Origin of the sequence: Adhaeribacter aerolatus (assembly GCF_007991635.1) — a bacterium.
In the GTDB taxonomy this organism is placed as follows: domain Bacteria; phylum Bacteroidota; class Bacteroidia; order Cytophagales; family Hymenobacteraceae; genus Adhaeribacter; species Adhaeribacter aerolatus.
The window spans coordinates 1-106,482 of sequence record NZ_BJYS01000012.1 but is presented as its reverse complement, the minus strand read 5'-3'; the positions used below and the strand labels follow the sequence as shown (position 1 = coordinate 106,482).

Below are 106,482 nucleotides of genomic sequence, written 5' to 3'. Positions count from 1 at the left end.
AACGGGTTTATTTTATTTATTATGTTAAATAATATGTAATTCTTACCAGGTGCTATGCGGCGAATTCTTTTGGAAGTCAGATTCCGGAAGAATTCGCATTATTAGGGCCGTAGGCTGCGGATTTCTTTTACCCCATATTGGATAACTGGAAAATGAGAATTACCTGTTGCCAGGTATACGGGAGCCAAGCGGGTTAACTATATAATGTAGAAAAGTGTAGTTCAGCGTTTCGGCCAATCTGTGGATTTTGAATTAACTTGCCGGGTGTAAATAGAAAATAATTTGGGGTTGGAGCAGGAGTCTCTGGTAAGTGAAATAGTTCGAAAATAAAATAAAAAGGCCCTTAGAATGTATCTAAGAGCCTTTTCGGTGGTCGCGTAGGGAGTCGAACCTTTTGTTACTTAATTAACAAAGATTTCCATAAATAGGCCCATACAATTATGTGAGCCTACTTTTTAAATTTCCATTAGGTAATATAAAGCAATTAAAAGTAAGGTAAAGTAAAGTTTAGTGTCCGAAATGTTTCCGAAGTATCGGACAGTTTGTATCTTTGACCTCCACCAGAGATAAGCTGTAATGACCCTTAACTACTACCCAGATAAACCCAACTCTGAAAGTGATACTGCAATCTATTTGTTTCTCCGGATAGGCAAGGAAACGATTAAGATAAAGACTGGCCAGTATATCAATCCCAAACATTGGAACACCAAACCGGATAAGAACGGCAACCATGTAAAGCGTTCCTATACCGGCAGCCCTGAATTTAACGTTTGGCTGGATAACTATAAAAAGGACATCCATCAACTTTACAATAAACTCACACAAGGCAATGTGGCTATTTCGGTAAAGGAGCTAAGAGAGGCCATAAACAGCCACCTGAAAAAAAAGGAGCCGACAGCAGTAATAGGATTTTTTGAACACTTTCTGGATTATATACAAATAACTTCCGGAGAGCGCAGCAAGAGCACCATAACAAAGTATAAAGTTTTATACAAACACTTGGAAACTTTCTCCAGAGACCAGCCATACAAGCTCAGTTTCGAAGCCATTGACATGCGCTTTTTTGACCTTTTCAAAAATTACCTAATGCAGCAGCTTAAGCATACGGATAATACCCTCTGGAAAGATTTTTCTATTCTGAAGACTTTTATGGGCTGGGCACTGGACCGGGGCTTACACCAAAATTTAACCTACAAAAAGTTTAAAGCTCCGCAGAAAGACATTGAAATTATCTATCTCACCGAAAAAGAGCTGATGGCTTTCTACCATGCAGCATTGCCATTGGGTAGTAAGCTGGATAAGGTTAGGGATGTATTTTGCTTTGGGTGCTTTACCGGCCAGCGGTACTCGGATATTGCCAATCTAAAACGCAATGATATAAAGGGCGACCGGTGGACCCTGCGTACTGTAAAGACTGATAAGTCTTACTTTGTTCCGCTGAATAGGTTTGCGCAGGCTATCCTAAATAAATATAAAGATGCTCTTAGGCCTCTACCAGTTATGTCTAACCAAAAGACCAACGACTACTTAAAAGAGCTTGGCAAATTGTTGGGAATTGATGAACCCACCAGTCTGACCAAGAGGCGGGGCAATGAAAAATTAACCAATACTCAACCAAAATTTGAGTTCATCAGTACCCATACGGCTAGGCGCACTTTTATTACCTTATCCCTGGAGAAAGGTATGCGGCCTGAGGTGGTGATGAGGATTTCCGGACACAGTAATTACTCTACATTTAAAAAGTACATTAAAATTAGTGAGAAGGTGGCAGAAGTGGAAATGAATAACATCTGGCAAATGGCAGAACCTAAACAGGAGGAGAATCAGTAGAAATAAACAAATGAGAATTTTTAAGCTGGGTGGAGGGACCTTACAATCAGATTTTGAACCAGTAAAAAACCTCGATACATTTTTCACAGGCTCTGAATTTCATACGTACCGAAAGGTAATTCCCATTATCTACGAAAATTTAGAAAGAATAAAGATTGATTTCGAGGTCAAAGGAGATTATTGGGAACCCATAATCTTCTTAAATATCTTGTTCAGGCAAATATCGATTATAAAAGAACATTATAATAAGCCGATAAAGGTAATTGAACATTTAAGAAGCCTTTCACTAGACAATTTTCAATTATACGTGCTCCTTATTTCTATACAAAACGCTTATGCTGGCTGTGGAGTTGAAGCACCCATGGATGCTGATGAGGAAGAAATAAACCGAATTTCCGATGCAATTGATACCTGTTTCAACTTTATTGACAAGGAGCGACAAGCACTGCATAATAAATTATTCGATGTTCCAGCGAAAAAAGTTTTTACGTTTGAGCAAATTGTACCTGTATTAGAAAGTCATAAAGACCCTGATGAAAAAATTAAATACATCAGAGAGAGGATGAATTATCACAATCAGGAACTGGCACAATATCCAGACAGGTATGTTGATGATGGAGGTACTTTTATTAAACGGTGTAATTTAGAAATCAATCATATTAAAAAGCTAAAGCAGGAACGCATAAGGCAGAAATCTGAAAAAGCTACTCAGCCCAAATCTGACTTGTCTTTTGAGGAAATATTTAGAGATTATCACAATAATAAAAGTGAAATGGCTGACCGTATTATTTCTCTGCTGAAGAGGGAGAAAATTATTGATATCGAAGGAGTTTGGAAAGATGATCCTATGGATATTAGGGGGTTGTATTTAGCTATGTTAGAATACCCTGGAAAGATAAAACTTAAAGTAAGAAAACCTTTTGTTCTTTATAGGATATGTTTCCGTAAGTTCAAGTTGAAAGAAAAAGATGCTATAAAAGAGACATCAAGAAATAGAGCCCCAATAGAAGTATTGGAAAAATACAAAAATATACTTAATTTAATTTAATTAATTAGTCTCTTTTGCTCTAATTTAACTTTCTATTGCAGTACTGCAATTCACTGCAATTCACTGCAATTCTGATTTACAACTTTTGCACCATCAACTAAAACTAATAGTGATGGAACAAAAAGAATTAATAATTAAATTTTGCATACCCGAAGGTGGGGAGCTTTTACAAGCATTTGTCAAGGCATTATTGCCGCACTTAAATCCTCCTTCCTCCGAAACTCTACAGTTACCTCCAGTAAACGAGGAAAAACCAATTTCCAAAAATGAAGCATGTCGTTTCCTGGGCTGTTCCGCGCCAACATTAACTAAATGGATGGCAAATGGCACTATACCTTTTAGCAGGAAGGGGCGCAGGGTCTACTTTCTAAAAAGCCTCATCCTTAAGAGCCTAGAGCAGCCTATTATTTTAGGAAAGGAGACAAAGAGATGTCGCTAGAAAATACACTACTTCAGGAATCGTATTATAAATCTGATAATCCCAAAGCATCTGAGACCTTAAAGGAATATTACCATTACAAGTTTATTGATTTATGCCGGGAAGAAGGAGAGGCACAAGCACTTGAAAAAGTAAATCTATACCAGCGGCTTTCGAAGCGATATAGTAATCACCCAACTTGGTTTCTCCATACTTGTACCCTTTTAACCAGCTATGCTAATTACTGTGAGAATAAGCCCGTCCAGGATGAACCTAAGATAGGTTTACTGGAGAATGAATGCAGCGTATACTATGCTTTAAATAAAAATGCCCCGGAAAAGCAAAAGTCCTTAACTATCCGGCATATTGCTGAGCTAATAAAAGGTCAAGCATTTGTCAAGGAAACAGCACACCTGAGGACTTTACCTGGCCAGAGAGCAAGAAGCGAATTTTTAAAACGAGCATTCTGCCATGCTGCCTTCTCCGGAACCTTTGCTGAAGAAGCTGATTGGAAGCTAATACAACACACCGGTATTATTTGTGTTGACCTAGAAGGACTCGGAGAGAACTTGGATGAATACAGGTCAATTATCAATGCTGACCCGCCTACGATTATGAGCTTTAGTAATCCTTTAGATAATGGCCTAAGGGTACTATATGAAATGACCACTCAACCAGATATTCAAGAGAATTGTTACAAGCTTTTTTCAGGATACCTAAGAACAATCTGCGGATTACCGCAGGATACCATTGATTCCAGGTACTTTAAAGTGAGCCGCTCCACTTATCTTTCGCACGACCCTCGGATATTTATTAACCCCAAGTTTACCAATTTATGAGCTCAGAATTTACTCAACCTTTTAGGAGTACTGCTGGCTCATGGAAAGGCGAGGAGAAGTCCAAACCCTTAACGGATTTTATCCGGAACCCATTAAGGGCGGCAGCAACTGCTTACCAAACAATATTTGAACTAGACCATGCCCAAGACTTGGCCAAAGAGTTAGCCGCAAAAGGCATCAGTATTACCCAAGGTTATGACAAGTGGTTAAAAATAGGTTTAGCACTGGCCGGTTTTGAAGAAGCAGGTCGTGAAATCTTTCACCTCATTAGCCAGATTAATACTAATTATGTGCCGAAAGAATGTGACAAGCAGTTTGATGACTGCCTAAGTAGATACGAACCGGCTAATGATACTAAAGCCAACTTCTTTCATGCCTGCCGGGAAGCAGGGTTAGATGTCAATCCCAGGTTTGAGGGCAGGGAAGAAGAGGGACCTGCCCAACGGCAGGCAACCACAACCTCCCCATCCAGATTAGACCCTCATATCATCCGGACCATCCCTTACCGGGCTTATAAATTATATTGCGATGGTAAAAGCCTGCAGGAGGCAGTTAAAACCATCAGCTCAGAAAAGACAATCCTGCCGGATATTGTTGAAGATGTTATCAGGCCGATTTTCGATAATATAGATACTAGTAATGAGAAGTTCTGGAATAAAGGCCCCCAGAGAGTGATTATAGACAAGAGTAAATGCCTTGACTTTGCCGTAGAATCCGGTTTTTACCAGCTAAAAGGTGCCACGGGAAAGGTACTTTTTCGGGTGCGGCAAAAAGTTGTGGAGCAGGTAGACCGGGTAGAACTGAAACATACTTTTCTCGACTATATTGATTCATTACCTCCCGCTTTTGATGGTATATTAAAAAGTACTTTGCGGGCCGCCTGGTTAAGTGAATCATCTAGAATCTGTGACAACACCTTTTTAGAAAACCTACCATTCCTGAAAAAGCCTTTTCTGAAGGACAACGCCAGTACCTGTTACCGGTTCTATTTAAACGGGTTCGTCGGAATCACAAAATCAAGCATAAACCTCAAGTCCTATGATGAACTTCCCGGGTACATCCGGCAATCCCAAATCATCCAGCGGCAATTTGTGTCTATAGAAGAGAAGGAGGTGAAAGAGAAATCAGAGTACTATCAGTTTTGTAAAAAGGTGGTAAGCGGGGATGAAGAACGGTTTCAGGTTTTAATTCATGCCCAAGGGTATCTGACGCACCAGTTTAATCCCAGGACTACCCCGGTAGCTATTATACTATATGATAAGGAGGGCCGGGCAGGAAAAGGTATAATCGGACAGGCATTAAGCCATATCAATAGCGTGTTAAAAATAGATGGCCGCAATGCGGATATTAATAACCGTTTTATGCTGCAAAGATACACCCAAGGGATTGGCATCATTCACATCGACGATGCCGACCCTAAACGCTTTCCTTTCGGCCGCTTTCTAACCTGGCTGACGGAAGGATTCGAAGTCGAGCAGAAAAACAAAGGTTCCGTTTTTGTTCCTTTTGCAGAAGCACCTAAATTCTATATTACCTCCAACTATGTTTTTGAGGGTACTACCGCCAGTCATGCCGGGAGGCGGGTAGAAATCGAACTGGATGCTTTCTATTCCTTAAGCTTTACGCCGGCAATGGATTTTGGGCATCTGTTGTTTGACGACTGGGATGAAGAACAGTGGCAATTATTTGACAATACCATGCTCCTGTTCTGCCAGTATTATTTAACCAACGGCATCCTCCGGTACAAGTCTGTAAATATGCTGCGGGAAAAACTTATTCAGGCCACCTGTGAAGACTTCGTGCGGTGGGCAGAGGAAAACTTATCTGATTTAGCGGTTGGTACCGCAATAGATAAAACTGCCCGCTGGCAAGAATTTCGGAAGAGTTCCAGCTTAACCGACAGAGAACTTCCCCAGAGTACATTTACCCGTTGGCTGAAGACATACCTAAATGGTTTAGGTTATGGTACCAAAGATGGCAAAAGCCGCGGTGTTCACCCTCGGTTTGAAGCACTAATCATCACTGGGATGCCTGCTTCAGGAGCCGACAAAACCAGTCCAAGTTTCGACATTTAGCCGACACTACCCTGAAATGGCTGACACAGCTTACCCGTACTAGCTGAAAAATGTCGGCAGTTTTAAGCTTTGTCGGTTCAGTGTCGGCTAAATGTCGGCTTTAAAACCTGCTTGAATGCACTGAAAGGAGCTTTGTAAGGTTGTAAGTACATATTATTAAATTTTAGATTAAACTTAAAAAATATAACATAATATAGAAAAGGAACATAGATTTAGTACAAATATAAAGTGTGTATAAGGATAGAAGGTGTTTTTACCCGACAAGCCGACAAAATGCAACTTTTATTTAATAAAAGGCTGGCGGTTCAACTAAAATTAAATACCTGCACCATCTGGAATGTAACATAAAAAGGTGGTAGTTCAGAAAATGTAATCGCATAATGAGTACTCAGGTAGATGCTAACGGAGCTATCTCCGGTTTTGCTGGACTTACCCATATTCCAAACCCATCATCCTCTATTACAAAAGTAAATTCAAGCTTTTGTTTTAGCTTATAGGCTGTTATAAAGTGGTAATCACCTTTTTTAGCTAAGCTGAAATTAGGATCATATGTTCTGGTTGCCAGTATAGCATCCTGGAAAATTTTCATAAACAAGGCGAAGTCTTCCTTGGTATCCATTTCCGCTTCCATAGAAAAGCCCTTTTCATATTCATTAACGTAACTGTAAATCTTTAACATTAGCTTCTTTTTTAGGGTACACCTGGCAAAGATAAGCATACCAGAATAATATGTAGCATATATGCCACCTGTTTGTTTTCTGAAAGTATGACCTTTAAAAGGTGAAAAATCCATCCGGAATAAAGGCTTTTGGAACGCATTTAAGAAGAATAAGAGAAGCAAAAGGAATTAGCCAGCAGGAATTAGCTGATAGAGCTAACCTTTCTAAGTCAACCATCTTAAGAACTGAAAATGCAAAGTTCGCCGTCACCCTGGATGCGCTGTTATCTATCAGTGAAGCCTTAGAAATACCTTTGAAAGACTTGATTGATTTTCCTGTAAACCAATAGAGTAAATTCTTTCCCAAGGCCATGACCTAGTCAGTCAGCTTAACGGAGTACAGGAAGACTATATGAATCAACCATTCGGAGTACTTCCTCTTTAGTTTCTTGCAGATAACCTACCCAAATTTTAAGTCTTTTACTTGTTTAAGTTTTTGCTATGTAACCTGGATGGGCCATGAAATTTCCCAGGTTCAACGCCATGTTGTTCCAAAAGTTGGTGTGGGCGCGGTCTGCTCGGCGATAGTTTGAAGAGCCCCATTTTTGACCTTCCTCTGTCCTAACAGAAACCTAATGGGTATGAAGATAAATAGAAATGCACTGTTAGGCCTCTTTGTAATTTATCCTGGAGAATGAGCTTCGGCCTGTACCCTGATGCTCTCGAATATAAATAGAAAGGCGCAGTTGGGTTTTTTTGGATGAAATCCGAGAAACTCAGAAAGGGCATATAATTAAACCCTATGAACAGGAAAATTCAGTGCTCATTGGGGTTTTTCATTAAGTCATCATACCATGGAACTTAGGAAAAAATTTATATAAATTTTTTCAAGAGGCCCAACCAACTTTGCCATACCCCCCCATCCAAGTTGGATTTTAAAATCATGTTCAACTTAAACCAGACAAAAGTTATGGCAAAAGCAATTCAAGTAAACCTGAGCGAAGAACAACGCAAAGCGGTCAAAGAAGTGAAGAGTAAAATGGGCATTCTCCCCTTAGGCATCCGGGAAGGGGAGAAGTACCCCGCTCCCGAACCCTGGACCAAAGCGGACATCGAGAAGATGTCGCCCAAAGACCTGAGCTCGCTGGCCTATGCCGGCAGCGGTATTATCTACACCCAGTACAAGTGCACCATGGATGCCATTCATCCGGATGCCCGCTGCGTGAACTACACCAAAGATGGCGTGCCCCGTTCCCTGAAGGTTCCCACCTGGCAAGGCTTCGGGGATATGGTTCAGCTCTAAAGGTCGGCACCCTGCTGGGGTGCAAACCTTTAGCTCTTTTTCCCATCAATCCAATATGAGATTACAGGCTTGATTTAAGGATAATGCCTTGCTTCTATTTCAACAGCCTACTTAATAATAGGTATACAAAGCTTGCCCTTTCCTGGGCTATCCTAAACCAAGTCTACCTACTACAGGCGATTAGTTCTAAAGAGGTCTACGAACCTTTACCTAATCTTTTATCCGGTGCCAACTACGGGTACTGGACTATCCTTCTTTCTCAACTTAATCTTATTTGTTTATGCAACTACAAAAAGCAAAACGGACGCAGGCCCGCATCCGCCTGTGTCTGCAGGGGCCATCTGGTTCCGGTAAAACTTACAGTGCCTTGCTGCTGGCTTATGGCTTATGCGGTGACTGGACCCGGATAGCTGTCATTGATACGGAAAACCGCTCGGCTTCTTTATACGCGCACCTGGGAGCATACTGGGTGTTGCCTTTAGCGGCGCCTTTCACGCCCGAGCACTACATCGAAGCCTTACAAGTTTGTGAAGGTGCCGGCATGGAGGTCATTATCCTGGATACCATCTCTTTTGAGTGGGAGTACTTACTCGATTACCACGCTAATCTTACTGGTAACAGCTTTACCAACTGGAGTAAAGTTACGCCCCGGCACAACCGGTTTGTGCAGGCTATCTTACAATCTGCTGCGCATGTGATTGCCACGGCCCGTACCAAACAGGACTATGTACTAGCCGAAAAGAATGGTAAAATGGTACCGGAGAAAGTAGGACTCAAGACCATTCAGCGGGACGGCATGGATTACGAGTTTACTTTAGTCTTTGACCTGGATATGAAGAACCATGCAGTAGCCTCCAAGGACCGCACCAGTTTGTTTCAGGGAAAACCCGAACAGCAACTTAGTGCCAACACCGGCAAGCAGCTATTAGCCTGGTGCCAGAGAGCCGAAGCGGAGGATGCACCAGAGCCCATCCTGACCATCCTGGCAGATGAAGCCATCCAGCAGCAGGTCAGCCAGTGTACCAGCTTAAACGAGCTTACCCAAATTTATCACCGCTGCACCAACGAGCAGAAGAAAAACTTGCTCAATTTATTTCAGCAGCAAAAGCAGTTTATTATTCAATCCTCCTTACTCACCAATCAACTCTTAAACCAAACCTTAAATCAAAATGGAAACGCTACCAACAATTAGCCGGATTAATCAATCTGCCCACATGTATATCAATAGAGAGCTGGACCAGAAATCCAGCTCTCGTGCTTTTATCGAAGCGAATACTACCCCCATGAGTTACCGGGAAATCCGACAAGACCACATCATCCCGGTGTTTGTCAAGGATAACGAGCCGCTGATTAGCCAAGCCGACTTTATTGTAGCCACCCACGATATTGTATCGGAGCTGTTTCGGGGCGAAGAAATACTCTCACCCCAGATTCGGGTAAGCCATCCAATTAAGGGCCGGATACCGGAAGCCAAGGATAAACCTGCCAACCAGCTCCAGGAGTGGGAACGCACCATCTATTATGAACGCATGATGTTCTGTTTAGAGATTCCGACTATCTTAGATACCATCGATGGTAATACTTTAACCTTAATGGTAGGGGGAGTGAAAGCGTATAACCAGGACAACCTCTACAACAAAAAAGGAGCGGCCGAGCACTTCAAGCTTTTCATAGGCTTTCAGAACCTGGTGTGTACCAATCTTTGTGTCAGAACGGATGGGTACCTGGCTGACTTAAAGGTGACAGATATAGACCAATTAAGGTCAGGTATTTACCGGCTGTTAGATAACTATGACCAGCACCAGCATCTCAGGCAGATGCAAACCTTATCGGAGTACGCTATTACCGAACAGCAGTTTGCGCATCTGTTAGGCCGTGGCCGGATGTACAACTACCTGCCAGCAGAGGAGAAGAAACAAATTCCGGCCCTACTCTACGGTGACCAGCAGTTGAATGCAGTCTGCAAAGATTACTACAAAGACAGCAGCTTCTGCCGGCAAGCGGATGGTAATATTAACCTTTGGCGTTTATACAACCTGTTCACCGGAGCAAATAAGTCCACCTACATTGACCAGTTCCTGGATAGGTCGGTGAACGCGCTGGACTTTGTAAACCAAGTGCACCATGCCCTGGATGGGGGAAGCACCAGCTGGTTTCTTAATTAAATTTTATACTTTACTCATAGCCCACTCCGCAATTAAGCGGGGTGGGCTTTTTAAATTAATCATATGAACAAAAAGAACAAAACTGTAAGAGAAATACGTCTGCAATACAAAGCACAAGTAAAAGGAACCAATGTGCTGACCATTACCAACGCCGAGAAAGGTTACCAACCGCTGATAGAGCACTATGGCAGAAGTTACGCAAAAAAGAAGAGTTATTAGTAAAAGGAAGCAACATATGAATAAACATCATGAAATCTGCCCAATATATCCTATCTGCTGATTGAACCACGCAAAGTTAGCTGCGTAAAGTCCAGCGAAGTACTTGAAATATCTCACGATGAGATAAAACACTTCCTTTGAGCAGTCACTTCACGGGCGAAGAACTATTCCAAGCAATAAACTAAAGGCTGTGTTTAACAGGAGGTGTTCTTTCGGTAGATGATTCGATGCTGGACAAACCTTTCACCAACTTAGACACTACAGGATTGGAGGTGCTATTTTAGCTGGGCAGGCACCATTAGGTAATAAAAGGCAAAAACCTGATTATTTTGTTTTACACGGCCCCCTACAGGACTAGGTTTTCCGGTTAACTTTCTGAATTAACGCCATTAGAAAGGAAAGAGTAAACTTAATTATTCCCAACAGATAGTCCAAGTGTGCTGGCAGTAGGGACTGTACCCGAATTGGGTGAGTGTTGACAGTTGGTAAGATTCGGTAGATAACCTGAAGTTGCTGTTAAACCAGGAAGTAGGTTGGGGCCTGGAAGCAAACCGCATCGTCTCTACTAAGCCTAGCAGTTATGAGCAGGCAGGAAACATAAAGCGCATGTCGTAGCAAGAATTATTGACTCACCTGAAGTGCTTTAACTTTGTGAAAGTGTTGCAAGTCAGTGAACCCAGATCGACGCGTGAGATTCTATGCCATGTACCTGCCTGAGCAGGTGAAGTGCAGACAGATTAAAGAGAGAAATTTAAAATGGTGAAGCAATGGCACTAGCAGCGTGCTTCTGTACCATCAAGCAGCAGTGTCACACGCAACAATTTTTCGTCCGTCAGACTTAGTCCTTCCAGAATCAAATCTTCTGAGTGCTGGGGAATTTTCGCGAATAACATACATGGGCCAAGACAAAATAATTGGAGATGTATATGTTCTGCAAAGAAGGTTATTCCTCCAAGTAAAAAGAGAGTTCATCCATAGCTTTGCGTAACTCCTATATTATAAGGATCACTTTACAATCCTGTAAAATAATCCTAATGGCTTTTATTTATACTATTAACCTTTTTAGCGTTTTCGAAAATTGGAATAGTAGTAGCCATTTTGGTGTTTCTACCTACTTTACTTTAATCCTTTAAGAACTACTTTCCTATGAAAAAACATGGAAAGAGGGGAATGAAAACGCTATTTCGAAACGCAAAACGAGTTTTTCATTAAAGTAAAAATACCTACTACTAGGTATGTTTTTTAATATTTAAACACCGTAGATTTATATTTCATTATTTCATTGATTAATTGCTTGATTTATATAAGCAGTAGAAAAGAATATACGAAGGCTTCCTGATATAAAATTAGCACCTATTTATCAGATAATTCAATAAACTAATGGCTTCCAGAGCAACACAGGCATTTGCTACAAGTTTTAAAGTCATGGGAGGATCTAATGTGCCTGCTTACACTTTAGAGTTTTTGACTCCAACACCAAAGTATCCAAAAGGAAGCTTTGAAACAGTAATTGTGCCTTATATAGAATTGGGAAGAGAAAACTGTTTAATAAGTTTTGGGGATGAAATGCCAACCGTTAGCCGTAAACATGCAGCTCTGGAGAGGAGAGGAAAAGAAACAATTTTAAAAAACCTGTCCAAGACTAACCAAACTTTGGTTAATGGCCGACCCGTTATAAACCAATATTTTTTAAACAGTGGCGATGAAATTCAGCTTTCTTTAGAAGGGCCAAAACTACGGTACAATGAAGCGCAGATGGGTACTACCAAAATGGCATTTACAAAACGTATGAACCTTGTTATGAGGCAAGCAATAAGGCCTTATAAAAGAGCTTTAATAATTGTAAGTATACTGGTATTACTTGGCTTAATTGCTGGTGCCTTTTTTATTTACAAAATGAGAGAGGAAAATAAAAATACTCTTAATAAAATAGAAGCTTCAAACCAACAGCACGCAGAATCACTGGCTAAATTAAATGCGGTAAATCAAAGCCTGGAAGCGGAATTATTGGCTAAAAAAGATGAACTCGGAAAAGCCATTGCAGCACAGGAAAAAGTAAGAAAAACCGCTAACAAAAATAATTCTTTTAATAAAAATCCTGTCCATGAAGTAGCAGCCACCACTCCGGAAACAAAAACTGTTTTACCCCAAGCGGAACTTATTGTTACTGGTATGAGACAGCATGTGCTTGCTGTGTACTTAAAAAAGATTTTGGTAGAGTGGAACGGTAAAATATTATATGAAGACAGCCCGAATGAAACTGTTTGCAGTGGTTTTCTGCTGAATGATGGCCTATTTGTAACTGCCCGTCAGTGTATAGATATTCATGCGTCAGAATCTTCGGAACTTAATTTTATAGCAAATAGTGGCGGTAAAGTTACTTATTTCTTTCAGGCCGTGTCCCCTGATGAAAAGGTAATTCTCTATTTTACTAACCATGACCTAAAGTTTGATGCTAGTAGAGATAATTATGAACAATACACCTATAATGGAATTAAGGGTAGTATAAAGATATTTGATCCCTTAACCGGAAACGACTGGGCTTACCTTAAAACAAAAAATACGCAAGGCATAATCTACGACAAAACTTTGACCTCTAGTTTAAAGGAGGGAACAGAGCTGTTTTCGTTGGGATATGCCTATGGCAGTTCATTAACCTTGCAGCTAGCAGGATTGGATCCCTATTTTAATAAAGTAACTATTGCAAGTAGTAACAATGAAAAAAGAAATTATATACAATTAAAAGATAATGGCTTGGATGTGGGTAATACAGGAGGTCCATTATTTTATATAAAAGATAACAAGCCTTTTGCTGTGGCAATTGTATCTGGCAAGAAGGCAGATGAAACTGATCCCACAGAGGTTAATATAATTACGCCACTAGCAAATTTAAAAAATTAGCAACTGATGCTGAAACAGCTGGAAGAAATACGCTCCTACTTTATGCAGGCATTATAATCCTAATAGTAAGTTGTTTTTTCCTGTTAAACCCCTTGAAAACATTATTATGATAATTGAAATTTTTGCAACTACAGATAACGGGCAGCGTTATGGTCAAAACGAAGATAACTTTGCCGTCTGTAAAGATCTTGCCAATAAAAATTGGGGATTTAAGCCGCAGGAAAAGATTACATTATCAGAACAAGGTGCTGTAATGCTGGTAGCCGATGGTATGGGAGGGGCTAATGCTGGTGAAGTTGCTTCTGACATAGCTCAGAAAGTGGTACAGGAGCAATTTAATCAGCTCACAGAAGTACCTGGTACCGATAAGGAAAAGGTTAGCTTCTTAAAGAAGGTGATCCAGGCTGCCCACGAAGCTATAGTAGCACACCAGGTAGACAACCTGGAAACAGCCGGAATGGGTACAACCATTGTTTTACTTTGGACAATCCCGGATAAAGCATATATAGCCTGGTGTGGTGATAGCCGTTTGTATATTCATAAAAAAGGAATTCCTCTAAAGCCTTTAACCGATGATCATTCCTATGTCTGGGAGCTGGTGAAACAAGGTAAGATTACTCCGAAAGAAGCACGTCTGCACCCAGAAAGCAATATCATTACGCAGAGCCTTGGTGACCCCACTACCCCCCCTAAAACAGAAACTAAAATAATAGATATGCAGGAAGGCGACAGGTTTTTACTATGTAGTGATGGCCTTAACAGTATGCTGGATGATGAGGAGATAGAAGCCGTTCTTACCCAGGAAGAAGATACTGTTGAAGCCAGTAAGAGACTTATTGCAGAAGCTAATGCTGCAGGTGGCCATGATAATATTACCGTTATCCTTTTTGATGTACACGAAGCAACTGCTAAACAGGTTGCTATACCTGCCCGGACTACTACCCAGGAATTAAGAAACTTTATCCGGAGTAAAAACAGGGTAATTGCAGTTTTAAGTTTTTTACTTGTATGTGTTCTTGGCTATGTAGTAGCTGGTTACATTCCAAAAAAGTCGTCTAATGAGCCAATTGCCAAACAACCACTTTCGAATGCTCCTGTTATAGTTGCTGCAGAAGCAAAACAGGATAGTTTAACTATGCCTGTAGCTGAGACAGCTACTGCTGCTAAACCAGAGGAAAACAATGATGTAGTAGCACCCACCGTAAAGCCACCAGTTACTTCCCCACAAAAAAATATTAAAGATAAAATTTCTCCCAATAAGCTGGAGATTGAAAACAAGAGTCGCATTGATTCTGTCGCAGAAAAGAAATCTACTCCAATTACCCCTCCAAAAGTTGATCAAAAAGATTCGACTGAAAAGTCTTCTCCTGAAAAATTAGAAAAGGATAAAAAACTAACTGCAGATACTTCAGGGAAAAATAATAATCCTGTTCCGTCGGAGGCTAAGAAAGACACTACCAAATCACAATAAGATTAATATAAATACAATTAATAGTAAACGAATAAATAAGTTAAAATATATGAGATGTTATACATGTGGATTTACGAATGCCAATGGCAGCAAAGTGTGTGAAAAGTGTGGTACAAACCTGAAGGCTCCCGTTGCTGCTCCTGTTGTGGCGGCAAGTCAGACACAGGGCAACCGTCAGGCATCTCAGCCCGAAGGCATACCTACTATGCGTGGTGTGGCTTCACAACAGACCCCCTGGGATGTAGATACTGAAACTAAGTTTAAGTGCGAGGATTGTGGGCATTACCCGCTAAAAAATGCCGTATCCAAAGAAACGCCTTGCCCAAATTGTAAATCAACCGGTGAAAAGGTTGTTCAAAATGGCACCATGAAATTTTCTAATATTTACTTTGGAAATGGTGCCGTTACAACTACCCCAAAAGTAACTTTAGTAGATGTGGCCACCAATAAAGTACTGGAGTTTGAAGGAGAAGATGTGGTGTTGAATCGGGCTAACCTGCATCCCAGCGACCAAAGTATTTCTTCGGCGCAACATGTGCAGTTTATAAAAGAAAAAGATACCTGGCATGTAACCGATTTGAGCACTAACAATGCTACATTTATTCAGGTTACCGGCAAAGTGGCGGTAGAAACAGGTGCCCATATACTTATTGGTAACAGAATATTCAGAATAGAATTAGAATAATGGAGGTTGTTTCACCGCAGGCCGTAGAGCTAAGTCCTATGTCGGTAGTTACTTCTGCCAACCAGGAGTATATTGTAGAAAAGGAAATAGGGCAGGGGGGCTTTGGCAACGTATACCAGGTACACGGCCAAGACGGCGACTTTGCGCTGAAACTAACCAAAATGTGGAAGTTTACTCCTAACGAACGCATTGAATATGCCAAAAGATTCCGGCAGGAGTACGAATATGCCCGCCTGATTCCGGGTGAGAACATTGTTAAACCCTATGATTACGACGTATACCAGGGTAACCCTTTTATTGTAATGGACTACTGCCCTAACGGGAGCCTGCGTAAAAGAATAGGGGAGCAGTGGGATGCGCCAGCGTTGAAGCAATTAGCAACTGGTATCCTGAAAGGCCTGCGGAACATGCACCGCGAGGGTATTATTCACCGGGACTTAAAGCCGGAAAATGTCCTGTTTGATGCAGTGGAAAATCCTAAACTCGCCGATTTTGGGATTTCTGCTTCTATCCGGAGCCGCATGACCCGGCGTAACATTTTAGGTCAGGTAAAAGAGGTATTTGCTTCCGGGGTTTACTCAGCCCCTGAGCAACTCGATTATGCCCGGGCCTTTAAAGTAATGGGGAATACCAATGATATTTATTCTTTTGGGGCGGTAATGTATGAAACAATAACCAAAGGTGAGTTCCCCTTCGGAAGTTTCGAAGATTTTCAGGCCGATATTAAAGCCTATGAGGCAAAGAAAAGGAAAGGTCAATGGAATAAAGAACTTTTGACTGATAATTCTCCGGAGCCAGTCTGGAACACCATTATTGAACGTTGCCTGCAATTTAACCCGGAGGATAGATACCAGCAGGCCGAGGAAATCCTGGAGTTGCTAAAAGCTAAAAATGATTCTGGTTCTATAACTAACCAGGAGGGCTTATCCGATACCATGGTTTTGCGGGTAATGAACGGCGATGAAATTGGGAGGCTATATAACCTGAATAACCTGGTGGAATTTAATCAGCCCGACTGGCAAATACAATATAATGTGTTTGCCAATTGGTTAAATGATTATCTTAAAAGTGATGTTAGGTGGCATAAAGATAATCTTCAGGTGCTTACCCTGGGGTGGTTTAACCCGGAAGAGCCCTTTGCCAACAGTATTGGTATAGCCGAGCATTTTTCTAATTATATCTCCCGCTTCCATGCCACCTTAGTCTACCACACCGAAACCAAAAGGTGGTTTATTATGGATGGCCAACCGGTGCAAATGGTGAATGGTATTTTAAAATTGCCCTTGCAGATAAACAACTCCACCAACGGTACATTTGTGAATTCGGCTCCTTTGCAAAGTATGATTAAGGAACTACAGTTTAACGATATTATAACTTTAGGTGATACAACTTTGAAAGTAGTAGGTTAAGGGACATAGGCCTTAGTGCCTGGTGCCTACTTCGGTTGGCATAGATGAATGAGCTATTTTAATTGCTCTTTTTAGGACCAAAATAAAACTCTTGCGCACTCTTCCGTGCGCCTACACCATCTTTCCACGTAAATACAGAATAATGTTTAATTATTTCGGAACAGAGGTGGTGATTTAGCCAATGTCTAACAATTTTGGATAATATTTTTTTTATGCATGTACTCGTAATACAAGCTCTCCATTCTCATCTGCTCTGCTAATTAGCAGTAAAGGTAAACAAGCCCAAAGAATCTGATAAGTCCGATAAAGAATGCAAATAAAAAAGCAGGTTCTCCACCTGCTTCTAAAGAAGAGTTTTCAGTTTGTACTTTCTTAAATTACACGGTAGTTTGTACCTGGATTCATTTCGATTTGCTGACCAATATTAATCCTATTAACAACGGCTCCGGCAATATTAATTCGTCCTAACGAATCTGCAACTGCATCAGCAACCATGTTCTGGCACTGAATATGATTATTAACATTGAATCTCTTGTAATTCTGAGTATATCCTGTAGGTGGATATGTTATAGTTACTTTTCCCCAAGGCATATTATTCTATTTTATTTACCCTGCTCTTAAGGCTTTTCAGGGTTTGCCCCGTTTTAACCTCCTGTACGGTCAGGTTCGTTTTTTCAGTGATGACTGTCTTCACTATTTTATAATATGGGTGGTCATCCCTTTTTAACCGTAATGCTTTTTTGATTTCCTTGAATCCTCATGTTGTATGACTAATTATCAGTTCTTTTCAGAAAAATTATACGCTGCTAACCTTTCCCAATTAGTTGGTAGTTTATAAAGTATTTGATACAAACGCAATACTGAAAATTCAGTATTTTAGGTCTTGGCTCCATATATGGGGCTTTATTATAGTTGTTTTCTGTCTTAACTGATAAATAGCTACTAAAAAATAATCTATACGGTAATCTAATAGGCTAAGCATTGCGGGAAATGTATTGCATGCGCTCCAGGATTTGCGCTCTTTTAATGCCCAGTTGCGTAAGCTCGCGGGTTAAAGCCCCTATTTTGTTGTTCAGGTTTCTGGCCATGGCTTTCATTTCCTGGTTGCCGGTACCTACCATCTCCGCTGCTTTATAAAAAGCCAGGGAATCTTCGGCGAGGCCCACGATAATATTTACCCCCGGAATCATATCAGTCATGCCTTTGTGCTTTAGCTCTTCTATCACTACTTTCTTCAGAATAGATAATGCTGTTTTGGCGTGTCCGTCTATGCGGGTACCGCTCTTGCTGTAAGTGTCATACACCTGCCGTACCAGCGCCTGGTAAAGAGAATTGGCTTTTTTAATTTCAAAAGCGTTGATAATAACGTTAAGCGGAATTAAAGAGGCATTGGCTATAACGGCAGTGAAGCCCCAGGCATTGGCCGTTAGCATGGTCCGGTTTAAATCCGTTTGCACTTGTTTTAAAAGGTTAATTCCCTCGGCAATGTTAAGCTGCTTTCTGGCTATGGCATTATATTGGTGCATTAAATTCATAAACGTTAAATTTTTTATAAATTGAAAATATCTTCTGAATAAAAGAAAAGGTGAAAAGAAAAATGATTTAAACTTAACCGATAATAGTTTATTAATGTACCACTTTCAAAAGCCTGATATTGCCACCTGCTTTTTAGCTGTTAAAAGTAAGGCAATACTATTGTTCAGTTTCTGCAACCTCGTCTTTGTTGGTGATTGTTTCTACATTTGATACGGGCAATGTATAGGAGCCGAGTTGTCCCTCTTTTAGATAGAATATAATGGCTTGGGTGGGGTCTTCATCTTCCATCATAAAGTAGCTTACCGGACCAAAAAACTCTCTTAGCTGTGCTTCATTGCAGGTTGGTAAAAATATTCGCAGTACCCGTGGGTCGTAGAACCGGAAGTAAAGTTCTTCTCCTTCTTCGGTTTGCACTAGCAAAAACTTGCGGAAATGGAGGTGCAATTCGCTGGAAGGTGCGGTAGAATAAAAATAAATACCCCAGAAGTCCCCCCAACCTTCCTCTGCCAGCCAATTGGCAAAGGAAGTGCCTTCCTGATAAATAAAGAGATAAGGCGCTACAACACCTAGATCTTCCTTACTCCGCCCTCGGTATAAAGAAGCATACTGTGAGTTTAGTCCTTTTGCTTTTTCCATGCGTTCCAGCATGCGGGCGGCGTCCAGAATTGTGTAAGAAAATTGAATAGGGAAATCCATGGAAGAATTAGACAATAAAATTACAATAGCATTATAAGATAATACAATAATCTTATAAGATAAAAAGATGAAGAATAAAATTTAATAAGACAGTGTCCATAAAAGTGTGTAAATGAAGGTTCGGGCCAAAAGTTCGGATCTTTTTTATTAACTTAAACTAAGCCAAGGACACTAGCATGATTAGTAAAGACGACTTTCTCAACGCAGAGTTCCTGAAGCAGTTCAAGAACTCAAAAGAATTCGCCTCCTTTATGGAGGATCTCTACGTACGCGGCACCGAAAAAATGCTCGAAGCCGAGATGGACCAACATCTGGGCTATGAGAAACATGCTTCCGAAGGCCGCAATGGGGGTAACTCCCGTAATGGCAAGACCAGTAAGATACTCAAAAGTAAATATGGGGCAGTAGGGATAAAAGTACCCCGAGACCGAGCCTCCACTTTTGAGCCGGTAGTGGTGCCTAAGCGCAGCAGCCTGGCCGAAGGCATCGAAGAGCTGGTAATTTCCTTGTATGCCAAAGGGATGAGCACGCGGGATATTGAAGAACAGTTACGGGAAATTTACGAGTTTAACCTCTCCGAATCGGCCATTTCCAACATCACGAATAAGATTAATGAAGACATTCTGGAATGGCAGCAAAGACCCTTAGAGACGGTTTACTGCATTGTCTGGCTGGATGGCATTGTCTTTAAAGTGCGCCATAACGGCAAGGTCATCAACAAAACGGTTTACCTGGCGGTGGGATTAAATACAAAAGGGAGAAAAGAGTTGCTGGGGCTGTGGCTGGCCGAAACGGAAAGCGCCGCTTTCTGGATCAGCGTACTGACGGATATGAAAGCCCGGGGAGTAGAGGACCTGCTCATCAGTTGTAGCGATAATCTTACCGGCTTTGCGGGGGCGATCCGCAGCGTTTTTCCCCAAGCAGCCACCCAGATCTGTGTAGTACACCAGATAAGAAACTCTAGCCGGTATGTGGTCTACAAGGATAAGAAAGCCTTTACCACCGACCTAAAGGCTATCTACAATGCCCTTAATCGGGAAGTGGCCGCTGTGGCCCTGGAGCAGTTGGATCAGAACTGGGGCACAAAGTACCCTTATGCTATCAAATCCTGGCGGACGAACTGGGAGGTTCTGACAGTCTTTTTTGACTTCCCACTGGAAATCAGAAAAATCATTTACACGACTAATTTAATTGAGAATCTAAATGGCAAAATCCGCAAGTACACCAAAAGTAAAGGAGCTTTCCCGGACGATAACTCAGTGAAAAAGGCCGTATTCCTGGCCTTGCGAGAAATAACTAAGAAGTGGACCCAACTGATACAGAATTGGGGTATTATCCTCAATCAATTTGTAACTTTATTCCCAGACCGATGTAAATTATAAGAACCAAGCCCGAACCCATTTACACACTTCCTTAGACACTACCTTTAATAAAAAGCTTGGTTATTTATTATCCTTTATTTTAATCATTTGATATTTTTAATGGAACCATCAGCATTACGTTCAATTTGTCTCATTCTGTTTACATCACCCGAATCCGTGTTCTTTGTACTTGTAGATTTTGGCGGGCTTTGAGTACTAGCATGCTCTTTCATTTTAACAGCCTCTATATGGTTTTTTTCACTTAAAGTCTGTGTGTTCTTTTCCTTAATATCCCTAAATTCTTTATTTAATTTTCCTTTCTCATCAATTAAGTTATTTCTTTCTTTTTCAATTTGTTCCTTCCTGCTGTATCGCCATGATTCTCTATTTTTTTCATTATTTGAGAAATTACCAGCGGCTTCTTCTTCTATTTTTTCCTCTAATATCTTTTTCTCTTTTCGAAGATCTTCAAGATTCTTATCTACTTCATCAATTCGTTTCTTAACCTTTCCTAATTCATTCTCTCCTTCCGTAATTTTTTTATCAAGCTCTTTTATTCTTTTGTCGTAAGGACATGACGTCTTTGCACTTGGTACAGCATCAGAAGTATTCTTCCTTTCATTTTCTGCCTCTTTCAATTTCTCGTGCAAAGCATTAGACACAACTAGCGCAGAAGCAGTAAGTATAGCTGCCTTTAAAGCGACTACGGCTGTTTCTGTTAAAGCAATTCCAGCAATCACTACAGGTACCATAGCTATTCGCAAGAAGTAGTTAGTTCTGAAAAAAATACTTCCAACATCTGGTCACCACATAAATCTGTATTTTCAAAAATTTCTAAAAAGACATTACTATTTAAGAAATCTTCACCTAAAAGGATTCCTAAAGCTAAATATCCGAATATTCCTCTTTCAGAAAATATGGACAGTTCATTACATTTTATTCTTTTATGAATTATGTAATTTAAAATATCATCGTTAGTAAAGTTATGGAGATGCTTTGGGAAAATTCTTTTAAGCTTTTCTGAAAAAGCCTTGTTTAAAGTATTAAATCTATATGTTTCTGCTGTTTTAAGGAAGCTTCTATTTAAGATCATAAGCATGGGATAGTTTTTATAACTTGCATATTGCACAACCAATTGTTCCATCAATTGCAGCTTGTTTTAAACTTGCCACTTGTGCTATTGTAACTGCAACTTCGTTAGGTGCATCTTTTACTACATTTTTTAAAACATCAACAGGCATTGCTGCCAATCCACCTGACTTTTGGGGTGAAGCTGGAGATTTACTATTCTGAGCACTATTTTTTGCAACAGAATTATTTGGGCTACTAGTAGCGCCACCACCGCCTGCACTACCTGCAGAGGTTTCTCCAATAAGTACAGTAGGAAAACCAATCGTAATGGCCCCACCATGCACACACTGGTCGCCCATTCGAGCAGCAGGTTTGCCTCCGAAAAACACACCAGTAGATCCCAATACAATAGTATCTGGCGGTCCTACACAAGTACACATATCGCCCATCACTGCCGCTGGCATATTGCCAATCAGCACGGTTGGGCAACCGGGTCCAGTAATGGGTCCGCCAACATGGGGCACCGGTGGTACCCCAGGGGTTACCATTGGGCACATGTGCATATCGCCAATTCTAGCTGCTGGTTTGCTCATAATCTTTATTTTTATCTCCCAACTATTTCCATCTACTGGGTAAGTTTCGAGGTGGTACTTTTAAATATTAAACCTGATCTAAAACGGCTTTCCGAGCAGAATAAATAGCATCCCGTTCAGTGGGTGCCGCAACAGCGGTTTTAAAAATTAAAAGCGTATTTCCGGTTTTAATCTGGTCCCCATCCGATAGAAAAAAGGGTTGCCCGGGTTGTACTTTGGTTTTAGTATTCATTACAAAAGTTCCGTTGGCGCTTTCCAGGTCTTCCAACACAAAATCAATGTGGCTTGGTTTGGGTTCTACTCTAATAGCGGCGTGTTTGCGGCTTACCAAGCCGTCGTTTTCAATTTTAATAATGCCGTTGGTGCCTCCTATGGCACCAGCCTCCCGGCCAATTAAAGTAAGGGCTTGTTTTATGGGAAAGGCAAAAGGTTTATCAATCCCGGATAGCTGCACTACCCAGCCGTATAACCGCTCCTGCTTTACCGGAGCTGGTACCGGGTTAGGAGTATTATAACCCCAATTTTCCCTTTCAGCGTTTTTAGGAACTACCCCGGCATTAAAGCCGGCTTGAGTATTTTCTTTAGGGTTAAGGCCATATTGGTTTTCACCAAAATCACTATCGGTTACCATTAGCACAAATAACCAGATGGCACCAATAAGAGGAATGAGCGAAATAAAGTAAAACCAACCACTTTTTCCAGTATCGTGGAGCCGCCGGACGGTAACGGCTAACCCCGGAATAATCATGGATAAAAAATATAACCCAGAAAATACAGGAATAATGGTACTTCCTCCCATGGCTACATAGATGCCAGCATCTAGCATAATAGCTATGGTAGAAAAAAGAATATTAAACAGCACGAAAAACCAATATTCGCTTCGCCTGGCACGGCCGCTAAATGTTGCGTAGTTCTGTAAGGCTTTTAGAAAGTACTTCATATTTTCTTATGTTTTAATCTTGTCACTGAGGCTAATCTGTGCTGTCTGGTTTATAACTTTTATTTGATATCCGTTTCCAGATGGGAAAAAATCTTTCCCATAGCTTTAATTTTAATTTTTATGGTATTCTAAACCACTACCCCGCTTCCCGAAAGGAAAATATAGCTTGTTTTATTATCCTCCTGGTGAAAAGAGTTTTAGGGCTTTTTCTTTTAAGTAAAAAAAAGCCATTTCCAGGTAATTCTTTTTGGGAGCAACTGGTAATGGTGCCGCTTTTACTGCTAGATTAGGTAAGTTAAATTTCTCACCGGCTGCGGCTGCTTGAGCTGAATTGTAGCCATTAACTAAAAGCCGCAATTGAGCTCTGAATAAAGCATTCGGGGTTAGCCCCAGAACGCTACCGCTTACCAAATAAGCCAGCGTTTCGGCCACCTGGCCCGGTACAGCGCCAACTCCGCGCACAGAAACGCTGCCCCTGCTGGCTCCCGCAATGGTTGTTGGCAGGGCTATGGCTACTCCATTGGTTTTTGCACATTGCTTCGCTATCTGCCACAAGGTTTCTTGTTCCTGGTAATTCAGGATACCGATCTTCATCATTTCTCTTGTAAAGTTTTGCGGCACCTTTTTCATAAGAATCATGATGCTGTTCTGGAATAATATTTAGCTTTTTAGCTTCTACCTAGTTATTTTAAATTAATTGCGGTATCAGGTCCACCACCGGGTACATTTTCATGCTGGTTACGCGCTGTATAGCTTCAGCTTCGCTATTGGTCTCGCCGAACCGGCACAGTACCAGGTTGGTTTTGCCTACCTGAAAAGTATCGCCATCTACGAGGCTAAATGTCTGGTTTGCTTTTAACCTAGTTTGGGTATCGTGTATGTAAATACCATTGGCACTGTTTAGGTCGGTAATGCTAAAATCAAGGTTATTACCTAAGTCTAGAACGTTAAGCCGGGCATGCCTTCTGCTAATACTTAAATCACCGGTCAGGGGTATGTCGCAGGTTAACTGCCCAAATTCCTCGCGGCCCAGTACGAGGTTTTTCTCCGGAATAGCATAAGATTGTTTTGGCCGACCCGCGGTATGCACTACCAGCCAGCCAAATACTTTGGGTTTCTCGGCAAAATTGCCGGAATGCTGCATTTCGCCTAACTTTTGCAAAAGCTGCACCATTTTATCGGCAAAGTACTCTACTTTGCTTAGGGCTTCCTGCGATTCGTTGTGGGCGTACTCCAGGGTCAGCAAACCTCTGAGTAAGTTTTCGAATTCGCGCGGCGCCAGTTCAAACCAGGCGTGTAAATAATTAAGCAAATCTTCCCGGTCTTTCCGCAGCAAAGTGTTTAGGGTAAGGCTAATTACCCGGGCCCACCGGACAAAATATTCTACCATGAGCAGGGGCGGCTGCTGGTGGTAAATAAGCCGGAACGTATCCATGCCGTTGGCCAGGAAAATCATGGTTTGCTGGGCCACCGCCAGAATGCCGTTATCTACGTTGGTAGGGTTGGGTTTAGACAACATTTTCTGGATTACCTCGGTGGCGGCAATCTCGGCATTGTTTAGCTGCTGCAGCAAACGGTTATAGATGGCCAGCATGCGCGGATAACTGGAAACCTGCATGCAGGGCGGTATGTAGTGCTCCGATAATTTTACAAGTTCGCCTTCTACCCGCAGCCGGCCTATACTCAACTGAAAAACGCTAAACTCCGGGTGGTAAGTCTGGGGGTAGGGGAGTATTTCTAACCGGTAATTGGTAATAGTATGAGGCGGCCTTTTGGGAGTTTCTTCCGGGTCGGGTTGCCCCATGGGCACCCGGGTAAACGGATCGGCCACCAGGATGAGTTCGTAAGCCTGGGCCCGCATTTCCTGTATTTGAAGGCTGGCCTCTACCGGCTGGGTCTGGTGCGTAATTTCAATCCGGACTCCTCCTGGCGTAACAGCCCGGCACTCTATTACTTTTACTTTTACATAACCCGAATGATCAAAATTAAGCTGTATATCTAAAGGCTGTTTAGTAGAGCTGCTTTGGGGCAGCAAGCCATAGCTATAGGCATTCATTTGCATTCCGGCAACATCCCGTATCTGGTCGCTCAAAGCATTCTCCTGTTGTAAAAAGTGAGCCTTCGAGATTTTCATCCCATCTATCCAATTAACCGGAAAGTGTTTTAAGTGTGGAAGCATATTTTGTGTTTAATTAATAATTTAAATAACGGTGGAATACCCTAAGCGGGAAGATAAATCAAATTCGGCCAGCATAAATCCGGATTCTTCTGCCTGAACCTCCACATTAGTTTCAACCTCTACTTCTGCCTGGAAAAAGAACCCGTACAAGACTGCTAATAATTTAGTGTTTTTTCCTTCGGGTAAAAAAGAACTTACCTTATTTCTTTTTACCGGTCCAACCGAAACCTGTAACATAGGTTCATCGTCGAACCAACTGGTGCCGATTACCGAATCTACCCCCAGTACCATGCTTCCAAGACTGGAGAGCAAGCCGTCTTCTATAACCTGAATTTTATTGTAGCGGGTACTAATCTGTACCTTTTCTCCCAGCACTACTCCCAGGCCTTGCGCGGTAAGGTGTAAATCGCCGACAATCTGGTGCAGGTGCGGCAATATGGCCAGCATAGTCAAACTTTGCCTTTGATTAAAGTGCCGCGGATTTAATTTCCAGAAGCGCATGAGCATTTTAATGTTTTCCGGCTGGGCACTGTTTAACCAATATTTCAGTTCGGTACTGTCCAGCCAGATGCGCTGGCGGTAAAACTCCTGCTCCAGGGGTAAAAAGAACTGGCGGGCTGCTTTTTCTTCCTGCCGGTAACGTTCCGTTTCTTCAATAGCTTCCTCGGTGCTTTTCTGGGTTTTCGATAAAGGCTGGTGAAACATGCCCTCCGGCAGCATATCGTACAGGCCTTCGCGGGAAATCTGTAAGATAGTTTTCTTCTCCCCGGCAGTATCCGGTTCCTGTATCGTTAGCACATCTTTGCTGACAGCCCTTCGGAAAGTACCGGTTGGTTTTATAATTATATCGTCGGGCGTAATGCTTTCGTTCTCTATCCAGGAGGCAACCAGTACCTCTGCCCTTAAATCGTCATCAACTGGTTGCATAAGCATTTTTATTACTTAGGTAAACCTGAATATCGGTTAAAAAAAGCTTATTTCTTTCAATATAAGATTGCAGCTCGTTACAGGCCGAATTCCAGTCCATATCCAGGAAATTATCAGCCGGCGTAAGCATTATATCGAGGGTTTTAATAAAACCACTCCGGGAAGCAAGCTCCTTCCGGAAACCTTTTTTTATATCTACAGATTTAATTTTATCTCCTAATTCGGCAAAACAGGCGGCTTTTAAATCTTCTTCAGTCGCAATCCGGCTGCGGGTAAGTAGGGCAAACCGGTAAGCATGTACTTTCTCGGCTTCATTTAAGGGTTCCCGGCCGCCGGTAGTAGCCGATATCAGCATTAGCGAGGTGCGCCTGGCATTGGTAGGCGACAGGGGCTTTAACCTGGTGCCCGGTGGCAGCAGGTTAGCGGTTTCGCCGTGGGAGGTCCAGAATTCAATCCAGACATCTTCGGCAGTTTTGGTATTCAGAAACAAGTGGCATTTAGCAGCCTGGCTTACCGGCTTATTTAAGAAATGCATTTTAAGCCTGGCCAGACTTTGGTCCAGCCCCCTTATTTCGGTGTTCAGGGCGTAATTACCAAAAGCTTTAAATACGGCACTTTCGTCGCGCATTAGTTCGTATAAATAGTGCAATAGTGCTTCTGCATCGCGCTGGTCAAACCGGCTTACTCCGCTTTGCTTCACAGAATAGGTGCCGTCTTCCATTTCGCGCAATTTATCTGCCGCCACCGCTTGGTAATCGCGGTAAGGCGTAAATACCCGGTTAGCCGACATGAAATGTTCGTCAATCACCAGCGGGATAATATTAAGATTAGGGGTAAGAGAAAAAGGACGATTGCCGGTATGCAGTTTCCGGTTCATTACCGGAAAACAGTTTACTGCGCAATAAACATCATTAATAGCCGGTAAGTTTACGCCTTCCGGGAAACGCACTTCTATCCAGAGCAACTCATCCTTTAGCTTTTTTAATTGTTCCTCGGTAAAAATGTTTTTGAAAGCGGCTGGGTATTGGCTGAAGGCTAAAGGGCCAGTTTCTTCTTGTATACTGATAAACTGGTTTTGGTAAATTTGCAGCACATGGGTCTCAAATGGTTTCATTAAATCGGTTTCTACCATTTGCCTGTTTTCCGGGTCATCTTTTAACGGATAACCCCCATGTATTTTCAGGACCGTGTTTTCGGCGGCTTTCCAATTAGTTAAGACCAGCAGCGGCAGATACTTTGCTTTATCCGGATTGTTTTTCCAGTCGAAAAAGAAAGACAAACCATTCAGGCTGGTTATTTTTTTATTAAGCTTTAAGCCTAGCCATAAAGAAGAGTTGTAAGAGGCTTCTTCGTTAGCAGCGTAAATGCTCTCTCCTTTAGTTAAAGGGGTTTCATAAAAAGTTACCTTATTGCGGGTAGCCTGGCAAACCACAGTTGCATCAAAAACAGGAAAATCGGTGGCAGGTGAAAAAGTTATGGGTACTACTACTGTTTTACTTCCCTGCAGAATTTCTTTATCCGCAGAAAATAAATTATCCTTTTTGATAGTTGTTACCGGTAGCTCAGTACTGGCCTGCATAATAGCATGGGCCGGGCGGGCACTGGTGGTAACTTCCGGTACCATTAATTCAGCTAATCGCTCTAGGATGCGGGCCTGAGATGCGTAAACATGATGAGCTGTCCGTTCGAACTCTACGGCACAGGCACTCATGATTAAATCTATTACGGGATCCAGGCTATCTGCATCTGCTTCCTGCAAACCCCACAAGGCAACCGCTTGGCCCCGGAGCCTGCGTTTTACCTGCTCCTTAGTAAAGCTGTCGGGTTGGATGGTATTAGAAGATGCTTGTAAATTTAAATTCATGCCGGCCGTAATTAGGTAAGTGAAAGAGGACTGAAAAAGATGAATTCGTTATGTTGGAAAGATTCATTCGTTTGCTTAATTGTTCCTTCTATCTGCACGTTAATTCTTCTTTTGAATTCAGTAATCTTTCTTGTTTTTGGGTCGATTACTTTCAAATCGTCTAGATTTACTTCAACCTGAAGATTAGATAATCTGACCTCGTATTTTTTAAGGGATTGCAGAAAAGAGTCCAGGAGTTCGCCTTTCCATTTATCTACGCTCCGGATAGTTTCAAAGTCTTTTTCCCATATCATACAGCCATATTCATCGTCGTAGCGGCTTTCTTTAAAGTGGGTGCGGATAATAAGATTTATATGCTGCCGTAGCGAATCCGCCAGAAGGCACCTTGGCTGCCGTTCTTTCCGGGTGATTTTTTCAAAATTGAGGGGCAGGGTATAGTAGTTGTGAACCATAGCTAGAAATAAAGTAATACTAAATGTTATAGGAACCTTCCAAGGAGGTTATATATGAGAGAAATGCAGGAGCCTGGCGTATTCATTATCGGTTTGATTCAGGTTCCTATCCCTAAACCGGGGAATTACATACTGGGTATACCCACCTAACCGTTGCTCAATCATTTTTTGTACATTGTCACTTTTTCCGCCAACTAATTTCTTTACTGCTGCATCGGCCGCTATTTTGTCGTTGAGATTAGCTTTTATAAAATTCTGTTGGGTGCCAATGGTACCAATGTGCGCCACAACTTCTTTTTTTAATTCTATCTTAACCCTGTACTCGCAATGGGTACCCCAATTTGAAAGTACAGCCAAGCTATCCCGGATTATGTGTTTTTTAAGATTAAGATCATAGTTGTTTAGCGTACTAAAGGTTCTCATTATTTCGGCCATGGTTTTGGCATCTATCCAGTAAGCGCCAAATTTGCTCGCGTGCAGGCTGGAAGCGAACCGCCAAAGTATCATTCCCGGCTTTAGCGTGGTAGTGGCTATGGTGGTTCTGAAAGAATTTATATCACTTGGCGTTAATTGATCTACTCTTTCCATTTGCATTAAATTTGTTTTTAGCTCCCTTCTATTCTTTACATTTTTCCGCTACCTGGCAACGAGCACCATCTTCAAAAAATCAGTAAGGTTAATTTAACCTTATTATGCCGGCCTTTACCGATGCCTGTGCGCCTCCATCAATTTGTAACATTTGGGATTTTACCGATGCCTGGGCGCCTTCTATGCTTAGCTGGGCAGACGCTTTTAATTTGGTAGTTGTACTTTCCAGGCTCATTTGCTGCCCTTTCAGGTTTATGGCATTATCGGCATTTACTTTCATATCCATGGCTTTTATTTCGGTGGCCTGGCCAGAATTTACTTTTATACCCTGGTCAGCTTTAACACTCAGTTCCTGAGCCTTCATATCGGTGGCTTTCCCCGATTTTATCTTAATGCCTTCCTCTGCGGTCATTTCAATAGATTTGGCTTTCATAACCAAATCACCTTTGGTTTGGATGGTAATTTTGCCCTGGCCTTCCATAGAAAGGGAAATAAAATTAGTAGGGTCGCCGGTAGCTTTATTTAATATTTTAATTTCTTCTTTGCCGTCTTTATCAGAAAAGTAGATCTCGTTGCCGTTGCGGGTCCGTAGTACTTTATAGTTATTTTTACTGTCTTTCCAGTCTGTGGGAGCTACTTTTTTGTGGTACACGCTGCCCATTACAAAGGGCTTATCGGGGTTATTATCTTCAAACCCCACCATTACCTCATCGTCAATTTCGGGTATGAAATAAAAACCATGCACGGCACTTGTGCCGTTACCGGCCATGTTGGTGACTACCCGGATCCAGGGCGTTGATTCGGGTGCTTTCTGCCAGTAAAACTGAACTTTAACCCGGCCTAAACCTTCCGGGTCTATGTTATCAATAACTAACGCCGGCTGTATTTCGCTTTTGGGTTTTGTGACCACAGGTGGCGGCGGCGACTGGTTCTCAGCCGGTATAGCGGTAAAATCATTGCTGTAGGAGTAAGTGCCTGTAATTTGGTGTATAATTGAAGTTATTATAAACTGGCCATAATCCTGCTCGTTTACAGCCTCCCCGGTAATATTCACTACGGTACCTACGTTCAGGTGGGGATTATCGCTGTTACCGGTTGCCACTACCATGTTGTGGGCAGCAGCATTTTTTTGGATAGTCAAAATTTCATCGAGTTCCTGTTGCTGGACAACTACTTCCGGGGCAGCAAAAGTCGGTTCCTGGGAATAGGTTTTAGCGGACTGATCTAAGACAAAACCGCCGAATTCATCCAGGTCATCTACCGAAGCCGCTGCCGTTGTACTTTCGTATACTTCGCTCTCGAGGTAGTTATAAGCAATGGCTTTACTATTAACCGGCGCTAACCGAAGGTTAAATTCAAAATTAAAAAGGTCCTCTCCGAACGGCAGATCAATAACTTGTCCTTTTGGTAATTTACCAAAAACTAGTTTGGTGCCGTCGTAAAAACACCATTCTCCGTATTGGGCCGCCATGCGCTGCATAAAAGCCCAGTTACTCTCGTTAAACTGCACCACATAAGGTATGGCACTCTTATACACCGGACTTACCTGGGTTTCGAGAGACCGGGGCACTTTCTCCAAAGCAGCATTAGCAATATCCTGTAATGATTTTTGGTTATATGATCTGTACTGCCCGTTTCCATCCATCAGCACGGTGGGGCTGTTCCCCCGGATTATAACCTGCCGTTCCCCGTTTTCGGATCGATTAATCCCAATATTGGTAACTAAACCTATATATTGGTTATCATCGTACTTTTTATCAAAGAACTTGGGGCTAAACCGAATGTTGATAGTTTTGCCAATATAATTTTTTGATTTTTGAAGGTACTCCCGGCTGCTTTTTTCAAAAGCATCCATAGGTAGTACTATCTTAAAAGTATGGTGCTGATGAATATCTTGGGTAATGGAAATACTGGAAAAAGGCAGTAGCTGCTCTCCTTCGATGCTAATATGAACGTCTACGTGCTGTGCCAAGATTAAATCTTTTTAGTTTTAAAGAAAATTGCCTTCCTAAGGCCAGCTAATTAAGCATCCCTAATTCTTAAGCCCAAATGGGTTTGTAAAAAGCATTTTCCAACCTTCGTTTTCAACAATTTCATATATTGTGCCGCCTATGGCATCTTTCGCAGATTCAGGTAAAGATTGATTTATGATGGAACCAATAAATACACCTCCCTCATAAGCTACAGTCACTAATACAATTTTGGCTAAGGAGGCTTTTGCAACTAATAAAGCTCTTTGCAGACTGGAATATTCAAAAACTTGTATAGCACCAGAAGCAGTAAATTCTGCTGGTAATGGGCCAAAACCTTTTAATGCCCATTGTAAAGGAGTTAATGTGTCATAATATGCAGCCATCTTAGCCCCTACAGGAATACCTACAGCAAATTTTGCTGCTGATGAAGCAGTACTTCTGTTTGTATCTACAAAATTCTTCCACGTTCCTTTCGCAAAAGTTTTGATAAAAGAGGCTAAAGATTCTTTGTTTTCAGGCACTCTATTAGATTCATAAATTGTTATTACTCCTTTACGATCGGCCATGATTTTTAATTTTATTTGGTTTATGTTCCTTTATGATATAATTTAAATTTGCAGTCTCTTATGTCAATAAGAGACTGCAAATTTGAGTTACTTTTTACTAGGCCACTCATTCTTAAACTGAGCGGTTCCTTCACCTTCAATTTTTATTTCGTGAGCAGAAATTGTAAAGGTTTCCATCATGTTTTCACCCCCTTGCCAGCTAAAGCTCTCGCCGTAGTTAACAATAAAGGAGTCGTTAAACAGAATCTTTTTTACCGATTGCGTTTCATTTTCATCACTGTTAATTATAATCTCACCACTTTTGGTTTTACCGGTTTGGGTAGTCATCCACTCCGGTAAAAAAGCACTCTTTGTAGATTCAATGGTGATGTTAACGGTGCCACCTCTTACCTGGCCAGACGGCCGGCCGGAAGCATCAATATCGCGGTTGAAATTGTAAGAGAAATCAATAACTCTCGCGTCTTTAATTTTGTCTAAGTTTAGTCTTGCATTAACTGCCATAGTCGTAAAGTTTATTTAAGTTGTTAAAAATTTATAAAATGGATATGTTGATTTAAGAGGGAATTATTTTTCTTCGTATTCTGATTTCCAGGCTTCAGCAGTATCGCCTTTGGTACCACCCATTTTTAGCATAAAGCTTTTGGCCGGGAAGAATGGGGTAAGATGCAGGTCAATATTAATGATCTTGGTATCCGGATCTTGTTCAAGCCGTACCAGATTGTAATCCTGAATTATTTTGTCGCTGCCTTTAATGCTTTCCAGGAACTTACAGATTTCCCGGGTTACATCTTTCTCCACTATAGAGGTCCAGTTAACAAATGCCTGCCGGTTAAGGAAATCAATAATAACTTTGCCGATGTAATCAAAAACCCGAACCACTGAGTAGGTCTGTAAGCCAATATCGTTACCCGTGTAGAGTGTTTTAGCCGAGAAGGCCATTACTTTTTCCCATTCTTTTACCATGGGTACCAAGCCGCGCTTTTCAAGTTCGGTAATCTCGCTTTTCTTCAGCGGGAAGCTTACACTGTCTACTTCACTTAAGCCACCATGCATTTTACCGGCAGTAGGCTGGGCAATAAGGGTGCTGTAAATTTTACCTGCCAGGGCGGTGGAAGGTGGTAAATACATTTCCTCTTCTTCGCCAATATCTTCGTGTTTTTCACGTCCTACTAACCAGTTGCAGGTCATCAAAACATTCGACCGGTAAATGTCGCCACCCGTAAGGTTGGCCGCATCAAACTCTTCCATTACCGCATCCGGCTCGTCTAGATTTTCGAAGTCGGTAACCAGCATTACTTTATTCTGGTGGGCAATTTTAGCCCATTTCTCTACTACTTTATTTGAGCCTAGATAACCCGGCACCACCAATAAAGCATAGTTCTCACGCAGGTCTAACCGGTCATGTCGGGCTTTGAGCTCCTCATTAATTTTGTCAATTACAATGGTATTATCCAGGTCTTTGAGGCGATCAATGTTGGCATTAAAAATAGTTAAGTTCTTTATTTTATCACTTTCCGCATTTTTATAGAACATAGCTACCGAGCGGTAAGCCTGCTCCAACGGACGTATCTCGTCGACTGCTTTTTTTAAATTTGTTTTTAAGGCTTCTTTTGCTGAATCAGCCTTTTCCTGGGCCGCAGAAACAATATCCGAAATGCTTTCTGAAGCCTTAACCAGGTCCAGCCACATGCTTAACTGGTTTTTTAGTTTTTCCCGGTCATTTGCCCGCGACGATTCAGTTAAGAAGATGTTCTTACGGGCCTTACTTTCGGGGTTCATTACCTTAACCCCTTCTATGGCGTTTTCTATTAGTTCAAATCCGCCAAAATCTATTAGCTTGTCGCAAAGCTCACTTAGGTTACGACTAGGCGCAGCCTTTTCAACCGTTACTGCTTCTTTTTCGCGGGTATTTAATAATTCTTCCTGTTCCATGATTTTATTATAAGTAGTAAGGTTTTAAGTTTATTTTGCCTGGTCTATTTCCTGAATTAGTGCTTCAATACTCTGCATAAATGCCTGCCGGGTTTCTGGGTTTTGTAATGCAGATTTCAAAATCTTGTTAGTTCTGAGTTGCTTGGCAATTTTCTCGTAGGTATCTTGTTGAGTTTTGGTTTCGGTAAGAAAATTACTTTGCGAAATCAAACCTTCTTTCCCAAAGTCACCTAAGTTATTAAACTTCATTTCTTCATTAACCGGTTTCCCTTCGGCGGTTTCAAACCCAACTTTTGCAGTGGGCTTAAAATACTGAAATACTTCATCTACTGTTTTTAAGCCAGTTATTGGCTCAGGTTTAGTAGGTTTTGTGGTTAATTGCTGTACCAACAAAGTTCTGTTAGATGATATTTGAGAGATGGCCTCAAATGACTGTTGCGGGACTAGTTGCCCTCCAATTTCTACTTGATTCATATTTATTTTCTTTTTGTATTTTTTATATGATAATGATTATTCAGGCTGCAGAATGGCTTCCTTCTCTGTTTCAACTTCCCACACCAATTCTTGATTTTCTTTAATTTTTAAGGTTAAATGTGAACCTCTGCCAACCTTACCGGCAATAATCATTCGGGAAATTGGTCTGCGCAATTGGTTGCGGATTACCCCGGTTAAAGGCCGCGCGCCATACCTTGGATTGAACCCAGCCAGTGCCAAAGACTGTCTGGCCTCATCCGAAATACTTAAAGTTATGCCCTGCTTGGTAAGGGTATCTATCAGTTTTTTAAGGTGGATATTAAATATTTTAACCACATTCGATTCGGTAATGGGGGCAAACGGTACTATCTCGGTTACCCGGGCCAGAAATTCTGGCCGGAAGTGCCGGCTCATAATTTCCATCAACTCACCGGAAGCCGGCAGTTCTCCTTCTTCAAAGCGTTCTACAATAAAGTTGCTGCCAATATTTGAAGTAAATAAAATAACGGCGTTAGAGAAATCACCTTCTTTGCCCAGCCGGTCATGCAATTTGCCTTCGTCCAGAATCTGTAAGAAAACATCAAATACAGATGGATGGGCTTTCTCTACTTCATCGAAAAGCAGCACGGCATAAGGCTTTTCCCGGATTTTATTTACCAACAATCCACCTTCTTTATACCCTACATAACCCGGAGGCGCTCCATACAAGAGGGCTGCGGAATGCTCTTCCTTAAATTCAGACATATCAAAACGAATCATAGCAGTTTCGTCGTTGAAGAGGAAATCGGCTAAGGATTTAGCCAGTTCGGTTTTACCGGTTCCGGTAGGTCCCAGGAAAAAGAAAGAACCAATCGGTTGACCCGGTTTAGTAAGTCCTGAGCGAGATTCCAGGATGGCTTCCGAAATCACTTTTATGGCCTGATCCTGCCCAATTACCCGTTGCTGTAAGATTTCTTCCATACCCAGGAGTTTGTCGCGTTCTTTTGTTTGAATTTTCCCGAGCGGAATACCTGTTTTATGCGCTACAACTGCTGCCAGGTCAATTTTATCTACCTGGCCTTTTTTATTCAGTGAAAGGGTTTGCAAAAGGTCCAGCGTATTAGTTAAATGAGCAAACAGTGCCTCAGGGGTATCCAGCTCTTCGTCGCTGTCGGCTTCTTCTAACTGGCTAAGCAGAATGGGACTGATGCGGTTGTTAAGTTCCCGGTTAAACCAGCGTAAATCTGCCATAGCCAGGAGGCCTTCATTAAGAGAAACAAGCTTATCCTTTAAGCTCGCCAGTTCTTTTGCAGAAGTTTCATCAGCCATTCGGATTGCAGCCATGGTCCGATCCAGCAAATCAATAGCAGCATCCGGCAAGCGTCTGTCCTTTACATAGCGCCGGGCCAGGGTAACGGCTTCTTCTGCAGCACCATCAGCTACAGCAATGTTATGGTGTTGCTCATAAAAAGGAATAAGGGTTTGCAGCATCCGGGTTGCCGTAACTACATCGGGTTCCTCCACCCGGAGTACTTCAAAGCGCCGATTAAATGCCTGCTCGGGCTCTATAAATTCCCGGTACTCATCGTTGGTAGTGGCACCTATTACGGTAATCTCACCACGGGCCAATTCGGGTTTAAGCAGGTTAGCAGCACCTGACCCTACCGGACCTGAACTATCCAGAAACGTATGAATTTCGTCAATGAACAGGATAGCTTTATCTAACGCTTTTAGTTCTTTGATAATACTTTTCAAACGGTCTTCTACTTCACCTTTGTAAGATGCACCTGCTACCAAAGCACCCGTGTCCAACTCATACAAAAAAGATTTTTGCAGATGGGTTGGTACATTGTCAGCAATAATGCTTAGTGCAAATCCATCTACGAGTGCGGTCTTTCCAACTCCCGGTTCTCCTACAATCAGAACATTAGGCTTGGTGCGCCGGCCTAGTATTTCAATCATCATGCGGGTTTCCCGGTCCCGGCCAATAATGGGATCAATCTTTCCCTCTTTGGCCAGAGATGTTTTGTCTATGCAAAATTTATGTAAGGATTTGGCACCTGCCTTCTCCTGGCCATTTGCACCCATAGTCCCATTCTTGCTATTCGCTATAGTTGCAACGGCTTCCTGTATTAAAGCATTTTCAACCGAAGTGTCCAGAATATCGTCAGCCGTTAAGGGAAAAGTTTTGAGTTGCTCTTTGGTAAAAGCTACATTAGGTTTACTTAAAGCGGCTAATACACAAAGCGGATCAAGGTTATCCTGGCCTAACTTAAGCCTGATGGTATCGGCTTCGTCCAAAACAGCAACTATCCGGTCGTCTCCTGTTGGGTCACTAACTCCTCTGCTTGCTTTAGGATAGTTCTCAATCCGCACTTCTGCCCATTCCCGGAGATAAGGCACCTCTTTATCAATCGACTTTAAAAATTTAGTTACACCAATTTCTTCATGCAGTAAAGCCCGTAATAAATGCGCAGGGGAGAAGTTAGCGTGTTGGTATTCACGCGCAATTGATTGGGCTATCTGGATAGAGCGATTTAGCTCACTGGTAAAGATTGATGTTTGTGCCATTTTTAATTATATTTTTCTCCTTAAAACAGAATCTTTTATTTCTAAATATTTTTTTAGAAAGTAGAGGAATATTAACTTTTTTAAGCCTGTAAACACCTATTATGCAGTTTTTTAATGGTGTTCTATTTGTAAGTAAAGATTTTTGACTTTACCTGTTGCGTCTTCTTCCATTGGGTCCTTAATCCTCAGGTTTTTAATGCTGTTATCATTTAAAAGGAGGCTTAAGAATTCAGTAACATTGTATTGTTGGATTATTGTCTCACCAATTTGGTTGTAGATTATAGCATCTTTGGCAAACATTTTAGCTGCCTCGTTCCTCCATTTTTTTCTGTCGGTGGTTGAAAAGCTTTTTGAATTTACTGCTTTCAGGTAATCTCCTAGAGTTTCGGGTTTATCAAAAGAAGGAGCTTTTTTTCCAGTTTTGTTCTTGGTTTTAGTAGAACCTTTTTCTTCCTTAGTCGAAGTCTTAGCAACTTTAGTTGTTTCAGTAGCTTTTTTTCTTGGGTCTGTAGGTGGTTTTGGATTCTCTATTCCATCCACAACTTCTTTCTTCAGAGTATCTGATGAGGTTAGAATTACGGCTTGGATTTTGGTACCAATACTATCCAGAGGCTCTTGATACCCAACAATAGGACCTTTACCTGGTGAAGCCACTTTCGATTTAATAACTGATTTAGAATTAAGCGCTTTAAGGTTAGGATAAAACAAGGCGGCAGCAATAATAAATAAGATAACTGCTGTATAAAAAGCAGGCTTTAGATTGGTTTTGTCTTTAACATCGGGTACATCAATAGTTTTGTGTGGAGCAAAGCTGCCGTAAGGTCTCCAGGAGTCATTTTCCAGAAAATAAATCCCTTCCTGCTCCAATTGCTTAGCCGTAGGGCGGTGTTCCCAATCAAGAGATAAACAAGCTTTTATTATATTATTAAGGATGCGGGAGAAAGTGGGGGGTAAGTCTGGTACTTCGGCACCCTGCAGTAAACCTAAACCCCCATTACCCATCCAGGGTACTTCGCCGGTGCATAACTCATATAAAGTAACGCCTAAAGAAAAAATATCACCTGCCTCATTGCATATAGGGCGCGCTGCAAATCTTTCCGGGGGAGCATAGGCAAGCGCCATGGCCTGTTTGTGGCCAGTAACTTTTCTTAAGGTGTTACGGGTACGGCTGCTGATACCAAAATCTGTTAGCTTATAGCTACCTTCATTTGTAACTAGTACATTATCTGGTTTAATATCCTGGTGTAAAACAGCAGATTGACGGGTATGCAAATAATCCAGCGCACTCCCAACCTGTTTCATTAACAAAGCAATTTCAGTTTCAGAAAAAGAACCTTTCTCATAGAGTAACCGGCTCAGTGATCCTTTTTCCATGTAGGGCATCACCAGGAAAGGTATGCCATTGTAAATGTCAAATCGGTACACTTGCATTAAGTGCTGGTGATCAAGGGAGCGGATAGTTATATACTCATTCTTGAATTGCTTAATGCCAATTTCATCCATTCCACTTTCCGGAGCATAAATCTTTATAGCTTCAATAACGCCGTCAGCCATTAAGTCTTCTGTTTTCCATACCTCCGAGAAGCCACCACGCCCAATCAACTCCTTTAATAGGTAGTGTCCCGCAAAAGTGTCATTTGGTTGAAGGGTAGGCATTATTTTATATGATTATTAAAAGGTACTAAAAGGGAAGCTTTTTACCTGCAAATATACAATTGCAATTTTCCCATATAATTTAAAGCAATTTACAGATGTGAAAAATTAATAGCTATACCTAGTTCTAGGTATTTTTAATATTTTTATTAAAATTTATAAAATACCTAGAACTAGGTATTTTAAATCCCCCAGAAGAAATTTACCTTTATAAATTATACATGAGCTATAAATATTTATAATTAATAAATACCTCCAAAATACCCGATATTCCTAAGACCGAAAGAAGAGTAGTGGCAAAAATGGAATCTGAGCTAATTTCTTTAATAAAGTAAAACAACTTCTAACCAAGGCTGCTTTTATAAAGAATCATGTCACAAGTTTTAGAATTACTTGGTCAGGAAATCGAAGTAAGATTATAGAGGAATTATAATACAACTGAGCGAATATTTAGCTTAAAGCCTGAACTCATAACTTTCCAAATTTGGTGGAAAGCAATGGTAAATAATAGTAGTACTTGCCGGAATGGAGATTGACTCAGATATGCAAATAGCTACAGATACCCAAATCAATGCAGAGGAATAGACTTCTGCTGCAAAATCAAACGTGAAAACTTTAAATTATTATGCTTAAAAATTTACTTTTAATTATAGTCAACATAGTTCTGTCAGGAGCTAACCTAATGGCCCAGGATGTGCTGTATTTTGTTGATGGCACTAAACAACTATGCAAAATTACAGCCGTCGATGATCAGAAATTAAGTTACAAAAATATCGATAATTTGGATGGACCGACTTATACGAAAGCCTACAACCAGCTTTTACTTGCTTTTAAAGATAACGGAAAGTATCTGGCCGTTACAGATAAAAGTTATATTTATTCATCTGATCCAAGCGAGTTCCTAACTAATTCTGCAAGCAGAAGAAGTGACATTCTAATTACCAACAAGGATGAGGTCATTACCGGTAGTATCCTTACTCTGGAGGGTGAAAAACTTAATTATAAAAAAGCAGATAATAACAGCGAGTTAGTAGCTACGATAGATAAAAGCAGCCTAGCGGCTGTCATTTACAAAAATGGTAAGCATCAACTTTTTATGAACCCCGCAGAGGCGGTTGTAAAATTAGCATTAGTAAAAGAAAAAGTAGATAAACTAACAAAAGCAACTAATGATTCGACTAAAAGTTCAGTAACGGCACCTTCGGGTAAAAAAGACCTTTCTAAGGCTGATATAGAACGGTTTCAGTACAAAGCTAAGGAAAAAACTGACCGCTTAGGAACCTATTTGGCCTTGATAGCAGACAAAGCTACCGAAAGAGCCGAAGCTAACAAGGCGGTAGATGCAGCCTGTGGATTGTTCTTATCCGATTCCTCCAGGATTACCGTCTCTAATGTGAACAATAATAAAAAGGTAAAACATACAGTAAGGAATTATTTAAAACGACTTCGGCTGCTACCTTATGATGAGGTGGTAGTAACCTGGACGAACGTGGGTTATGTAACTAATCTAAAAAAGGGACCAGATGGCAATTATTATGGTTCAGTAACTTTTCAACAAGTATTTGAAGGCTATACGGATGGTAAGCCTCTTTATCGGGATGTAACGCAAAAAAGTGTACAAGTGGTTTTAAAAATGTACGATTGGATTGAAGAGGGGGAAAAAAAACAACTTTGGGATGTATTTTTATCAGATGTTGGGGTTGAGGAAACTAGAAATTAAATAGTACATGAAAGCAATCATACTAATTATTTCTTTGCTCGCTATACATGTTTGTAAGGCGCAGAACTACCAACTTAACGAAGACGAACGGTTTGTATACCAGGTAAAGCAGTTAGATGAACTTATAGAACGCTTTAATGGGGAAGACAAAACTTTAGTAAAGGAATACATAAATAAATCTAACCCTGAAGCCAAAGTAGATAGAACAACCTTAATTAAGACACTATTTAATTCACAGAAAAAGAACTGGAATCTCGTTGATGTTAAAGCTTTTATAACTTATGTTAATGATAAAAGCCATCCGGTTTATTTAAATTTTGAAGATGATGCTTGGTTTGCAGAAGCCAAATGTTCTGTGCTTTATAAAGGTAAAAGTGAAAAGATACACTTAATACTAAAAGTGCAAAAAGAAAAGAACGATGCATTAAAATGGGTTTTTGTAAGTGCGAAATCAGGGTTTATGCCTAAATCATTAACATTTAGCGAGTTTTTGCTCCCTGCACCGGAAAATACTACCAGCAATATTAACCCTATTAGCCACACCACAGATTTTATGAGTTTAGACATTGCTCTAAACGATAAGAACAATTTAATAAACTACATTGCCCGGGACTGTAGAAGTGGTGACTTGTTACATTTTCTTCAGGAAATGGACAGTAAAAATGTGATCTTTGAACAGGTAGATTCCATTACTTACCATTTTTTACAAATAGACGGTTGGGGATTTACTGTTCAAAAATTCAGGAGACCAATGAAAAATTCTGGCTGGCTGGTTAATAGCCTTACCAAAATGGATCAGAAAGCAAAGGAAAGTTATTTAATATCAGTACTTAATATAAGCAGGTAAAATGAAGAAGGTTTTTATTATCGTGATGAGTTTTTTACTTGGAATTGCAGGTAGTTCTCAGGCACAGAAATTTGATCCAAAAGAAAATGATCAGATTGTGTACCAAGCAGAGGCATTAATCAGGAATTATGAAGATTTACTAAATGCAATCACCAGTGCTGGATTAGGTGGAAAAGAAATCCAAAAAATAATACTTGCCAGTTATTCTGATGATAATGATGGTAGACAGTTCTGGGATAGTAATGTTATAATTGAAGATGATGTTATTCCGGAAAAGGCAATAGCTGATGCAGCAGCAGATTTACCAGTTGATAAATATCTCCAGAATTTGGACCTGGTATATACTAAAAGCGAGGAGCCTTCCATTTCCTTAATAAATATTAATGCTTCACCAGTAAAGCAGAAGGACTATTATTATGTGGTAGTGTTTTTCGACAGCTTCTTTAAGAATAACCATAAAAAAAGTAAAGCCCCCTATAAAAAAGTGCGCAGGACAGCAGAGGTTAGAGTTGAGAAATTAGATGAGAAGTGGAACCCTTATATTGTTGGTATCCGATATTTTGATAAACAGGATTCAATAAATGAAACGGAATTTAATGTTCCATTAGCAGAGCGAAAAATAAGACCTACTGGCAAACAGAATGAAATAGATTATACTGAAACTATACAGGAAGCCGAAAAAGCTTTCGCTAATGAAAATTATGAGGTAGCACAAAAAGGTTTTGAAAAAGCCTTGAATATAAGGCCTAATAGCAATCACCCACTTCGGAGGCTTAATGAAATAAAAAATAAAGATTGGTACACTTTTTATTATACCAAAGCAGCAAAGGCTAAACAATTCCGGAACTATGATGAAGCCGTAAGCTATTATAAGAAGGCAAGGGAGGTAAAAATAGGGGATATTGGTATTCGGAGTGATATAGATAAAACCCTGGAAGAACTTAGTATTAATATTCGAAACCGGGATCTATTTGAAAATAATATTAAAGCCGGTAAGTATGATGATTTAATAAAAGACCTTAACAAGCGGCTAAAAGATAAAAGTTTACCTAAATTTTTAGAAGCAGAAATGCACTATTATTTGGGGAAAAGTTACGAAGCTAAGAACGACACCAAAGATGCATTAAAAGAATACACAGAAGCAATTCAACACGATGGCAACTATGAGCAAGCCTTGGTAAAAAGAGCAGACATGAATACCACGCTTTCTCATTCAGCAGGTAAAAAGGATGAGAAACAAAAGCATTTGCAGGAAGCCCATGCCGATTTATCGCTGGTAATAACTAATAATCCTGAAGTTACGGACTTTTATATTAAACGGGCAGAAGTTAGGGCCTATTTAGATAATCATAAAGAGGCTTTAGTAGATTATGAAAAGGCGATAGATGTTGAACCGGAAAATGCTAACCTGTTCCTTAAGAAGGCTATGTACCATTTGGATAAGAAAGTACCGGAATTTGAGGATGGCTATGCCGCTTTAAACAGAGCAATAGAATTGGAGCCTGCTTTTGCCGAAGCTTATTACCGGAGGGGTATGGTTGAGTATTCTTATTACAAGAAAATTACGAACGCCGCTGATGATTTTAAAAAAGCAAAAAGCCACAATTTAAATCAGATTCATAAAAATTCAATAGACTTTTTAAGTAAAAACGCTTATCAAGAGGGGTTAACTTTATACAAAACCAAAAATTACGCGAATGCTGCTAAGAAATTTGAGGAGGCATCAATCATCAGTCCGGATAACTCTGATGCTTTTTTTATGAAAGGCGAGGCTCAATTTGAGCAAAAGGACTTTGCTGGTGCAGTTACTAGCTATACAGAAGCCTTGAATATAAATAAGGAATTGTTTTTAGCATTTTATAAACGAGGAGAAGCTTATTACCATTCAGGTGAATTTCAGAAGGCTTTAGTTGAGTTTGAAGAAGTAATTAATAAAATTAAGTTTGAAGAAGCAGTTAAGAGAGCTCCTTTTAATGCTTCCCTTCTGATTGATGCTTATATTGGTAAAGGCAAATCTCAGCAAGCCCTTGGTAATTATTCTGAAGCTATTGCCACTAATGAGAATACCATTAAGCTTGTAAAAAAATCGGGTAAAAAGATTTCTAATGGTACTAGTTCTTCTACATCTACGTCAACCACAACATCCTCAACACCAGGCACTAGTGCCCCGCCCAGTATAAATAAAGCCCCGTATATTTCTGTTATACAATTTGATGAAAAAAATAAAATGGCGGAATTATATAATAATGCGGGCAGATGTAGGTATAAAATAAAAAATTACAAACTTGCAACGAAAAACCTTGATGAGGCAATAGATTACCAGAAAAGAAACAGTAATGCCTATTATAATAGGGGCGTTGTTTACTACAATCTTCGTGATTATAAAAATGCTATTAATGATTTCTCATCAAACCTTAAATATGGTAACAAAAGCTCAATTGATTATTTTATAAGAGCTCAAACCTACCAAATGGCGAATAAACATACCGAAGCTATAATGGATTATCGGGAAGCCATCAAGTTAGACTCCAGCCTTCATGATGCTACTTATTTAAGTGGTAAGAGTTTAACTAAACTAAATAGGCACCAGGAAGCACTTGTATATTTTGGTAATTATGAGAATAAAGTACAGCCAAATAAGCTTAATAGTAACTTTTATGCCGATAGGGGAATAATTAGACTTAAAATAAAAGATTATACTGGAGCAAAAACTGATTTAGAAAAGGCTTTAGAGTTAGACTCCGGAAATGCCGAAGCAATCTATGGATTAGGATGCCTATATGCACTGGAAAATAACATAGAAAAAGCTATCCCTGAATTTGAAAGAGCCTTTAAAAGCAAGAGTATAAGTAGAGATAGAGTTCGGGAAGATACACCTGTATTACTTACCTCTATTGCTAATGAAAAAAGATTCAAGTCTTTGTTGAAGGGTATAGATAAAAAGAATGTTGCCGTTAATACATACGGAGCCTTCTATGAGCCGGATGAAACTGCCCGGTTAATTCCTCCGGTTTCTTCTTCTAAATAGTCGTATTCTAAGGTATTTTAATTGTAAATATTAACGATTATGAAGCGCTTCTTTCATTTGATTATCTTCCTGCTTTTGAGTATAAGTGCCCTAGCACAGGAAATAAGACCTGACACTATTTATCAAAAGGACTTGACTAAAATAGAGGTTAAAGTAGTTGAGGTTACCGATAGTTTAGTGCTCTACCAGGTTTTAGAAGAAATTAATGCACCTGTTAACCGCTTGAATCGGGATCTCATAATTAAAATTGTTTATGGTAACGGCGTTGTAGAAGTATTCTCATCTTCAGAAGTGGAAAAACTAAAGGTGGATAAAATTACGCAAGAAAATAAAGATAGTGTAGTTCTTAAACAGAAAGAAATTACAAGTGAAAATAAAAAGGTAGTTAGTAATAAAATTAAAAAGCCAACCAGGAGTAAAAGGCAATCAATAGTTAAAGCCAACCAAAAGGTAGGAGAGCAATTAAGTAAACAAGTAGAAAAAGAAGAAAAAAAACCGCAACTGATTATTGCTAAGACAGACTCAGTGCAGCCGCTACTAGTTAAGCATAAAGTTAAAGAGAAGAAGAATAAGTATCGTCCCCGAGCTATCTTAAGTTTAGCAGCTGAAAAATCTAAAATGCTTACCGGGGCATTGGAGGAGGAAACGATTAGTAATTATGATGAAGGTTATGGTGGTTTGCTACAATTTCAATATAACGTTTCAAATCGGATGGGATTAAAACTGAGTTCTGGATATATGCAGTGGAGCAGAAAAGACAGTGTCAACCCAACACAATCCACAGTTAGTACATTCAGGACAATGCCATTAATGTTAGGAATCAAACATTATTATAACCGAGTAGTTTACCTAACATTGGAAGGTGGAGTTGCAGCGCAAAAAACATCAATCAAAACATTTGAAAACGAATTAAAGAACAAAAATTGGCAGTTACATACTTCAGATTATACTTTTCAGCCTAGCGCGGCTTTAAGTTTAGGTGCCGAAGTAAAAATAACAAAACTGGTACTAGATGTTTCCCCTTATTTTCAATGGCTGTATACGGAAGGTACTGAGTATGGAACTTATTATGCTGGTTTAAGAGTGGGTATTGGACTAGCTATGGGTAAGCGAAAAGATTGGTGATTTTTAATTTGGTCCAGAAGTACAGCCTTTTAAAATGTTTTAGCTCAATGAAACTTGCACCATTTTTGGTTAGTATTTGTTAAAATAGTACTAGATATTATTTTATTCCTTCACTTACAAGATTTATTAGAATATTTAAAACTTAGAGCAATATTATCTTTTTTAAGGAGCTCTCTTTTACCCATCCATTCTTATTTTTTGCCCAACTTACCTTGTACCATCCATCAAAATTGTCTTGTAATTTGACAGTTTCTCCTTCATTTAAGGTAAGAATAGTTTTTGCATTGAAACTTGGTGCATTTTTTACAATTAGTTTTGGTGCAATTACCACTGCTCTGTTTATGTTAATACGAAAATAGTATTGAAGGCAAGCCGCTGTGAGAGCAAAAATGGATATAAATAAAAATCCAAAACCAACTTGTTTTATCCGAAAGTTCTTAATTCGTAAATAAAGAGTCATCAAGCATAGACCAAACACTAATAAATTTATTCCCACAATTGCAAATTCATCGATTGTAAAAGTAAATAAAAGTGATTTTAAAAAAAAAGTTATAACATCATCTTGCATATTTTGAGAGCTTTTCTTGACTTTATTTTTTACAGCTGTGGAATTTTCTAGAATTTGTGGATTATTAGTCTTAAGAATAATAGCTGTTTCATAGTTTAAAACTGCTAAGCCGATTTTATTCTCTTGCATGTAAGATGTGCCAAGATTGTTATAGAGTTCTGCAGATTCATAACCTTGGGCATGGATTTCTTCAAAAATACTAATAGCCTTTTTAGTGCTTCCTCTTTTTAGCTCCTCAACTCCCTTATTATATAAGGATTCTTGTCCTTGGGCATGTGCAAAGGGTATAAAGGAAGCTACTATCAATACAAAGAAGTAAGTTTTTTTATTATGCAGGCTCATGTAGTCACTTTTTCAATTGATTCTAAAATAAATTCTGTTTTGTGGCAGAGTTGCTTAATGTCGTCTTTTCTAGCTTCCTGCGCATATGAAGCTTCGTAGCAACGTGAAAGTACTTCTTGAAGTTGATTGACAACCGGTAAGGCAATGTTGCGTTGCAGCAGCATTGTTTTTGCTTCCTTAGTTGTTGATATTACTTTTTCCATTTCTAACCGAGCAGATAGGTAAGTCAGGATGAGGATGCTTAGCTGAGTATAAGCTACATCACTATTGTCATTTTTAATACTTTTTAATCCATAACCAGCCAATTTTATGGCTTCTCTTTTTCGTTGTAGAAGAGGATTAGCTGCTATTCTTTGCACATATTTTGAATATGCATATGCGGTTCCGTAGAAAATAAAAGAAATTAAAATTATAATGAAAAAAGAGAAGGAACCAAAGAATTTGATTTTTCTCTTATAAAGAGTTGTTCCTTCTATTATTAAACTGGTATTATTTTTGGTATTCTGGTAAATACTATTAGTTAGGGTTGTTTTGGCTTGTGAAAAAGAGTTTTTACTTCCTTTTACTTTTATTTCATGTTTAGCAGAAGAAAGCGTCACATACTTTCCTTCTTCACTATCAAAATACGTAAACTGTAAAGAAGGAATGACAAAATTGCCAGTGTCATTTGGTACGAGTTTGTATTTAAACAGATGGTTTGTGGCAGGGCCCTTTGGAGTTAATTTTCTGTCGAACGTTATGGTTGGTTGATAAACTTCTAATTGTGTAGGTAAGTCAAGATCAGGTGGAGTAATATTAGAGGCGTTTCCTCTTCCGGCAATATTTATTTGGTAATTAATAGAGTTTCCCAAAGCAACCTGGCTTTTTTCTACCGAAGTGTTAATGTTGAACTTCCCTATAGCTTTAGCTATACTTTGCTTTAAATTTGGCAATGGTAGGACATTTACCTGTACAGGCTCTGAGAATAAAGTGTATTCTTGGTACTTCTCCACTGGAAAAAAATCATCAGGGTCGGGTGGAAGTTCCATGTTAAGAAGCACAGTCAATGGCTCAAGTATAAGCTTACCTGGCTTATCAGTTGTGAGAACTACTTGCTTTAAAAATTTTACCCTATAATTCCTTCCTCTGAATTGCTCTTGTTTAAAGTTGAGTGGTCTATTTATTTCTTCTGCACTAAGACCTCTAAATAATGGGGCAGAAACGACTTTAGCATCCTTTACAGATGTACTTAATAAAAGCTTGTAATTAACCGTAAAGGGTTCTCCTGCGAAAACCTGTTTCTTTGCCGGAACACAAAGTAAAAATGCATCATTACCTCTATAAAGCTCCTGTTGTACTTCCCTAACTTTAACAATATTTACACCTGCGTATTGCTTAAATGGTTGTAGCAGTAAGAGAAATCCAGAAAATAGAGCAATATTTCTTATTTTCATTTTCTACCAGTCTTTAATTACTTTTGCTTTACTCATGGTGCTGTATTTGCGCTTCATTTTATCATGAATACTCCGCTCATTAGCATCAAGCGCTTTTAGCATTTGTTCAATGTTTTCTTGTTGTTGGTTCTGTTGTTCTTGTTGCGCCTGGTTTAATTTGGTGCTCTCTTCATTTCTGGCTTCACTGCTTTTAGTAAGTTCTTCTTCCGGGTTACCCGAAGTTTTACCAGCCGTTCCCTTCTCTTTCGGATGATTTCCCTGGTTCTTCTCTGATAACAACTTTATTACATACGCTAGGTTGTATCTGGCTGCATTATCGAATGGGTTTAATTTTAGAGCCTTTTTTAATGCAAATTTACTTTCCGGGAGTCTGCCAATTTTTAAATATATGGTACCCATATTGTAAAAAGTTCTTGCTTTTAGCATGATTGGTATTTCAGGAGGATTGGAGAGTCGATGATATTGGTTTAATGCTTCTGCAAACCGCTCTTGGCGATACAATGTGTTAGCCAGATTAAATCTGGCCTGATAGAGAGTTGGTTGCTTTATCAGCGCTCTCTTATAGTTAACTTCAGCATCATCAAGTAGTCCATCTTTATCTTGCCGCAGCGCTTTTCTAGCCAGACCCCTGGCAGTATTGGTAGTGGGTAGTTGAAAAAGGTTAATAATTAGAAAGAATATTAGAAATTTTATCATTATGATTGGTGTAATTTATATTTCCCTTCACTTATTATAATTTCTATAAGAAGTAAAACCAATGCTAAACCCAAAAGCCATTGGAATAGTGATTGGTAATGCCGGAATGTGTTTGATGCAGCATAAGTACTTTCAATCTCCTTAACTGCAGTAGTTATAAAATTTACCCCATCTATGGTGTGAAGTATGGACTTATATTGCCCCCCGGTTTTACTTGCTAATAGTTTTAATGATTGATCTTTTAATGAAGTGTAAACTATTTTTCCATCCTGATCTTTTTTCAAAACAGACCTGCCATTTGCCTGACGTACAGGGATAGGGCTTCCTGAAAGTGTACCTAGACCAAGTGTGAATATTTTGAAACCCTTGTTTACTGTACTGTCCAAAATAGCATTCGGAATAGTTAAATGATCTTCACCATCGGACAATAGGAAAATATAGTTGCTCCCAAAATTTTTTTTAGCTTTAAAACGGATAGCCATTTCAATGGCTTCTTTTAAAGAGGAGCCAGGTATAGGTAACATATTGGTATTAACACCGTGTAAAGCATTTTTTATGCTTTCATGATCCGAAGTAAAGGGAACCAGTGGATAGGCTATACCAGAATATACCACTATGGCTATTTGGCTTTTAGTTAGTTCATTTACAGCTTTGGAAACAATGTACTTTGCTTTCTCCAACCTATTGGGTGGAATATCCTCCGCGAGCATACTTAAGGAAACATCTAATACAAAAATGACATTAGCTCCTACAGTTTCAGTTCTTAGTTGTGACGCTATGATCTTAGGCCCAGCAAGCGCAAGTAAAAGAAAAGCAATCGCCGCTAATTTCAAATGAAGTTTTGTTAATTGCCTTTTAGTGGAGTAACCAATTAGGAGATTGTTTACCATATTGGGTTCACCAAATTTTTTCATTATTCTTTTTCTCCAAACCAAATGATATGCGTAGAGAGTATAAATTGCCGGAATAAGCAGCATCCCAAACAGGAGCCATGGGTTTTCAAGTATCATCAACTTTTTAGGTAAAACTCCTCAATAATGTATATTTTAGAACAATTTCGGTTAGTAGCAAGCCAAATGCCGCAACTGTAAAAGGCAAATGCCAATCTTCCAAAGAAAGATAGCTTTTTACTTGTGGCTTCGATGACTGCAGGATATCAATTTTCTGGTATATGGCCTCTAAGTCCTTGTTGCTTTTAGCTCTGAAGTAATTGCCATTTGTTCTTTGTGCAATGCTTTTTAACAATGGTTCATCAATTGATACAGGTACATTATAATATTCTTTTTGTCCATGATTATCGTAAATTGGAAAAGGAGCCATACCTTCTGTTCCTATTCCAATTGTATACAATTTTATTTTATACTTTTGGGCCAGCTCGGCAGCTTTGAAGGGATCAATTGTGCCAGCATTATTTTCACCGTCTGTCATGAGAACAATTACTTTGCCTTCTGTTCCGCTCTCTTTCAGGCGGTTAACAGCTGAAGCTAACCCCATTCCTATTGCAGTACCATCAGCAAGCCATTCGGAGGAGGCATCATAAAGAAGTGACTTTAAAAGCGAATGGTCGTTAGTGAGGGGACATTGAGTAAAACTGTCACCCGCGTAAATTGTTAAACCTATTAAGTCTTTCGGACGCTTATCTATAAAGTTTGAAGCAATTGCTTTGAGAGCTAATAAGCGATTTGGTTTTAAATCTTCTGCCAACATGCTTTTTGATACATCAATCGCTAAAACTATGGCTACTTGTTTTTCAGGTATGTTTTCTACCACGGGTTTTAGCCGGACAGGCCTGGCTAGGGCAACAATTATTAAGAATAAGGTTAATAACCTTAACAAAAAAAATATAAAAAAGGGAGAGTGGGAGCTGTTTCCAATTATAGCAGGTTTTAAGGTTGGAAAGAGGATTTTGGCGGACCGAACCTGTGGACCTCTTTTTAAATACCATAGGACTATACATGGTATTACTAGAAGTAGATTTAGTAATATTGGACTTTGGAAGGTAAAAGTGTTCACATCAATTTTAATTTATAGGTTTAGTTTTTTTAACAAATTCTTTGCTTTTATTTAAAAGAATTTGGGCATCCATAAACTGAATCGTATTTCTGGAAAATTTTGACTTATCTATTGTGATCAAGATTGTACTTAATTTTTGTAAAGTGTCACCCTCCAGCCTAGCCATTTGCAACTGAATCAGGAGTTCTCTTGTAGTTGCCGAGTGAGATGGAATACTAAAACGTTCGTTGATATAAGTCCGTAAAACATTTGGTAATCTGTTCTGAATATCTTCAGCCCGCTCAAGTTTTTTTAACTCTGTAATTGTTTGTTTATAGAATTTTGGTGCCTGCCGGTTTATACCTATCCACAGGTGTGGCTTTGTGGTGTATACTAAGAATATAACTATTAACAGAATTATAAAGCCAATACTAAGCTTATAAGGAAATAATTCTTCTTGGGTATAAGCAATCGAAACTGAGGGCTGTATCTCATTAAAAGGACGGGTGAGATCTACTGATAGCAACTTACATAGAACATTTAATTTGGAACTATGGAGTAAGTATACATTTGATGAGGTTAAAATTTTAACTGGTAATGGTTCGATTATATGAGTTCCTGGTGTAAAGTTTGTTAAGGTTATTTGTAGACTTTGTTTTGAACTTCCTTCCTCAAAGAATGTTTTAATTAACTCTTTTTTTATTATCTCAAAACTATTTAGCGAATCCTTCAATATGGGCCATTCTACATTAGCCTCCTCAGGATAAATTACTTCAACTGTTACAATCATACGATCACCAATCATGATCTGGGGCGTGTTCACTGTAGTTTTTATAGATGGACTTAGAGTACTTGCGAAAGCATTTGTAGTATCATATAGCCACAGGCTTATTAAAGCTATTATCCTTATTATAATGAAGTATATTGAAAATTTCATTTTTTTTGAAAGTAATAACGTAGTTTTTCAATATAAGCCTCGTCAGTAGCAATATTTATTATCCCAGCGCCGGCCTTAGTAAAAGCATTTAGGAAGGAGGTTTCATTTTCTTGGTACCATGCATGATAACTTTGACCAAAGCGTTTTGAAGAAGTATTTGCAATTGCTGATTTTCCCGTTTCAGCATCTAATATCTGCATGTACGAGCCAGCAGGTAGCATTGCTTCTGATTTGTCATATACCCTAATTCCTAAAAGTTCGTGCTTCAGATTCATTAATTTTAGCACATCAGTATAGCTATTGTCCATGAAATCAGAGAGCACTACAACTAAGTTTCCTTTCCGGGCTATATTAAGTACATAATTTAGGGCAATTTTAATACTTGTCTGTTTACCTGTTACATCCAGGAAAGCCAAGAAGTGGAGAATTTTAATGAAGTTTGATTTACCTTTCTGAGGATGTATGACTTTCTCTAGCTTATCACTAAAAAAAACTGCGCCAACACTAAAGTTACTCTTTTGAGCAGCAAGAGCTAGAACAGCACATAGTTCTGTTATCGTATCGAATTTAGTTTGTTTTCGAGTACCGAAAATTCCAGATCCGCTAACATCTACTAGTAACAATAGGGTGAGATTTTTTTCTTCCTTATAAAGCTTAATATGCGGCTCACGTAATCTGGCAGTTACATTCCAATGGATGCTGCGTACATCGTCGCCTGGTTGGTATTTTCTTACTTCATCAAAAAGTATACCCTTGCCTTTGAAATAACTTTGTTGCCCACCAGTAAGGAGTTGATCTGAAAGCCTTTTTGCTTTTAAAACAAGAGCATCTAACTTTTGGGCTCTTTTAGCATAGGTATGCCAGGTCTTTGCCATTATGCATTTACAAATACGTGTTTAGAATTTATATTAAAGGACACATTTTTTAAGGTATAGGAATTTGATTAATTATTTCATGCAGCATATCGTCTTGAGTTAAATTTTCGGCCTCAGCAGCGTAAGTCAGACTTATTCTGTGTCTAAGTACGTCTGCAACTACCTCCTTCACATCTTCAGGTATAACATAATCCCTTTCGTTCAGAAAAGCACAAGCCTTAGCAGCAGTTGCAAGGTTGATACTTCCTCTGGGAGATACTCCAGTTTTTATAAAATTCTGAAGTTGAGGAAATCCAAACTTGTCAGGATACCTAGTTGAGAACACAATATTTAAGATATAACTCTCTATTTTTTCATCCAAATAAATCTCCTTTACCAACTTACAAAGATCTACAATTTTATCTTTAGTAAGAACTGCATTATTGTTATGCGGCCTTGTACTTAGATTATTTCGCATAATTAGCCTTTCTTCATCAATTTGAGGGTAATCTATCAAAATCTTCAGCATAAACCTGTCGAGCTGTGCTTCTGGTAATGTATAGGTGCCATGTTGCTCTACTGGATTTTGGGTAGCTAGTACAGTAAAAGGAGATTCCAGTTTGTATGTGTATTCACCAATTGTTACTTGATTTTCTTGCATTGCTTCAAGTAAAGCACTCTGTACCTTCTCAGGGGCTCTGTTAATTTCATCAGCCAAAACAAAATTTGCAAAGATGGGGCCTTTTTTAGGAATAAAATTATTTGTTTCCATACTGAATATGGTTGTACCAGTGATATCGGAAGGAAGCAAATCGGGAGTAAATTGAATTCTGCTAAATGTAGCGTCTATAGCTGTTGCCATAGTTTTAGCGGCCAAAGTCTTTGCTAAGCCAGGTACACCCTCTAACAATATGTGCCCACCTCCTAGTACAGCAATTAATAATCGCTCTATCATATAGGTCTGTCCAATAATTGTTTTTTTTATTTCTTTTGTTAGGTGTTTTATTAAGATACTCTCATGCTGTACTCGTTCTTTTAAAGAGATGCATGAAAGGAGGTCTGTTTGAGGCATATAGTTAAAAAGCTATAAATATTTAAATTAATTATTTAAACCCTAGATTTACCACTTTGCTATGCTAAAGTGCAAGGCAAATTTCACTAGGCCAACTATATTGCGGGCTCCAGTTTTCCTAATTAAGCTCTTTCGGTGTGTATCTACTGTTTTGAGACTAATAGAAAGGGTTTCTGCAATTTCTAAGCTTGAGTATTCATCTGTAATAAGCTTTAAAATTTCAGTTTCTCTTTTCGTTAGCGACAATTGAGTACTAACATTCAAATACTTTGGCGTTGCCAATGCCTCTTTGCTTGGGTAAATCTGTTCCATATTTAATAGTGTATATAGGGTTTAAACAAGCTCTAATATAATTAAAAATATTTTATAAATTCTTTAAATTTTTATAAAAAAAATAGGTACAACAATTATTAATAATTATATATGAATTTGCATATTTGGTTTTATACCGTTGAGCAAAAATGATTAAAATAGACTGGTATAATGGCATTAGCGTTGAAGATATAAAAGTTAAGATTTTTTTTACAGTGCTGTAAATGTTTACTCGATGAGCTAAAGCAACATGCTTTACAATAATACTTAATAAAGTATGGCATTTTGAGCTATTGGACGTGTGCTCGATGTAATATAACGGTGCTCAAGTGAGTTCGTGCTTACTCCTAGTTGATAACTAACGTTCTTGCTGAGAAAGCAAAGGAGTAAAATCGGCTAAACTTGATGTGTTGCATACTGGACTTGCAACAAAAAAGCCGACAAAAAATTAAGTGGCCTCAGATAGACGATTTAGTAGTTCTTTCATTTGAACTGGAGTACGTTAGGCTAAGCGGGAATACAGCCTTTCTCGGTTGTGCCAGATTTTATTTAACTCAAAGAACTCAATAGTAGCCGTTGGTTGATTTTCAAACCAGTTACCTTAATCACTTCAGTTCGGTAGGTTTGTCGTCTCCCTTGAAGAAGATGCTGAAGGCCTTTTTTGACCCGCAAATGTATGTCAGCATTGGTCCCATATTCCTTTCTAACCCTACATCCTGAAGTTGTTTCTTTAATTTGGCTATCACCGCATATTCGGGAGTATGCTTGTGTTTTTCATGGCCTGGAAAGCTGCCTGCATTCTTATCTAAAAACTCGCTACGTCAGCAATAAATAAGCTGTGCCCGATTATCTAATTCTTCGGCTGGCGCATTTAAGTCTCCGCGTACTTACTGAGCTCAACGGTCATCAGCTTAAATTCTTTGTCGAATTTCCTCATTAGCGGTATTATAGTTTTAGAATAAGTATTTTCGCTTAACTTACTTTATACTTAAAATTAGAAGAATTATTAAATCAGAGGATAAAATCTAGTAGAAGTTGATAATTCAATTTAATATTAAATAGTATCTATTTAGCAATAAAATCTATTAAGGAATTGTAGCTGTTTTATAGGATTATGAAAAACAGTATGATGCATTAAAAGAATTTAGATAATAGAACTGGTGTCCGATATATTTCCGAACTAAATAAAAAAGGCCCTTAGAGTATTTCTAAGAGCCTTTCTAGTGGTCGCGTAGGGAGTCGAACCCCAAACCTTCTGATTCGTAGTCAGATGCTCTATCCAGTTGAGCTACGTGACCAGCTTTCTCGTTTTGAGAGCACAAAGATAAATACTTTAATTTATTAAAAGCAAGCCTTCCTAAAATATATTCGTTAATTTTTTACGTCGGCGCTGCGGCGTAAGGCTTTCTTGAGCGCCCGGTTAAAGATGTAATATAACCCAAAAAGCGAAATAATGATTAACCCGATAACCAGAATTTTACCTTCGTTGCCGGCATCGGGGTTGTTGAGCAGCGTAATAATGTTCTGAGCCTGTGTGCCTACCCAGAAAAAGAAAAGGGTGCGGGGCAACATGCCCAGCATACTTGCCACCAAAAATTTAACCCGGTCTACGCGCAACAGGGAAAGCACAAACGTCATGAAGGCAAAAGGCAGCACCGGCGAAATCCGGCTTAAAATAATGAGGCCCCAGCTTTGTTCGCGCAGTTCGTCCATTACAGCCCCGGCCTTTTTAAAGCGGTGCAGAAAAGCCATCATTTTGCCATGGTCGATGAACCGGGCTACGCCGTACCCCATTAAAGCCGCCAGCCCGTAGGAGAGCACTACGCCTATAAAGCCCGGCCAGCCAAAATAATAACCCGTAACCAAGGCAACAAAGGTGGTAGGGGTGAGGGCAAAAGCCATGGTAAAGGCCACCACTACAAAATACAACAGGGTTTCGGCCGGACTCAGGCTTTGGAGCACTTCCTGGTACTGGTATAAGTAATAAGCTAAGGTAGAGCTAACCAGCACCGGCACTACTACCAGTAACAGCAGTGAAATAAAAGTAGAGGCATTTTTTCTAAAAAGTTCTTTCAGCACGCGCAGTTCAGGTTTATCGTTTGGGGTTGAAAGTTAAACGTAAAAATTTTATTTATGGCAGTATTGGGTTTAAGGAAGTGGTAAGGAAGGGGGGATTGTCAAACATTGGCATTCAACTTTTGCAAGAATCCATCTTTCAATGCCAAGGTGTTTACTTGTCTTACCTTCCCCAGTGTCCACGAACAGTCCCCCTTTGGAGGGGGTAGGGGGAGGAAAAAAACCATCAATATTCTGAATCAAACCACCCCTGCCCCCTCATCCAAGGAGGGGAGCGGCAGTAGGCAGCGATTATCCCGAAGGATAAGCTGTAGACGGTGCAATAAAGATTCATTTATTATATAACTCACGGATTAGATTAGCCTTGGCTCATCTGCAACTCCTGCCCTGATTTAGAGAAGATGGCCGGAGGGCGGAAGGGATAATATTTTATTGCACTAACATTAGCCTTAACAAAGTTTTGGAAACAGTTGTAGTAGGGGCTTGGTTTAGGGCTGTTGAGTCGGAGTTTTGGAGTTAGGTGGCCAATCCCGTAACTTGCGCCGCACTAATCCTGTTTAAGCAACTATGAAATTCGGAACCAAAACCATACACGCGGGGGTACACCCTGACCCGGCAACCGGCGCCATCATGACGCCTATTTACCAAACTTCTACTTATGCCCAGCGGTCACCCGGCGACCACCAGGGCTACGAATATTCCCGGACCCACAACCCGACACGTACCGCTTTACAAAACGCTCTGGCTGCCCTGGAGAACGGGAACTTTGGTTTGTGTTTTGCCTCGGGGATGGCTGCTATTGATGCGGTGGTAAAACTACTTAAGCCCGGCGATGAGGTTATCTCGACGAACGATTTGTACGGGGGCAGCTACCGCATTTTTACAAAAATATTCCAGCAATACGGCATTAAGTTTACTTTTATTCCGATGGCCGATATCGCGACCGTAGAAGAGCACATTACCCAAAATACCCGCATTTTGTGGCTCGAAACGCCTACCAACCCATTACTAAATATTATTGACATAAAAGGCGCAGCTGAAATTGCCAAAAAACACAATGTTTTACTCGTAGTTGATAATACGTTTGCCACGCCTTACCTGCAAACCCCCCTCGATTTAGGAGCCGACATTGTGATGCATTCGCTAACCAAATACATGGGCGGCCACTCCGATGTGGTGATGGGTGCTTTAATCGTGAAAGACGAAGATTTGGCGCAGCGCTTGGCCTTTATTCAGAATGCCTGCGGTGGCACGCCAGGTCCGCAAGATTGCTTTTTGTTGTTGCGGGGCCTTAAAACCTTGCACGTGCGCATGCAGCGTCATTGCGAAAATGGGCGGGCCGTGGCCGAATACCTGCAACAGCATCCGAAGGTAGAAAAGGTTTATTGGCCCGGTTTCCCAACGCACCCGAACTACCAGATTGCCCAGGCGCAGATGCGCGACTTTGGTGGTATGATTTCTTTTGTGCTGAAAGGCGACCGCCAGGAAGATGCCATAAAGGTATTGGAGAAAGTTAAATATTTTACCCTGGCCGAATCGTTAGGTGGCGTGGAGTCGCTTTGCGGGCACCCGGCCACCATGACCCACGCCAGTATTCCGCAGGCAGAACGCCTGAAAGCGGGTTTAAGTGATTCGCTGATCCGCCTAAGCGTCGGCATCGAAGACATCGAAGATTTACTCGCCGACCTGGAGCAGGCGCTAGGATAGGTTTTCGTTAATCGTTATTCGATGTTCGGTTCTCGATATCAGATGTTCGATTAAGGAAATTTCTTAGGGTATTTAAACAGAAGGGCCGGTTTTACTAAAACCGGCCCTTCTGTTTATAAGTTAAAGTACTAATTTTTAGTATAAAATGAAGTGCTCTTTTAACCTCACCCTAAATCCTCCCCCTAAAGGCCTACGATGCGAACACAGGATAATGAAGGCTATATTGCGAATAGAAATAATTTTAAATGTCTCAACTCTAAAAAAAATATCGGTTAAAAGGTCCTACAGGTTAGGAAGCAATAGCTTTTTTTACCTACTTCACTTTTTATACAATAAATGCTTTCAGCCTTACAGACTAGGTTTATGCTTTTTGACCTAATCCTAGCTCTTAAAAGCGAAGGACTTAAGTTATTTAATCTGATAAATTGTTCTGTTAAATAATCTAACTTAGCCAAAAGAGTTGTAATTATTTAACCGTCAGACCGGCTCCCCTTCTTCCAGAGGAGAAGGGGCCGGGGGATGAGGTGCCTAATTTTTCTCCAGAATCTGAAAGAGTTCGTCTAATTTTGGCGTTAAGATAATTTCGGTCCGGCGGTTTAAGGAGCGCTGGTCGGCGGAAGTGTTTTGGGCCACGGGCACGTATTTTGAACGGCCCGAAGGCGTAACGCGCTCGGGAGTTAATCCCGCACTGGTTAAAATACGAGTAATTTCAGTGGCACGCAGCACACTTAAATCCCAGTTATCTTTCATGCCCATGGTTCCTTTCGAAACGGGTACATCGTCGGTGTGGCCTTCTACCAATACGTTTACTTCCTGCTGGTCGCGGAGGGCCTGGGCTAATTTTTGCAGCGCTTCCTGGCCCTTAGGGTCTACTTTGGTACTGCCCGATTTAAACAACAACTGCTCCGACAATGAAACATACACTTTGCCATTTTTTACATTTACCGTTAAGTCGTTCGATTTAAAGCCCAGCAAAGCATTGCTTACTTTGTTCCGCAGGTTATCAACGGCTTTGTCTTTTTCGGCCAGTACCCGTTCCATTTCGTTCAGGCGTTCTTCCCGGGTTTTCAGGTCGGCGCTCAGCTTGTCGATCTGGTTTTTGCTGGTCAGTAATTCGGCTTCGCGGCGGGCCAGGTCAGCCGATAAACGCGTTGATTCGGAGGCACTGTTCGACATTAATCTTTCGTGGTTCTTGATTAGTTTGTCATAAGTGCCGTTTAATTCCGCATAAAGCTTGCGGGTTTTGCGCAGGGCAACGCCGGTTTCGGTAGAATCCTTCACCATTTTCTGGTTCGTAGACTGCAACTCGGCTAATTCTGCGGCCAACGATTTACGCTCGGCCTGTACCCGGGCCATGGCTTTTTCGCAGGCGGCAATATCCAGGTCCAGCTTGCTTTTGCGGGCGCTCAGATCGTCGAATTTTTTCTTCGTAACACAGGAAGCTAAAGCGGTAGTAAAAAAAAGAAATAAGAAAATTTTGCGGAGAGGTAAAAAGGACATAGCAGAATAAATTAATTAACTTCACAAATATAAGCATCTACCTCACCTGCCAAAACGTAAAGTTTATTTTATAAAATCCTTTTAACCGAACCCAAACCCCGATTAGTTATTAGGTCAGGTGAAGGATTAAGCTAATATTTTAAAATAGTGGTAGCGAAGCTGGTGGTCCGGGTTACTCCATTTAAGAAAACCGACAGGTGAGTTACATACTAATGTTTTAGAAGTACGTTATTTTTATAGGGCTTTATATTCGCTTTTACGTAAAGATGACTGTAAAAAGGAGCGCCCCGGTAGCAGAAGGACAGGCGCTTGATAGTTTTAAAATATGCCACCTGAGAATATTTGCGCTCCCGAAATTTGGTGTATATTTGCGGCCTGCTAAAAGAAAACGGGTAAGTTTTACCTGAAATCAGCTCCGGCTTTATTTAACAGGAGCTGCATAACAGGCGTTTTATTTTTAGAAATTGGCTTTACGTTTGTAAAAGAAAGTTTGTATGTCTTGGTTTAGAAGAGTAGAAAAAGGTATTGTAACCCCCACCGAGCAGAAGAAGGAAACCCCTGACGGACTTTGGTATAAATGTCCTAGTTGTAAAGCGGTAACCAATACCACCGAACACAAGAAAAACTTATATACCTGCCCCAAGTGCGATTACCACGAGCGCATTAATTCGGCAGAATATTTTGAAGTAGTTTTTGATGAAAATAAATTTGAAGAACTCGATGCTAAATTAAGTTCTTCGGACCCCCTGAACTTTGTAGATACCAAGCCATATCCCAAGCGGATACAGGCCACCCAGGAGAAAACCCAGTTGATCGATGCCGTCCGGACGGCGCATGGCCAAATAAATAGTCTGCCTTTGGTAGTGGCCTGTATGGATTTTAATTTTATTGGCGGGTCGATGGGCTCCGTAGTTGGCGAAAAGATTGCCCGGGCTATTGATTTTGCCCGGCAGCACAAATATCCGTTCCTGATGATTTCGAAATCGGGCGGCGCCCGGATGATGGAAGCCGGTTATTCCCTGATGCAAATGGCGAAAACCTCGGCCAAACTGGCTTTACTGTCCGAAGAAGGCATTCCGTATATTTCTTTATTAACCGACCCGACCACCGGTGGGGTTACTGCCTCTTTTGCCATGCTGGGCGATTTTAATATTGCCGAACCAGGTGCTTTAATTGGATTTGCCGGTCCGCGGGTAATTAAAGAAACCATTGGCAAAGAGTTGCCCAAAGGTTTTCAGAGTGCCGAATTTGTACTGGAACACGGCTTCCTCGATTTTATTGTGAACCGCAAAGAGCTCAAACAAAAGCTTACCGATTTAATTTCTATGCTCCACCAGCCCGAAGAGGCTGAAAAAAATACCGCTGCCACCCGCAAAAAAACCATTAAAGCCTGAGCTTATCCCGATTGCTGCTGTTGAAAAAATTCTACCAAGCCCTAACCCGGGGCCCGAGAAAATTTTATGCCCGCCAAATTCAATTTAGTGGTGCCGGTATTCGTTCAAAAACTATTTCTGGCCCGGAATTTGAAAAGGCTGTATATAAATCTAAACCTATATAAAATAAACATTTTTAACCATTAAGAGTATTATTGTTCGGAATCTTAATTCTAAAATTTAACTTAAACATCAACACTATGAAAATTACAAGAGCTTTTTACCCCCTATTTTTAGCTTTTATTATCTTGTTCTCGGCCTGTAAATCTTCTAACCCATATAGCACCTCTAACGATACTACCCGCAAAAACGAGAAGGAAGACAAGTATAAGAACCGGACCCGCCGGGGCGGCTTAATTGGTGCTGGTGCCGGTGCGGTAGTTGGCGGTGTAGTTGGCCGAATGACCGGTAATACTGCCGCTGGTGCCATTATTGGTGCCGCAGTAGGAGGTACCACGGGTGCGGTTATTGGCCGCCGGATGGATAAACAAGCCGAAGAGTTGCGCAAAGATATGAAGAACGCCAAAATTGAGCGCGTTGGGGAAGGAATTAAGATTACGTTTGCCTCCGGTATCCTGTTTAATACCAACTCCGCCGAGTTACAACCTACTTCTGTTTCGGATATTAATACCCTAGCCGAGACCCTTAAAAAATACGGCGATACCAACGTAATTGTGGAAGGTCATACCGATAATACCGGTAACGATGCGATTAATCAGCCTCTTTCTGAAAACCGGGCCCGTTCGGTAGCGCAGCAATTATTAGCGCAGGGCGTAGAATCATCCCGGATTACCACCCAAGGCTTTGGTGCTTCTGTTCCGGTTGCTGATAACTCAACTGCTGCCGGTAAACAAGCCAACCGCCGGGTAGAGATTGCTATCTTTGCGAACGAGAAACTGAAAAAAGCCGCAGAGCGTGGCGATATTAAATAATAATTCTAAATGAAAATTTAAAGCCAGGCCCAACAAGCCTGGCTTTTTTTTGCGTGTAGTCAGCCGATAGAAACGGCAAAGGAATTGGTGCGCTTGCCTGCCGGATTAATTTAAAATAATCTGGGTAAAAAAAAGAAGGTGGTCTTAAGGCCTGCGTAGCCCCTTCCGAACTAAAAATACGTGCAGCATTATTATTGTCGTGCCTAATACGGCCAAGGCAATATCTTTCTGAGCATCCCACATATCGCCCTGCATGCCCAGAAAATCTTTACCGCCTTCTTTAAAAAATATATCGGCTACCAGCCATTCCACTACTTCATATAAGGCGCTCAGCGAAAAAGTGATTTCCAGCGGCAACAGGTAAGTCAGCCAATTAGCCAATCGCAGTTTATACCGGAATATTTCATGCATGGGGTACGCGAGCAAAAAACCAAAGCCAAAATGCACCATCCGGTCAAAATGGTTACGTTGGAGGTTTAACAGTTCCTTCACCCATTCGCCAAACGGGTTTTCGGCGTAGGTATGCTGGCTGCCGTACACGTGCAGCAACAAGAATATAAAAATTAAGCTTACCGCCAGCGTCGAGAATTTATGCCACCGGTTGAGGTAGTACAAAAGAATGATAAACGGAATGGTAAGGGTATTTTCAAGTAACCAGTTAGTAAAATTACTGGTGGTAAAACCGGTGTAAGCCCAGAAGGCAGAAAATAAAAAGGCATAAACGCCAATCAGGGTAGGCGCTGCCACATAATCGTTGCCGGTGCGGGTTTCTGCTTTGGAAGCCATGCCAAATAAATCGAACTTTAAATACGTTTAAACTACCTTTTCTGCCCGGTTTTAGTTACATCAGCAGCCGGGTTACAGAGCCCTGCAGGGCAGCCTACTTTTCCTTTACTGCCGGCAAGCATAAACCAGCCGATTATTTTGAATTTCAGAAATGTTTCCCGGGTATCCGGCTCTTCTGGCTTTTAGGCATTAAAACGGATGGCCATGGACAAAATATTCGGATTCTAAGAATTAAGAATGTTAATTCAGAGTGAATAACTGTTAAAAATCTAAATTGTTTTGGAAGCAGTATTGGCCAGTTAAAGAACTATAAATCAGGCGGTAGGCCTCGATTAAAGGAGCCCCGCTTCTAAATGGCATTGGTAATATTTTAGATTTTTTGGCTAAGTTAGCGCCCGTTTAGCCTACCTAAGAAAACGCTTTTATGCATTCCCAAAGTAAATTCAGTTTTTTAAGCCTTACCCTAAGTATTTATTTTAGTTTCGTTGCGACTGCGATAGCCCAAAATTTGCCGCCTGCAGCGCCGCCGGCCGATCTTAAAATCTGGTTTATGCACCCGGCTAATAACTGGAACGAAGCCTTGCCGGTGGGCAACGGCCGGTTAGGTGCGATGGTATTTGGCGGCATTACAACGGAACGGTTGCAGCTAAACGAAGAAACTGTTTGGAGTGGCAAACCCGAAGATTTCGTGAACCCGCAGGCCAAAGCTGCTCTGGGACCAGTCAGGCAGTTATTGTTTGCAGGCAAGTACGCCGAAGCACAGAAAATTGCCCAGGAAAAGATGATGGGTGATAAAAAGGTAGGCAGTAATTACCAAACCCTCGGCGATTTACAACTGGATTTCTCACATACACCTACCGTAACTGATTACCGCCGGGAGCTGGACTTGGAAAACGCCGTGGCCCGGACCAGTTACGTGGCCAACCGGATAAAATATACCCGCGAAATATTCTCCAGTGCTCCCGACCAGGTGCTGGTGGTGCGGCTTACCGCCGATAAGCCCGGTGCCTTATCATTTAATATTAAAGTAAGCCGCCCCGGCGATAAAGCGAATATTACTGCCACTGGCAACGAAATTACCATGCAGGAACACGTAAATAATGGCGTGGGCGTAAAAATGGTAACCCGCATAAAAGTACTAAATGAAGGTGGTGCTTTAACAGCTACCAACGGCAATATTGGGGTAAAAGAGGCTAATACGGTAACCTTACTCTTAACCGCGGCCTCCGATTACTGGGGCAGTGAGCCCGGAGCCCAAACAGGTAAACAATTAGCGGCCGCCGGCAGCAAACCTTTCACCCAGCTAAAAGCCGACCACGTAAAAGATTACCAGAATTACTTTAAGCGGGTTGATTTAAACTTAGGAATAACCGAGGCAGCTTATTACCCCACCGATGCGCGCATTGTAGCCATGCAAGCCGGCAACGTAGACCCGCACTTGCTCCAGCTATATTACCAGTTTGGCCGGTATTTGTTAATCAGCAGTTCGCGGCCCGGTGGTTTGCCCGCCAATTTGCAGGGCATTTGGGCCGATGGTTTAACCCCGCCCTGGAGCGCCGATTATCACATTAACATCAATATTCAGATGAACTACTGGCCCGCCGAGCTGACGAATTTATCGGAGTTGCATCTGCCTTTTTTGAAATTTCTGGAAGCTTTGGGTCCGGATGCTCGCAAAACCGCCCGCGACATGTACGGCCTGAAGGGAACCGTTGCCCATTTTACCACTGATGCCTGGCATTTTACCGAACCTTATGGGCAAACCCAATGGGCCATGTGGCCCATGGGCCTGGCCTGGAGCGCGCAGCATTTATGGGAGCATTATTTGTTTACCGAAGATAAAAAATACTTAAAAGAATTGGCTTACCCGGTCATGAAAGAAGCCGCTGAATTTTGTACCGGTTGGCTGGTCGAGAACCCGGTTACAAAACAACTGGTCTCCGGCCCTTCTATATCGCCGGAAAATCAGTTTAAAACAAAAAGCGGTGATGTTGCCACCATGGTAATGGGACCTACCATGGATCACATGATTATCCGGGATTTATTAACCAATACCATTGCCGCCGGCAAAGCTTTAAATCAAGATGCGGCTTTCCGGAAAAAGCTACAAAATGTACTAAGCCGTTTGGCGCCGACCAAAATTGGCAGCGATGGCCGCATTATGGAATGGACCGAAGAATTTGCCGAACCGGAGCCGGGTCACCGGCATATTTCGCACTTATTTGGCTTGCACCCCGGCAACCAGATTACGAAGCAACAAAATCCGGAATTATTGGCAGCAGCCCGCAAGACCATCGACTACCGTTTATCGCACGGGGGCGGGCATACTGGCTGGAGCCGTGCCTGGATTATTAATTTCTTTGCCCGGTTGCAGGATGGTGAAGCCGCCTACGAAAACCTACTGGCCTTACTCCGCAAATCGACCTTGCCCAACCTGTTCGATACGCACCCGCCTTTCCAGATAGACGGAAATTTTGGCGCCACGGCCGGCATTACCGAAATGCTGCTGCAAAGCCACGCCGGCGAAATACAATTGCTGCCGGCTTTACCTAAAGCCTGGCAAAAAGGCTACATCCACGGCATCTGCGCCCGCGGCGGTTTCGATTTAGACCTGGATTGGGAGAACGGCAAATTAAAGCAGGCAAAAATATTATCGAAGCTGGGCAATACCTGCCAGATCCGTTACGGCGACGAGGTAATTTCGCTGAAAACCCAGAAAGGAAAAACGTACACCCTGGACGGCAACTTAAAGCCATTGTAACCGCTAAATGCCGGTAAGAATGTTTAATAGGTGAATCCTTACTAGGGCTTATTTTAAGTAAGGGAACAAATTACTTTAATATACAAATTTTAATAGAGTGCTCTATTTCAATAGTTTATATACTTAAAACTTATTGCTTATTATTTATTACTTACTTAAGTTAGCAAATACAGAATGCAGGCAGCGAAAGCACCGGCGGCGGTATTCAGGAAATTAACCTGGTTATTTGAAAGCAAGTGGCGGCGCTCCAGGGTAGCCCCTAATAAAGAATCAGTGATGTTACCAATGGTGCCGGCCAGGATTACGATAAAAATATTGCCGTTCCAGCCAAAACCCATAGCATAAAGCAAACCAATTAAGCTGCTACCACCTAAACCAAGTAAAGTGCCTTCCAGGCTAATTACGCCATTTAAACCCCGCTGGTCGGGTTGTAATGTAAGGATGTTGTAAAAACGTTTACCGTATAGGTTACCCAACTCCGACGAGACCGTATCGGCGGTGGCGGCGGCAAAAGCGGCGGCCAGCATTAAGCAAAACAGCTCGGCCTGGCCCGGAAATAAACAGGCTAATAAACCCAGCATTGCCGCTACGCCGGCGTTGGCAAAGGCCTGATGGGCCGTGCGGCGGCCTTTGTTTTCTTCGGCTAAACCCAAACGAGCCTTGTAGTTATGCTGCCAGGCCGTGGCCCCGGTACCAAGCACGAAAAACAAAGCCAGCATGGTTAAACCCGTAAAACCCGCTCCCTGAAAAATAGCGAGTCCCAGCAAACCACCCGTCAGTGCCCCGGCTTCGGTTAGTTTATTTTTCTTTACACTCCAATACATGCCAAACCCCAGCACGAAGATTACAAAAAGATATTGCAGAAGCATGTGGGTGTTAGAAGGCTACAGTGTTCTTCAAATTTCCGGCATATTCACTAAAAAACAAAAAAGCTTTTGGGTTTAAGTTCTGGTAGCTGACCAGGCGAACTAATATTTATTCACCCGTCTCTTTTCTGAGTAATAAGGTTCAGCGCTCTCCAAAAAGCATCTGTAAACACAGTCGTATGTTTAACTAATAAATCTACTTGGATTAAAATCATATAACCAGCGAAAAGAGACACCACGTGTAGGTAAAGGTTAAAAGAGAGAAAATCAGTCAATATTTAGACTCCTTTGTTAACTTTTTTTGTACTGTCTTGTAATATAATTAAAATAAATATTATTATATTTATACATATTGGGTAAGCATCTTATCTTTTTTACCTGTAAAAAAGGATTTTTGCACCGTAATATTACCGAAAATATTTATTTGCTGCGCCAGTATAAGCAGAAACAACAAGCCTAACAGAAGTATTAAAGGCTAATTGTTCTTTCGTCTGGAAAATCTTTTTCATAAATATCAATTTAAAGAATGATGAATCTCTGTTTAACTAACGCCACTAGCCGATACGGATAAGTTTACCAATAGATCCGCTCAGCTTTAAAAATATTCACAACCCTTTAAAGCCAAAAAGCCTTTGTACGAACAAGATTTTTTAAATTCTTTCGCCGCTCGCTAAAAATGGCGGTAGACTTGTCTTTTTTTACCTGCCCCGAATATTATATATCCTGAACCACAACTAAATCAGAAAACTATTTACCATGAAAAAAAACGTACGCTTATTACCTGCCTGTTTTCCGGAACCTGGTACTTCCGGTACTAATATTTTGCTCCCTAATCTTAGTCGCTTCAATGCTGATTCTTTAAATGTTCCATTAAAAGCAGCCCTTGTAAGTCTCATATTTTTCTTATCCTTAACTAACCTGCTGGCCCAACCAACTATTCAATGGGAGAATACGATTCTGGGCAACAGTGAAGAAGAATTTACTATGGCCAGGCAAACCAAAGATGGCGGCTATATTTTGGGTGGCTCCTCTATTTCTAATGCCGGCCTGGAGAAAACCGAAAATGCCAGAAGTAGTGACGGCGATTATTGGGTAGTTAAATTAAACGCTGCCGGTGTTCAGCAATGGGATAAAACCCTGGGTGGTAATAGCGCCGATTTTCTGACTTCCGTTGACCCAACTGCCGACGGCGGCGTAATAGTGGCCGGAACTTCTGGTTCTACTGCTAGCGGCGATAAAAGTGATAATACCTTCGGCACCTGGATTGTAAAGCTAAATGCTGCCGGCGGTAAAGAATGGGATAAAACAATAGAAAACGCGGGCACTTTAATAGAACAAACTCCCGATGGCGGTTATATTTTGAGTGGTGGTGTAATAGGCAGAATACTGAAGTTGAATGCTTCTGGTAATTTTGTATGGGAAAGAAACTTAGGGGGAGAAATCCAGCAGACCGCCGACGAAGGATTTATTTTAATTGGACCTGCTTTGGCCATTAAGTTAAATGCAGCCGGTGTTACCCAATGGCAGCAACCACTGGAAGGAACCGGAAATATTACTTATGTGCGGCAAACGGCCGATGGGGGCTATATTATGGGTGGTATACCGGGTGAAGATTATTATGTATTAAAATTGAATGCTGCCGGGAAAAAAGAATGGGAAAAAACCATTGGCGGTTTATCTACCGATTGGTTGAGGGCTATTATTCAAACCGCCGATGGTGGTTATATCCTGGGGGGCGATTCACATTCGGGAGCCGGTGGTGATAAGACCGAGTTAAACAAAGGCCCGCTTTATTTTGGTAATAATTACTATTATACCGATTACTGGATAGTAAAATTAGATGCAGCGGGTAACCGGGTGTGGGATAAAACCCTAGGCGGAATATTTCATGAAAAGCTTCGCTCTTTGCAGCAAACCGCTGATGGCGGGCTTATAATTGGCGGCCAGTCTGATTCTAATAATAACTCCTATAATAATATTCCGAGCAATAAATCAGAATTTTCTGGTACGGTAGACTATTGGGTGGTAAAACTTAGCAATATCAACGCCGACCCAAACAATAACCTTTGCAAGTTGGCGCTTACGAGTAAAGTTACGCAAGCCGAACCCTGGTACGGCCTGTATCCGGGTGGTGGCGGCGGTATTGATATAACTGTAACCGGAGGTACTCCACCTTATAACTACACTTGGGATAACTTTCGCAATTCACCCGAAGATGCGCCTGTTCCGGTGGTTTCACCTGGTGTACACACCGTATTAGTAACCGATGCCCAAGGGTGTACGCTCCGGGCCACCATAGAAGTAGGTAAAAAGAACGACCCCATGCGTTTAAGTACTACCCACACCAATGTAACTACGGCCGGCGACCCGGTTGGCTCCATTGATTTAACGGTAGTGGGCGGTACCGGGCCTTATAAATACCTCTGGAGCAATGGCGCTACTTCCGAAGATTTAACCGGGTTAGGTGTGGGTACTTATACTGTAACGGTTACGGATGCCTTCGGCCGGAAGCTAACTACTTCCGTCACCATCGTAAATCCCCGTACGCCTACGCCCGTAATATGTAATTTGGTAGCTACGAGTAAAGTAACCCAGGCCGAGTCCTGGTACGGCATGTGGGGGCCTACTTCCGGGGCCGGGGCTATTGATGTAACGCCCAGTGGCGGCACGGCGCCTTACACCTATAAGTGGAACACTGGGGCCACCACCGAAGATTTAGCTGTAGCCGCGCCGGGTGTATACACCCTAACCATTACGGATGCCAAGGCTTGTACCACTACTACTACCGTAATAGTCAGCCGCAAAAATGGGCCACTTTCGTTGACCGAATCGCATACCAATGTAACAACCGGCGGTACCACTAACGGCTCCATTGATCTAACAGTAGTTGGCGGCACCGGTCCGTTCAGATACCGCTGGAGCAACGGCGCCACTACCGAAGATTTAACCGGACTAGCGGCCGGTACTTATTCGGTCATCGTTACCGATGCTTTCAACCGGACGGCTACTATTTCGGTGCAGATACTGGGAGCAGGTACAACAGCTATAGCTTCGGTTAAAAGCCCGGATTTTAGCGACCTATTTACCGGTAAACAAACCAGCATTAACGTGTATCCCAATCCGGCAAAAGACCAAACTGTTATCAGCTTTACTATGCCGGCTGCCGGTAAGTACGCCTTAGACCTGTATGATATCAGAGGGGCTAAAGTAAAATCGCTAGCTACCGGGCAAGCTCCGGCTAATAAGGCTTTGAATGTAGAAGTGCCTTTGAATAGCATCGCCGAGGGTATTTACCTGCTCAAACTCCAAACAGATGAAGGAATTGCTACCAAACGCATTTCAATAATCAGGTAATTTCTACTATACTGATTGGCTAATATATGCCTTAAGGAACACTGCCCTGCCTAAAAGGTGGGGCAGTTTTATTTTGAAGTAATATAATAGATTATTTATATCATTAAATAAGATATTCTAATTAATTAATATTTACCTATAAATATTCCATTATAAAAATAAAAGTTCTTTATATATTGCAAGGCTAATATTTTAATAAAGTTTTTTAAGTTAAAATTCATTTTTTGGTTTGCTGTACCCATTATTTATAAAGGAGCCTTTAAGACTATACTAATAATAGCGTCTGCTTCAGTTTACTCATTTTAAAAAATATTTATGATTAAAAAAATTACAAAACAGAGAGCCTTTAATGGTTCAAGCCTACATTCAATAACACGAGCGACTTTCGCCATAATGGTATTTCTCTTATGGTACAGTGTATCTATTGCTAATCTTATAGCCCAGCCAACCAAACAATGGGATAACACGCTGGGAGGTGAGGATAATGAATTATTAAATTCTGGTCAGCAGACAACCGATGGTGGTTATATTTTAGCAGGAACTACGTATTCTTACGGGATAAGTAGTGATAAAAGCCAAGTAGGCTACAGTACGGGGAGAAGTGATTTTTGGATAATAAAATTAGATGCCAATGGCAACAAAGAATGGGATAAGATTATTGGAGGCACAAGCGGAGATGATTTAAATTCTATCCAGCAAACCACCGATGGGGGGTTTATTCTAGGGGGAATTTCCGTGTCTAATATAAGTGGTGATAAAAGTGAGAGTTCATTTGGTGGTGGCGATTATTGGGTGGTAAAATTAGATGCTGCCGGAAATAAAGTATGGGATAAAACATTTGGTGGAACGGGCCAAGACAATTTAATAAGTCTTCAACAAACAAGGGATGGTGGTTATATTCTGGGTGGGAATTCTACCTCAAATGCATATCAGCTTGGAGGTAAAACCGAAAATTCTAAAGGTTATGACGATTATTGGATTGTCAAGCTAAACGCCAATGGCACGAAAGAATGGGATAAAACCGTAGGAGGGAATGCTAAGGATGAATTAAAGACTGTTCGGCAAACCGTAGATGGCGGCTTTATAGTGGGTGGAACCTCCGAATCGAATATCTCCGGGGATAAGAGTGAAAATAAAGGAGGTTATAGTGATTATTGGGTTGTTAAGTTAAATGCCTCGGGCAATAAAGAATGGGACAATACGCTGGGAGGAATTGATTTTGAAGTTTTTGGAGCTTTACAAGCAACGCCTGATGGGGGCTGTATCCTGGGTGGATGGTCAATCTCAAGGATAAGTGGTGATAAAAGTATAGAGAATAAAGGAATTGCTGACTTCTGGGTAGTGAAGTTGAACGCCTCGGGTCTTAAAGAATGGGATAATACTTATGGTGGGGGAGGAAGTCAGGCGGTTACTGCTATGCAACTTACAACCGATGGTGGTTATATTTTAGGTGGTAAGTCTAATTCTGGTTGGAGTTTTGATAAGAGCGAAAATGGTAGGGGAGGAAATGATTTCTGGGTTGTAAAAATAAACGCTACTGGTAAAAAAGAATGGGATAAAACCCTTGGCGGAGATTATGAAGATATCTTAAGTTTTATTCAGCAAACGGACGATGGGGGGTATTTTATGGGAGGAAGTTCTCATTCTAATTTAAGCGGGGATAAAAGTGAGAGTAGGATAGGTACTGGTTATAGTTACCTTAATGATTATTGGGTTGTAAAATTATCACCTTCTCATACACCTGAGCGAACTATTACAACTAAGAATTTAGCTTTGCCAGGTTTTTGTATCGGCGGGCCTCTCGAAGTTTCTTTTACTACAAGTGGTACATTTAGCCCATCTGAAATATTCAAAGTTCAGCTTTCGGATACGACGGGATCTTTCGCATCTCCGATAACAATAGGAGAAGGTACAGCAAGCCCAATTTTTGCAGATATCCCCTTTTCATCAAATATCCCAGAAGGTAAAGGTTACAGATTACGCGTTGTTTCAACTTTATCACCTGCTGTAATTGGTACCGATAACGGTACCGATTTACGTACTTCTGTCAATGTTTTAGGCCAGCCATTTTTTTATGGCCCCAGTAACCCATGTTCAGGTACAATAGCTGTTTACACAGCTTCAGACCCAGAGTTATATAAGAATTTGAGCTGGGATGTACCAAGTGGCTGGACTATTGTCAGTGGCCAGGGAACTTCAAGTATAACTGTAAAAGTCGGTACTACCAATGGTCTCATAACTTTATCAGGTGATAGTTTTTGTGGTAGCCACGTGGGGTACAATTCAGTAGAGCCTGTTGTTGTACCAACCCAATTAACTCCTATTACTGCCAATACCAATACACCCTGTGTGGGTGAATTAGTCGTGTATACAGCTAAACCAGCAGACCAAAATTATAACTACGAAACCGGGTATTATGATTGGCAACTACCTTCGGGCTGGATCATTATAAGTGGTCAGTGGACAAATATTATTACCGTGAAAGCTGGTTCAGCACCAGGAACCATTAGTGTGAATTTTCAAAATAGCTGCGGAAGTAGTGCTCCGCAAACCCTGGCGGTAGCCAGTGCCATTTCGAATGCCCCAACAGTCACTTCAAAAGCCACCTGCGGCCCTGGTCCGGTTACACTAACTGCTTCCGGCGCACCTGCCACGGGTTCTTACCGCTGGTACACCAGCAATTCAACTAGCACACCTGTTGCAACCACTGCAATCTTTACCACGCCGGTGCTTGCAGCAACCACTACGTATTATGTTTCGGTGGTGAATGGCTCCTGCGAAAGTACCCGGGTGCCGGTTACCGCAACCGTAAACCCACTTCCTAAAATAGTAGTTACCACCAATGCCACCACCATTACGAGTGGCGGTTCGGCTACATTAACCGCTTCCGGTGCCGGCAACTATACCTGGTCGCCGGCTACGGGTTTAAGCAGTACTACCGGAGGTTCCGTAATTGCGAAACCTACGGCTACTACCACGTATACCGTTACCGGTACCGATGCCAATGGTTGTGCCGGAACAGCCAGTCTTACCATTACCGTAAATACCTCGGGCTTACAGACCCAAACCATCACCTTTCCACCCATACCGGATAAGTTGTACGGCGATGCCCCTTTTACTTTGAATGCTACCTCCAGTTCCGGGTTAAGTTTGTACTACCGGATTATGTCGGGTCCGGCTACCCTATCGGGTAAAACCCTGACCATGACCGGCGTGGGTAAAGTAACCGTACGGGCTTACCACCCAGGCAACGACCGTTACCTGGCTGCTACCCCGGTAGATGTAAGTTTTAATGTGCTGAGTCCTACGAGGCTGAGCCAAACCATTAGTTTTGCTAGTTTACCCAACAAGGAATATGGCGATGCACCATTTACCATCAGCGCTACGGCTTCTTCGGGTCTGCCGGTGAGCTTTAGCGTGGTAGTCGGCGGCGCTACTATTTCGGGTAATACAGTTACGCTAACCGACTCAGGCATGGTGACAATTCGGGCTTCGCAAGCAGGCAATGCCACTTATCTGGCTGCTCCGGATGTAGATCGCACCTTCAGGGTGTGGGGCCCTCCGAAGATGAGTCAAACTATTAATTTCCCGCCGCTGCCCAAAGTAACCTTTAGCGAGCCGCCGTTTATGGTTAGTGCAACCGCCTCCTCCGGTCTGCCGGTTAGCTTTAGTATTCTTTCGGGGCCGGCTACTATCTCGGGCAATATTGTCACGCTTACTGGAGCCGGAATAGTAACGGTGCGCGCCTCCCAGGCAGGAAGTGGAACCTATCACACCGCACAACCAGTTGACCAGAGCTTTACAGTAGTTAAAGCCGCTCAAACCATTAACTTCGCACCGCTGGCCGATAAAACCTATGGTGATGCTCCCGTTAATTTAACCGCTACTGCCTCTTCTGGCTTGCCGGTAAGTTTTCGGGTAATTTCGGGAACAGTTAAATTGCTGGGCAATACGCTATATCTATTAGGCGCTGGTACCGTTACCGTACAAGCCGAACAACCGGGCGATAACAATTATTCGGACGCTACTGTGGTACAGCGTAGCTTCACCGTAGCTAAAGCGAACCAAACCATTAACTTAGCGGCTATTCCGGATAAGACTTTAGGTGAAGCACCTTTTATGCAGAGTGCCACAGCTTCTTCGGGCTTACCGCTTAGCTACAGCATTGTTTCCGGGCCAGCTACTATCGCGGGGAATGTGGTTACTTTAACCGGAGTAGGTACCGTAACCGTACGGGCTGCTCAGGCGGGTGATGCTAATTACAATTCCGCTTCAACCGAGAAGAGCTTTGCGGTAAAAAGTGCCGAACCCCAGCCAACCGCGTGCAGTGTAGCGCTTACGAGCAAAATTACGCAAGCCGAACCCTGGTATGGCATGTGGGGACCAACTACCGGTGCCGGTGCCATCGACTTAACCGTGAGTGGCGGTACCGCTCCGTATACTTATCAGTGGAGCAACGGCCTGACCAGCCAGGATGTAGCCGTCGCTGCCCCGGGTACTTACACCGTAACCCTCACCGATGCCAAAGGCTGTGTGGCCAGAGCGGCTGTAACCGTAGGCCGGAAAAATGACCCGATTAAGCTGGCCTCGTCACAAATAAATGTATCTGCAACCGGTGGCCGCGATGGTTCTGTTGATTTAAGTGTAGTAGGAGGGATTGCCCCTTTTACTTACCGCTGGAGCAACGGCGCTACGACCGAAGACTTAACCGGATTAGCCGCCGGTATTTACACCGTAACCGTTACCGATGCATTCGGCCAGAAAGTTAGTATCTCGGTGCAGATTCTGGCACCGGGCCAGACAGCGCTGACTGCCACTAAAAATCCGGTTATGGTTGAAGAAGCTTTGGTAAATAATATGCAGGTTTATCCGAACCCCATCCGTAACCAGGCAACCGTAAACTTTTCTTTGAAAATTACGGGTAATTACACGTTAGCACTTTACGACAGCAAGGGCGCTAAAGTGAAAAACATCTCGGCCGGACAAGCAGTAGCGGGTAAAGCCTTAACATTAGAGTTAAACGTAGCCGGATTGGCCGAAGGCGTCTACCTGCTCCAACTCCTGACCGATAAAGGGTTAGAGACCAGGCGTATTTCGGTGTCCAGGTAAATTCGGGAGCCAGTGTTGTTACCTGATAGAAAATACCGGCAAAGTAAAACAACCGATGTTAAAAGTGTTATCTGGCTATTGATTGGATATCAGCTGTAAAAAGCATTTAATTAGAGTATCGAAATTTTAATAATAAAAGAAAAAGGGCAGCGATGTGTTGCCCTTTTTCTTTTATTATTTCTCTTTTTGGTTTATTATTTTTGTCATTCAAGAAGATACTGTATAGCCTATTCAAAAGCGCTAGCTACAATGCTTAAAGGAAACTATTTCGTTTATATTCATTCAAATCCGAAAAAAACAGTTCTTTATACTGGTGTAACTAAAGACTTAACAGTTCAGCTTAAAAAATATTTTTATAATTAGATTATCAAGAGGCCCTTTGCTGATCAAGGGAAGATGTTTCCTCTGATGATTCTTATTCAACTGCTACTTTCCAGTCTTCTGATGATAGTTCTATTGTTTCCATAGCTTGATAGCACAACCTTTGTATATTTTGAGCAGATAAATTTACCTCCAAAAAATAACCATTCTCTAATTCTCGGACTGCTCTAAATTTATTTTTTTCTCTCCCTAAATATCTTGGAAAATTATGAGCAATAATTTCAAACTTCTCAGGTTCAAGGTCTGCAACTGTATTTAGCGTTAATTCTAAGACATCTCTCCAAGATTTTACACTAAAGCTCTGACCTAATATTTTTACTTCTGTTGGAATTGTACCAGTGACTTCTTGAATCTCAGATTTAAAAGAATTATCATGACCAAAATATGGCCACATTTCGATAGCTTTATTAGCTAGGGATTCAGAACGCTCATCAATTTCCTCTTTGGTCCATTTAGTTAATGCAATAAAATACTTATTCAATTCTAAATGACTCTCAATAAATATCTCTCTCTTAGTGGAAAAATCATCATTGGATAACTCAGTATTATAGGCTGTTAAGGTAAGATTACCAATTGTATGCAAATAGAGTTCATGGGTTTCTTCCCACTCTTCTCCTAAGTGACTCTGCCATGCTTCAGATAATGTTTGAGGCATAACATGTTCAATGGTCAAATTTTCAAGTAGAACATTCTCCTTATGACCAAAATATTCCTCCAGGCTTTCTAATATTAGCTTTGTTTTTACATATCTATCGCCGCTTCCATACAGTTTTGCTTCTTTTAACCGGACTCTAAATTCATTATCTTTTGGATACCCTTTCGTCTGCAAAAGATATTGAAGTCCTTCAGGTATTTTTAATTCATATTTAGATATTAATTGAGGAATAATCGCGGGGAAAATTTTATTCAATTGATTAGTAGGTATACCACAAACAAATCTACGGATTAAATAATTCTCTATTGTCTGTAAAGCCGTAATGAAATCTTCTTTGGGCAAGGTGTCTAAAACATAATAATTATAAAGTTTTAGCAAAAGTGGGTATGCCGTAGTTACTTCAAATCGGTTCAGTCTGCGAAAGTATTTTTGTAAATCTTTATCATTTTCATAATCTGGATAAAGGATTTTTTGATAATATAATGAATGCTTTTGTAGGTTTTCTAAATATATGATTGAATTTTGAGGATTTACATTATCCTTTAATTCATAATAAACATCTGTTTGTTTGATAATAGAACCTTCTTTCATTAAAAAGTGGCGAATAAATTCAGTTAAATTATCTTCTAATGCATCTTGCATTGGCTGCCAAAATTCGCTATAAACCTGTTCTTGTTTATCAACATGAATGCGCATGAAAAAATAATTCCTTATCAAATCAGCTTGGGTTAGCGGTCGTCCCTTTGCATTCAAACTCTCGAATACTAAATAAGGATTGTCATCTGCATCTAAAAGTATACTAACTACTGAAAAATATGTAGTAATTATCTTTTTTAGCTTCTCGGGGTCTAGTTGATACTGCCTTAATTTTTTCTCAAAAAAATCATAGGCTCTTGTTAATTGACTCTCCTTTTCATTAGATCTTCCATTAATAAAATTTTTATAAATTTCTCTGTCTACTTGTGTTGGCATTAACTTATAGAAGTCATTATCCTTTTTATAAGGGTTTACTAATAGAGTATTATTAATCTCTCCTGCAAATTCCTCATTTTGATTCTCTCTTGCTTTATTTCTTAATAGTGTTAGAATTATAAATATTGTAGTTAATCGTTGTTGTCCATCTATAAGGAGGTACTTCGCAACTCCTTCTGGTACAGAAACCGTTGGCATATTAACTATCGATCCTATAAAATGTGTTCTTGGATTTTCTGTTTCACATAATTCCACAAGGTCTTTCCATAATATTTCCCATTCTTTACTTGTCCAACTATAAGTACGTTGAAAAAGGGGGATTACATACTGTTTTGTTCCCTCAATTATATCTTGAAGTTTAGTTTCTTTTGCTTGCATAATTATATGTGAATCTTTTAACCTTACTGCTAACTCGTACCTAAAGGGAACAAATCCTTTTAGAATTCATAATAAGTATATACTGCTTTTTTCAACTTCAAACTAACAAGAGCATTACTAACAACAAATCAGTATATTTCCACTAATAATAAATAAAACCTAGTAATAAAAAAAGGCTACTGAAAATTAATTCAGTAGCCTTTTGAAGTAAGTTTATTACAGTTAGAAATTGTTTAAAGCTGCATTCAAAGTTTCACTCGGCCGCATGGCTTTCTCAACTTTGGCAGCATCCGGACGGAAATATCCACCTAAATCTACGGGTTTGCCTTGTACCGCAATTTGCTCTTCTACAATTTTGGCTTCGTTTTCGGTTAAGGTTTTGGCCAAGTTAGCGAATTTAGAAGCTAGCTCCTGGTCTTTGGTTTGTTCGGCCATGGCTTGGGCCCAGTATAATGCCAGGTAGAAATGGCTGCCCCGGTTGTCAATGCCGCCAACTTTACGCGAAGGTGATTTGTCGTTTTCCAGGAACTTGCCGTTGGCTTGGTTCAGGGCTTCGGCTAATACGGCGGCTTTATCGTTTTTGGTTTTGTAAGCCAAATCTTCCAGCGAAACAGCTAAGGCCAGGAACTCACCCAACGAATCCCAGCGCAGGTAATTTTCTTCGGTAAACTGCTGCACGTGTTTCGGCGCCGAACCACCGGCTCCGGTTTCGAACAAGCCGCCACCATCTAACAACGGCACAATCGAAAGCATTTTGGCGCTGGTACCTAATTCTATAATCGGGAATAAATCGGTTAAATAATCGCGGAGTACGTTACCCGTTACCGATATGGTATCCTGACCAGCTTTGGCGCGCTCGCAGGTATAACGCATGGCTTCTACCGGCGATAACACTTTTACTTCTAGTCCGTTGGTGTCGTGGTCCTGTAAATATTTCTCAACTTTCTGAATCAGGTTGGCATCGTGCGGCCGGTTTTTATCGAGCCAGAAGATGGCCGGGGTATCCGTAATGCGGGCGCGTGTTACAGCCAGTTTTACCCAGTCCTGAATGGGTAAATCTTTGGTCTGGCACATCCGCCAGATATCGCCTTCCTCTACTTTATGCTCCATTAAAGCATTGCCATTAGCATCCACCACCCGTACGGTACCGCTTTCCGCAATCTGGAAAGTTTTGTCGTGCGATCCGTATTCTTCGGCTTTCTGGGCCATTAACCCAATATTGGGCACGGTACCCATGGTGCTGGGGTTGAAAGCGCCGTTTTCTCTACAGAAATCGATAACTTCCTGATAAATACCGGCGTAGCTGCGGTCCGGAATCATAAACTTGGTATCGTGCGCTTTGCCATCGGCACCCCACATGCGGCCCGAAGTCCGGATTGCCGCCGGCATAGAAGCATCAATAATTACATCGTTCGGGAAGTGCAGGTTGGTAATGCCTTTGTCTGAATCCACCATGGCCAAGGCCGGGGCATTGTCGTAAACCGTTTTAATATCGGCTTCAATAGCGGCTTTCTGGTCAGCTGGCAAGTTCTGGATTTTAGCGTACAAATCACTTAAACCGTTGTTCGGGTTAACGCCAATGCTTTTCAGGGTTTCGGCGTGTTTCTCAAAAATATCTTTAAAGAAAACAGTTACCGCGTGGCCAAACATAATCGGGTCCGAAACCTTCATCATGGTGGCTTTCAGGTGCAGCGATAACAAAACACCTTTTGTCTTAGCGTCGGCAATTTCTTTTTCGTAAAAAGCGCGCAAGGCTTTTTTGCTCATCCGCGAAGCATCTATTACTTCGCCGGCTTTTAAAGCTAAATTGTCTTTTAACGTTTTGGTGGTACCATCGGCACCCACAAATTCAATCTTAACCGAGCCAGCCTGCTCCATTACCACCGATTGCTCGCTGCCGTAAAAATCATCGCCGTCCATGTGCGATACGTGCGACTTAGAATCAGAAGACCAGGCACCCATGGAATGCGGGTTTTTCTTGGCGTATTCTTTCACGGGCGGCGCCACGCGGCGGTCGGAGTTACCTTCGCGTAAAACCGGGTTTACTGCACTACCCAGTACTTTGCCGTAACGGGTCTGCATTTCTTTTTCCGCATCGGTTTGCGGGGTGGCCGGGTAATCCGGAATATTATACCCCTGGCTTTGCAGTTCTTTGATGGCGGCCGTTAACTGCGGCACCGATGCACTAATATTGGGTAATTTAATAATATTGGCTTCCGGCGTTTTGGCTAATTCGCCCAGGTAAGCCAAATCATCGTTTTGTTTTTGTTCTTCGGTTAAGTTCTCCGGAAAAGTAGCCAGAATCCGGCCGGCCAGCGAAATATCCCGGGTTTCAACTGCTATATCGGCGGCCTTTGTAAAAGTTTGTACAATCGGTAAAAAAGAATACGTTGCCAGGGCCGGCGCTTCATCGGTTATGGTGTAAACAATTTTTGCGGTTTTGGTCATGTTATGCTTTTGGTTTAAGTTTTTATAAACACCCAAAAGGTGGTGCATATAAGTTATATGACTGGTTTATTTTTTTAGTATGATGTACCTAACTATCCGGACGATAGTACCTAATAGTTACAGCGGCAAATATAATAGTCTTTTGGGAATAGTACAGATTTAGTAGGCAATCCGTAAAGGGTTGTTAAAAACTTTTGGGGCAATATTTTTGAACAGAAATTTGACCGAATATTTTATAAACTATTTATATATTCCGAATAGCCCCGGAAGGGCGAAATCCGTCAGCGATGGGTGCAGCCCATCGGTAATTTAAGCGCGCTGAATAGGCGAAATTTAACCAGAAATAATTACGCCCATTCCGGGCTTTGGCTTTCGGGTGCTTGATCAGCACATGGCTGCACCCTATGTTGGGAGATTTCGCCCTTTCAGGGCTATGCTTTGGTCTAGCGTTCAGAATTTAGGGTTATATTTCTTCCTTAGTTGAGCAGCCCGTTACTTTATAAATCCGGCCATCTGATTTGGTAAAAATGTAAAGCTCTTGTTTTGGTCCTAAGCCAAAGCGGAGGTCGGTTTTTTTGCCGCCCATTATTTCCTTTAAAGTAGTGCGCTTGCCCGCAATTTGCAGATCCATTTCCTGAATGGGTGCTTGCTGCCCCAGCTTGAGTTGGCTGTTTTCTACGAAAAATACGCGGCCACTCACAATATCGCCAAAGATATATTTGCCTTTTAAAACCGGAATATTGGGGTTGGTGTAAACAAAGCCACCCGAAAAAGCATTGCCTTCGTCGTGGTCGAACTGCGCTACCGGGTAAGTATAGTTAAATTTATTATCGTCCGGCGGTAGGGCGTAAACCCGGTCCATTTTGCCCCGGTAGTCCAGCAGGAAAGTGCCTTCCCGGGCCGGCCAGCCGTAATCGGCACCGGCCTGGCCCAGGTTTAGTTCTTCCATGTTATTTAAACCAATATCCGAGATAAGCATTTTGCCATCCGGTGACCAGGTAATGCGGTTTGGATTGCGGAAACCCCGGACATAAACCTCGCCCAAGGTTTGGGAATCATTGTCTTGGGCAAAGGGGTTTTGGGCCGGAATGCCGTATTTCTTGTTTTGGCTGTTTCTACCTTTCGGGTCGATGCGCAGCACCGAGCTCCAGATGGTTTTATTGCTGTTACAAATAAAGTAAGCGCCGCCTTCGGCCGAACCGCCGTCGCCCACCCCAATGTACAATAAGCCATAATCCGGCGAACCTGGTTTGGCCAAAGGATTAAAAGTAATTTCCTGCACCCCGTGGACCTGGGTCATCATATTAACCCGCAGCATTTCCCGGCCCGTACCGGCAAAAGTCGCCGCATAGGGATCTTTCATTTTCCACTCGGTTAGTACCCACTGCAGGGTTACTTTTATGGAGTCGGCAAAAGCAAAATCAGCCGGGGCGGCCTGGGCTTTCTCGGTGTGGGTGGTATAGAATAAACCATTTTTGTAAAACTCCGGGTGAAAAGCAAAACTCCCGAAGCCAGTGGCCAAGCCTGGTTGCGGAATAAAACCCGGACGTTCTTTGGTAATATCCATAAAAACGTTCAGCTTTTTACCTTCTATTTCATAAATCAGCCCCCGCAGCTCCTGTATAAAATGCCGGTCTTTTTTACCGCCGGTTAATACCCGCATTTTGTTTATGCGGGCCAAAGGTATTTTCTGGGCCGTAGCCGGCGCGGTTAATACTTCGTCCAGTATTAATTTCAGGTTAGATTTAGGAATTTTAGTTGGTATAGGGTCTTTGATGGCTTCGCCAAACTGGGCGCTACTCACGTTGGGGGGCGCCGTTTTTTTATGGGTGTTTATAAATGAAACCAGGGCCTGGATATCAGCATTGCTTAAGCCCGTAAAAGGCGGCATATATTGGTTAAATTCTGCAAAAAGGCGTTTTCCCCGGACATCACCACTCGCAATAACTGCCGGGGCATTACGAATGAAGCTGGTGATCCAGGCATGCGAAACCTCTGCGGTAACGCCAGCCAGGTTGGGGCCGATGCCTTTTTGTTTGAAATTATGGCAAGTGGCGCAGTTGTTCTGAAATAAAGCCTCGCCCTGGGAAATGACCTGCGGATTAGAGGCATACGGACTAGTGGCCGGAACCGAATCCGTAGGCTTTTGTCCCGCAACTTTGGACTGTTCAGCCCCGGACAGCGTGGACGGGGCGGGGTCCGAATTAGTAACCGTTGGGGTTTGTTTGGGAGAACAGCCGGCCAGAAAAAGTAACTGTAAGCAGGTTAAAACAAATAAATAAAGATGTTTACCCATTGTTAATGGTATTTGTGGTGCTGGATTGGTTAGAGTCTAATAGCTTTTTAAATTTAAAAAAGAGCATTTTAACTTACAGGCAGCAAGGGTTGGTACAGAAATTTACCTTTGTGGAATATTTTCCGGGACAACGAATCTCTTCAGGTCTTTTCAATTTTTGCATACCCTGTGCAAACCCAAAATAAATATTAAAATTCAGATTACCTACTAAAAGGTAGCTGGCACACCGGTTTGTTTTTGGCAATATATTTTTCTCACTGCTTTAGGGTATAAGTATCGGCACCGGGCATTTACTGGAAAGCTTCCCTTTGATTAGTAACAGCCGTAAGGTGCTTGTTGAGTAAATACAGGCCTGCGTGCAGCTGTTTGAGCCTGGTAATCATCGCCGCATCCGGTTGTCATAAGTCAGATTTTCCTTTGAATTATATTCCCAAATTATGGCTGCCTCTTTCTGATGGGTCATGGTACACACCAGTCGCATATAACAAAAACCGAATCATCAGTAGGTTTATTGCCGATACGCGTACCTGATGCCGGTGCAGAAAGAATGTCCGCCGGTAGTAGTAAGGATCCGAGGCTTTCATCACCACCTGGGCATTGGTGGGTAAGAGCGACAACAGCTTACAAAAGTTCAGTTTTTTAATTGCTGAACTTTTTAATTATCAAAACTTTAGTGGTGGTAATACTCGCATCAAATGTTGCCTTTGAAAGTTATTTCCGTAATGGGTACCTACCTGAAAATGGTTAAGGAAAGAAAAAAACCGGACCTGGCAATCCTGTATGCTGGCTCCCTCACCTAGTCAACTGTCCTTGATTTGGTTGTATAAAGAGAAAGTCACGTGCATCCTGAGCGGGCTGTTAGTCTAATGCCCATAGATTGTTTGCTTCTCTCTCTCTTTACTTCTGAGTTTTCCCTGGTTTATCTCTTTTTCTTTTCTTTGCAAACATCGCATCACAAACAGGTAGCCCATTTTATGGAAGCTGAAAAATACTGGTTAATAATATTCAAATACTTGCATTAAGCTTTAACCTTCAGTTTGTAACTTTTAACCTGCACTTTATTGCGGTGAACCATCGGTTCTTCCCCATTTGATAGCTTCTTTGCCAATATTTTGGCCGCAAACCAGGCCGGCTTCGTTATCGAAGCGGTAGTGAATACCGCCGTACAGCCGCGATAGAGCAGCTTCTTCGGCTTGCTTTTTCAGATTTTCGCCATTCTGCGGAAATAAGTAAGTTAAAACAGTGGCCGCTGCGCCTGAAAAGGTAGCGTGTCCGGAAGTATACGAGGGGAAATTAGGAATACCGGTAGCCGTTTTAATTTTGGGATCCATCTGGGAAGGCCGGGGTATATAATACGTATACTTGGTCCGCCAGCAACAGATAGCCGCATCAAACAAGGCGCGGTTCAGCAAGGCCAGGATACGGGCGGTGCGCAGTTCGCTGCATTGTTCTTGCCGGATTAAACTAGCCGCAATCTGGTTCCAGTGACCAGGTGGGGTAGGAGTTCCGCCTCCATCGGCCCAAAAATCAGAGATGCGCCATTGTTCCCGGGTACGGCTGTCGGCAATCTTCCGCACCTCGGCCAGGGCTTGGTTAAATTCGGTGCTACCTACGGCTGGAGGTGGGCCCGGTAAACCCGTCATTAGTGCAGTGGAGTCGTACCAGGTTTTTACATTGCCAGCCAAGGGTAACATAGGGCCACGTACCGGAACATCCAGGCTCTTCCATTTAACTGGCACAAGTGCTTGCTCCCAGGTGTTCTTGGCATCTCCCGCCAGGTTCATCCGATCTTTGCGGGCATAATCCAACACTTTAAGCGCTACTTCTTTACCCAGGGCCGCGCCGGCAGTTAAATCGGTGCGTACGTTGGCACCGGCTAATAACCGTGATTCCTGGTGCTCGGTAGCTTTGTTGCTTAAGAACTCAGCTTCTTTCGGGAAAATAAATTTTAATACTTCTAAAGAAGCGGCCGCTACAACTGCATCTTCTGATGGGTAGGAAGGCAAGCTGCTGGCCGGTACTAAAAGTTTAATCTGGTTGTCGGTTTGGACAGGAGCAACGCGGTTAAATTTAAATTTATGGTGCCAGGCCGATACTAGGGCATCGTATTGGGCTACGCTTAACAAAGCATAAATGCGGGCCGCTACAACCGGGTTGGCAAACGGCGATTGCGGGTCCGGCGCAGCACCTACCTGGGGGGCTATGTTATATTTAGCTACCAACTGGCGACAAATCTCATTCCAGCGCAGGGTTGCACCCGCAGACCAATATTGGATAGCTTCGCGTTGTGAACCGCTCAGTTGCGTTTGTAAGCGTTTAATCTCGCTTAACTCCTGCTGGTAGGCGGGACTGGTAGCAGCATCCGGTACCGGAACAGAAACAGTGGCGCTGGTTTTCAGGATAATGGTTTTCCAGGTGCCGCCGCTTAAATCCTGATCCTGGGGATTAGCCGCTTCGAAACGCGGACCAGAGAGATCGGCTTTTTCGCAGCCGCTCAAACCGGCTATTAGGAGTCCGGTGAAGAGCAACGAAAGAAATCGGAAAGAAGTAATTTGCCTGATGATTTTAGAAAGTAACATGGGGAAAGTATTTGCACTACCAGATTGTTAAAAGGAATTTATTTTTGCTGCCAGTTGGGTAAGTTGTAAACCAAACTACCCGAGTAACGGGTGGCCTGGCCGACGTTTTTACCATTCAGGGTAAAGCTGGTACCGCCGCCCAATCCGATTGCCGGGAAAAAAGGCAATGGCACAAACACGTTAAAGCCAGTTCGGGTATAAGACACCGCATTGCTCGGGAAAGGGATGCCCGGACCAATATTGGTTCCTTTGCCGGCTTCCTGTTTATGCAGCCAGGCATCGGCGTAAACCAACGACGAGGCAAACCCCAGCTTCACGGAATAATCGAAAGAGTTGGGTACGTGGCTGGTGTGGCCGTTGTAATAGGGGCTGCCGCGGCCAGTTTCGGGTAAAGGAACAGCATCACGATCTAGTTTTACATCGGACCGGCGAACGTAACCGGCCTGCGCACTAAGGAATACACCGTAATTACTTTTAAATTGGGTGATTAAACGCCCATCCAGATTGGTGGAGTGATGGCCTATAGCTACCGGGGCATCGGCAATATATGGGCTAAACGGAGTAGAAATACCGCCGGCCACCATTAGCGATAAGCTACCCAGATTACCTAATTTTTGCTCGTAGGCATTATACTTTAAGTAAAAGGCACCGTCCTGGAAGCCTTTCTGGTCCTGCCAAAAACCCTGGTCGGCAGTAGCTTTAATATAAGGAAGTGCGATAATGGCATCCAACTTATCTGTGAGGCCGGCAACCCCGTAAAAACTAAGACTGCGGGTGGTAATGGTGCCCAGGTTGGCGTTTTGGGTAGAAGTACCACCCACAAAATAAGTGTCGTAGCTTTCGTAGGAGTAAGAAAAGGCTACCGAACTATTGCCTTTGCCTTTCATAAAGCCGTCTACCATACCCTGGGCAAAAACTGGCAGGAAACCCGACGTAAGCAGAAGCAGGAGAAAAGTTAAAGGTAATCGGGTAAAAGTTTTGGCCATTGGTGTTATTTAAAAGGCTGGGACAAAGAAGTTTAGGAGCGGGAAAGTATTGTTCGTACAATTATAATAAATATTCAGTTCTCTTTTAAAAAGTATTTTGCAGGTTTATATAATTATCAGACAGGTTCTTAGGGGGGCTATTCCGGTAACTAAATATACAATTTTAAATATTCAATTTCATTACAGAAGGGTTAAAAGAATTTGCAAGGCTTTTTCCGGTTGATTCAGTAATATTAACTTTTTAGCCAGCTTACTCATGGCAGTATATTGTGCTGCCGGGTCCGGGGCGTATTTCTGAAGCAGGTACTGCACATAAGGCTCCTGGCGAATATTTTGAAGTTCGAAGTAGGTAGGCAATTTTTCCAGGTTAGCTAGCCGGGCCAGGTTACTGCTATCTAAAAAAATATTCTGACGGATACCAGGTGGCAATTGATCGAATCCCATACCCAGATTATTATTCGGTTTAGGTAAACGAAATAAACTCTCGGCTGTGGATTGGCCATACCAGTCGCCACCCAGGCGGGCTACCGGTTGCAGTTTAAGTGGGTCGATAGCTGTGCCCGCGGTGTTTAAAATAGCTTCGTGGATGTGTAGCATAAGCACCTCGCAGATAACCAGGTTGGCGGCGCCATTCTGATCTCCGATTGATTTTACTTCCATCACCCGGCACTCAAAAGCGACCGGCGCTTCCTGCACCCTAGGCGGTTTTACCAATACCGCAGGAATTGGTGTTAAGCCCGCTTTTATAAATTCGTTTACCCCGGCGGGATATTCGGTACTGGCCAATGACATTTGTTCGACCAGCGGGTAATTGCCGATATGAATAACTACTTCGGGAACCTGCTGCACATTCTGGAGGGTGTGTTTGGTGGTATTATCGCGAATGCGGCGGGCCGGAGAAAATATTATGATGGGTGGGTTGGTACCGAAAACATTAAAAAAACTAAAAGGGCTTAGGTTTATGTTACCGGCAGCGTCCTGGGTACTGGCAAAAGCAATGGGTCGGGGCGCAATAGCACTTTGCAGCCAATTTTGTAGCTGCGCTGGACTTAAAGCTTTTGCATCGAAAGACTTAAACATGTATCGCTAAAATTTACCAATTGTGAACATTGTAAAAAATGTTTTTTACCGGGTAAGTGCTTCATGCCTAATCATGCCTAATGTCAGGATAGAATCAGCCATTCACGTACCGCCACTATAGGGTGGGCATAACTTTATTCCGGACCTCGCCAAAACCCACGCGTAGGCCGTTGCGTTCCGCATATCCTTTAAATATTACAGTATCGCCATCTTCCAAAAACTTGCGGGTAGCGCCGTTGGGTAACGTAAGTGGTTTAGAGCCTTGCCAGGTTAATTCCAAAATAGAGCCGTACGATTCCGGTTCGGAGCCGCTGATAGTACCGGAAGCATATAAATCGCCTACTTCCAGGTTGCAGCCGTTGCTGGTTTGGTGGGCCAGTTGCTGGTTCATGTTCCAATACAAGTGGCGGGTATTCGATTGGGAAATCAGGGCCGGATCTTCCTGGTCTGGTTGCAGGTAAATTTTAAGGTTTATGTCTAAGTGTTTATGGCCTTCGTATTCCAGGTAAGGTAATACTTTGGGTTCCTGCACCGGGCCGGGTACCCGGAAAGGTTCCAGGGCATCTAACGTTACCACCCACGGCGAAATGGAGGAGGCAAAACTTTTACCCAAAAATGGCCCCAGCGGCACGTACTCCCAACGCTGTATATCGCGGGCCGACCAATCGTTAAACAGTACCAAACCAAATATGTAGTCTTCGGCTTCATCGGTCATGACAAAGCTACCCAGGTCGGTGGCGCGGCCGGTAATAAAGGCTACTTCCAGTTCAAAATCTAATTCGCGGGTAGGCCCAAAAACCGGCAGATCGGCATCGGGGGCTTTGGTCTGGCCCTGCGGCCGGAAAATAGGATATCCTGAAACCACAATGGAAGAAGCGCGGCCGTGGTAGCCTACCGGTAGGTGTTTCCAGTTAGGCAACAACGGATTTTCGGGATTACGGAACATTAGCCCCACGTTCGTGGCATGTTCCAGGCTGGCATAAAAATCGGTGTAATTCGGTATTTTTACCGGCAGGTGCATGGTGGCCTCCTGGCATTTAACGAGGCAGGCCTTCATCACCTCATGGTTATCCCGGATTTCCGGATTATTGTTCCGCAGCAGCTCCGATACCCGTTCCCGGACCTCCCGCCAAACGGGTTTTCCCAAAGAAATAAAGCGGTTCAGGGTTTCGGAATGAAAAACCGTCGGATCTTCCAGTGATAACAAATCAAACAATCCTTCCTGGCACACAGCGTATAAATCCAGAATATAATCGCCAATAGCTACTCCTACGCGCGGATCACGGGTAGATGTACTGAAAATCCCAAAAGGTAGGTTTTGGATCGGGAAATCACTGTTAGGTGAAATCTGGATCCAGGAGTGCAGTTGCGGGTCGTTGGCTCGAATCATAGAAGCGGAAATTATACCTTAAAAGTAAAGGTACAAAAAAATAAAACCGGAGTCAGACTAGACTGGCTCCGGTTTTATAAGGTAAAAAAGGAAATATTTTAAACCACGGGTGGCGTCAGGTTTACGGCTATTACCGATTGTATTTCAGGTACTTCCCGTTTAATGGTTTGTTCAATGCCGGCCCGCATGGTCATTAACGACATGGAACAGGAGCCGCAAGCACCTAATAATTCCAGTTTCAGTACCATATCGTCCGACAATTCCAAAATTTTTACGTTGCCACCGTCGGCTTCCAGGTAAGGTCTTATCTGGTCCAAGGCTCTTTCAATTCGCTCAAATAGTAATTCTTCTGTGTTGGTCGCTACCATGTTATCAGGTGTTAATAGGTACTATTTTCGTTTTCGCCAGGCCGGCATTGCGCACCGAAACCTGCTGGGCTACGGCCTGGGCTACTTCTTCAAATACTTTGCCCGCCGGCGAATCCACTTTTATTACTTCAGGCATACCATCGTCGCCGCTTTCGCGGATACTCTGTACCAGTGGTATCTGTCCTAACAACGGAACGCCCCATTTAGTTGCCAATTGCTGGCCACCGCCCTCGCCAAAGATAAAATACTTATTCTGAGGCAGCTCGGCGGGTGTAAAGTAAGCCATATTTTCAATAATTCCGAGCACCGGCACGTTAATCTGCGGCTGCCGGAACATCTGCAAACCTTTCTGAGCATCGGCCAACGCTACTTTTTGTGGGGTGGTAACAATGATAGCGCCGGTTACCGGCACAGTCTGCACCAAGGTTAAATGAATATCGCTGGTGCCGGGTGGTAAGTCAATTAATAAATAGTCGAGTTCGCCCCAGTCCACGTCCGAGATAAATTGTTTCAGGGCTGAGCTGGCCATGGGACCGCGCCAGACTACGGCATTTTCGGCCGGTGCCAGGAAGCCGATCGAAATAAGCTTAATACCGTAGCGCTCAATCGGTTCAATCAGGTTTCGGCCTTCGGGCGTCCGGAAAACCCGCGGGCGTTCTTCTTCGGCGTTAAACATCAGCGGCATACTCGGGCCCGAAATATCGGCATCGATTAAACCTACCTTGGCGCCGCTCTGCGACAAAGCAATGGCCAGGTTAGCTGTAACGGTAGATTTTCCAACGCCGCCTTTACCCGAAGCAATGGCAATAATATTTTTAACATCTTTCAAAATGGCCGAATTGGTATCGCGGGCAGTGGTAACCCGGCTGGTCAGGTTAACCGTTACGTTCGCTTCCTTATCCACCATGGTGTGAATGGCCCGGATGCAGGCATTTTGAATCAGTTCTTTCAGCGGACAGGCCGGAGTAGTAAGAATAACGGTAAAAGAAATGTTTTTGCCGTCGATTTGTATATTTTCAATCATGTTCAGGGTTACCAAATCCTTGCCCAGATCCGGCTCCTCTACATAACTTAAGGCTTTTAATATATCTTGTTGCGTAATAGCCATCTTATTCTTTAGCTAATCTAATGATTCACAAAAGTACAAAATTTTGTTCAGATTAACCCTGATTTAGCGGAATATTAGCCGGTATAAGCAGGTAAACAAGCTATTGGAATAACAAATTAAAACCGGCTTAAATTGAACAAGGCAGATCTGCTGTTCAGAAGCAAAAATTTAATATTTGCCAATAAACAGGTAAGTCTTAATTAGCGGGGGTATATTGCACCGTTAAAATTATAGCCAGTGAACAAGGGAATACTTTGGTTATAAATTTTACTTTTTAGCTACCACCCATTCTTTAGCCCCACACAACTCACATTTGCTTACTTTTTGCGCTTCCGCCAAAGATTTTAGGTTACCACAATCCAGGCAACAATACAGGCCGGCGGTTGGTACGGGTGTGGGCGCTTTCAAAATAGCCTCCGGTTCAATTTCATTTTCGGGAATCAAACTCAAGCCCGGCTTTGTATTTTCCTGCGACCGAAACATAACCGATATCTGGCCGGAGGTTTCAAAGAATGCTTTTTCTATCTGACCTAAGTGCTCTACATCTTTACTGCGTAACGATCGGAACAAATCTTCTTTGGATAAATTATCTCTGGTCAGGCAGTCCCATTTTATAACCCCTTTATCTACTACCAGGTTGGGCTCGCCCTCCATAAAAGCTTCCACCTTTTTGTTTTTATTTATAAACCGTTCCAGATTAATCTGAAAAATGGTAACTGCCGTAACGGCTACCACGCCGTGTAATATTGGTATGCTGGCGTTTATCATGGGGTCGCCAATGGCCGAACCAAACGTAATAATAATGGCCAGTTCCAGGTTAGATAGCTGCCCCATTCCTCTTTTACCCAACAGCCGCAACAAAAAAATGCTGTAACTATACATAACCAGCGTGCGGAAAACAATCTCCAGTAAAAAGATGAGCGGCGCATCGCCAATAAATATTCGTTTGAGGTCAAATACTTCGAAATCTGGGTTCATACAGGGGTTTCATACAATGGAGGAACTACTGGAGTTAAAATATAGAACTTTGTGCTAAACGATGTTGCAGATAAAAGGATTTATTTTCAAAACCACAAGCAGGTTGCCTTCGGATTATCAAAGATATTTGGATAAGCCGGCCGGCCTATTTAGTTATTTTTATCCTGCGGTAGGTCAAGCCCTGGGAATTAGGTTTTACTTTTTATTCGTAGGAGCGAAGAGGGTTTAATACAGTGTCTTTGCCGGAAAGTCTCTAAATGCTAATCTTTTCTAATAGGTTTAAGCAGGGGGGCTGGGAAAATAGAAAACAAAACCCCGCCGGAGAAGGCGGGGTAGTTGATACTTTCAGGTGTTTTTAGAATCAGGGCAAAAGGAGCGAAGCGAAGACATACCTTAACTGGCCAGGAAAGAACCGGTGCCGGCGTGAGCCTTCAGATGCAAATAATAAAGAATAAGGGGTAAATAATGGCAAGGTATTACCCTTGGTAAATACTGCTGCGGTATTTTTCCGGGAATTTGACGCAGTATATTTTATCCGGCAAAATTTGATTGCCGAAATCTAAACCGGATTAAGTTCTAATTTGTAGAAGTTCTCTATAGCTATCGGGTTTCGGTGGATATTTTCTGACCAGGTTTTAAAATCCAGCTACCTACCGTAGCCAATTTTTTTGAATTTTCTTTGCTTTTCATTTGGTGTAGCTTTTATAATGTGCTGTAAAAATTATCTGTTGTGTGTTGCAAATCTAAGGAAAATAATATTTAATAAAAATTTTAACAGTTATTTATTTATACTTTTTGGTGATAATTTTTAGGGTTCGGCTAAATTTATATTTCTTATTTAGAGTGGTTGAAAAATATCGTAAGAAGCATTTATTCAGCTTAAAATATTTATTAAGAACGATGATTGGCTCTGGTAACTACTTGAACTAAATTGCCGGATATTAAATGCAAAGTTTAATTTATTAAAGATGTTGTAGCGGCATCTATAAATATTGCTCCGGTTAATATTATAGTTTTGGACATTCGTTAATGTTAACTGCCTATAAACAGGTCTTCACTTTCCTTTAGTACTTTACCCATCCTGATTTTATTAAAGGCCGATTCTTTCTTGCCGGTTAGTAATGCCAGCGCGAACGGGCCGGCCAGCAAAAACAGAGAAAATGGTATTAACTTTTTCATGGAATAGTGATTTGTTATTGACCTGCACTAAATTAATAAAAGTTTAAATATTAAAAAACATTAATATTTAATTTATTTTATTTTTCCTGTAAAGTTTCCGGTTATTACTGTTCGAAGATGCATTTGCCGGTTCCGGCGGGGAATTATACCTGATTATAACGCCGGTGAATACTTATGCGAGTGAAGGTTAAAATTAATGTATACCATTAAACTTAGCCATTAAGCGTTGCAGAAGAAATTTCTTTTTCTGCCAGGTTTTCTATCTTTGTAAAAGCACCCAAATATTAAATTATGTCCCGCATACCCCAGGAAACCGTTGACCAGATTATTCAGCAAGCCGATATTGTGGAGGTGGTAGGGGATTTTGTGACCCTGAAGAAAAAAGGACAGAATATGTGGGCGCCGTGCCCGTTTCATCACGAAAAATCGCCTTCTTTTTCGGTGTCACCGGCTAAAGGCATTTATAAGTGCTTTGGTTGCGGCAAGGCGGGTAATTCGTTGCAATTTATTATGGATATTGAGGGCATTGGCTACGTAGATGCCCTGAAATACCTGGCCCGGAAATACGCGATTGCGATTGAAGAAGAAGTTACGCCGGAACTTACCCAGGCCCAGAGCGAGAAGGAAAGTCAGTATATACTTTCTAACTTCGCTAAAGATTATTTCCACGATATTCTGCTAAACCACGAACAAGGCAAGAGCATTGGCTTGCCTTACTTTAAAGACCGTGGTTTAGCCATGCCTACCATCCAGCGGTTTGAACTGGGCTACAGCCTCGAAGCCTGGGACGGCCTTACCGCTAAAGCTTTGGCGCAAGGCTTTCAACTGGAGTTTCTGGAAAGCACCGGCCTGACCATTAGAAAAGAAGATAAAAAATACGACCGGTTCCGGGCGCGGGTTATGTTCCCGATTCATAATTTATCGGGCAGGGTAGTGGGTTTTGGCGGCCGCACGCTGAAGTCGAATGATAAAACGCCCAAGTACGTTAACTCGCCGGAGTCCGAAATATACCACAAGAGCGATGTGCTCTACGGCATGTACCAGGCCAAGCAAGCCATCCGGAGCCAGGATTTGTGTTACCTGGTAGAAGGTTATCTGGATGTACTTTCGCTTAGTCAGGGCGGCATCGAAAATGTGGTGGCCTCGTCGGGCACTTCGCTTACCGAAGGCCAGATTAAGCTGATTGGGCGGTACACCAAAAATATTACGGTACTCTACGACGGCGATGCCGCCGGTATAAAAGCTTCGTTGCGGGGTATTGATTTAATTCTGGAAGGTGGCCTGAACGTAAATGTAGTGTTGTTTCCGGATAAAGAAGACCCGGACAGTTACATCCGGAAAGTAGGCGATACGGCTTTCAAGAAATATATTGACACCAACGCTAAAGATTTTATTTCCTTTAAAACTGAGCTGTTAAGCCAGGAGGCCGAGCATAACCCGGTTAAAAAAGCCGAGGCCATTCGGGAAATAATTTCCAGTATCTCTAAAATTCCGGATTCTATTAAGCGGGCCGTGTTTTTGCAGCGGTGCAGCGTCATATTCGGCATCGAAGAGCAGGTATTGCTTACCGAGTACAACAAACTCATGAAGCAGGAGCGGCCCAAACCGGCTTCTCCCACTATCCCGACCACCGAGCCTGAACTTACACCCCAGCCCGAAGACGAAGTAGCCGCCGACGATGCCATTTTGCTGCACCACGAGCGCGAAGTTTTACGCTTGCTGGTGAATTATTCGGCGCACCAACTACCCGAAGGCGAGCCTTTTTTGCCTTACCTGCTGGCGCAGCTCGAAGACATTGACTTCAAAATACCCATACATGCCCGTTTAATAACTTTATTTCAGGAGGTAGTAAAACAGTCTTCACTCGTTTCGCCGGATTACTTTATCAATTACCCCGATGGTGAAATCAGACAGGAAGCCATCAGTTTGCTTACCGATAAATTTGAGCTGAGCGAAAACTGGGAAACCCACCAGATTTTTGTGCCCCGCGAAACCGATATGCTGCAGTTTGCCGCCGATACGGCCGTATTGCGGCTGAAATGGCGCAATGTACAGCAAATGATTAAAGAAAACGCCGAACTGCTTAAAACCGAAAAGGATTTTCCAGAAATAATGAAAATAATGACCTTAATCAAAACCCTGCAGCAGTACGAGGTGGAAATTGGCGCCCAGTTAGGCGTGGTGGTAGTCAGGTAAAAGCATTTTTTTTATTTTTCTATGACTTTTCTTTAAAACTAGCAGCGTGAGAAATATAAGATGCTCTAACGGTGCGGGTTCCAGGTAGCCGGTAACCTATTTTAGGGCATAAATAACGGTGCCCGATTACCGGATGGGCCGGAGAATTATTACGCAGGAAAGTAAATAGCAGCCCAAGCCAAAGTAATATTAAGTACCAGCTTTTGTTATAAGGCATAATTAAATTTAACCTTTGTTTAGGCCAATATTGCCGCAAACTTATACAAAGCAGGGTTATTTATCTGCCTGCTACTTCATATGTAGAGTTATTGGGGCTATTAAAATAAAATGGCTTCCCCAAAAATGAGAAAGCCATTTAAACAGTAAGTTAAATAAGGTAGTTTTCTTTATCTGAATATTAAACCAGCGAAAACTAATTTCTATTTAAGCACCACCAGCGAAGCGCCATCGCCACCTCGTTCTACGTGCTCGTTGCTGATACTGGCCACTTCCTTTACACTACGGAGGTAATCCCGGAGTACTTGCTTCAGAATACCGTTACCCCGGCCGTGAATAATTTTAATTTCCGGAATGCCTAGCATTATCGCATCGTCAACAAAAGCCATGAGTTGGGTTAAAGCATCTTCGGCACGTTGGCCCCGCACATCCAGCGTCGGGCTAAAATCTGCCATGCGCTGGGTCAGGTTCATGCCCTGGCGGGATGGTTCCGGCGCTTCTTTCTTCACTTTTGGCAATTGGCCTTCTACCCGCTCCAGGTTTTCGGTTTTTACAATGGTTTTAATATTGCCAAACAGCACTTCGGCCGTTTTACCTTTTAAAGAAACAATTTGCCCCACTGAATCCTGCCCCAAAATGGAAACAAGATCGCCGGGCACCAGTTCGCCTTTAGCCGTACTCAGCTTTTTGGCTGGGCGGTGCTCTACTTTAATTTTTTCCTGTGTAAAGGTTTCCAAAGCTTGCCGGGCCTGCTTGGTTTGCTCTTTATCGGCCTGGCTTTGCCGGATTTGCTGAATCGTAGCTTCTATCTGCTGGTTCGTATCGCGGAGCAGTAACTTGGCTTTTTGCTTGGCTTCCGAAATAATATCGGCTTTGCTTTCTTCCAAGAGCTGCTTCATATCGGAATATTCTTTGGCCGATTGGCGCATTTTCCGCTCCTGGGTGGCTAACTCGCGGTTGCGTTTTTCCACTTCTACTTTCTCGGCTTCCAGTTCTTCGAGTAAGCGATCGTACCGGATTTTATCGCGACCAGCCAAATTGCTGGCCTTATTTACGATGTCCTGCGGCAAACCAATTTTACGGGCAATCTCAATAGCAAAAGAACTACCGGGTTTGCCAATCACCAACTGGTACAAAGGTTTCAGTTCTTTGTGGTCGTAACGCATGGCGCCATTTACAATGCCGGGCGTGCGTTGGGCAAAATTCTTCAGGTTGGTATAGTGGGTAGTAATTACCCCAAACACGCCTTGCTGATTCAGTTTATCCAGCACCGCTTCGGCGATAGCACCTCCCAGTTGTGGCTCGGTACCGGTACCAAACTCATCAATTAAAACCAAACTCTTCCTACCCGCCAATACCACAAATTGCTTCATGTTTTGTAAGTGCGAACTGTAGGTACTCAGGTCATTTTCCAGCGATTGCTCGTCGCCGATATCAATAAAAATATCTTCGAACATACCGGCCTCGGAGCCTTCTGCCACCGGAATAAGCAAACCGCATTGCAGCATATATTGCAGCAAACCTACGGTTTTCAAGGTAACCGATTTACCGCCGGCGTTGGGCCCGGAGATTAACAAAATCCGTTGTTCTTTGTCCAGGGTAAGCGATAAAGGTACTACTTCCCGGCCCTGGCCTTTAAAGTTCAGGTACAACAACGGGTGTCGGGCATCCTGCCATTTTACCGCCGGCGTTTTATGTAAAGTTGGTAAGGTGGCTTCAATCCGCGTGGCATAAATGGCTTTCGCCCGGATATAATCGAGCAGACCTAAATATTGGTAAGCCTTGCGTAAATCTATCACGGCCGGCCGTAACTGGTTGGTTAAAGTCGTCAGAATCCGGATTAATTCGCGGTGATAAGCATTCTCCAGGTCTTTAATGTCGTTGTTTAACTCAAATACGGTATCCGGCTCAATATAAACTGTTTGGCCACTGGTAGATTCATCGTGAATTAAACCTTTCAAGCGCCGTTTATATTCAGCCAGTACAGGTATTACAATGCGGCCGCCCCGCACCGTTGGTTCCGCATCGGAGTTGGTCCAGCCGGAAGCTTTAGCGTGCCGGAGTACCGCCTGAATCTGTTTGCGTAGTAAGGCTTGCTGATGAATTAAGTCGGCTTTGAGGCGGGCCAGTTCCGGCGAAGCATTATCCCGTACGGCTCCGTTATCGTCTACTACCTTATCCATAGCAGCGAGCAAGTGCCGGTCTACCTGAATGGATTCGCCTAGTGCCCGCAGATTAGGGTACAAGGTTTCTTCGGCCTGTGAGAAGAAGGTAAGTGCCTGCCGTATAGTGCGTAAGGACATTTTAATTTCAAAGAAGGCCCTAACTTCCAGAAAAGACCCTTCAATAGCTGCCCGGTTCAGGTGCTCGGTAACATCAAAGTAATGCTGGGTTGGGAAATCTGCGCCGGATACCATTAAGCCCTGAAATTCGTGGGTTTGATGCAGGAGTTTCTGTACCAAATCGTAACGGGTCAGGTATTGCATGCGGTTTACAAAATATTGCCCCAGCGGACTCAGGCAAATCGAAATAAGGCTCTCCCGGATTTGGTTAAAGCCAATTTTATTTTCAAAGTTTTGAGGATATATCAAGGTCTTAATCTTAAATCAATATGCGTAAAAATTGTAGAATATTAGTACGAATGCCAATAGTATGGTATAACAATCCGGAACAAAAATAAATTTAATATTCCGAAAAAATGTCTCGATATTTTAGGGGAAACTTTCTGGTAATATTTACCGGAAATTACTTCTAAGGGTAAATTAATATTTAAATTATTCCTTTTCAATATTCTATTTACTCCCTAGATTATCAGTAGAATAGCTTAAATATTAAAAAGAAAAAATAGAAGGTAAATGGAGGCAAGTTTAAAACTTCTCTTCAATTCCCAATCCAAATAAAGCAAAATCATATTTTACCGGATCCACCGGATCTAACTGCTGCAGGTGTTGGGTAAGCTCCGTAGCCGTTTCCCAGTCGGTTTGGGGGCGGGTTATTAAGCCCAGCTTCCGGGCCACCCGCCCCACGTGCACATCGCAAGGGCAGATTAAATCGGCCGGCTTCATGGTTTTCCAGATGCCAAAATCTACGCCTTGCTCATCCTGCCGTACCATCCAACGCAAATACATATTAATGCGTTTACAAGCCGATTTCCGGGCCGGGGTGGAAATATGTTTCCGGGTACGATTAGGTGCTTCTGGCAGGCTAAAAACCGTATTAAAAAAGTTTTCCAGGCGTTGCTTCTGATCCATAATGGTTCCCTGGGCTGTGAAGGCATCTTCGAGCGTGTCGTGGCTTTGATAGTACTGCCGGAGAAAATGGACCAGGTACAGCAAATCGGTATCGTTAAAAGTGCGGTGCTTGAAACCCATTAAAGCTTTTAAATCCTCGTCCTGGTGCTGCCGGATAAAACTATAAGGCGCATTATCCATGCGGGCCATCAACTCCCGGCATTTTTTTATAATGGTTACCCGCTGGCCCCATGCCAGCATGGCCGCAAAAAGGCCGGCAATTTCAATATCCTGCTTTTGGGTGTAGCTGTGCGGAATAACAATGGGGTCATGGGGAATAAAGGCCGGTTGGTTGTATTTAATAACTCTATCTTCTAGTAAAATTTTAATGGCTGCTTTATTATCCATTGATTTTAAATAGTTTATAAAACAAAACCCACTTGTCCATCCGTTATCGGGCAAGTGGGTTTTGTACTTTTGTTTAACCTTTGCTTAAGGCATATAAGAAACTTCTACCCGGAATCGGTTATCCAGCGAAGCCAGGCGTTGGAAGGCTCTTTTAGATATTTTAACAACCACCCTGTCGTTGTTGCCGGTTTCGGGTAATTTACCAATAACCCGCACGTAAACGCTTTGGCCGTTCATAATATTTTTAACCTGCAGGATGGAGCCAACCGGGGCTGATTTATGCAGGGCCAGGTATTTATTGTTGTTGCTGTTGCCTTCAATCACTTCGGCCAGGCCGCTTTCGGTAACTTTACTTACACTTTCACTTGGCCCGGTACTTTCTTCCCGGTCCAGGGTTTCTTCGGTTTCTCTCCGTACAATGGGCTCCGCCGTTCGCACAGGTTCGGCTGTCCGGACCGGTTCATTGGTTTTAACTACCACCTCCTCGGCCGGCTTTACCGGCGGTTTAGCCGTAGTAACGGTAGCTTTGGGTTTATCGATGGTATCGTCTACTTCGCCTACATACTGGGGGTTGTTATTAGGGGTTGGTTTATTACCCATACCAACAATTAAATCTTCGCCTACCGTTAAGTTATCCGACGTTAAATTATTCCATTTCCGGATATCAGCCATGGTAATATTATACATCCGGGCAATGGAGTACAGCGTTTGCTTGGGTACTACCTGGTGTACCTTGTTGCCCTTGGCGTCGATTACATAGGTATAAGGCGTAGAAGGAGAGGTGTTAGCTTTGGCAATAGGAGGGGCTGCAAGCTCCGGCTTTTTTAGAGGGACTTTACTGGGTATATACACAATTTGCCCAATGGTTAAACCACTCTGAATATTCGGATTGGCGTCTACAATCTGGTTTACCGGTACATTGTATTTCCGGGATAAAGCAAATAAGGTTTCTTTCGGGACTACTTTATGAACCACAAAGTTTTTACCGTTCCTTTTCTCCAAACCAACCGAATCGACCGGCATACTGCCAGCCAGTGCCGCTCCTTTTTGGAGAAAGGTAAAGAGCACCGCTACTAAAAAAGCTTTTTTTAACATAACTCTAAATAATCTAGACCTCGTAACCCAACAAAGTTTTTTTATTTTTTACTAAAATTAATGTATCCTGGAAAATAAAAAAATTATCTGTACCGATTCCGCTTAAATCTTTCCCCAGGTCTACCTGCAGGCAAAGTTCGCCGGTAAGAGAGAACACGGCCAGTTGGTAAGTTTGCAGCTTATTTTCCTGTGGCCGGTAAAACCCCAGCGCCAGCATATTTTTATGTTCTAAATAATCAATGGCGTAAAGGGCATCAAAGCCAGTTTTATTTTGCACAAACAACTTTAAATCAGTGAAATACTTATTTTCGGCCGGGTAGTGCTGCGGTACCATTATGGCCCGGCTTTCTTCTGCGGATAAAGAGGCAGCCTTTTCCGGACAGGCGGCCATACTGCCGGCTTGGCCCATTTCTTCCCCGGTTTCCGGATTTAAACAGATTAACTCTGTACTTTCTCCTGCCGCCGACAGTGCCAGGATAGTGTTGCCGGTTAAACTATGAAAACTAAACTCCGGCTGCTGCCATTTTACCTGTGCGTCGTTTATACTTACTGCGGTTATGCCAACCGACCGGCCTACCCCTTTGGCAGAAACGCCTTGCAGGTACAAAATACCGTTGTGATTGGCGGCTAAATTTTGCCACCAGGCTTTAGCGGGTTTGTAATCCCGCAGGAGCAATTCCCCGGTTTTAGCCCTAAATACACTGAAAGCTGTCTGCAAAGTATCGGCCTCGCGGCATTCCACAGCAATGAGTCCGGCCTTTTCGTCGAATCGTAACTGCCAGACTGGGTACACCCATTCAAGTTCATAGGCCGGGACTAATTTTCCGGTGTTGGTATTTACGCTTTCTCCTGCCGCCTTCATCTGCCTGCAAATTTAAAAAAGATTAACTAGCCGCCCAACTAATTAAAGATTTAGGAAGGAAATACCCTAGATGCTGCTAAAACTACTTAAGTTACTGCTTCGGATAAACAAGCACAAAGATTAAGCCAATAGGTCAGGATAGAGAGCAAAAGAATCAATATCATAAAATAGAGTTCCTAAAGAATGAAATATAATATTCTGCTTTTGAATCAATAGCTGATACTATTTTCTTCTAAAGGGCCTTAGGAAGAAAATGAAGTTTATTAATAAAGAAGTTGCATAAATCAGATTTTCCGGAGTGGTGTTTGCTCCTTGCGGGAGTGTTTGCCCTGCACCATCATAGTCGGAAAACGCCGCAAAGCCAGAATTACCTTGTGTATGGCCTTTAACAGCAGGATATTATTCTGAAAATAGCAAATATAAAGTCCCGGCTTTCCGGTGGATGTTTGTATTTCTAATTTTGAGTTGAGTGTCTGTAGCGCCTTCGGTCCAGGGTAATTATAATAAAGATAATACTACCGGCTGCCAGCGAAATGAGTAAATCCTTAGCCGGTAAGGGTACCAGACCAAAAAAGCTCTTCGTGAAAGGAAGGTAGATTACCGCTATTTGTAATAAAACCGTGCTGGCAACTACTATAGTCATTAAAGGATTGGTAAATAAGGAGAAAGGGGAATGGGCAAAAGAACGCATGGCAGTAGCCTGAAAGACTTGGGCAAAACCGATAGTAGCAAATATCATGGTTTGCCAGGTTAAGTCGTTCGGGTTTTGCGGGTCGTAATAAATTATGGCCATACTAAGGGCAATGGCGCCAATAATAATTCCTACCGTACCAAGCTGCAGGAAATCTTTTTTGCTGAGTGCTTCCTTTTTCGGGTCCCGGGGAGGCCGTTGCATAATACCTTCTTCCGCAGGTTCAGTTCCCAAACCCAGACCTAATAAGCCATCGGTTAGCAAATTAAGCCATAAGAGTTGCAAAGGCTGCAGGGCGATTGTCATACCGAAAAAAGGAGCGAGCAACATGACAAATACTTTACCGATGTTACCGGCCAACGAAAATTTGATGAACCGGCGCAGGTTGGTAAAAATTACCCGGCCTTCTTCCACCGCTGCTACAATCGTAGAGAAATTATCGTCTAACAAAACCATATCGGCGGCTTCTTTGGCTACATCGGTGCCGGTAATTCCCATGGCAACGCCAATGTCGGCTTGTTTTAAGGCCGGGGAGTCGTTTACCCCATCGCCGGTCATGGCTACCACGTTGCCGGTTTTTTGCAGCGCATCCACAATTCTCAATTTATCTTCCGGCGAAACCCGCGCGTAAACGGCCGTTTTAGCAGATAGTGATTGCAAACTGTTTTCGTCCATTTTCTGCAACATGGTGCCTGAAACCGTCTCGGGTTGAGAATCGAACTCCAGGGCTGCGGCAATGGCTGCGGCCGTTAAAGGATGGTCGCCGGTAATCATAACGGGCCGGATGCCCGCTGCTTTACATTTGGCAACGGCAGCTTTTACCTCCAGCCGGGGTGGGTCAATCATACCGGTCAGGCCAATAAAGGTTAACTCTTTCTCCAGGTCTGCATCGTTATCATCCTCGTTCAGTATCCGGAAGGCGAAACCCAATACCCGGATTCCCTGCTGCGCTAAACGGATATTGGCTTGTTTAATTCTTTCTTTCCATTCTTCCGTCATAGGTACGCGGGTATTATTCACCCAAACCGAATCTGACACGCTAAAAACCGAATCCGGCGCACCTTTGGTAAATACTACCTGCGAAGTGTTTTGCACAAAGCGCAGGTAATCGGGCAAATTACCCGTAGCCTGGTGAATGGTAGACATTCTTTTTCGATCACTGTCGAAAGGAATTTCATTAATCCGCGGAAACGTCTGATACAGGTCTTGTTTGTAAATATTCCTTTGCGCCCCAGCCACCAACAAAGCAGTTTCGGTGGGGTCGCCCAAAATCTTTTCGGAACCGGCGTTATCTGCGTCTAATTCCAGCGTAGCATCGTTGCACAAAACTGAAGCAGCGAGTATAAAATCGAGGGTGCTAGCTGTTTGCGCATTATCTATTTCCGGACCAGTTTCTTTAAATTCTACGGTGTGTTCCGGCAAATCTACGACCGTTACGGTCATTTTATTTTGGGTAAGGGTGCCGGTTTTGTCGGAGCAGATAACGGTAACCGACCCAAGTGTTTCCACAGCCGGTAGTTTTCGAATTAAAGCATTGCGTTTCAGCATTCTCTGACTCCCAATAGCCAGGGTAATGGTTACCACCGCGGGTAATCCTTCCGGAATTACCGCTACCGCTACGCTTACAGCCGTCAGGAACATATCAGTCCAGGCTTTTCCTTGCATAATCCCGGCCGCAAATATGATGGCCGCAGCAATTATTCCCACTAAAGCCAAAAGCTTTCCAAGTTTGCCCAGTTTTTCCTGCAGTGGTGTTTTGGAAGTACCCACGGCGCCAATCAGGTTCGCAATTTTTCCTAACTCGGTGGCCATGCCAGTAGCTACCGTAATGCCGGTGCCCCGGCCGTAAGTAACAATTGTACCCATATAGGCCATATTCAGGCGGTCGCCCAGCGGCAGGTCTTCTTTCGTTAAGGGCTCCGTAATTTTCTCTATCGGCTCCGACTCCCCGGTTAAGGCGGCTTCCTGTATTTTCAGATTAAAAGATTCCAGCAGGCGTAAATCTGCCGGAATAACATTCCCGGCTTCAAACTCAACTATATCGCCGGGTACCAGCTCATTGGCGGGCAGTTCTCTTACCACCCCGTTCCGGCGTACCCTTACCGTTGGCACCACCATTTGATTAAGGGCAGCCATGGCATTTTCGGCCCGGTATTCCTGAAAGAAACCGAGGAAACCAAACAACAGCACAATAGCTAAAATAGCAATAGCTTCGGTAGTCTTGCCCAGGAAAGCAGATAGCACAGCGGCGGCAATTAATATCAGTACCATTACCTCGGTAAACTGCTGCAGGAGTATTTTAAACGGACTCCTACGCTTTTTATCTGCCAGCTTATTGGCCCCGTATTTTTGCATACGAAGCCTGGCTTCTTCCTCCGAAAGGCCCTTCGCGGAAGAATTAAGCTCGCCTAAAAGCGCATCAATTGTACTGGTATACCAACTTTCCATGGTTTAATTAATTAAATCAATTATAAACAGAACCTAATGTTTGGCCGATAAGCTGCTAATGCACCTGGCCACGCAACAAACATTGCGAATATTACCTGCCTAACATCAAAATAAATTAAGTTAGATAAAACAGGTTTTGTTTGGATATTTATAAATAAATAATGCCCAGGATCCGGAAAAATAAAAGTACTGGGAATTTCGGGATAACAGGCTCCCGTTTACATAAAGCTTTAATTACTATTTATTACGCCAAATAGATGCTGTTTTGCTCGTATATTTAGGATAGCCTGCAAATTTCCCTGTTTTCAGATTGAAATTTCCTTCGTTGTCTAAATACGGTTATTCAAATTTAACCGGACTGAAGTTTCTTTAATTGGAATGCTTGCCGCAATAGTCAGAACAGCGTGTTTACTCTACTTTAGAAAATACAGCCGCGTTACTACTCAAAATAGAAAGATGAATTCTATTACGCAAACCGTCCTGTAAAAGCTTTGGAAAAAGACCGCTGCGCTGCAGGTGGTGCCGGTTCATTGGTCAGAGAAACAGAAGAACGGGTAATTAATTGTTTTTGTAATTGATAAACAATATCTTAATAAGACTATTTCATTTTTGAACTTGAAAATCCTTTTATGGCACATCGTGTTTTAATAACGGCGGGCGCTACAGGCATTGGCAGGGAAATAGCAATAGCTTTTGCAAATAACGGCGCCCAAGTATTTGTTTGTGACATTGATGCCGAAGCACCGGACAGGGCAGCAAAGGAAGTGCCGGGGCTGATTACTAAAGTTTGTGATGTATTGAACCGCAAGCAAGTTGAAGAAATGTTATGTATACGCCGGATGGCTAAATGTCGGCGCAACTGATGCATCCTGACCAGAAGAATTTTGAATCAGGGGATTGGTATGATGGCACCAATGCCGAATATAAACAGGAAGCCTCTACTTATATTGCCTTTTCCGGGCCATATCAGGTAGATGAAAATAAGCATACACTTACCCACTCTATGTTTGTTTCCTTTTCCGATCTAGACCGGTCAAACCCGACCCCAGGTAGTCGGGCGGCGGTTATTAATAAAAGAATAATAGGGCATGACCGCGAATAGCAGGTTAAAACCAAAAGCTTCCAAAATGATTTCATAAACATTAATTATAAAGATAAAGTACCATGATGCTCGATTGGAATGAATACCAGAAACAAATAGCCACTAACAATGCACAAATCGGCAGAATCAATCATGAAATTCTGAAAGGATACCGTGGCCTGAGCCAAGCGGGGGAAAGCACCAATTTGTTGGGTGGGAAGGTGCGGGAACTGATTGCCTTGGCGGTTGCAGTTACCCGGCAGTGCGATGGTTGTATTATCACCCATACCGATGCCGCCATAAAACAAGGCGCAACTAAAGAAGAAATTGTAGAAGCATTGAGCGTGGCCGTTGCGGTGAACGCTGGCGCCGCCTTAATTTTTTCTTCCAGGGTGATGGATGCTTTTAATGCGAAGACAGCGGAAGATAAATAAATATTGTCTAAAGAAATTTTTACACCTCGTCTATATCAAGTTTCAATGGAACATCAATCTACTACCTATACCTGTCCCATGCATCCGGAAATAATACGGGAGGGGCCGGGCAAATGTCCCCAATGCGGAATGGACCTGGTACCGGTACAATTGGCTGAAAATCACAAAAGTCAGGTGGAACATCATGCCCGGCATGCTGCCGCCGCGACCGGGCATCATGCACATGCAGAACATGCAGGACATGGTGGTTACGATAAACACGCGGGTCATCATACCCATGATTTTCTGAAACGGTTTTGGGTCTGCCTCATTATAACCGTTCCCATTCTGCTGTTGTCGCACATGATACAAACCTGGTTTGGGTTTGAACTTAGGTTCGCCGGAGATAAATATGTGCTGCTTTTGTTAAGTACGTTTGTTTATCTATACGGAGGTGCTCCTTTCTTACAAGGCATGATTGGTGAAATAAAGGGAAAGGCCATTGGTATGATGACACTGGTAGCCGTTGCCATTACCGTAGCTTATATCTACAGTGCAGCCGTTGTGTTTGGCTTGGCAGGCATGGATTTTTTCTGGGAACTGGCTACTTTAATTGATATTATGCTGCTGGGGCATTGGCTGGAAATGCGTTCGCAAATGGCCGCTTCCCGGGCTTTGGAAAGTTTAGTGGAATTACTGCCCGCAACTGTACACATTGAACGATCCGGCGGTTTTGTGGAGGTTAGCCTGCAAGAGTTGCATCATGGCGATATAGCCTTAATAAAACCAGGAGAAAAAATTCCGGCCGATGGTATGGTAGTGGACGGAAGCTCTTACGTAAACGAAAGTATGCTGACCGGCGAAAGCGTACCCGTAAAAAAAGAAAAAGAGCAGAAAGTAATTGGTGGCTCTATTAACGGTGACGGCTCGCTGAAAATAAAAGTAACAGGGACCGGAAACGACAGTTACCTCAACCGGGTTATTACCCTCGTTACATCGGCCCAGGCGTCAAAATCAAAAACGCAAAATCTGGCAGATACCGTAGCTAAATGGCTTACCATTATTGCCCTGGTAACAGGAGTTACCACCTTTTTTGTCTGGTATGCCAATCATGACATGGCTTTTGCCTTGGAGCGAATGGTAACGGTGATGGTTACGGCCTGTCCGCATGCCCTGGGGGTGGCCATTCCCCTGGTTATTGCCATTTCTACCAGTTTATCGGCTACCCATGGCCTGCTTATCCGCAACCGTACTGCCTTTGAATCGGCCAGGAACCTAAATACCATCATCTTCGACAAAACAGGCACCCTTACCAAAGGCACCCATGAAGTACAAAAGATTATTTCACTGGACGAAAATTATACAGATAACGATATACTTAAATATGCCGCTTCGGTGCAGCAAGCTTCCGAACACCATATTGCCCATGGAATATTAAAAAAATTGAAAGAAAAGACCGAACAACCCTGGCCGGTTAATAATTTTGAGTATATGCCCGGCATGGGCGTAAGCGGCACTGTAAACGGGAAAAAAGTGGTATCTGCCGGTCCTAACTATTTTGCACAAAATAGCATTTCTTTACCTCCGCTTCCCGCTTCTATTGACAAGGCAACCGAAACTATCAATTATTTGCTGATTGATAACCAGGTTGTGGGAATTTTTACCCTGGCCGATGCCATCCGGGAATCGGCGTTGGAGGCAATTCATGATTTAAAGAAAATGGGTATAAAATCGTACCTGCTCACCGGTGATAATGAAAATATTGCCAAAGCAGTGGCCGATACGTTACACATGGATGGCTATTTTGCCAACGTGCTTCCCCACGATAAACTCGAAAAGATAAAATCTTTTCAGCAAAAGGGAGAACGGGTAGCCATGACGGGAGATGGCGTGAACGATGCCCCGGCACTGGCACAGGCCGATGTGGGCATAGCCGTAGGTTCTGGTACTGACGTCGCCGCCGAGACCGCCGATATTATTTTAGTAAACAGCGATCCCAGAGACGTGGTTGGGATGATTGCCTTTGCGAAAGCTACCTACCGAAAGATGATTCAGAACCTGGCTTGGGCTGTGGGTTACAACGTTATTGCTATACCGCTGGCAGCCGGGGTGTTGTACCCCAAATTTATGCTTAGCCCGGCTATGGGCGCTGTGCTGATGTCGTTGAGTACCGTAATTGTAGCCATCAATGCGCAGACCTTAAAAAAAGCATTAAAATAAATTTTAAATATTTAATATCAATCCACGTTAACTTTAAACCAGCCAACTAAATAAAACGATGGAACCATATGTAACGCTTTCCGAAACCATGAATGAACTGCGCAAGCAGGGTTATACCGAAGATTTTAACTTACGTCAGAATTGCCTGGAGTGTCGTGACGGCCAGTTTAAAGTTTTTGCAGATGAATTTAAGGTAGATAATTATTACCGGTTTGAAGGAGAAAGCAATCCTTCGGATGCGGCAATACTTTACGCAATTTCTTCTGACCGATATGGGGTAAAAGGGGTACTGGTGAATGCTTATGGTATTTACAGCGAGCCGGTAGCGGATGAGATGATGGAAAAATTGCAAATACGAAGCTAAAAGGCCATGTATGAACTATTCTTTCAGAAATTTAACGAGATTGTTCCGCTTATGCCGGAAGAGCAGGACCTTATTAAAAGTTACCTGACTCCTAAAAAGATACGCAAAAAGCAATACCTTTTACAGGGAGGCGATGTTTGCAAATTCATAGCCTTTGTAGAGAAAGGCGCATTACGGTCTTTTTCGATTAACGATAAAGATGAGGAACACATTATTCAGTTTGCGCTGGAGGGTTGGCTCATTGCAGACCTTTATAGCTTTTTAACTGGTGAACCGGCTAATTACAACATTGAAGCGCTGGAAAATTCCGAACTGGTATTAATCAGCAAACCAGCACACGAAGAACTATTGAAAGGATTACCAAAATACGAAACCTATACCCGCCTGCAACTCACCGGCGCCTACATCGCCATGCAACGAAGGCTAACCTCTATTATTAGCTTGCCGCTAGAAGAACGCTACGCCAGCTTTACCGCCCTTTATCCGGATATTGTGCAGCGGGTGCCGCAGCACATGATTGCCTCTTATATGGGACTTACCCCGGAAACCCTAAGCCGGGTCAGGAAGAGGATTTCAAGTAAATGACCAACCTCAATTAAAATAACTAACAGCCTTTTTTTGCTAAGTAGTTTTA

General features: G+C 42.2%; 83 protein-coding genes and 1 tRNA gene. 32 read left to right on the top strand and 52 right to left on the bottom strand.

All coding sequences use genetic code 11. From position 1 onward, the window contains the following. Positions 1–576 precede the first annotated feature (576 nt). From AAE02nite_RS09415 to AAE02nite_RS09395, 5 genes are all read left to right on the top strand, one after another. Entirely contained in the window at positions 577–1,830 is a 1,254-nt protein-coding gene (locus tag AAE02nite_RS09415) for a site-specific integrase (protein ID WP_146897468.1), read from the top strand. A 10-nt stretch (positions 1,831–1,840) separates the two neighbouring features. Beyond that, complete coding sequence (locus AAE02nite_RS09410) at positions 1,841–2,878, top strand: hypothetical protein (RefSeq protein WP_146897467.1); 1,038 nt, start codon at positions 1,841–1,843, stop codon at positions 2,876–2,878. Between the two features lie 112 nt (positions 2,879–2,990). Then, positions 2,991–3,317, top strand: a complete 327-nt coding sequence (locus AAE02nite_RS09405) for a helix-turn-helix domain-containing protein (protein WP_146897466.1) — start codon at positions 2,991–2,993, stop codon at positions 3,315–3,317. After that, positions 3,308–4,135 carry a BT4734/BF3469 family protein gene (locus tag AAE02nite_RS09400; protein ID WP_146897465.1) on the top strand — a complete coding sequence of 276 codons (828 nt, stop codon included), beginning with the start codon at positions 3,308–3,310 and terminating at the stop codon, positions 4,133–4,135. Before AAE02nite_RS09405 ends, AAE02nite_RS09400 begins: the two co-directional genes overlap by 10 nt. Further along, positions 4,132–6,210, top strand: a complete 2,079-nt coding sequence (locus tag AAE02nite_RS09395; RefSeq protein WP_146897464.1) for a PriCT-2 domain-containing protein — start codon at positions 4,132–4,134, stop codon at positions 6,208–6,210. Before AAE02nite_RS09400 ends, AAE02nite_RS09395 begins: the two co-directional genes overlap by 4 nt. 388 nt (positions 6,211–6,598) lie before the next feature. Here AAE02nite_RS09395 and AAE02nite_RS09390 read toward each other — a convergent pair whose 3' ends face one another. Further along, a complete protein-coding gene (locus AAE02nite_RS09390; RefSeq protein WP_146897463.1) occupies positions 6,599–6,889 on the bottom strand; it encodes a hypothetical protein in 291 nt (96 codons plus the stop codon). 101 nt (positions 6,890–6,990) lie between these two features. Here AAE02nite_RS09390 and AAE02nite_RS09385 point away from each other — a divergent pair, with 101 nt between their 5' ends. The 9 genes from AAE02nite_RS09385 (at position 6,991) to AAE02nite_RS09350 (ending at position 17,021) form a co-directional block, all read left to right on the top strand. Beyond that, positions 6,991–7,218: a helix-turn-helix domain-containing protein gene (locus AAE02nite_RS09385; protein WP_146897462.1), complete on the top strand. Its 228-nt coding sequence runs from the start codon at positions 6,991–6,993 to the stop codon at positions 7,216–7,218. 689 nt (positions 7,219–7,907) lie between these two features. Beyond that, a complete protein-coding gene (locus AAE02nite_RS09380) occupies positions 7,908–8,171 on the top strand; it encodes a hypothetical protein (RefSeq protein ID WP_146897461.1) in 264 nt (87 codons plus the stop codon). 280 nt (positions 8,172–8,451) lie between these two features. Continuing rightward, entirely contained in the window at positions 8,452–9,363 is a 912-nt protein-coding gene (locus tag AAE02nite_RS09375; protein ID WP_146897460.1) for an AAA family ATPase, read from the top strand. Next, positions 9,341–10,336: a DUF3871 family protein gene (locus AAE02nite_RS09370; RefSeq protein WP_146897459.1), complete on the top strand. Its 996-nt coding sequence runs from the start codon at positions 9,341–9,343 to the stop codon at positions 10,334–10,336. Before AAE02nite_RS09375 ends, AAE02nite_RS09370 begins: the two co-directional genes overlap by 23 nt. Before the next feature lie 63 nt (positions 10,337–10,399). After that, positions 10,400–10,555 (top strand): hypothetical protein, encoded by a 156-nt coding sequence (locus AAE02nite_RS26260; protein WP_170252562.1) that lies wholly within the window; start codon positions 10,400–10,402, stop codon positions 10,553–10,555. 1,380 nt (positions 10,556–11,935) lie between these two features. After that, the gene (locus AAE02nite_RS09365; protein WP_146897458.1) at positions 11,936–13,456 is read left to right on the top strand and encodes an FHA domain-containing protein; all 1,521 of its coding nucleotides are present in this window, start codon (positions 11,936–11,938) and stop codon (positions 13,454–13,456) included. A gap of 106 nt (positions 13,457–13,562) precedes the next feature. Beyond that, a complete protein-coding gene (locus tag AAE02nite_RS09360) occupies positions 13,563–14,927 on the top strand; it encodes a PP2C family protein-serine/threonine phosphatase (protein ID WP_146897457.1) in 1,365 nt (454 codons plus the stop codon). Positions 14,928–14,976: 49 nt separating this feature from the next. Then, positions 14,977–15,612: an FHA domain-containing protein gene (locus AAE02nite_RS09355; RefSeq protein ID WP_146897456.1), complete on the top strand. Its 636-nt coding sequence runs from the start codon at positions 14,977–14,979 to the stop codon at positions 15,610–15,612. Then, the gene (locus AAE02nite_RS09350) at positions 15,612–17,021 is read left to right on the top strand and encodes an FHA domain-containing serine/threonine-protein kinase (protein WP_146897455.1); all 1,410 of its coding nucleotides are present in this window, start codon (positions 15,612–15,614) and stop codon (positions 17,019–17,021) included. Before AAE02nite_RS09355 ends, AAE02nite_RS09350 begins: the two co-directional genes overlap by 1 nt. Before the next feature lie 372 nt (positions 17,022–17,393). Here AAE02nite_RS09350 and AAE02nite_RS26255 read toward each other — a convergent pair whose 3' ends face one another. The 3 genes from AAE02nite_RS26255 to AAE02nite_RS09340 all read right to left on the bottom strand — a co-directional run bounded on the left by AAE02nite_RS26255 (position 17,394) and on the right by AAE02nite_RS09340 (position 19,253). Next, positions 17,394–17,612: a hypothetical protein gene (locus AAE02nite_RS26255; RefSeq protein ID WP_170252561.1), complete on the bottom strand. Its 219-nt coding sequence runs from the start codon at positions 17,610–17,612 to the stop codon at positions 17,394–17,396. A gap of 383 nt (positions 17,613–17,995) precedes the next feature. Next, positions 17,996–18,556: a hypothetical protein gene (locus AAE02nite_RS09345; protein WP_146897454.1), complete on the bottom strand. Its 561-nt coding sequence runs from the start codon at positions 18,554–18,556 to the stop codon at positions 17,996–17,998. 157 nt (positions 18,557–18,713) lie between these two features. Next, a complete protein-coding gene (locus AAE02nite_RS09340; protein WP_146897453.1) occupies positions 18,714–19,253 on the bottom strand; it encodes a DUF4123 domain-containing protein in 540 nt (179 codons plus the stop codon). A 176-nt stretch (positions 19,254–19,429) separates the two neighbouring features. Here AAE02nite_RS09340 and AAE02nite_RS09335 point away from each other — a divergent pair, with 176 nt between their 5' ends. Further along, a complete protein-coding gene (locus tag AAE02nite_RS09335; RefSeq protein WP_146897452.1) occupies positions 19,430–20,635 on the top strand; it encodes an IS256 family transposase in 1,206 nt (401 codons plus the stop codon). Positions 20,636–20,718: 83 nt separating this feature from the next. On the opposite strand, the gene AAE02nite_RS09330 is transcribed toward AAE02nite_RS09335, so the two are convergent. The 17 genes from AAE02nite_RS09330 to AAE02nite_RS09250 all read right to left on the bottom strand — a co-directional run bounded on the left by AAE02nite_RS09330 (position 20,719) and on the right by AAE02nite_RS09250 (position 38,379). Further along, a complete protein-coding gene (locus AAE02nite_RS09330) occupies positions 20,719–21,366 on the bottom strand; it encodes a hypothetical protein (protein WP_146897451.1) in 648 nt (215 codons plus the stop codon). A 2-nt stretch (positions 21,367–21,368) separates the two neighbouring features. Next, positions 21,369–21,707 carry a hypothetical protein gene (locus tag AAE02nite_RS09325; protein WP_146897450.1) on the bottom strand — a complete coding sequence of 113 codons (339 nt, stop codon included), beginning with the start codon at positions 21,705–21,707 and terminating at the stop codon, positions 21,369–21,371. A 16-nt stretch (positions 21,708–21,723) separates the two neighbouring features. Then, positions 21,724–22,149, bottom strand: coding sequence for a PAAR domain-containing protein (locus AAE02nite_RS26925; protein ID WP_371863462.1), 426 nt, complete (start codon positions 22,147–22,149; stop codon positions 21,724–21,726). Positions 22,150–22,345: 196 nt separating this feature from the next. After that, positions 22,346–23,218, bottom strand: a complete 873-nt coding sequence (locus tag AAE02nite_RS26250) for a DUF805 domain-containing protein (protein ID WP_170252560.1) — start codon at positions 23,216–23,218, stop codon at positions 22,346–22,348. Between the two features lie 174 nt (positions 23,219–23,392). Next, a complete protein-coding gene (locus AAE02nite_RS09310; protein ID WP_146897448.1) occupies positions 23,393–23,815 on the bottom strand; it encodes a hypothetical protein in 423 nt (140 codons plus the stop codon). Positions 23,816–23,906: 91 nt separating this feature from the next. Beyond that, entirely contained in the window at positions 23,907–25,397 is a 1,491-nt protein-coding gene (locus tag AAE02nite_RS09305) for an FHA domain-containing protein (RefSeq protein ID WP_146897447.1), read from the bottom strand. 21 nt (positions 25,398–25,418) lie between these two features. Further along, positions 25,419–26,324, bottom strand: a complete 906-nt coding sequence (locus AAE02nite_RS09300) for a type VI secretion system baseplate subunit TssG (protein WP_170252559.1) — start codon at positions 26,322–26,324, stop codon at positions 25,419–25,421. Continuing rightward, the gene (locus tag AAE02nite_RS09295) at positions 26,311–28,188 is read right to left on the bottom strand and encodes a type VI secretion system baseplate subunit TssF (RefSeq protein ID WP_146897445.1); all 1,878 of its coding nucleotides are present in this window, start codon (positions 28,186–28,188) and stop codon (positions 26,311–26,313) included. Before AAE02nite_RS09295 ends, AAE02nite_RS09300 begins: the two co-directional genes overlap by 14 nt. Positions 28,189–28,199: 11 nt before the next feature. After that, positions 28,200–28,640, bottom strand: coding sequence for a GPW/gp25 family protein (locus AAE02nite_RS09290; RefSeq protein WP_146897444.1), 441 nt, complete (start codon positions 28,638–28,640; stop codon positions 28,200–28,202). Positions 28,641–28,688: 48 nt separating this feature from the next. After that, a complete protein-coding gene (locus AAE02nite_RS09285) occupies positions 28,689–29,228 on the bottom strand; it encodes a hypothetical protein (protein WP_146897443.1) in 540 nt (179 codons plus the stop codon). 88 nt (positions 29,229–29,316) lie between these two features. Further along, positions 29,317–31,200 (bottom strand): type VI secretion system Vgr family protein, encoded by a 1,884-nt coding sequence (locus tag AAE02nite_RS09280; protein WP_146897442.1) that lies wholly within the window; start codon positions 31,198–31,200, stop codon positions 29,317–29,319. Positions 31,201–31,260: 60 nt separating this feature from the next. Then, entirely contained in the window at positions 31,261–31,767 is a 507-nt protein-coding gene (locus tag AAE02nite_RS09275) for a hypothetical protein (RefSeq protein ID WP_146897441.1), read from the bottom strand. 87 nt (positions 31,768–31,854) lie between these two features. Beyond that, positions 31,855–32,268: a type VI secretion system tube protein TssD gene (gene tssD / locus AAE02nite_RS09270; protein ID WP_146897440.1), complete on the bottom strand. Its 414-nt coding sequence runs from the start codon at positions 32,266–32,268 to the stop codon at positions 31,855–31,857. Positions 32,269–32,331: 63 nt separating this feature from the next. Then, complete coding sequence (locus AAE02nite_RS09265) at positions 32,332–33,699, bottom strand: type VI secretion system contractile sheath protein TssC (protein ID WP_146897439.1); 1,368 nt, start codon at positions 33,697–33,699, stop codon at positions 32,332–32,334. A 30-nt stretch (positions 33,700–33,729) separates the two neighbouring features. Beyond that, positions 33,730–34,173: a hypothetical protein gene (locus AAE02nite_RS09260; RefSeq protein WP_146897438.1), complete on the bottom strand. Its 444-nt coding sequence runs from the start codon at positions 34,171–34,173 to the stop codon at positions 33,730–33,732. 36 nt (positions 34,174–34,209) lie between these two features. Next, positions 34,210–36,723 carry an ATP-dependent Clp protease ATP-binding subunit gene (locus tag AAE02nite_RS09255; RefSeq protein ID WP_146897437.1) on the bottom strand — a complete coding sequence of 838 codons (2,514 nt, stop codon included), beginning with the start codon at positions 36,721–36,723 and terminating at the stop codon, positions 34,210–34,212. A gap of 111 nt (positions 36,724–36,834) precedes the next feature. Continuing rightward, positions 36,835–38,379 carry a serine/threonine protein kinase gene (locus AAE02nite_RS09250; protein ID WP_146897436.1) on the bottom strand — a complete coding sequence of 515 codons (1,545 nt, stop codon included), beginning with the start codon at positions 38,377–38,379 and terminating at the stop codon, positions 36,835–36,837. Between the two features lie 679 nt (positions 38,380–39,058). Between AAE02nite_RS09250 and AAE02nite_RS09245 the strand changes: the two genes are divergently transcribed. The 4 genes from AAE02nite_RS09245 to AAE02nite_RS09230 are packed head-to-tail and all read left to right on the top strand — an operon-like array spanning position 39,059 to position 45,096. Continuing rightward, the gene (locus AAE02nite_RS09245; RefSeq protein WP_146897435.1) at positions 39,059–40,096 is read left to right on the top strand and encodes a hypothetical protein; all 1,038 of its coding nucleotides are present in this window, start codon (positions 39,059–39,061) and stop codon (positions 40,094–40,096) included. Between the two features lie 7 nt (positions 40,097–40,103). Beyond that, entirely contained in the window at positions 40,104–40,943 is an 840-nt protein-coding gene (locus AAE02nite_RS09240) for a hypothetical protein (protein WP_146897434.1), read from the top strand. Between the two features lies 1 nt (position 40,944). Then, the gene (locus tag AAE02nite_RS09235) at positions 40,945–43,971 is read left to right on the top strand and encodes a tetratricopeptide repeat protein (protein ID WP_146897433.1); all 3,027 of its coding nucleotides are present in this window, start codon (positions 40,945–40,947) and stop codon (positions 43,969–43,971) included. Between the two features lie 39 nt (positions 43,972–44,010). Next, a complete protein-coding gene (locus AAE02nite_RS09230) occupies positions 44,011–45,096 on the top strand; it encodes a hypothetical protein (RefSeq protein WP_146897432.1) in 1,086 nt (361 codons plus the stop codon). Positions 45,097–45,238: 142 nt separating this feature from the next. On the opposite strand, the gene AAE02nite_RS09225 is transcribed toward AAE02nite_RS09230, so the two are convergent. The 11 genes from AAE02nite_RS09225 to AAE02nite_RS09175 all read right to left on the bottom strand — a co-directional run bounded on the left by AAE02nite_RS09225 (position 45,239) and on the right by AAE02nite_RS09175 (position 55,381). After that, positions 45,239–46,006, bottom strand: a complete 768-nt coding sequence (locus AAE02nite_RS09225) for a tetratricopeptide repeat protein (protein WP_146897431.1) — start codon at positions 46,004–46,006, stop codon at positions 45,239–45,241. Next, on the bottom strand, positions 46,003–47,439 hold the full coding sequence (locus AAE02nite_RS09220) for a BatD family protein (RefSeq protein WP_146897430.1): 1,437 nt from the start codon (positions 47,437–47,439) through the stop codon (positions 46,003–46,005). Before AAE02nite_RS09220 ends, AAE02nite_RS09225 begins: the two co-directional genes overlap by 4 nt. 3 nt (positions 47,440–47,442) lie before the next feature. Next, positions 47,443–48,135 (bottom strand): tetratricopeptide repeat protein, encoded by a 693-nt coding sequence (locus AAE02nite_RS09215; protein WP_146897429.1) that lies wholly within the window; start codon positions 48,133–48,135, stop codon positions 47,443–47,445. Then, positions 48,135–49,145 carry a vWA domain-containing protein gene (locus AAE02nite_RS09210; RefSeq protein ID WP_246150912.1) on the bottom strand — a complete coding sequence of 337 codons (1,011 nt, stop codon included), beginning with the start codon at positions 49,143–49,145 and terminating at the stop codon, positions 48,135–48,137. The genes AAE02nite_RS09215 and AAE02nite_RS09210 overlap by 1 nt, the downstream gene beginning before the upstream one ends. 7 nt (positions 49,146–49,152) lie before the next feature. After that, positions 49,153–49,905, bottom strand: coding sequence for a VWA domain-containing protein (locus AAE02nite_RS09205; RefSeq protein ID WP_146897427.1), 753 nt, complete (start codon positions 49,903–49,905; stop codon positions 49,153–49,155). 250 nt (positions 49,906–50,155) lie between these two features. Continuing rightward, entirely contained in the window at positions 50,156–50,932 is a 777-nt protein-coding gene (locus tag AAE02nite_RS09200) for a hypothetical protein (RefSeq protein WP_146897426.1), read from the bottom strand. A gap of 128 nt (positions 50,933–51,060) precedes the next feature. Then, complete coding sequence (locus tag AAE02nite_RS09195) at positions 51,061–51,939, bottom strand: DUF58 domain-containing protein (RefSeq protein ID WP_146897425.1); 879 nt, start codon at positions 51,937–51,939, stop codon at positions 51,061–51,063. Between the two features lie 49 nt (positions 51,940–51,988). Further along, positions 51,989–52,990: an AAA family ATPase gene (locus AAE02nite_RS09190; RefSeq protein ID WP_146897424.1), complete on the bottom strand. Its 1,002-nt coding sequence runs from the start codon at positions 52,988–52,990 to the stop codon at positions 51,989–51,991. Positions 52,991–53,038: 48 nt separating this feature from the next. Continuing rightward, positions 53,039–53,302 (bottom strand): response regulator transcription factor, encoded by a 264-nt coding sequence (locus AAE02nite_RS09185; protein WP_146897423.1) that lies wholly within the window; start codon positions 53,300–53,302, stop codon positions 53,039–53,041. Positions 53,303–54,526: 1,224 nt separating this feature from the next. Then, a tRNA-Arg gene (locus tag AAE02nite_RS09180) sits at positions 54,527–54,600 on the bottom strand. A gap of 73 nt (positions 54,601–54,673) precedes the next feature. Continuing rightward, complete coding sequence (locus AAE02nite_RS09175) at positions 54,674–55,381, bottom strand: TVP38/TMEM64 family protein (RefSeq protein WP_246150911.1); 708 nt, start codon at positions 55,379–55,381, stop codon at positions 54,674–54,676. A 564-nt stretch (positions 55,382–55,945) separates the two neighbouring features. Here AAE02nite_RS09175 and AAE02nite_RS09170 point away from each other — a divergent pair. Continuing rightward, on the top strand, positions 55,946–57,085 hold the full coding sequence (locus AAE02nite_RS09170; RefSeq protein WP_146897421.1) for a cystathionine gamma-synthase: 1,140 nt from the start codon (positions 55,946–55,948) through the stop codon (positions 57,083–57,085). A 528-nt stretch (positions 57,086–57,613) separates the two neighbouring features. On the opposite strand, the gene AAE02nite_RS09165 is transcribed toward AAE02nite_RS09170, so the two are convergent. After that, on the bottom strand, positions 57,614–58,585 hold the full coding sequence (locus tag AAE02nite_RS09165) for an OmpA family protein (protein WP_146897420.1): 972 nt from the start codon (positions 58,583–58,585) through the stop codon (positions 57,614–57,616). A gap of 494 nt (positions 58,586–59,079) precedes the next feature. Between AAE02nite_RS09165 and accD the strand changes: the two genes are divergently transcribed. Next, positions 59,080–59,979 (top strand): acetyl-CoA carboxylase, carboxyltransferase subunit beta, encoded by a 900-nt coding sequence (gene accD, locus AAE02nite_RS09160; RefSeq protein ID WP_146897419.1) that lies wholly within the window; start codon positions 59,080–59,082, stop codon positions 59,977–59,979. 239 nt (positions 59,980–60,218) lie between these two features. Then, positions 60,219–60,950, top strand: a complete 732-nt coding sequence (locus AAE02nite_RS09155; RefSeq protein WP_146897418.1) for a YiaD family glycine zipper/OmpA-like lipoprotein — start codon at positions 60,219–60,221, stop codon at positions 60,948–60,950. A gap of 144 nt (positions 60,951–61,094) precedes the next feature. On the opposite strand, the gene AAE02nite_RS09150 is transcribed toward AAE02nite_RS09155, so the two are convergent. Continuing rightward, a complete protein-coding gene (locus tag AAE02nite_RS09150; protein ID WP_146897417.1) occupies positions 61,095–61,736 on the bottom strand; it encodes a DUF2238 domain-containing protein in 642 nt (213 codons plus the stop codon). 424 nt (positions 61,737–62,160) lie between these two features. Here AAE02nite_RS09150 and AAE02nite_RS09145 point away from each other — a divergent pair, with 424 nt between their 5' ends. Next, on the top strand, positions 62,161–64,497 hold the full coding sequence (locus tag AAE02nite_RS09145) for a glycoside hydrolase family 95 protein (RefSeq protein ID WP_218033459.1): 2,337 nt from the start codon (positions 62,161–62,163) through the stop codon (positions 64,495–64,497). 155 nt (positions 64,498–64,652) lie between these two features. Here AAE02nite_RS09145 and AAE02nite_RS09140 read toward each other — a convergent pair whose 3' ends face one another. Then, complete coding sequence (locus tag AAE02nite_RS09140) at positions 64,653–65,366, bottom strand: DUF92 domain-containing protein (protein WP_146897416.1); 714 nt, start codon at positions 65,364–65,366, stop codon at positions 64,653–64,655. Between the two features lie 753 nt (positions 65,367–66,119). Here AAE02nite_RS09140 and AAE02nite_RS09135 point away from each other — a divergent pair. After that, a complete protein-coding gene (locus AAE02nite_RS09135) occupies positions 66,120–68,717 on the top strand; it encodes a T9SS type A sorting domain-containing protein (RefSeq protein ID WP_146897415.1) in 2,598 nt (865 codons plus the stop codon). A 393-nt stretch (positions 68,718–69,110) separates the two neighbouring features. Beyond that, positions 69,111–73,826 carry a PKD-like domain-containing protein gene (locus AAE02nite_RS09130; RefSeq protein ID WP_170252558.1) on the top strand — a complete coding sequence of 1,572 codons (4,716 nt, stop codon included), beginning with the start codon at positions 69,111–69,113 and terminating at the stop codon, positions 73,824–73,826. Between the two features lie 415 nt (positions 73,827–74,241). Here the strand turns inward: AAE02nite_RS09130 and AAE02nite_RS09125 are convergent, their stop codons facing one another. The 12 genes from AAE02nite_RS09125 to AAE02nite_RS26245 form a co-directional block, all read right to left on the bottom strand. After that, entirely contained in the window at positions 74,242–76,212 is a 1,971-nt protein-coding gene (locus tag AAE02nite_RS09125; protein ID WP_146897413.1) for a DUF262 domain-containing protein, read from the bottom strand. Between the two features lie 222 nt (positions 76,213–76,434). Continuing rightward, entirely contained in the window at positions 76,435–78,660 is a 2,226-nt protein-coding gene (locus AAE02nite_RS09120; protein ID WP_146897473.1) for an NADP-dependent isocitrate dehydrogenase, read from the bottom strand. Positions 78,661–79,123: 463 nt separating this feature from the next. Next, positions 79,124–80,956, bottom strand: coding sequence for a PQQ-dependent sugar dehydrogenase (locus AAE02nite_RS09115; protein WP_146897412.1), 1,833 nt, complete (start codon positions 80,954–80,956; stop codon positions 79,124–79,126). A gap of 422 nt (positions 80,957–81,378) precedes the next feature. Then, a complete protein-coding gene (locus AAE02nite_RS09110; protein ID WP_146897410.1) occupies positions 81,379–81,573 on the bottom strand; it encodes a hypothetical protein in 195 nt (64 codons plus the stop codon). Positions 81,574–82,014: 441 nt separating this feature from the next. Then, the gene (locus tag AAE02nite_RS09105) at positions 82,015–83,535 is read right to left on the bottom strand and encodes a vanadium-dependent haloperoxidase (protein WP_146897408.1); all 1,521 of its coding nucleotides are present in this window, start codon (positions 83,533–83,535) and stop codon (positions 82,015–82,017) included. Between the two features lie 38 nt (positions 83,536–83,573). Next, positions 83,574–84,521: a transporter gene (locus tag AAE02nite_RS09100; RefSeq protein ID WP_146897405.1), complete on the bottom strand. Its 948-nt coding sequence runs from the start codon at positions 84,519–84,521 to the stop codon at positions 83,574–83,576. 180 nt (positions 84,522–84,701) lie between these two features. After that, positions 84,702–85,601 (bottom strand): flavin reductase family protein, encoded by a 900-nt coding sequence (locus tag AAE02nite_RS09095; protein ID WP_146897403.1) that lies wholly within the window; start codon positions 85,599–85,601, stop codon positions 84,702–84,704. A 115-nt stretch (positions 85,602–85,716) separates the two neighbouring features. After that, a complete protein-coding gene (fahA, locus tag AAE02nite_RS09090) occupies positions 85,717–86,991 on the bottom strand; it encodes a fumarylacetoacetase (RefSeq protein ID WP_174761937.1) in 1,275 nt (424 codons plus the stop codon). Positions 86,992–87,089: 98 nt separating this feature from the next. Further along, positions 87,090–87,359, bottom strand: coding sequence for a NifU family protein (locus AAE02nite_RS09085; RefSeq protein ID WP_146897401.1), 270 nt, complete (start codon positions 87,357–87,359; stop codon positions 87,090–87,092). A 4-nt stretch (positions 87,360–87,363) separates the two neighbouring features. Beyond that, positions 87,364–88,467 carry an Mrp/NBP35 family ATP-binding protein gene (locus AAE02nite_RS09080; RefSeq protein ID WP_146897399.1) on the bottom strand — a complete coding sequence of 368 codons (1,104 nt, stop codon included), beginning with the start codon at positions 88,465–88,467 and terminating at the stop codon, positions 87,364–87,366. Positions 88,468–88,734: 267 nt separating this feature from the next. Beyond that, positions 88,735–89,445, bottom strand: coding sequence for a DUF421 domain-containing protein (locus AAE02nite_RS09075; RefSeq protein WP_146897397.1), 711 nt, complete (start codon positions 89,443–89,445; stop codon positions 88,735–88,737). Positions 89,446–90,477: 1,032 nt separating this feature from the next. Next, complete coding sequence (locus AAE02nite_RS26245; RefSeq protein WP_170252557.1) at positions 90,478–90,624, bottom strand: hypothetical protein; 147 nt, start codon at positions 90,622–90,624, stop codon at positions 90,478–90,480. 291 nt (positions 90,625–90,915) lie between these two features. Here AAE02nite_RS26245 and dnaG point away from each other — a divergent pair, with 291 nt between their 5' ends. Continuing rightward, complete coding sequence (gene dnaG, locus AAE02nite_RS09070; RefSeq protein ID WP_146897395.1) at positions 90,916–92,820, top strand: DNA primase; 1,905 nt, start codon at positions 90,916–90,918, stop codon at positions 92,818–92,820. A gap of 419 nt (positions 92,821–93,239) precedes the next feature. Here the strand turns inward: dnaG and AAE02nite_RS09065 are convergent, their stop codons facing one another. From AAE02nite_RS09065 to AAE02nite_RS09045, 5 genes are all read right to left on the bottom strand, one after another. Further along, positions 93,240–95,627 carry an endonuclease MutS2 gene (locus AAE02nite_RS09065; RefSeq protein ID WP_146897392.1) on the bottom strand — a complete coding sequence of 796 codons (2,388 nt, stop codon included), beginning with the start codon at positions 95,625–95,627 and terminating at the stop codon, positions 93,240–93,242. Positions 95,628–95,903: 276 nt separating this feature from the next. Continuing rightward, the gene (locus tag AAE02nite_RS09060) at positions 95,904–96,674 is read right to left on the bottom strand and encodes a TIGR02757 family protein (protein ID WP_146897390.1); all 771 of its coding nucleotides are present in this window, start codon (positions 96,672–96,674) and stop codon (positions 95,904–95,906) included. An 84-nt stretch (positions 96,675–96,758) separates the two neighbouring features. Further along, positions 96,759–97,769 carry a LysM peptidoglycan-binding domain-containing protein gene (locus AAE02nite_RS09055; RefSeq protein WP_246150910.1) on the bottom strand — a complete coding sequence of 337 codons (1,011 nt, stop codon included), beginning with the start codon at positions 97,767–97,769 and terminating at the stop codon, positions 96,759–96,761. A gap of 13 nt (positions 97,770–97,782) precedes the next feature. Next, positions 97,783–98,631 carry a DUF4905 domain-containing protein gene (locus AAE02nite_RS09050; protein WP_146897388.1) on the bottom strand — a complete coding sequence of 283 codons (849 nt, stop codon included), beginning with the start codon at positions 98,629–98,631 and terminating at the stop codon, positions 97,783–97,785. A 454-nt stretch (positions 98,632–99,085) separates the two neighbouring features. Beyond that, complete coding sequence (locus AAE02nite_RS09045) at positions 99,086–101,770, bottom strand: cation-translocating P-type ATPase (RefSeq protein ID WP_146897386.1); 2,685 nt, start codon at positions 101,768–101,770, stop codon at positions 99,086–99,088. 629 nt (positions 101,771–102,399) lie between these two features. Here AAE02nite_RS09045 and AAE02nite_RS09040 point away from each other — a divergent pair. From AAE02nite_RS09040 to AAE02nite_RS09015, 6 genes are all read left to right on the top strand, one after another. Beyond that, positions 102,400–102,633 carry an SDR family NAD(P)-dependent oxidoreductase gene (locus AAE02nite_RS09040; RefSeq protein WP_146897384.1) on the top strand — a complete coding sequence of 78 codons (234 nt, stop codon included), beginning with the start codon at positions 102,400–102,402 and terminating at the stop codon, positions 102,631–102,633. Next, on the top strand, positions 102,618–102,872 hold the full coding sequence (locus AAE02nite_RS09035; protein WP_146897382.1) for a lipocalin-like domain-containing protein: 255 nt from the start codon (positions 102,618–102,620) through the stop codon (positions 102,870–102,872). Before AAE02nite_RS09040 ends, AAE02nite_RS09035 begins: the two co-directional genes overlap by 16 nt. Positions 102,873–102,934: 62 nt before the next feature. Next, entirely contained in the window at positions 102,935–103,285 is a 351-nt protein-coding gene (locus AAE02nite_RS09030) for a carboxymuconolactone decarboxylase family protein (protein WP_218033458.1), read from the top strand. A 45-nt stretch (positions 103,286–103,330) separates the two neighbouring features. Next, on the top strand, positions 103,331–105,484 hold the full coding sequence (locus AAE02nite_RS09025) for a heavy metal translocating P-type ATPase (protein WP_218033457.1): 2,154 nt from the start codon (positions 103,331–103,333) through the stop codon (positions 105,482–105,484). Positions 105,485–105,542: 58 nt separating this feature from the next. After that, positions 105,543–105,848, top strand: coding sequence for a phosphoribosylpyrophosphate synthetase (locus tag AAE02nite_RS09020; RefSeq protein ID WP_146897380.1), 306 nt, complete (start codon positions 105,543–105,545; stop codon positions 105,846–105,848). 6 nt (positions 105,849–105,854) lie between these two features. Continuing rightward, the gene (locus tag AAE02nite_RS09015) at positions 105,855–106,433 is read left to right on the top strand and encodes a Crp/Fnr family transcriptional regulator (RefSeq protein ID WP_146897378.1); all 579 of its coding nucleotides are present in this window, start codon (positions 105,855–105,857) and stop codon (positions 106,431–106,433) included. The last annotated feature ends 49 nt before the right edge of the window (positions 106,434–106,482 follow it).

Bases quoted from the DNA above. Each gene is read 5' to 3' on its own strand.
- AAE02nite_RS09285 (WP_146897443.1), bottom strand. From the start codon at position 29,228: ATGGAAAGAGTAGATCAATTAACGCCAAGTGATATAAATTCTTTCAGA.
- AAE02nite_RS09400 (WP_146897465.1), top strand. From the start codon at position 3,308: ATGTCGCTAGAAAATACACTACTTCAGGAATCGTATTATAAATCTGAT.
- AAE02nite_RS09380 (WP_146897461.1), top strand. From the start codon at position 7,908: ATGGGCATTCTCCCCTTAGGCATCCGGGAAGGGGAGAAGTACCCCGCT.
- AAE02nite_RS09375 (WP_146897460.1), top strand. From the start codon at position 8,452: ATGCAACTACAAAAAGCAAAACGGACGCAGGCCCGCATCCGCCTGTGT.
- AAE02nite_RS09405 (WP_146897466.1), top strand. From the start codon at position 2,991: ATGGAACAAAAAGAATTAATAATTAAATTTTGCATACCCGAAGGTGGG.
- AAE02nite_RS09275 (WP_146897441.1), bottom strand. From the start codon at position 31,767: ATGGCCGATCGTAAAGGAGTAATAACAATTTATGAATCTAATAGAGTG.
- tssD (WP_146897440.1), bottom strand. From the start codon at position 32,268: ATGGCAGTTAATGCAAGACTAAACTTAGACAAAATTAAAGACGCGAGA.
- AAE02nite_RS26245 (WP_170252557.1), bottom strand. From the start codon at position 90,624: ATGAAAAAGTTAATACCATTTTCTCTGTTTTTGCTGGCCGGCCCGTTC.
- AAE02nite_RS09035 (WP_146897382.1), top strand. From the start codon at position 102,618: ATGTCGGCGCAACTGATGCATCCTGACCAGAAGAATTTTGAATCAGGG.
- AAE02nite_RS09025 (WP_218033457.1), top strand. From the start codon at position 103,331: ATGGAACATCAATCTACTACCTATACCTGTCCCATGCATCCGGAAATA.
- AAE02nite_RS09330 (WP_146897451.1), bottom strand. From the start codon at position 21,366: ATGGTACCTGTAGTGATTGCTGGAATTGCTTTAACAGAAACAGCCGTA.
- AAE02nite_RS09165 (WP_146897420.1), bottom strand. From the start codon at position 58,585: ATGTCCTTTTTACCTCTCCGCAAAATTTTCTTATTTCTTTTTTTTACT.
- AAE02nite_RS26255 (WP_170252561.1), bottom strand. From the start codon at position 17,612: ATGCCTTGGGGAAAAGTAACTATAACATATCCACCTACAGGATATACT.
- AAE02nite_RS09095 (WP_146897403.1), bottom strand. From the start codon at position 85,601: ATGTTTAAGTCTTTCGATGCAAAAGCTTTAAGTCCAGCGCAGCTACAA.
- AAE02nite_RS09305 (WP_146897447.1), bottom strand. From the start codon at position 25,397: ATGCTTCCACACTTAAAACACTTTCCGGTTAATTGGATAGATGGGATG.
- AAE02nite_RS09395 (WP_146897464.1), top strand. From the start codon at position 4,132: ATGAGCTCAGAATTTACTCAACCTTTTAGGAGTACTGCTGGCTCATGG.
- AAE02nite_RS09215 (WP_146897429.1), bottom strand. From the start codon at position 48,135: ATGATAAAATTTCTAATATTCTTTCTAATTATTAACCTTTTTCAACTA.
- AAE02nite_RS09355 (WP_146897456.1), top strand. From the start codon at position 14,977: ATGAGATGTTATACATGTGGATTTACGAATGCCAATGGCAGCAAAGTG.
- AAE02nite_RS09345 (WP_146897454.1), bottom strand. From the start codon at position 18,556: ATGAATTTAATGCACCAATATAATGCCATAGCCAGAAAGCAGCTTAAC.
- AAE02nite_RS09170 (WP_146897421.1), top strand. From the start codon at position 55,946: ATGAAATTCGGAACCAAAACCATACACGCGGGGGTACACCCTGACCCG.
- AAE02nite_RS09350 (WP_146897455.1), top strand. From the start codon at position 15,612: ATGGAGGTTGTTTCACCGCAGGCCGTAGAGCTAAGTCCTATGTCGGTA.
- AAE02nite_RS09155 (WP_146897418.1), top strand. From the start codon at position 60,219: ATGAAAATTACAAGAGCTTTTTACCCCCTATTTTTAGCTTTTATTATC.
- AAE02nite_RS09040 (WP_146897384.1), top strand. From the start codon at position 102,400: ATGGCACATCGTGTTTTAATAACGGCGGGCGCTACAGGCATTGGCAGG.
- AAE02nite_RS09415 (WP_146897468.1), top strand. From the start codon at position 577: ATGACCCTTAACTACTACCCAGATAAACCCAACTCTGAAAGTGATACT.
- fahA (WP_174761937.1), bottom strand. From the start codon at position 86,991: ATGATTCGAGCCAACGACCCGCAACTGCACTCCTGGATCCAGATTTCA.
- AAE02nite_RS09370 (WP_146897459.1), top strand. From the start codon at position 9,341: ATGGAAACGCTACCAACAATTAGCCGGATTAATCAATCTGCCCACATG.
- AAE02nite_RS09190 (WP_146897424.1), bottom strand. From the start codon at position 52,990: ATGCCTCAAACAGACCTCCTTTCATGCATCTCTTTAAAAGAACGAGTA.
- AAE02nite_RS09045 (WP_146897386.1), bottom strand. From the start codon at position 101,770: ATGGAAAGTTGGTATACCAGTACAATTGATGCGCTTTTAGGCGAGCTT.
- AAE02nite_RS26250 (WP_170252560.1), bottom strand. From the start codon at position 23,218: ATGAAGTACTTTCTAAAAGCCTTACAGAACTACGCAACATTTAGCGGC.
- AAE02nite_RS09195 (WP_146897425.1), bottom strand. From the start codon at position 51,939: ATGGCAAAGACCTGGCATACCTATGCTAAAAGAGCCCAAAAGTTAGAT.
- AAE02nite_RS09260 (WP_146897438.1), bottom strand. From the start codon at position 34,173: ATGAATCAAGTAGAAATTGGAGGGCAACTAGTCCCGCAACAGTCATTT.
- AAE02nite_RS09125 (WP_146897413.1), bottom strand. From the start codon at position 76,212: ATGCAAGCAAAAGAAACTAAACTTCAAGATATAATTGAGGGAACAAAA.
- AAE02nite_RS26925 (WP_371863462.1), bottom strand. From the start codon at position 22,149: ATGCCAGCGGCAGTGATGGGCGATATGTGTACTTGTGTAGGACCGCCA.
- AAE02nite_RS09390 (WP_146897463.1), bottom strand. From the start codon at position 6,889: ATGTTAAAGATTTACAGTTACGTTAATGAATATGAAAAGGGCTTTTCT.
- AAE02nite_RS09210 (WP_246150912.1), bottom strand. From the start codon at position 49,145: ATGATACTTGAAAACCCATGGCTCCTGTTTGGGATGCTGCTTATTCCG.
- AAE02nite_RS09300 (WP_170252559.1), bottom strand. From the start codon at position 26,324: ATGCAACCAGTTGATGACGATTTAAGGGCAGAGGTACTGGTTGCCTCC.
- dnaG (WP_146897395.1), top strand. From the start codon at position 90,916: ATGTCCCGCATACCCCAGGAAACCGTTGACCAGATTATTCAGCAAGCC.
- AAE02nite_RS09115 (WP_146897412.1), bottom strand. From the start codon at position 80,956: ATGGGTAAACATCTTTATTTATTTGTTTTAACCTGCTTACAGTTACTT.
- AAE02nite_RS09230 (WP_146897432.1), top strand. From the start codon at position 44,011: ATGAAGCGCTTCTTTCATTTGATTATCTTCCTGCTTTTGAGTATAAGT.
- AAE02nite_RS09265 (WP_146897439.1), bottom strand. From the start codon at position 33,699: ATGGAACAGGAAGAATTATTAAATACCCGCGAAAAAGAAGCAGTAACG.
- AAE02nite_RS09150 (WP_146897417.1), bottom strand. From the start codon at position 61,736: ATGGCTTCCAAAGCAGAAACCCGCACCGGCAACGATTATGTGGCAGCG.
- AAE02nite_RS09060 (WP_146897390.1), bottom strand. From the start codon at position 96,674: ATGGATAATAAAGCAGCCATTAAAATTTTACTAGAAGATAGAGTTATT.
- AAE02nite_RS09020 (WP_146897380.1), top strand. From the start codon at position 105,543: ATGGAACCATATGTAACGCTTTCCGAAACCATGAATGAACTGCGCAAG.
- AAE02nite_RS09235 (WP_146897433.1), top strand. From the start codon at position 40,945: ATGAAGAAGGTTTTTATTATCGTGATGAGTTTTTTACTTGGAATTGCA.
- AAE02nite_RS09135 (WP_146897415.1), top strand. From the start codon at position 66,120: ATGAAAAAAAACGTACGCTTATTACCTGCCTGTTTTCCGGAACCTGGT.
- AAE02nite_RS09245 (WP_146897435.1), top strand. From the start codon at position 39,059: ATGGCCCAGGATGTGCTGTATTTTGTTGATGGCACTAAACAACTATGC.
- AAE02nite_RS09340 (WP_146897453.1), bottom strand. From the start codon at position 19,253: ATGGATTTCCCTATTCAATTTTCTTACACAATTCTGGACGCCGCCCGC.
- AAE02nite_RS09220 (WP_146897430.1), bottom strand. From the start codon at position 47,439: ATGAAAATAAGAAATATTGCTCTATTTTCTGGATTTCTCTTACTGCTA.
- AAE02nite_RS09030 (WP_218033458.1), top strand. From the start codon at position 102,935: ATGATGCTCGATTGGAATGAATACCAGAAACAAATAGCCACTAACAAT.
- AAE02nite_RS09055 (WP_246150910.1), bottom strand. From the start codon at position 97,769: ATGTTAAAAAAAGCTTTTTTAGTAGCGGTGCTCTTTACCTTTCTCCAA.
- AAE02nite_RS09130 (WP_170252558.1), top strand. From the start codon at position 69,111: ATGGTATTTCTCTTATGGTACAGTGTATCTATTGCTAATCTTATAGCC.
- AAE02nite_RS09360 (WP_146897457.1), top strand. From the start codon at position 13,563: ATGATAATTGAAATTTTTGCAACTACAGATAACGGGCAGCGTTATGGT.
- AAE02nite_RS09080 (WP_146897399.1), bottom strand. From the start codon at position 88,467: ATGGCTATTACGCAACAAGATATATTAAAAGCCTTAAGTTATGTAGAG.
- AAE02nite_RS09240 (WP_146897434.1), top strand. From the start codon at position 40,104: ATGAAAGCAATCATACTAATTATTTCTTTGCTCGCTATACATGTTTGT.
- AAE02nite_RS09225 (WP_146897431.1), bottom strand. From the start codon at position 46,006: ATGAGCCTGCATAATAAAAAAACTTACTTCTTTGTATTGATAGTAGCT.
- AAE02nite_RS09255 (WP_146897437.1), bottom strand. From the start codon at position 36,723: ATGGCACAAACATCAATCTTTACCAGTGAGCTAAATCGCTCTATCCAG.
- AAE02nite_RS09105 (WP_146897408.1), bottom strand. From the start codon at position 83,535: ATGTTACTTTCTAAAATCATCAGGCAAATTACTTCTTTCCGATTTCTT.
- AAE02nite_RS26260 (WP_170252562.1), top strand. From the start codon at position 10,400: ATGAACAAAAAGAACAAAACTGTAAGAGAAATACGTCTGCAATACAAA.
- AAE02nite_RS09295 (WP_146897445.1), bottom strand. From the start codon at position 28,188: ATGAATTTAAATTTACAAGCATCTTCTAATACCATCCAACCCGACAGC.
- AAE02nite_RS09085 (WP_146897401.1), bottom strand. From the start codon at position 87,359: ATGGTAGCGACCAACACAGAAGAATTACTATTTGAGCGAATTGAAAGA.
- AAE02nite_RS09120 (WP_146897473.1), bottom strand. From the start codon at position 78,660: ATGACCAAAACCGCAAAAATTGTTTACACCATAACCGATGAAGCGCCG.
- accD (WP_146897419.1), top strand. From the start codon at position 59,080: ATGTCTTGGTTTAGAAGAGTAGAAAAAGGTATTGTAACCCCCACCGAG.
- AAE02nite_RS09145 (WP_218033459.1), top strand. From the start codon at position 62,161: ATGCATTCCCAAAGTAAATTCAGTTTTTTAAGCCTTACCCTAAGTATT.
- AAE02nite_RS09290 (WP_146897444.1), bottom strand. From the start codon at position 28,640: ATGGTTCACAACTACTATACCCTGCCCCTCAATTTTGAAAAAATCACC.
- AAE02nite_RS09200 (WP_146897426.1), bottom strand. From the start codon at position 50,932: ATGATTGGTGATCGTATGATTGTAACAGTTGAAGTAATTTATCCTGAG.
- AAE02nite_RS09310 (WP_146897448.1), bottom strand. From the start codon at position 23,815: ATGATGAAGATCGGTATCCTGAATTACCAGGAACAAGAAACCTTGTGG.
- AAE02nite_RS09250 (WP_146897436.1), bottom strand. From the start codon at position 38,379: ATGCCTACCCTTCAACCAAATGACACTTTTGCGGGACACTACCTATTA.
- AAE02nite_RS09325 (WP_146897450.1), bottom strand. From the start codon at position 21,707: ATGATCTTAAATAGAAGCTTCCTTAAAACAGCAGAAACATATAGATTT.
- AAE02nite_RS09140 (WP_146897416.1), bottom strand. From the start codon at position 65,366: ATGCTTCTGCAATATCTTTTTGTAATCTTCGTGCTGGGGTTTGGCATG.
- AAE02nite_RS09100 (WP_146897405.1), bottom strand. From the start codon at position 84,521: ATGGCCAAAACTTTTACCCGATTACCTTTAACTTTTCTCCTGCTTCTG.
- AAE02nite_RS09050 (WP_146897388.1), bottom strand. From the start codon at position 98,631: ATGAAGGCGGCAGGAGAAAGCGTAAATACCAACACCGGAAAATTAGTC.
- AAE02nite_RS09015 (WP_146897378.1), top strand. From the start codon at position 105,855: ATGTATGAACTATTCTTTCAGAAATTTAACGAGATTGTTCCGCTTATG.
- AAE02nite_RS09365 (WP_146897458.1), top strand. From the start codon at position 11,936: ATGGCTTCCAGAGCAACACAGGCATTTGCTACAAGTTTTAAAGTCATG.
- AAE02nite_RS09075 (WP_146897397.1), bottom strand. From the start codon at position 89,445: ATGAACCCAGATTTCGAAGTATTTGACCTCAAACGAATATTTATTGGC.
- AAE02nite_RS09335 (WP_146897452.1), top strand. From the start codon at position 19,430: ATGATTAGTAAAGACGACTTTCTCAACGCAGAGTTCCTGAAGCAGTTC.
- AAE02nite_RS09410 (WP_146897467.1), top strand. From the start codon at position 1,841: ATGAGAATTTTTAAGCTGGGTGGAGGGACCTTACAATCAGATTTTGAA.
- AAE02nite_RS09185 (WP_146897423.1), bottom strand. From the start codon at position 53,302: ATGGAACAGATTTACCCAAGCAAAGAGGCATTGGCAACGCCAAAGTAT.